The 110483-nt window shown below is 65.0% G+C and carries 110 protein-coding genes and 1 riboswitch (2 of these 111 cut by a window edge); of the genes, 53 read left to right on the top strand and 57 right to left on the bottom strand.

The genetic code is table 11. The features are described from left to right. Positions 1 to 106 carry the 3' portion of a ribonuclease J gene (locus tag BMI86_RS01885; protein ID WP_078540404.1) on the top strand. Its footprint begins 1517 nt before the window's first position, so 106 of the gene's 1623 nt are visible here — the last part of the coding sequence; its start codon lies beyond the left edge, outside the window; its stop codon occupies positions 104 to 106. A gap of 135 nt (positions 107 to 241) precedes the next feature. Here BMI86_RS01885 and BMI86_RS01880 read toward each other — a convergent pair whose 3' ends face one another. Further along, positions 242 to 1822: a DEAD/DEAH box helicase gene (locus BMI86_RS01880; RefSeq protein WP_078539516.1), complete on the bottom strand. Its 1581-nt coding sequence runs from the start codon at positions 1820 to 1822 to the stop codon at positions 242 to 244. A gap of 284 nt (positions 1823 to 2106) precedes the next feature. Between BMI86_RS01880 and BMI86_RS01875 the strand changes: the two genes are divergently transcribed. Then, positions 2107 to 3987 (top strand): sodium:proton antiporter, encoded by a 1881-nt coding sequence (locus tag BMI86_RS01875; RefSeq protein ID WP_078539515.1) that lies wholly within the window; start codon positions 2107 to 2109, stop codon positions 3985 to 3987. A gap of 3 nt (positions 3988 to 3990) precedes the next feature. Here the strand turns inward: BMI86_RS01875 and BMI86_RS01870 are convergent, their stop codons facing one another. The 3 genes from BMI86_RS01870 to BMI86_RS01860 all read right to left on the bottom strand — a co-directional run bounded on the left by BMI86_RS01870 (position 3991) and on the right by BMI86_RS01860 (position 8933). Further along, positions 3991 to 4875, bottom strand: a complete 885-nt coding sequence (locus BMI86_RS01870) for a M23 family metallopeptidase (RefSeq protein ID WP_168173767.1) — start codon at positions 4873 to 4875, stop codon at positions 3991 to 3993. 95 nt (positions 4876 to 4970) lie between these two features. Beyond that, entirely contained in the window at positions 4971 to 7289 is a 2319-nt protein-coding gene (clpA, locus tag BMI86_RS01865) for an ATP-dependent Clp protease ATP-binding subunit ClpA (protein WP_078519409.1), read from the bottom strand. A gap of 261 nt (positions 7290 to 7550) precedes the next feature. Then, positions 7551 to 8933: an HPP family protein gene (locus BMI86_RS01860; RefSeq protein WP_168173766.1), complete on the bottom strand. Its 1383-nt coding sequence runs from the start codon at positions 8931 to 8933 to the stop codon at positions 7551 to 7553. A 207-nt stretch (positions 8934 to 9140) separates the two neighbouring features. On the opposite strand from BMI86_RS01860, the gene BMI86_RS01855 reads away from it, so the two are divergent. The 3 genes from BMI86_RS01855 to BMI86_RS01845 all read left to right on the top strand — a co-directional run bounded on the left by BMI86_RS01855 (position 9141) and on the right by BMI86_RS01845 (position 13564). Continuing rightward, on the top strand, positions 9141 to 10937 hold the full coding sequence (locus BMI86_RS01855) for a tetratricopeptide repeat-containing sulfotransferase family protein (RefSeq protein WP_168173765.1): 1797 nt from the start codon (positions 9141 to 9143) through the stop codon (positions 10935 to 10937). A 132-nt stretch (positions 10938 to 11069) separates the two neighbouring features. Continuing rightward, positions 11070 to 12869 carry a sulfotransferase gene (locus tag BMI86_RS01850; RefSeq protein ID WP_078539511.1) on the top strand — a complete coding sequence of 600 codons (1800 nt, stop codon included), beginning with the start codon at positions 11070 to 11072 and terminating at the stop codon, positions 12867 to 12869. Positions 12870 to 12931: 62 nt separating this feature from the next. Then, positions 12932 to 13564 (top strand): LysE family translocator, encoded by a 633-nt coding sequence (locus tag BMI86_RS01845; RefSeq protein ID WP_078539510.1) that lies wholly within the window; start codon positions 12932 to 12934, stop codon positions 13562 to 13564. Positions 13565 to 13567: 3 nt separating this feature from the next. Here BMI86_RS01845 and gloB read toward each other — a convergent pair whose 3' ends face one another. Beyond that, on the bottom strand, positions 13568 to 14338 hold the full coding sequence (gloB, locus tag BMI86_RS01840) for a hydroxyacylglutathione hydrolase (protein WP_078539509.1): 771 nt from the start codon (positions 14336 to 14338) through the stop codon (positions 13568 to 13570). Between the two features lie 62 nt (positions 14339 to 14400). Here gloB and BMI86_RS01835 point away from each other — a divergent pair, with 62 nt between their 5' ends. The 7 genes from BMI86_RS01835 to BMI86_RS01805 all read left to right on the top strand — a co-directional run bounded on the left by BMI86_RS01835 (position 14401) and on the right by BMI86_RS01805 (position 20859). Beyond that, a complete protein-coding gene (locus BMI86_RS01835) occupies positions 14401 to 15159 on the top strand; it encodes a methyltransferase domain-containing protein (protein ID WP_078539508.1) in 759 nt (252 codons plus the stop codon). 401 nt (positions 15160 to 15560) lie between these two features. After that, positions 15561 to 16121, top strand: a complete 561-nt coding sequence (locus tag BMI86_RS01830) for a F0F1 ATP synthase subunit delta (RefSeq protein ID WP_078539507.1) — start codon at positions 15561 to 15563, stop codon at positions 16119 to 16121. Continuing rightward, positions 16122 to 17651 (top strand): F0F1 ATP synthase subunit alpha, encoded by a 1530-nt coding sequence (gene atpA / locus BMI86_RS01825; protein WP_078539506.1) that lies wholly within the window; start codon positions 16122 to 16124, stop codon positions 17649 to 17651. Between the two features lie 21 nt (positions 17652 to 17672). Beyond that, positions 17673 to 18551, top strand: a complete 879-nt coding sequence (locus tag BMI86_RS01820; protein ID WP_078539505.1) for a F0F1 ATP synthase subunit gamma — start codon at positions 17673 to 17675, stop codon at positions 18549 to 18551. A 21-nt stretch (positions 18552 to 18572) separates the two neighbouring features. Then, positions 18573 to 19991: a F0F1 ATP synthase subunit beta gene (gene atpD, locus BMI86_RS01815; protein WP_078519401.1), complete on the top strand. Its 1419-nt coding sequence runs from the start codon at positions 18573 to 18575 to the stop codon at positions 19989 to 19991. Positions 19992 to 20000: 9 nt separating this feature from the next. Beyond that, on the top strand, positions 20001 to 20402 hold the full coding sequence (locus BMI86_RS01810; protein ID WP_078519400.1) for a F0F1 ATP synthase subunit epsilon: 402 nt from the start codon (positions 20001 to 20003) through the stop codon (positions 20400 to 20402). 106 nt (positions 20403 to 20508) lie between these two features. Then, positions 20509 to 20859, top strand: coding sequence for an H-type lectin domain-containing protein (locus BMI86_RS01805; protein WP_078539504.1), 351 nt, complete (start codon positions 20509 to 20511; stop codon positions 20857 to 20859). A 97-nt stretch (positions 20860 to 20956) separates the two neighbouring features. Here BMI86_RS01805 and BMI86_RS01800 read toward each other — a convergent pair whose 3' ends face one another. Continuing rightward, positions 20957 to 22459 (bottom strand): CoA-acylating methylmalonate-semialdehyde dehydrogenase, encoded by a 1503-nt coding sequence (locus BMI86_RS01800; protein ID WP_078519398.1) that lies wholly within the window; start codon positions 22457 to 22459, stop codon positions 20957 to 20959. A 115-nt stretch (positions 22460 to 22574) separates the two neighbouring features. Here BMI86_RS01800 and BMI86_RS01795 point away from each other — a divergent pair, with 115 nt between their 5' ends. The 3 genes from BMI86_RS01795 to coaD all read left to right on the top strand — a co-directional run bounded on the left by BMI86_RS01795 (position 22575) and on the right by coaD (position 24587). Continuing rightward, a complete protein-coding gene (locus tag BMI86_RS01795; RefSeq protein ID WP_078539503.1) occupies positions 22575 to 23474 on the top strand; it encodes a LysR family transcriptional regulator in 900 nt (299 codons plus the stop codon). A gap of 90 nt (positions 23475 to 23564) precedes the next feature. After that, the gene (locus BMI86_RS01790) at positions 23565 to 23999 is read left to right on the top strand and encodes a CBS domain-containing protein (RefSeq protein ID WP_078539502.1); all 435 of its coding nucleotides are present in this window, start codon (positions 23565 to 23567) and stop codon (positions 23997 to 23999) included. A gap of 90 nt (positions 24000 to 24089) precedes the next feature. Continuing rightward, complete coding sequence (gene coaD, locus BMI86_RS01785) at positions 24090 to 24587, top strand: pantetheine-phosphate adenylyltransferase (protein WP_078519395.1); 498 nt, start codon at positions 24090 to 24092, stop codon at positions 24585 to 24587. On the opposite strand, the gene BMI86_RS01780 is transcribed toward coaD, so the two are convergent. From BMI86_RS01780 to purB, 7 genes are all read right to left on the bottom strand, one after another. Further along, positions 24588 to 25388 (bottom strand): YfdX family protein, encoded by an 801-nt coding sequence (locus tag BMI86_RS01780; protein WP_168173764.1) that lies wholly within the window; start codon positions 25386 to 25388, stop codon positions 24588 to 24590. A gap of 242 nt (positions 25389 to 25630) precedes the next feature. Next, positions 25631 to 26632 (bottom strand): type I glyceraldehyde-3-phosphate dehydrogenase, encoded by a 1002-nt coding sequence (gene gap, locus BMI86_RS01775; RefSeq protein ID WP_078519393.1) that lies wholly within the window; start codon positions 26630 to 26632, stop codon positions 25631 to 25633. A gap of 107 nt (positions 26633 to 26739) precedes the next feature. Next, positions 26740 to 26883 carry a glyceraldehyde-3-phosphate dehydrogenase gene (locus BMI86_RS01770; protein WP_078539500.1) on the bottom strand — a complete coding sequence of 48 codons (144 nt, stop codon included), beginning with the start codon at positions 26881 to 26883 and terminating at the stop codon, positions 26740 to 26742. Positions 26884 to 26914: 31 nt separating this feature from the next. Then, positions 26915 to 27916, bottom strand: coding sequence for a type I glyceraldehyde-3-phosphate dehydrogenase (gene gap / locus BMI86_RS01765; RefSeq protein WP_078519392.1), 1002 nt, complete (start codon positions 27914 to 27916; stop codon positions 26915 to 26917). A 178-nt stretch (positions 27917 to 28094) separates the two neighbouring features. Beyond that, entirely contained in the window at positions 28095 to 29132 is a 1038-nt protein-coding gene (locus BMI86_RS01760) for a FliG C-terminal domain-containing protein (RefSeq protein WP_078540403.1), read from the bottom strand. A gap of 135 nt (positions 29133 to 29267) precedes the next feature. Further along, entirely contained in the window at positions 29268 to 29420 is a 153-nt protein-coding gene (locus BMI86_RS20830) for a chitin-binding domain-containing protein (RefSeq protein WP_098410593.1), read from the bottom strand. A gap of 100 nt (positions 29421 to 29520) precedes the next feature. After that, positions 29521 to 30825 carry an adenylosuccinate lyase gene (gene purB / locus BMI86_RS01755; protein ID WP_078539499.1) on the bottom strand — a complete coding sequence of 435 codons (1305 nt, stop codon included), beginning with the start codon at positions 30823 to 30825 and terminating at the stop codon, positions 29521 to 29523. 71 nt (positions 30826 to 30896) lie between these two features. Between purB and BMI86_RS01750 the strand changes: the two genes are divergently transcribed. After that, entirely contained in the window at positions 30897 to 31313 is a 417-nt protein-coding gene (locus BMI86_RS01750) for a DUF6314 family protein (protein ID WP_078539498.1), read from the top strand. A 46-nt stretch (positions 31314 to 31359) separates the two neighbouring features. Continuing rightward, on the top strand, positions 31360 to 32175 hold the full coding sequence (locus BMI86_RS01745; RefSeq protein WP_078540402.1) for a DUF3445 domain-containing protein: 816 nt from the start codon (positions 31360 to 31362) through the stop codon (positions 32173 to 32175). Here the strand turns inward: BMI86_RS01745 and BMI86_RS01740 are convergent. Continuing rightward, positions 32172 to 32486: a TM2 domain-containing protein gene (locus BMI86_RS01740; protein WP_078540401.1), complete on the bottom strand. Its 315-nt coding sequence runs from the start codon at positions 32484 to 32486 to the stop codon at positions 32172 to 32174. The two genes, BMI86_RS01745 and BMI86_RS01740, sit on opposite strands and share 4 nt — an antisense overlap. A 398-nt stretch (positions 32487 to 32884) precedes the next feature. On the opposite strand from BMI86_RS01740, the gene BMI86_RS01735 reads away from it, so the two are divergent. Continuing rightward, a complete protein-coding gene (locus tag BMI86_RS01735) occupies positions 32885 to 33568 on the top strand; it encodes a sugar transferase (protein ID WP_246831608.1) in 684 nt (227 codons plus the stop codon). A gap of 77 nt (positions 33569 to 33645) precedes the next feature. Here the strand turns inward: BMI86_RS01735 and BMI86_RS01730 are convergent, their stop codons facing one another. Then, on the bottom strand, positions 33646 to 34335 hold the full coding sequence (locus BMI86_RS01730) for a metallophosphoesterase (protein ID WP_232621733.1): 690 nt from the start codon (positions 34333 to 34335) through the stop codon (positions 33646 to 33648). 226 nt (positions 34336 to 34561) lie between these two features. On the opposite strand from BMI86_RS01730, the gene BMI86_RS01725 reads away from it, so the two are divergent. Then, a complete protein-coding gene (locus tag BMI86_RS01725; protein WP_078539496.1) occupies positions 34562 to 35758 on the top strand; it encodes a glycosyltransferase family 4 protein in 1197 nt (398 codons plus the stop codon). 183 nt (positions 35759 to 35941) lie between these two features. Continuing rightward, entirely contained in the window at positions 35942 to 36211 is a 270-nt protein-coding gene (locus tag BMI86_RS01720; RefSeq protein ID WP_078539495.1) for a hypothetical protein, read from the top strand. A gap of 6 nt (positions 36212 to 36217) precedes the next feature. On the opposite strand, the gene xrtD is transcribed toward BMI86_RS01720, so the two are convergent. Together xrtD and BMI86_RS01710 are read right to left on the bottom strand one after the other, a co-directional pair. Then, the gene (gene xrtD, locus BMI86_RS01715) at positions 36218 to 37798 is read right to left on the bottom strand and encodes a VPLPA-CTERM-specific exosortase XrtD (RefSeq protein WP_078539494.1); all 1581 of its coding nucleotides are present in this window, start codon (positions 37796 to 37798) and stop codon (positions 36218 to 36220) included. Between the two features lie 80 nt (positions 37799 to 37878). Next, positions 37879 to 40395: a tetratricopeptide repeat protein gene (locus BMI86_RS01710; RefSeq protein ID WP_168173763.1), complete on the bottom strand. Its 2517-nt coding sequence runs from the start codon at positions 40393 to 40395 to the stop codon at positions 37879 to 37881. A 249-nt stretch (positions 40396 to 40644) separates the two neighbouring features. On the opposite strand from BMI86_RS01710, the gene BMI86_RS01705 reads away from it, so the two are divergent. The 8 genes from BMI86_RS01705 to BMI86_RS01670 all read left to right on the top strand — a co-directional run bounded on the left by BMI86_RS01705 (position 40645) and on the right by BMI86_RS01670 (position 48242). Then, entirely contained in the window at positions 40645 to 41565 is a 921-nt protein-coding gene (locus BMI86_RS01705; RefSeq protein WP_078539492.1) for an AAA family ATPase, read from the top strand. Continuing rightward, entirely contained in the window at positions 41565 to 43073 is a 1509-nt protein-coding gene (locus BMI86_RS01700; RefSeq protein ID WP_078539491.1) for a hypothetical protein, read from the top strand. The genes BMI86_RS01705 and BMI86_RS01700 overlap by 1 nt, the downstream gene beginning before the upstream one ends. Positions 43074 to 43089: 16 nt before the next feature. Further along, positions 43090 to 43941 (top strand): CpsD/CapB family tyrosine-protein kinase, encoded by an 852-nt coding sequence (locus BMI86_RS01695; RefSeq protein WP_078539490.1) that lies wholly within the window; start codon positions 43090 to 43092, stop codon positions 43939 to 43941. A gap of 113 nt (positions 43942 to 44054) precedes the next feature. Continuing rightward, a complete protein-coding gene (locus tag BMI86_RS01690) occupies positions 44055 to 44933 on the top strand; it encodes a TIGR01459 family HAD-type hydrolase (RefSeq protein WP_078539489.1) in 879 nt (292 codons plus the stop codon). 141 nt (positions 44934 to 45074) lie between these two features. Next, positions 45075 to 45518: a MaoC family dehydratase gene (locus BMI86_RS01685; protein ID WP_075774735.1), complete on the top strand. Its 444-nt coding sequence runs from the start codon at positions 45075 to 45077 to the stop codon at positions 45516 to 45518. A gap of 29 nt (positions 45519 to 45547) precedes the next feature. After that, entirely contained in the window at positions 45548 to 46486 is a 939-nt protein-coding gene (locus tag BMI86_RS01680) for a bifunctional riboflavin kinase/FAD synthetase (protein ID WP_078539488.1), read from the top strand. Between the two features lie 260 nt (positions 46487 to 46746). Beyond that, entirely contained in the window at positions 46747 to 47196 is a 450-nt protein-coding gene (locus BMI86_RS01675; protein ID WP_078540399.1) for a YcgN family cysteine cluster protein, read from the top strand. Further along, positions 47193 to 48242, top strand: coding sequence for a low specificity L-threonine aldolase (locus BMI86_RS01670; protein ID WP_078539487.1), 1050 nt, complete (start codon positions 47193 to 47195; stop codon positions 48240 to 48242). Before BMI86_RS01675 ends, BMI86_RS01670 begins: the two co-directional genes overlap by 4 nt. 13 nt (positions 48243 to 48255) lie before the next feature. On the opposite strand, the gene BMI86_RS01665 is transcribed toward BMI86_RS01670, so the two are convergent. From BMI86_RS01665 to trxB, 3 genes are read right to left on the bottom strand one after another with little or no spacing between them, the layout of a single operon-like run. Further along, positions 48256 to 48801 carry a VOC family protein gene (locus BMI86_RS01665; RefSeq protein WP_078539486.1) on the bottom strand — a complete coding sequence of 182 codons (546 nt, stop codon included), beginning with the start codon at positions 48799 to 48801 and terminating at the stop codon, positions 48256 to 48258. A gap of 60 nt (positions 48802 to 48861) precedes the next feature. Next, positions 48862 to 49341, bottom strand: a complete 480-nt coding sequence (locus BMI86_RS01660) for an RES family NAD+ phosphorylase (RefSeq protein WP_078539485.1) — start codon at positions 49339 to 49341, stop codon at positions 48862 to 48864. Then, entirely contained in the window at positions 49338 to 50288 is a 951-nt protein-coding gene (gene trxB, locus BMI86_RS01655; protein WP_078519375.1) for a thioredoxin-disulfide reductase, read from the bottom strand. The genes BMI86_RS01660 and trxB overlap by 4 nt, the downstream gene beginning before the upstream one ends. Positions 50289 to 50456: 168 nt before the next feature. On the opposite strand from trxB, the gene BMI86_RS01650 reads away from it, so the two are divergent. Further along, positions 50457 to 50957, top strand: a complete 501-nt coding sequence (locus BMI86_RS01650; protein ID WP_078519374.1) for an Lrp/AsnC family transcriptional regulator — start codon at positions 50457 to 50459, stop codon at positions 50955 to 50957. A gap of 109 nt (positions 50958 to 51066) precedes the next feature. Here the strand turns inward: BMI86_RS01650 and BMI86_RS01645 are convergent, their stop codons facing one another. Further along, a complete protein-coding gene (locus BMI86_RS01645) occupies positions 51067 to 52290 on the bottom strand; it encodes an MFS transporter (RefSeq protein WP_246831607.1) in 1224 nt (407 codons plus the stop codon). Positions 52291 to 52355: 65 nt separating this feature from the next. Between BMI86_RS01645 and BMI86_RS01640 the strand changes: the two genes are divergently transcribed. From BMI86_RS01640 to BMI86_RS01630, 3 genes are all read left to right on the top strand, one after another. Then, positions 52356 to 52988 carry a DNA-3-methyladenine glycosylase gene (locus BMI86_RS01640; RefSeq protein WP_078539483.1) on the top strand — a complete coding sequence of 211 codons (633 nt, stop codon included), beginning with the start codon at positions 52356 to 52358 and terminating at the stop codon, positions 52986 to 52988. After that, positions 52985 to 53647 (top strand): alpha/beta fold hydrolase, encoded by a 663-nt coding sequence (locus BMI86_RS01635; protein WP_078539482.1) that lies wholly within the window; start codon positions 52985 to 52987, stop codon positions 53645 to 53647. The genes BMI86_RS01640 and BMI86_RS01635 overlap by 4 nt, the downstream gene beginning before the upstream one ends. 226 nt (positions 53648 to 53873) lie before the next feature. Beyond that, entirely contained in the window at positions 53874 to 54473 is a 600-nt protein-coding gene (locus BMI86_RS01630; protein WP_078539481.1) for an HNH endonuclease, read from the top strand. 100 nt (positions 54474 to 54573) lie between these two features. On the opposite strand, the gene BMI86_RS01625 is transcribed toward BMI86_RS01630, so the two are convergent. From BMI86_RS01625 to BMI86_RS01615, 4 genes are all read right to left on the bottom strand, one after another. Then, complete coding sequence (locus tag BMI86_RS01625) at positions 54574 to 56052, bottom strand: SulP family inorganic anion transporter (RefSeq protein ID WP_078539480.1); 1479 nt, start codon at positions 56050 to 56052, stop codon at positions 54574 to 54576. 139 nt (positions 56053 to 56191) lie between these two features. Beyond that, positions 56192 to 56833 carry a DUF1638 domain-containing protein gene (locus tag BMI86_RS01620; protein WP_246831606.1) on the bottom strand — a complete coding sequence of 214 codons (642 nt, stop codon included), beginning with the start codon at positions 56831 to 56833 and terminating at the stop codon, positions 56192 to 56194. A gap of 32 nt (positions 56834 to 56865) precedes the next feature. After that, positions 56866 to 57024 (bottom strand): hypothetical protein, encoded by a 159-nt coding sequence (locus BMI86_RS21155; RefSeq protein WP_165756922.1) that lies wholly within the window; start codon positions 57022 to 57024, stop codon positions 56866 to 56868. A gap of 117 nt (positions 57025 to 57141) precedes the next feature. Continuing rightward, positions 57142 to 57849, bottom strand: coding sequence for a B12-binding domain-containing protein (locus BMI86_RS01615; RefSeq protein WP_078539478.1), 708 nt, complete (start codon positions 57847 to 57849; stop codon positions 57142 to 57144). Between the two features lie 169 nt (positions 57850 to 58018). Here BMI86_RS01615 and BMI86_RS01610 point away from each other — a divergent pair, with 169 nt between their 5' ends. Beyond that, complete coding sequence (locus BMI86_RS01610) at positions 58019 to 59113, top strand: PA0069 family radical SAM protein (protein WP_078539477.1); 1095 nt, start codon at positions 58019 to 58021, stop codon at positions 59111 to 59113. Positions 59114 to 59233: 120 nt separating this feature from the next. Here the strand turns inward: BMI86_RS01610 and bmt are convergent, their stop codons facing one another. Both bmt and BMI86_RS01600 read right to left on the bottom strand, forming a co-directional pair. Continuing rightward, entirely contained in the window at positions 59234 to 60256 is a 1023-nt protein-coding gene (gene bmt, locus BMI86_RS01605; protein WP_078539476.1) for a betaine--homocysteine S-methyltransferase, read from the bottom strand. Positions 60257 to 60443: 187 nt separating this feature from the next. Beyond that, positions 60444 to 60761 (bottom strand): DUF1476 domain-containing protein, encoded by a 318-nt coding sequence (locus BMI86_RS01600; protein WP_078539475.1) that lies wholly within the window; start codon positions 60759 to 60761, stop codon positions 60444 to 60446. Positions 60762 to 61031: 270 nt separating this feature from the next. Between BMI86_RS01600 and purC the strand changes: the two genes are divergently transcribed. From purC to BMI86_RS01570, 7 genes are all read left to right on the top strand, one after another. Continuing rightward, positions 61032 to 61793, top strand: coding sequence for a phosphoribosylaminoimidazolesuccinocarboxamide synthase (purC, locus tag BMI86_RS01595; protein WP_078539474.1), 762 nt, complete (start codon positions 61032 to 61034; stop codon positions 61791 to 61793). Positions 61794 to 61807: 14 nt separating this feature from the next. Continuing rightward, positions 61808 to 62047, top strand: a complete 240-nt coding sequence (gene purS, locus BMI86_RS01590; RefSeq protein WP_078539473.1) for a phosphoribosylformylglycinamidine synthase subunit PurS — start codon at positions 61808 to 61810, stop codon at positions 62045 to 62047. A gap of 130 nt (positions 62048 to 62177) precedes the next feature. Then, positions 62178 to 62846, top strand: a complete 669-nt coding sequence (gene purQ, locus BMI86_RS01585) for a phosphoribosylformylglycinamidine synthase subunit PurQ (protein ID WP_078539472.1) — start codon at positions 62178 to 62180, stop codon at positions 62844 to 62846. A 117-nt stretch (positions 62847 to 62963) separates the two neighbouring features. After that, the gene (locus BMI86_RS01580) at positions 62964 to 64706 is read left to right on the top strand and encodes an ATP-binding protein (RefSeq protein ID WP_078539471.1); all 1743 of its coding nucleotides are present in this window, start codon (positions 62964 to 62966) and stop codon (positions 64704 to 64706) included. Positions 64707 to 64709: 3 nt separating this feature from the next. Further along, on the top strand, positions 64710 to 66041 hold the full coding sequence (locus tag BMI86_RS01575; protein WP_078539470.1) for a sigma-54 dependent transcriptional regulator: 1332 nt from the start codon (positions 64710 to 64712) through the stop codon (positions 66039 to 66041). Between the two features lie 39 nt (positions 66042 to 66080). Beyond that, positions 66081 to 66224, top strand: coding sequence for a hypothetical protein (locus tag BMI86_RS21150; protein ID WP_168173762.1), 144 nt, complete (start codon positions 66081 to 66083; stop codon positions 66222 to 66224). 416 nt (positions 66225 to 66640) lie between these two features. Then, positions 66641 to 69613: an Rne/Rng family ribonuclease gene (locus BMI86_RS01570; RefSeq protein ID WP_078539469.1), complete on the top strand. Its 2973-nt coding sequence runs from the start codon at positions 66641 to 66643 to the stop codon at positions 69611 to 69613. Positions 69614 to 69685: 72 nt separating this feature from the next. On the opposite strand, the gene BMI86_RS01565 is transcribed toward BMI86_RS01570, so the two are convergent. Further along, positions 69686 to 70120 carry a 6,7-dimethyl-8-ribityllumazine synthase gene (locus BMI86_RS01565; protein ID WP_078539468.1) on the bottom strand — a complete coding sequence of 145 codons (435 nt, stop codon included), beginning with the start codon at positions 70118 to 70120 and terminating at the stop codon, positions 69686 to 69688. A gap of 81 nt (positions 70121 to 70201) precedes the next feature. After that, positions 70202 to 70348: riboswitch (FMN riboswitch) on the bottom strand. Positions 70349 to 70413: 65 nt separating this feature from the next. Next, on the bottom strand, positions 70414 to 70641 hold the full coding sequence (locus tag BMI86_RS01560) for a sulfurtransferase TusA family protein (RefSeq protein WP_078519357.1): 228 nt from the start codon (positions 70639 to 70641) through the stop codon (positions 70414 to 70416). A 94-nt stretch (positions 70642 to 70735) separates the two neighbouring features. On the opposite strand from BMI86_RS01560, the gene BMI86_RS01555 reads away from it, so the two are divergent. Next, the gene (locus BMI86_RS01555) at positions 70736 to 71479 is read left to right on the top strand and encodes a cytochrome c biogenesis protein CcdA (RefSeq protein ID WP_078539467.1); all 744 of its coding nucleotides are present in this window, start codon (positions 70736 to 70738) and stop codon (positions 71477 to 71479) included. Positions 71480 to 71483: 4 nt separating this feature from the next. Here BMI86_RS01555 and BMI86_RS01550 read toward each other — a convergent pair whose 3' ends face one another. The 12 genes from BMI86_RS01550 to BMI86_RS01495 all read right to left on the bottom strand — a co-directional run bounded on the left by BMI86_RS01550 (position 71484) and on the right by BMI86_RS01495 (position 82030). Further along, on the bottom strand, positions 71484 to 72908 hold the full coding sequence (locus tag BMI86_RS01550; protein WP_078539466.1) for a UdgX family uracil-DNA binding protein: 1425 nt from the start codon (positions 72906 to 72908) through the stop codon (positions 71484 to 71486). After that, positions 72908 to 74143, bottom strand: a complete 1236-nt coding sequence (locus BMI86_RS01545) for a putative DNA modification/repair radical SAM protein (protein ID WP_078539465.1) — start codon at positions 74141 to 74143, stop codon at positions 72908 to 72910. Before BMI86_RS01545 ends, BMI86_RS01550 begins: the two co-directional genes overlap by 1 nt. A 93-nt stretch (positions 74144 to 74236) precedes the next feature. Continuing rightward, positions 74237 to 75010, bottom strand: a complete 774-nt coding sequence (locus BMI86_RS01540; RefSeq protein ID WP_143594659.1) for a DUF2189 domain-containing protein — start codon at positions 75008 to 75010, stop codon at positions 74237 to 74239. Positions 75011 to 75116: 106 nt separating this feature from the next. Continuing rightward, positions 75117 to 75863 carry an SDR family NAD(P)-dependent oxidoreductase gene (locus tag BMI86_RS01535; protein WP_078539464.1) on the bottom strand — a complete coding sequence of 249 codons (747 nt, stop codon included), beginning with the start codon at positions 75861 to 75863 and terminating at the stop codon, positions 75117 to 75119. Between the two features lie 36 nt (positions 75864 to 75899). Then, a complete protein-coding gene (locus BMI86_RS01530) occupies positions 75900 to 76445 on the bottom strand; it encodes an AAA family ATPase (protein WP_078539463.1) in 546 nt (181 codons plus the stop codon). 6 nt (positions 76446 to 76451) lie between these two features. Continuing rightward, positions 76452 to 77576, bottom strand: a complete 1125-nt coding sequence (gene prfB / locus BMI86_RS01525; protein WP_078539462.1) for a peptide chain release factor 2 — start codon at positions 77574 to 77576, stop codon at positions 76452 to 76454. 150 nt (positions 77577 to 77726) lie between these two features. Next, a complete protein-coding gene (tpiA, locus tag BMI86_RS01520; RefSeq protein WP_078539461.1) occupies positions 77727 to 78470 on the bottom strand; it encodes a triose-phosphate isomerase in 744 nt (247 codons plus the stop codon). 89 nt (positions 78471 to 78559) lie between these two features. Then, the gene (locus BMI86_RS01515) at positions 78560 to 78931 is read right to left on the bottom strand and encodes an iron-sulfur cluster assembly accessory protein (RefSeq protein ID WP_078539460.1); all 372 of its coding nucleotides are present in this window, start codon (positions 78929 to 78931) and stop codon (positions 78560 to 78562) included. 24 nt (positions 78932 to 78955) lie between these two features. Beyond that, the gene (locus BMI86_RS01510) at positions 78956 to 79699 is read right to left on the bottom strand and encodes a DUF3307 domain-containing protein (protein WP_143594658.1); all 744 of its coding nucleotides are present in this window, start codon (positions 79697 to 79699) and stop codon (positions 78956 to 78958) included. Continuing rightward, complete coding sequence (locus tag BMI86_RS20825) at positions 79696 to 80301, bottom strand: MarR family transcriptional regulator (RefSeq protein WP_143594657.1); 606 nt, start codon at positions 80299 to 80301, stop codon at positions 79696 to 79698. Before BMI86_RS20825 ends, BMI86_RS01510 begins: the two co-directional genes overlap by 4 nt. Positions 80302 to 80382: 81 nt before the next feature. Next, positions 80383 to 81456 carry an alkene reductase gene (locus tag BMI86_RS01500; protein WP_078540397.1) on the bottom strand — a complete coding sequence of 358 codons (1074 nt, stop codon included), beginning with the start codon at positions 81454 to 81456 and terminating at the stop codon, positions 80383 to 80385. A 208-nt stretch (positions 81457 to 81664) separates the two neighbouring features. Next, positions 81665 to 82030 (bottom strand): DUF59 domain-containing protein, encoded by a 366-nt coding sequence (locus BMI86_RS01495; RefSeq protein ID WP_093476840.1) that lies wholly within the window; start codon positions 82028 to 82030, stop codon positions 81665 to 81667. A gap of 392 nt (positions 82031 to 82422) precedes the next feature. Here BMI86_RS01495 and prfA point away from each other — a divergent pair, with 392 nt between their 5' ends. The 3 genes from prfA to BMI86_RS01480 all read left to right on the top strand — a co-directional run bounded on the left by prfA (position 82423) and on the right by BMI86_RS01480 (position 85367). Next, entirely contained in the window at positions 82423 to 83478 is a 1056-nt protein-coding gene (prfA, locus tag BMI86_RS01490) for a peptide chain release factor 1 (RefSeq protein ID WP_078539456.1), read from the top strand. After that, positions 83475 to 84332 carry a peptide chain release factor N(5)-glutamine methyltransferase gene (gene prmC / locus BMI86_RS01485; protein ID WP_078539455.1) on the top strand — a complete coding sequence of 286 codons (858 nt, stop codon included), beginning with the start codon at positions 83475 to 83477 and terminating at the stop codon, positions 84330 to 84332. Before prfA ends, prmC begins: the two co-directional genes overlap by 4 nt. A gap of 270 nt (positions 84333 to 84602) precedes the next feature. After that, positions 84603 to 85367, top strand: a complete 765-nt coding sequence (locus BMI86_RS01480) for a DUF4167 domain-containing protein (RefSeq protein WP_078539454.1) — start codon at positions 84603 to 84605, stop codon at positions 85365 to 85367. Positions 85368 to 85440: 73 nt separating this feature from the next. On the opposite strand, the gene BMI86_RS01475 is transcribed toward BMI86_RS01480, so the two are convergent. The 7 genes from BMI86_RS01475 to lptF all read right to left on the bottom strand — a co-directional run bounded on the left by BMI86_RS01475 (position 85441) and on the right by lptF (position 93571). Continuing rightward, positions 85441 to 85890, bottom strand: a complete 450-nt coding sequence (locus BMI86_RS01475; RefSeq protein ID WP_078539453.1) for a GNAT family N-acetyltransferase — start codon at positions 85888 to 85890, stop codon at positions 85441 to 85443. Further along, positions 85887 to 86732, bottom strand: coding sequence for a 16S rRNA (adenine(1518)-N(6)/adenine(1519)-N(6))-dimethyltransferase RsmA (rsmA, locus tag BMI86_RS01470; RefSeq protein ID WP_078539452.1), 846 nt, complete (start codon positions 86730 to 86732; stop codon positions 85887 to 85889). The genes BMI86_RS01475 and rsmA overlap by 4 nt, the downstream gene beginning before the upstream one ends. A 9-nt stretch (positions 86733 to 86741) precedes the next feature. After that, a complete protein-coding gene (gene pdxA, locus BMI86_RS01465; protein WP_078539451.1) occupies positions 86742 to 87764 on the bottom strand; it encodes a 4-hydroxythreonine-4-phosphate dehydrogenase PdxA in 1023 nt (340 codons plus the stop codon). Further along, positions 87761 to 88990 carry a peptidylprolyl isomerase gene (locus tag BMI86_RS01460; RefSeq protein WP_078539450.1) on the bottom strand — a complete coding sequence of 410 codons (1230 nt, stop codon included), beginning with the start codon at positions 88988 to 88990 and terminating at the stop codon, positions 87761 to 87763. The genes pdxA and BMI86_RS01460 overlap by 4 nt, the downstream gene beginning before the upstream one ends. A gap of 92 nt (positions 88991 to 89082) precedes the next feature. After that, positions 89083 to 91311, bottom strand: coding sequence for an LPS assembly protein LptD (lptD, locus tag BMI86_RS01455; RefSeq protein ID WP_078539449.1), 2229 nt, complete (start codon positions 91309 to 91311; stop codon positions 89083 to 89085). Then, positions 91311 to 92429 carry an LPS export ABC transporter permease LptG gene (gene lptG, locus BMI86_RS01450; protein ID WP_078539448.1) on the bottom strand — a complete coding sequence of 373 codons (1119 nt, stop codon included), beginning with the start codon at positions 92427 to 92429 and terminating at the stop codon, positions 91311 to 91313. The genes lptD and lptG overlap by 1 nt, the downstream gene beginning before the upstream one ends. Next, positions 92426 to 93571 carry an LPS export ABC transporter permease LptF gene (lptF, locus tag BMI86_RS01445; protein ID WP_078539447.1) on the bottom strand — a complete coding sequence of 382 codons (1146 nt, stop codon included), beginning with the start codon at positions 93569 to 93571 and terminating at the stop codon, positions 92426 to 92428. The genes lptG and lptF overlap by 4 nt, the downstream gene beginning before the upstream one ends. 180 nt (positions 93572 to 93751) lie before the next feature. On the opposite strand from lptF, the gene BMI86_RS01440 reads away from it, so the two are divergent. Together BMI86_RS01440 and BMI86_RS01435 are read left to right on the top strand one after the other, a co-directional pair. After that, positions 93752 to 95221 (top strand): leucyl aminopeptidase, encoded by a 1470-nt coding sequence (locus BMI86_RS01440; protein ID WP_078539446.1) that lies wholly within the window; start codon positions 93752 to 93754, stop codon positions 95219 to 95221. A gap of 1 nt (position 95222) precedes the next feature. Beyond that, a complete protein-coding gene (locus BMI86_RS01435) occupies positions 95223 to 95681 on the top strand; it encodes a DNA polymerase III subunit chi (protein ID WP_078539445.1) in 459 nt (152 codons plus the stop codon). A gap of 7 nt (positions 95682 to 95688) precedes the next feature. On the opposite strand, the gene BMI86_RS01430 is transcribed toward BMI86_RS01435, so the two are convergent. Further along, a complete protein-coding gene (locus tag BMI86_RS01430; RefSeq protein ID WP_078539444.1) occupies positions 95689 to 96504 on the bottom strand; it encodes an MBL fold metallo-hydrolase in 816 nt (271 codons plus the stop codon). 124 nt (positions 96505 to 96628) lie between these two features. Between BMI86_RS01430 and tgt the strand changes: the two genes are divergently transcribed. Then, positions 96629 to 97756: a tRNA guanosine(34) transglycosylase Tgt gene (tgt, locus tag BMI86_RS01425; RefSeq protein ID WP_078539443.1), complete on the top strand. Its 1128-nt coding sequence runs from the start codon at positions 96629 to 96631 to the stop codon at positions 97754 to 97756. A gap of 7 nt (positions 97757 to 97763) precedes the next feature. Here tgt and BMI86_RS01420 read toward each other — a convergent pair whose 3' ends face one another. From BMI86_RS01420 to cobA, 7 genes are all read right to left on the bottom strand, one after another. Continuing rightward, complete coding sequence (locus BMI86_RS01420; protein ID WP_341853187.1) at positions 97764 to 98426, bottom strand: hemolysin III family protein; 663 nt, start codon at positions 98424 to 98426, stop codon at positions 97764 to 97766. A gap of 207 nt (positions 98427 to 98633) precedes the next feature. Next, positions 98634 to 99452 carry a ferredoxin--NADP reductase gene (locus BMI86_RS01415; RefSeq protein ID WP_078539442.1) on the bottom strand — a complete coding sequence of 273 codons (819 nt, stop codon included), beginning with the start codon at positions 99450 to 99452 and terminating at the stop codon, positions 98634 to 98636. Positions 99453 to 99596: 144 nt separating this feature from the next. After that, positions 99597 to 99968 (bottom strand): DUF934 domain-containing protein, encoded by a 372-nt coding sequence (locus BMI86_RS01410; protein WP_078519329.1) that lies wholly within the window; start codon positions 99966 to 99968, stop codon positions 99597 to 99599. Then, positions 99965 to 100735 (bottom strand): phosphoadenylyl-sulfate reductase, encoded by a 771-nt coding sequence (locus BMI86_RS01405; protein WP_078539441.1) that lies wholly within the window; start codon positions 100733 to 100735, stop codon positions 99965 to 99967. The genes BMI86_RS01410 and BMI86_RS01405 overlap by 4 nt, the downstream gene beginning before the upstream one ends. After that, positions 100722 to 102389, bottom strand: a complete 1668-nt coding sequence (locus BMI86_RS01400; protein ID WP_078539440.1) for a nitrite/sulfite reductase — start codon at positions 102387 to 102389, stop codon at positions 100722 to 100724. Before BMI86_RS01400 ends, BMI86_RS01405 begins: the two co-directional genes overlap by 14 nt. A 3-nt stretch (positions 102390 to 102392) precedes the next feature. Continuing rightward, positions 102393 to 102680: a DUF2849 domain-containing protein gene (locus BMI86_RS01395; protein ID WP_078519327.1), complete on the bottom strand. Its 288-nt coding sequence runs from the start codon at positions 102678 to 102680 to the stop codon at positions 102393 to 102395. Further along, the gene (gene cobA, locus BMI86_RS01390; RefSeq protein WP_078539439.1) at positions 102677 to 103429 is read right to left on the bottom strand and encodes a uroporphyrinogen-III C-methyltransferase; all 753 of its coding nucleotides are present in this window, start codon (positions 103427 to 103429) and stop codon (positions 102677 to 102679) included. The genes BMI86_RS01395 and cobA overlap by 4 nt, the downstream gene beginning before the upstream one ends. A 141-nt stretch (positions 103430 to 103570) precedes the next feature. On the opposite strand from cobA, the gene BMI86_RS01385 reads away from it, so the two are divergent. Continuing rightward, complete coding sequence (locus tag BMI86_RS01385) at positions 103571 to 104032, top strand: Lrp/AsnC family transcriptional regulator (protein WP_078519325.1); 462 nt, start codon at positions 103571 to 103573, stop codon at positions 104030 to 104032. Between the two features lie 3 nt (positions 104033 to 104035). Here the strand turns inward: BMI86_RS01385 and BMI86_RS01380 are convergent, their stop codons facing one another. Beyond that, positions 104036 to 105226, bottom strand: coding sequence for a cytochrome P450 (locus tag BMI86_RS01380; protein WP_078539438.1), 1191 nt, complete (start codon positions 105224 to 105226; stop codon positions 104036 to 104038). Between the two features lie 120 nt (positions 105227 to 105346). Between BMI86_RS01380 and BMI86_RS01375 the strand changes: the two genes are divergently transcribed. The 5 genes from BMI86_RS01375 to BMI86_RS01355 form a co-directional block, all read left to right on the top strand. Next, entirely contained in the window at positions 105347 to 107095 is a 1749-nt protein-coding gene (locus BMI86_RS01375) for an ATP-binding protein (protein ID WP_078539437.1), read from the top strand. Beyond that, positions 107092 to 108318 (top strand): sigma-54 dependent transcriptional regulator, encoded by a 1227-nt coding sequence (locus tag BMI86_RS01370; RefSeq protein WP_078539436.1) that lies wholly within the window; start codon positions 107092 to 107094, stop codon positions 108316 to 108318. The genes BMI86_RS01375 and BMI86_RS01370 overlap by 4 nt, the downstream gene beginning before the upstream one ends. Before the next feature lie 219 nt (positions 108319 to 108537). Beyond that, positions 108538 to 109548 carry a TRAP transporter substrate-binding protein gene (locus tag BMI86_RS01365; protein WP_078539435.1) on the top strand — a complete coding sequence of 337 codons (1011 nt, stop codon included), beginning with the start codon at positions 108538 to 108540 and terminating at the stop codon, positions 109546 to 109548. 113 nt (positions 109549 to 109661) lie between these two features. Continuing rightward, positions 109662 to 110345: a TRAP transporter small permease gene (locus BMI86_RS01360; RefSeq protein WP_078539434.1), complete on the top strand. Its 684-nt coding sequence runs from the start codon at positions 109662 to 109664 to the stop codon at positions 110343 to 110345. A gap of 3 nt (positions 110346 to 110348) precedes the next feature. Further along, on the top strand, positions 110349 to 110483 hold the start of the coding sequence (locus BMI86_RS01355; RefSeq protein ID WP_078539433.1) for a TRAP transporter large permease subunit. It continues 1254 nt past the right edge of the window; 135 of the gene's 1389 nt are visible here — the first part of the coding sequence; the start codon lies at positions 110349 to 110351; its stop codon lies off the right edge, out of view.

Genomic DNA, 110483 nt, shown 5'->3' with positions numbered 1-110483 from the left:
CGACAAGATCGACGAGGGCCTGCGTCGCATCGCGCGTCAGGTCTCGATGGAAGAGATCGGCAAGAAGCCCGAAGTGATCGTCGTCACCAGCCGCCTGACCGAGTGAGCGCGGCTCCGCGCCCCTGAAGGGCGCGGATCGCCCTAGGCGCAGGCGGGCAGGGGCGCGCGCCATCCCTAAAGACAAAGAAAAACCCCGCCGGAGGAAGCCTCCGGCGGGGATATTTTTACCAATACGAAAGCCTCAGCTGTCCGCTTTGTCCTCGGCGGTCTCCTCGACCGCGCCGGGGCGGAAGGAGACGGTGAGGAAGTCCGGAACGTGATCGCCCATGCCCACGACTTCGTTGTCGCGCTCGCGGCGGTTGCGGCCACCGCGCGACCGGCGGGCATTGCCGCCCTCGTCGGAAGACTGGCTGCGCGATTGCGGCTTCGGAGCGCTCGCGGCCTCGGGGGCCTCGCTGCGGGCCTCTTCGGGCTGAGCCTCGGCCTTCTTGGGGGCCTGCTCCTCCTGCTGCTCCTGCGGCGCGGCGCTTTGCGGCTGCTGCGTCTCTTCGCTGCGCTGGTCGCGTTTCGACCCACGCCCGCCACGATCCCGGCTGCGCCCGCCGCGCGAACGACCGCCCTTGGCGTCTTCGCGCTTGCGCGCCGGTTGCTTCGCGCCTTCGGACAGCTCGAAATCTTCCGGCGGCTCGGCGCGCGGGATTTCCTGCTCGACGAGGCTCTCGATCTGGCCGAGGAACTTCTCGTCCGACGGCACCGCGATCGAGATCGCCGTGCCCTTGCGGCCCGCGCGACCGGTGCGGCCGATCCGGTGGACGTAATCCTCGGCATGCATCGGCAGGTCGTAGTTGAAGACGTGGCTCACCGACGGCACGTCGAGACCGCGCGCGGCCACGTCGGAGGCGATCAGCAGCTTGAGCTTGCCATCGCGGAAATTCTCGAGCGTGCGCGTGCGCTGGCTCTGGTCGAGATCGCCATGGATCGGCGCGGCGTCGAAGCCGTATTTCTGCAGGCTCTTGGCGACGATATCGACATCGACCTTGCGGTTACAGAAGACGATCGCGTTGGTGCAGGCCTCGCCCTCGGCCGAGATCACCGCGCGCAGCAATTCGCGCTTGGCCTTGGCCGTCTGGTCGCGGCGCGCCGGTTCGATCTGGATCAGCTTCTGGGTGATGTTCGCACCCGTGGTCGCCTGACGCGCAACTTCGACCCGCGTCGGCGCATGCAGGAAGGTGTTGGTGATCCGCTCGATCTCCGAGGCCATCGTGGCCGAGAAGAACAGCGTCTGGCGCGTGAACGGCGTCAGCTGAAAGATGCGCTCGATATCCGGGATGAAGCCCATGTCGAGCATCCGGTCGGCCTCGTCGACGACCATGACCTTCACGTCGGTCAGGATCAGCTTGCCACGCTCGAAATGGTCGAGCAGGCGGCCCGGCGTCGCGATCAGCACGTCGACGCCCTTGTCGATCAGCTTGTCCTGCTCGCCGAACGACACGCCGCCGATCAGCAGCGCGCGGGTCAGCTTGGTGTTCTTGGCGTAGAGGTCGAAGTTCTCGGCGACCTGGGCTGCCAGTTCGCGCGTCGGGCAGAGCACGAGCGAGCGCGGCATCCGGGCGCGGGCGCGGCCCCGACGCAGCAGCGTCAGCATCGGCAGGGTGAAGCTGGCGGTCTTGCCGGTCCCGGTCTGCGCGATGCCGAGCACGTCCTTGCCTTCGAGCGCGGGCGGAATGGCGCCAGCCTGAATGGGCGTGGGCTCTTCGTAGCCAGCATCGACAACGGCGGAAAGGACTTTCGGGTCCAGCTTCAGATCGGTGAATTTAGTCATGGGTTTCCTTGGTTTACCTTTGATCGCGTCCTGTCGCGACCCGCATCGGGCGGGGCCGCTGTCGGGCGCTTTAGGAACCGGGCGCCCAGGAGAAGCTCCGTCGGATTACGGAGCTTGACTGCGCCCTACCGGATTGCGACGCAAAGGTCAATCTTTTCAGGGGGTGACCCGGGGCTGCGTGCGGAACATAGCGCGGTCCTGCGCGATATTCGGCCTCTTGCAAAAGGGCACGGAACCTGACCTCCTGAGCGGGGTTTGATCCCGAAGCGTGACGAGGGACAGGTATGGCAGTTGCGGAATCGGCGGGTCTCGGCCCGGTATTGGCCTTTGCGCTGGTGGGTGTGTGCGGTGTCGGGGCGCAATGGCTGGCCTGGCGCCTGCGCCTGCCCGCCATCGTGATCATGCTGGTCGCAGGGCTCATCGCTGGGCCCGCGACGGGCCTTTTGAACCCGAGCCGGGATTTTGGCGACCTGCTGAGCCCTCTGATCGCGCTCGCGGTGGCGGTGATCCTGTTCGAGGGGGGATTCTCGCTCGATTTCCACCGCTTGGGCGACGCAAAAACCGGCGTACGGCGACTGGTCTTCATCGGCGCACCTCTGGGCTGGTTCCTCTCGGTGCTCGCGCTCGTTTGGGGCGCAGGGCTCAGCTGGGAAAGCGCGGCTGTCTTCGGCGGCATCATGGTCGTCACCGGCCCCACGGTGATCGCGCCGCTTCTGCGTACGGCGAAACTTGCCCGCCGCCCCGCGCGTCTGCTGCAATGGGAAGCCATCGTGAACGATCCGATCGGCGCGCTGGCGGCGGTTCTGGCCTTCGAAGTGGTGTTCACGCTGCGCTCCAACCTGCCGATGGGCGAGGCGGTCGGGCATCTCGCGCTCGGTATCGGGTTTGCGGCCGCGATCGGCGGTGCGATCGGCTGGGGTATCGCGCGCAGCTTCTCGCGCGGGTGGGTGCCGGAATTCATGAAGGTGCCGGTGCTCTTCGCGACGCTTCTGGGCACCTTCGCGGTGACGGACCATGTGCTGCATGAAAGCGGGCTGCTGGCGGTCACCGTGATGGGGCTGGTGATCGGCAATGCCGACCTTCCGTCCTACGAGGAACTGCGCCGCTTCAAAGAACATGCGACGGTCTTGCTGGTCTCGGGCGTGTTCATCCTGCTCGCCGCGAATATCGAGATCGACCAGCTTGCCGCGCTCGACTGGCACGCGCTCCTCTTCGTTATTCTCGTGGTGCTGGTGGCGCGGCCGCTGACGGTGCTGATCTCGCTGATCGGGACGGCACTGCCGCGCAACGAGCGGTTGCTGATCGCCTTCACGGGCCCGCGCGGGGTGGTGCTGGTCGCGGTGGCGGGCCTCTTCGGCCAGCGTCTCGCCGAGATCGGCGTCGCGGACGGGTTGCGGATCGGGCCGCTGGCCTTCGTTCTGGTGCTGGTCACGGTGATCGTGCACGGCTTCACGCTGGCGCCGCTGGCGCGGAAGCTGGGGCTGGCCAATGCCGACAAGCCGGGGCTGCTGATCGTGGGCGGCTCGCGCTTCACCACGGCGCTGGCCGAGACGCTCAACAAGGCCGAGGTGCCGGTGCTGATCACCGACCCGAACCACGCCCATTTGATCCGCCCGCGCGCCAATGGGCTCAAGACCTTCTACGGCGACATTCTGGGCGAGGCGGCGGAGGACAAGGTCGAGCTGATGGCCTATTCGACCCTGCTCGCCGCCACAGATAACGACGCCTACAACACGCTCGTCGCGACCGATCTCGCGCCCGAGCTGGGCCGCGACAAGGTCTGGCAGGTGCCGCGCCAGAAGGACGACCGCGAGCGCCACGCGCTGCCGACGCAGCTCGGTGGGCGCCGCTTTGGCGAGGGGCGGACGCTGGAGAATTGGGAGAAACTGCTGTCGGAGGGCTGGCGGTTCCGGGTCACCCGGATCACCGAGGAATACAGACTGGCCGATTGGCGCAAGAAACGACCCAAGGCGAAGCCCGTGATGGTCGTGGCGAAAAGCGGCGATCTGCGCTTCGTGATCGATCCGGCCGAGATGAAGGTGGAGCCGGGCGGCCGGTTGATCTCGCTCCTGCCGCCCGAGGCCTTCGAGGAAGAGACCACGCAGAAGGCCAAGGCCGGGGAGAAGCCCTCGGGTCAGCCGGGGCCTGCCGCGCGGATCCCGTGAGGGCTAGTCGATCCGGTCGGTGAGGGTGCGCCGGGCGATCACCGCGCCATCGCGGCTGAGCGTGATCTGTCCTGCGTAGGTGCCTTTGGGCCAACCGCCGGGCGGGACCTTCTTGCCGGCATAGCGGAAGAACCGGGTCTTGGACGCGTCGACCTCGCTGGTCGTGCTGATGCTGATCCCGTCCGGGCCGGTGATCTCGAACCCGATCGTGTCTCCCGCACGCAGGCCGAAACCGTAGCCCCACAAGACAAGCGCGGGGCCGGTTTCGCGGGGCGGGGGCAGGGGAGCGCCGGTCAAGACTGTCTCGAAGCGTGGCACGGTGGCGGTGAGCCCGGCCTCGAGCCATCCGCTCGGCCGATAGGTGATCGGGGCGGACCAGAGCGTTTGCGTCGCATTGGTGGCGCAGGCGTCCTGCATGTCTGGGTCGAACGGGTCAACTACGGTGACGTCGTGGCGCAGCGAAAGATGCAGATGCGGGAATTCCGCTTGGCCCGATTGTCCGACGAGGCCGAGCGGTTCGCCGGCTTTTACCCGGTCGCCCCGGTTCACGGAAATGGAGCCTTCGCGCAGATGGCAATACTGGGTCTGCCAGCCATTGCCGAGATCGATGACGATCCCGTTTCCGCATTCTTTGTCCGCGACCGTTTCGCCGCCGACATAAGCCCCGTCGGGCTCTCCGTCTCGGGTGGCGATCACCCGGCCCGGGGCGGCGGCGATCACCTGCACGCCCGCCTTCATCTGCGCTCCCGTCAGCAGTGCGAAATCGGTGCCCTTGTGCCCGTCATAGGTCAGCCCACCGCAGCCCGCATCGCGCGCGCCGGGGCCGGGGTCGCGGTCGACGTAGTTCTGGATGTAGCAGTCTTGGCCAAGCGTGCACTCGACCGGCATCTGCAGCTTTGGCGCGTCGGATAGAAAAGTCCCGGCCATGCAGGGCACGGCTGGGACGAGTAGGCTTATCAATACCGCGCGGAGCACGGTCTAGATCATTCGGCGGTCAGCAGGCGCGGCTTGGAGCCGGAGATCCGCTTCTTGCCCGGTTCCTCGACCTTGATGACGATCTTGTCGTCCTTGATCGAGACCTTGGCGACGCCGCCCTTGGTGAGCTTCCCGAAGAGCAGCTCTTCGGCGAGCGGCTTCTTGATATGCTCCTGAATGACCCGGCCCAGCGGACGCGCGCCCATCTTGTCGTCGTAGCCCTTCTCGGCGAGCCAGTTCGCGGCGGCCGGGGTGAGCTCGATATGGACGTTGCGGTCGATCAGCTGCGCTTCGAGTTGCAGCACGAACTTGTCGACCACCTGCAAGATCACCTCGCGCGGCAGCGGCGCGAAGCTGACCACCGCGTCCAGACGGTTGCGGAACTCGGGCGTGAAGGTCCGCTCGATCGCGGCCGTATCCTCGCCCTCGCGCCGATCGCGCCCGAAGCCGATTGCGGTCTTCGCCTGTTCGGCGGCGCCCGCGTTCGAGGTCATGATCAAGATCACATTGCGGAAGTCGACGGTCCGGCCGTTATGGTCGGTGAGCTTCCCGTGATCCATCACCTGCAGCAGGATGTTGTAGACATCCGGGTGGGCCTTTTCGATCTCGTCGAGCAGCAGCACGCAATGCGGGTGCTGGTCGACGCTGTCGGTCAGCATGCCGCCCTGATCGAAGCCGACATAGCCCGGAGGCGCACCGATCAGACGCGAGACCGCGTGCTTCTCCATGTATTCCGACATGTCGAAGCGCATCAGTTCCACGCCGAGCGTATCGGCGAGCTGCTTGGCGACCTCGGTCTTGCCGACGCCGGTCGGACCCGCGAAGAGGTAGTTGCCGATCGGCTTCTCCGGCTCGCGCAGACCCGCACGGGCCAGCTTGATCGCGGAGGACAGCGTCTCGATCGCCTTGTCCTGGCCGAACACGACGCGCTTGAGGGACTTCTCGAGATCCTTGAGCACCTCGGCATCGTCCTTCGAGACCGATTTCGGCGGGATCCGCGCGATCTTGGCGACGACTGCCTCGATCTCTTTCGGGCCGATGGTCTTGCGCCGCTTGCTTTCGGCCACGAGATGCTGGGCCGCGCCCGCCTCGTCGATCACGTCGATCGCCTTGTCGGGCAGCTTGCGGTCATGGACATAGCGCGCCGACAGTTCCACCGCCGTCTTGATGGCGTCGTTGGTGTAGCGGATGTCGTGGTGCTTCTCGAAATAGGGTTTCAGACCCATCAGGATCTTGATGGAATCCGGCACCGACGGCTCGTTCACGTCGATCTTCTGGAACCGGCGGCTCAGCGCGCGGTCCTTCTCGAAATGCTGGCGGAACTCCTTGTAGGTGGTGGAGCCCATGGTGCGCAGCTTGCCGCCCTGAAGCGCGGGCTTCAGGAGGTTGGACGCATCCATCGCGCCACCCGAAGTCGCGCCAGCCCCGATCACGGTGTGGATCTCGTCGATGAAGAGGATCGCGTCGGGATGCTCTTCAAGCTCCTTCACGACAGCCTTCAGGCGCTCCTCGAAGTCGCCGCGATAGCGGGTGCCCGCGAGCAGCGCGCCCATATCGAGCGAGTAGATCGTCGAATTGGCGAGGATCTCCGGGGTTTCGCCGCGCGTGATCTTGAGCGCGAGACCTTCCGCGATTGCGGTCTTGCCCACGCCGGGATCGCCCACCAGAAGCGGGTTGTTCTTGCGGCGGCGGCACAGCACCTGAATGCAGCGCTCCACCTCGTGCTCACGCCCGATCAGCGGGTCGACATCGCCCTTCTCGGATTTCGCGTTGAGGTTCACGCAGTATTTCTCGAGCGCGGAATCCTTGGCTTCGGCTTGGGTCGCCCCTTCCGCCTTGGCCTCTTCCTCGGCCCCCGACACCGGGCGCGTCTCGCCGAACTCGGGGTCCTTCGCCACGCCATGCGCGATGAAATTCACCGCGTCGTAGCGGGTCATGTCCTGCTCTTGCAGGAAGTAGGCGGCGTTGCTTTCGCGTTCCGCGAAGATCGCGACGAGCACATTGGCCCCGGTCACTTCCGAGCGGCCCGAGCTTTGGACATGGATGGCCGCGCGCTGGATCACGCGCTGGAAGGCTGCGGTCGGCACGGCTTCCGAGCCTTCGATTTCGGTCACGAGGGTGGACAGCTCATCGTCGATGAACTCCACCAAGGTCTGGCGCAATTCGTCGGTGTCGACGGCGCAGGCCTTCATCACCCGCGCGGCGTCCGGCTCGTCGATCAAGGCGAGGAGCAGGTGTTCTAGCGTCGCGAGTTCATGCTTTCGGGCATTGGCGAGCGCCAGCGCCCCGTGGATTGCCTGTTCGAGCGTATTGGAAAACGACGGCATTATCTGCTCCTTTCCTCGGAGGGCGGCGCGGGAGGATACCCAGCCTAGTGTTGCCCTATAAGATTAAAGTTCGGTGGAAATCGCCGCGCTTCAAGTCTTTTCATGCCCAAAATCCGACCGGACTCCGATTCGTGCGGAAAAAACGGTCATTTAACGGGCGCGACGGTGCAGGGATACCGATGAGGCGCGCAATATCTTGGGGGGTTGCGTGTGACCTCTCCCATATGGGGAGGGTTTTCGCGCGTTCAAGCGTATTGCCGGTTACTTGGGCGACTCGCCGCGGCTTTCAGCGGTGTCGTATTGCGTGTCCTCATAGACCGGCGGACGGCGCGCGGTGCTTTGGTGCAATTCCGCCGCCAGTTCGGCCTCTTCGGGGTCGGTGTTGCCCCCGCACTCAGGCGTGTCTTCGGCGCGCGCCGCGGACTTCGTCTTGGGCGAGGGCTCCTCAGCGGAGGCATCATCATCCTCGTCCTCGACTTCCTCGTCGAGCTCCGCCTCGGTATGGGCTGCAGGCGAATGTTCCAGCAGCAGCGCCATGATGTCGGTCCGGGTCAGGATCCCCACAAGTCGCCCGCTTTCGGTCACCGGCACGACGCGCGCCTCGCGCCGGGCCAGCCGTTCGAGCAATTCGCCCACCGGCGTGTCGCCCTCGACCGTCTCGATATCGGTATGGAAGATCGCGCGGACCTCGGCCTCAGGAGGCGCCGCGCGAAAGCGCAAGGGGCGGCGCAGGATGTCGAATTCCTTGAACAGTTCCTCCAGCGCGTCGTGCTGATCGACCACGCCGAGGTAATAGCCGGAATTGTCGACCACCGGCAGCGTGTGCACGTTGAGCGCGGTCATCTTGCGCACGATCTCGGACAGCGGCGCTTCAGGGCTGACGGTGACGGGGTTCTGCGTCATCAGATCGCGGACATGGGTATCGGCGAGAAGGGACTCGGCGGCGCGGTGTTCGGCCACCGCCATCAGCCGCGCCAGATCGGCGGGGTCCATATTGGCCGACTGGTTGAATTCGACCAACAGGTTCGACAGGTCGCGCTGGCTCAGCGAGCGGGCCGGGCCGCGGGCGCGTCCGACATGGGCCGGGTGATAGGCGAGCGGGCGCGTCGGGTAGGAAATGCCGAACAGCCGGTTCCAGAGCATCGCGAACCCGATCATCAGCACGGTCATCACCGCGATCGGGAAAATTGCGAAATCGAAGCCGAGCCGTCTTCCCGCCTCGTGTTCCAGCACCACCAGCAGCGCGATCCCGGCTGCGGGCGGATGCAGCGCGCGCGCCGCCATCATCGCCGCGATCGACCCGCCGACCGCCAGCCCGTCTGCATAGGGCGGCGGGGTGACCATCAGCACCGCGACCGGCACCACGGCGGAGATCATCATCCCCATCATCGCGGACCACGGCTGCGCCAGAGGCGAATTCGGCAAAACGAACAACAGCACCGCCATCGAGGCGAAGCTGGAGACGAGGTAAATCCCCGCCTGACGCGAATGGGGCAGGGTGGCCACGATGAAGGTCACGACGAGGATCGCCACCCCCGCACCAACCGCGCCGCGCAGAATGTCGACCGCGGGCCTGCGCCCCATGGAGGGGCCGAAGCGGCGCAACTGGCGGCGGACATTCTTGGGCAGGTGTGAGATCGGCATCGGTTCGCTAGGGTCGGAAAAGGTGAAACAGGTATCGCGCCTGCCACGCGCGGATGCAAGCGCGGGGCGGCGAGGGCGCAGTGGCGCGGCGTCGCCGGTTCGAGGCTGGGTGACGACTGCAAGGGCGTCTGACATCTTGCCATCATGCGCGGCGCCTCTATGGTGCGGCGCGACTTTACAGGCGGGACAGAAGACGGAGACAGCGCGATGGCCGGACCGATAGACAAGACGCTGCGCACGGCGAAGACCCATGCGAAAAGCGGAGCCTTTGCCGAGGCCGAGGCGCTCTATCGCGAGGTGCTGGCGCGGTTTCCCGGCAACAAGCGCGCGCAGGCCGGGCTGGCCGAGATCGCGCAGACCCGCGCCTCCACCCGTCCGATGAACCCGCCGCGCCCGGTGATCGACCAGCTTTTCGGCCTGAAGAAGTCGGGCCGTGACCGCGAAGCGGCCGAGGCCGCCGCCCGTGTCCTCAAGCAATTCCCGCGTGCGCCGGCTGCGATGGAAGTCCGTGCAGCGGCGCTCTCGGCGCTGGACGATCACGAGGGCGCGGCGGCGCTTTATCGCGAGCTGGTGGGCATGTTCCCCGACGCGCCCGACGCGCATGGCAGCTACGGCAACGAACTGATGGCGCTGAACCGCGATGACGAGGCCGTGGCCGAATTTGAGCGCGTGTTGGAATTACGACCCGGCGATCCGGTTTCGCTCAACAACATCGGCAATGCGAAACGCCGGGCGGGCGACGACAAGACCGCGCGCAAACTCTATCACGCCGCCCATGAGGCTGCGCCCGATTTCGCCGAAGCACAGCTGAATCTGGGGAATATGCTGGCGAAAGATGGAGAGCTGGAGGAGGCGGAATTCCACCTCAAGGCCTTCTTGCACAAAGTGCCCGATCACTATCTGACCCTGTCGTCGCTGGGCGATCTCTATCTCGCAAAAGGCGACAAGCAATCGGCGCGCGAGAGCTACGAGCGCGCTTTGCACTATCGGCCCGGCTTCCCGGATGCACTCGCCGGGCTCGCCCATATCCAGCGCGCCACGGCGGACGATCCGCTTTTCGATGCGCTCACGGCTTCGCTCGCGCAGCCGGGCCACAGCGCGAAGCAACGCGCGGGGCTCGAATTCGCACTTGGCAAGCTGCGCGAGGAGTCGGGCGAGACCGAGGCTGCTTTCGATCATTACACGCGCGGCAATGCGCTGCGCAAAGAGGCTCAGGGCTACACCATTGCGCGCGACGTGGAGCGTTTCGCTCAGATCAAACAGGCGTTTCCCGCTCCGCCCGCCGAATTCGCCGAAGCCGCGCCTGACGGTCCCGAGCCGATCTTCATCGTCGGCCTGCCGCGCTCGGGCACGACCCTGACCGAGCAGATCATCTCGGCGCACCCGCAGGTCGCACCGGGCGGAGAGCTGACCGAGCTGAGCCAACAGTTCAACGAGTTCGACTGGACCGCCCCCGGTCTGCTGGCGCAGAAAGCACCCGAGATCCGCGCCGAGTATCGCGAGAAACTGCGTAAGCTCGGGCAGGGCGCGCCCTTCGTGACCGACAAGATGCCGCTCAATTTCCGCTGGCTGGGCGCGATCCGGGCGCTTTTCCCGCAGGCGAAGATCGTCCACACCAACCGCGACCCGCGTGCGGTGATCTGGTCGATCTTCCGGCTCAATTTCAGCTCCGACGGCAATGATTACGCCTATGATCTGGACGATCTCGTTGCCTATCATGGCCTCTATCGCGACCTGATGGCGCATTGGCGCACGCTGTTCGGCGCGACGCTTTACGATCTCGATTACGAACAGCTGACCGCGACGCCGGAGCCGGTGATCCGCGACATGCTGGCCTATCTCGAACTGCCTTTCGACGAGGCGTGTCTGCGCCCGCAGGACAATACGCGCATCGCGCGCACCGCGTCGCGCGATCAGGTGATGAGACCGATCTACAAGGGCAGTTCGCAGGCGTGGGAGAAATTCGCGCCCCATCTGGAGGCAGCTTTCGCGAAGCTCGATTAAGGCTGGGCTTGTCCTCTGAAGGCCCCGCCGAGTCAGGCGGCCTTGAGCCATGTCGCTGCGATCGGCCCTTGGCCGTGCTTGTCATCGTGAGGGTGCTCGCTATGGTCGGTACGATTTTGCGAAGGAGAGCCAATGGCCGGGTCCGTTGACAAGATTCTGCTTGCCGCACGCGGTCACGCGAAGCGCGGGGAGATCGCGCAGGCCGAGGCGCTTTACCGCGAAGTGCTCGGGCGGTTTCCCGGCAACAAGCGTGCGAAGGCGGGTCTTGAGGCACTGGGGCAGGCCAGCAAGGCGAAACCCGCCGCGGGGCCGCCGCGCGCGCTGGTTCAGCAGTTGATGGGACTGATGCAGACGGGGCGCAATCGCGAGCTGATCGACCAGGCGAACCGCGCGCTGCGGATCCATCCTGGCACCATACTGTTGCTCGAATTCCGCGCGGCGGGGCAGGGGGCGCTGGGCGATCATGCCGGGGCGGCCGAGACCTATCGCCGCCTGATCGCCTTGCGCCCGGATCATGCCGATACGCACGGCAATCTGGGCAATGAGCTGATGGAGCTGGGCCAGCACGAAGACGCGATCGCTCAGTTCGAGCGCGTGTTGGCGCTGCGCCCACGCGATCCGGTCGCGCTCAACAATCAGGGCAATGCGCTGCTCGCGCTCGGGCGCGAAGCCGAGGCGCGCACACGGTTCGAGGCCGCGCTCGAGGTCGCGCCGAACGATGTGCATATGCTCAATAATCTGGGCAATCTGCTGCTGAACGAGGGGGATTTCGCTGCGGCGCGACTCCGGTTGGAAAAGGGGCTGTCGCTCGATCCGCGCCACGTGTTGCTGTTGAACAATCTTGGGATCGTACTTCTCGCACAGGGCGACTTCGCGGGGGCGCAGGCACGGTTCGAGGCGGCGCTGGCCGCTGACCCGAGTTATGCCGAGGCCTGGTGGAACCTCTCGCCCCTGCATCGCTTCGTGCCCGATGACCCGCTGCTTTCGCAACTCGAGACACAGGTCGCGGCGGAAGGGCATTCGGAGCATGATCGGATGCTGCTCGAATTTGCGCTGGCCAAGGCGCAGCATGATGTCGGCGGAACCGAGCGGGCCTTCGCGCTCTGGCACTCGGCCAATGCCCGGCGCAAGGCCGAGCTGGGCTATGACATCGCGCAGGATCGCACGCTGTTTGCGCAGCTGCGCGAACGGTTCGCCGAGCCTCATCCGTCGATCCCCGAGACCGAGGCCGACCGGGCTGCTCCGGTGCCGATCTTCCTGCTGGGCCTGCCGCGTTCGGGCACGACGCTGGTCGAGCAGATCGTCACCCAGCACAGTCAGGTCGCGCCCGGCGACGAGATCGCCACGCTCGATCGCGAGATGAGCGCGCTCGACTGGAGCGACCCGGAGGCCCTGACCCGGGAGGCGGGGCGCATCCGAGCCGCCTATTTCGAGACGCTTGCCGGGCTGGCCGATGGCAAGCCCTTCGTGACCGACAAGATGCCGCTCAATTTCCGCTGGATCGGCGCGATCCGGGCGCTGTTTCCGCGCGCGCTCATCGTGCATGTCCATCGTGATCCGCGCGCGACGCTCTGGTCGATCTATCGCAACTTCTTTTCCAGCGCGGGGAATGGCTACGCGCATGATCTGGACGATCTCGTGGCCTATCACGGGCTTTACCGCGATCTGATGGCGCATTGGGCGACGCAGCCCGGCACGATTGTCGATTGTGACTACGAGGCGCTGACCGAAGACCCCGAGGCGCGCAGCCGCATGTTGATCGAGGCCCTCGGGCTACCTTGGGAGGATGCCTGCCTGCGCCCTCAGGACAATGCCCGCACGGTCGCGACCACGTCGAACACGCAGGTGCGCAAGCCGATCTACAAGGGCAGTTCGCAGGCATGGGAGAAATACGCGCCCCATCTCGAGGCGGCTTTCGCGAAGCTCGCCTGAGCGCTGGCTTGCGGCGCGCGGTGGGCGCGCTAATCTGCCCGGACCTCTAGGAAAGCCCTTCGATGCCCGACCTGTCCCATATCCTCGCCTTCGGTGCCGTGGCGCTGGCCATGGTGCTGAGCCCCGGTCCCAACATGATCTATCTGGTCTCGCGCACGATCTGTCAGGGGCGCGGCGCGGGACTGGTCTCACTGGGTGGGGTGGCGCTGGGTTTCGTCTTCTACATGCTTTGTGCGGCCTTCGGGATTACTGCGATCGTGCTCGCCGTCCCGTATGCCTACGACGCGCTGCGGATTGCCGGGGCGCTCTATCTGCTCTGGCTGGCATGGCAGGCGGTGCGACCGGGCGGGCGCTCGTCCTTCGTGATGCGCGAGTTGCCGGTCGACGGGCCGCGCAAACTGTTCGTGATGGGCTTCGTCACCAACCTCCTCAATCCGAAGATCGCGGTGATGTATCTGTCGCTGCTGCCGCAATTCATCGACCCTGCGGCGGGATCGGTGCTGGCGCAGTCACTGGCGCTGGGCGCGGTGCAAATCGTTATCTCGGTGGGCGTGAATGCTGCAATCGTGCTGGGCGCAGGCGCAATGGCCCGGTTCCTCGCAGCGCGTCCGCTCTGGATGCGGGTGCAGCGCTGGGCGATGGGGACGGTGCTCGCCGCGCTGGCGCTAAGCGTATTGCGCGATGCGCGGCGGTGAGGCTTAGAACCGGTCCTTGCGGGCGCGCGCTTCGGTGAAGACCTCGACCGGCGTCGCGCTTCCGGGCAGGCCGAGCGCGTCGCGCAGCTTCGGATCGTCGCCGCGCAGGAACGGGTTGGTCGCTTTCTCCAGACCCAGTTCGACAGGAACGGTGGGGCGGGCCTGAGCGCGAATGGCGCGGACATTCTCCATCCGGGCCAGGAGGTCCGGGTTCTCCGGTTCGATCGAGAGCGCGAAGCGACCATTTGCCTCAGTATATTCATGCCCCGAACAGACCAACGTCTCGTCGGGCAACTCGCTGAACCGCGTCAGCGTATCGTACATCTGCTGCGCCGAGCCCTCGAAGAGACGTCCGCAGCCCCAGCTCATCAGGCTGTCGCCGGAAAACAGCAGACCGCCCTCGGGGAAGTAATAGGCGATATGGCCGACCGTATGCCCATCGGCGGGCAGAACCTCGACATGCTCCATCCCGATCGCGAGCTTTTCGCCGGGGCTGACCTCCTGATCGAGCTTGGGCAGACGATGCGCATCCGCCTTGGCCCCCACGATTTTCGCCCCCGTTGCCGCTGACAATGCCTGAACGCCATCGATGTGATCGGCATGGTGATGCGTCAACAGAATCAGGTTTGCTTTCCAGCCCCGTTCGTTCAACGCCTTCAGAACGGGCGGCGCTTCGGGAACGTCGATCACGGTGGTTGTGTCCGTCGCCGCCTCGTGCACGACATAGGCATAATTGTCGGCGAGACAGGGAATGATGAGAAGCTCAACGGCCATGGTGTTTTCTACCGCTTTGATTATCTTGGCACATAGCTAAGCCGAAGGAAGCGAAAGGCGCAATGCATCTCGACGTACTCGACCTGCGGAATTTCTACTACCGAACGCAGCTAGGCCGTGCGGCGCAGCGGGCAATCCGGGATCGGGTTGTTTCCATGTGGCCTGCGACGGGGCCGAAGATGGCGGGGCAGACGGTGGCGGGCTACGGCTTCGCGGTGCCGCTGCTGCGCCCCTATCTGGAGCCTGCGCGCCGGGTGATCGGGTTGATGCCGGCCGAGCAGGGCGTGATGCCGTGGCCTGCGGGGATGCCCAATGTCTCGGTCCTGTGCGACGAGGCGCGCTGGCCTCTGGAGACGGGCCGGGTGGATCGGTTGATCGTGATGCACGGGCTCGAGACCTCCGACAATTCCGAGGCCCTGATGCAGGAATGCTGGCGGGTGCTGGGGCCGGGGGGCAGGGCGCTGTTCATCGTGCCGAACCGAGCCGGGCTATGGGCGCCGCGGGAAACCACACCCTTCGGGTTCGGCAAGCCCTACACGCTGGGGCAGCTCGATCAGCTCGCACGCCGGTCCGGCTTCGTGCCCGAGCGCCATACCGGTGCGCTCTATATCCCGCCGAGCCATCGCCGCTTCTGGTTGCGCTCGGCCGCGATGTGGGAACGGCTGGGCACCAAGGCGGCGGGCGTTCTGGCGGCGGGCGTCGTGATGCTCGAAGTCTCCAAGCAGGTCCATGCGCGCCATGATTCCGGCCTCGGCGCGCGGGTCCGCAAACCGCTGTCGATTCTCGAAGGGGCGGTGAAACCGGCGACGGACCCGGCCTGACACGGAGTTAATGCCTCCCGCGGGAAAAACAGTCGAGACGCAACAATCACGTTCGCGTACCGCCCGTCGCGCAACTCTCATGTGTTCCGTCGCGGGAGGCGGATAATTATCGAACTGCCAACGCGTATTGAGGTGAATCACCCCCGCGCGGCGTTCCGTGACCAACCGGTCCAAATTCCTGTTAGCGCCCACAAAATCCTCCCCTCCCTGTCACCTTCCCGCGACGAAGGGCAGATTGGAGGCCTTCTGCTCACATTCTCGTGCTCAAGATGGTTGCGAGGGGGGGATTGCTCTGCTAGTGACCTCCCCGATAAGCGGCGCGGAGGGCATGTCTCAAGCGCGCCGGGGGAGCGCCCCATGGCCTGTTCCGGGTCGGGGCAAAACGCATCGGAAGGGTGGACGTGTCCGAACCAGCTTCGATTTCCGCAAGCATCGCCGGCCGCTATGCGCTGGCCATTTTTGAACTCTCGCGCGAAGCAAATGCCCTCGCCGCGCTCGAAGCCGATGTCTCCGCGCTCTCGGAGGCGCTGGCTGGCTCTGACGAGCTGCGTGAGGTGATTGCATCGCCGGTCTACACGCGCGACCAGCAGGCAGCTGCAATCGGCGCTCTGGCAGGCAAGATGGGCCTGTCGGACCCGATGAAGAACGGTCTGCAACTGATGGGCGCCAAGCGTCGTCTCTTCGTGCTGCCGCAGCTGCTCAAGGCGCTGTCGGATCTGATCGCGGACGAGAAGGGCGAAGTGACCGCAGATGTCACCTCGGCCAGCAAGCTCAGCTCCGCACAGGCCAAGAAGCTCGCCGAAGTGCTGAAAAACCAGACGGGCAAGACCGTCAAACTGAACACCGCCGTCGATGAAAGCCTCATCGGTGGCATGATCGTAAAGCTGGGCTCGCGCATGGTCGACACGTCGATCCGTTCGAAGCTCGCTTCTCTCAAGAACGCCATGAAAGAGGTCGGATAAATGGGCATCCAAGCAGCTGAGATTTCTGCGATCCTCAAGGAGCAGATCAAGAATTTCGGGCAGGACGCCCAAGTGGCCGAAGTCGGTCGCGTGCTGTCGGTTGGCGACGGTATCGCGCGCGTCTACGGGCTCGACAACGTCCAGGCCGGTGAGATGGTTGAATTCCCCGGTGGTATCCGCGGGATGGCACTGAACCTCGAAACCGACAACGTCGGTGTCGTGATCTTCGGTTCGGACCAAGACATTAAAGAAGGCGACACCGTCAAGCGCACGAACTCCATCGTGGACGTGCCGGTCGGTGAAGCGCTGCTCGGCCGCGTGGTCGACGGTCTCGGCAACGCACTCGACGGCAAAGGCGCCATCGAAGCGAAAGAGCGTCGCGTCGCCGACGTGAAAGCTCCGGGCATCATCCCGCGTAAATCGGTTCACGAGCCGATGGCGACGGGCCTCAAGTCGGTTGACGCTATGATTCCGATCGGCCGTGGCCAGCGCGAGCTGATCATTGGCGACCGTCAGACCGGTAAGACCGCAATCGCGCTCGACACCATTCTGAACCAGAAGTCGTATAACGACGCTGATCCGTCCAACAAGCTGCACTGCTTCTACGTCGCGATCGGCCAGAAGCGCTCGACCGTGGCGCAGCTGGTGAAGAAGCTCGAAGAGACCGGTGCGATCGAATACACCACCGTGATCGCCGCGACCGCTTCGGACCCCGCGCCGATGCAGTACCTCGCGCCCTACACCGCGACCGCGATGGCGGAATACTTCCGCGACAACGGCATGCACGCGCTGATCATCTATGATGACCTCTCGAAGCAGGCTGTCGCCTATCGTCAGATGTCGCTGCTGCTGCGTCGCCCGCCGGGCCGCGAAGCTTACCCGGGCGACGTGTTCTACCTGCACTCCCGCCTGCTGGAGCGTTCGGCGAAGCTGAACGAAGACTTCGGCGCCGGTTCGCTGACCGCTCTGCCGGTCATCGAAACCCAGGGCGGCGACGTGTCGGCCTTCATCCCGACCAACGTGATCTCGATCACCGACGGTCAGATCTTCCTCGAGACGGAACTGTTCTACCAAGGTATCCGTCCCGCCGTGAACACCGGTCTGTCGGTGTCGCGCGTTGGCTCGTCGGCTCAGACGAACTCGATGAAGACCGTGGCAGGCCCGGTTAAGCTGGAACTGGCACAGTATCGCGAAATGGCGGCCTTCGCTCAGTTCGGCTCGGATCTCGACGCCGCAACCCAGAAGCTGCTGAACCGCGGTGCGCGCCTGACCGAGCTGATGAAGCAGCCGCAGTATTCGCCGCTCACCAACGCGGAAATCGTGGCCGTCATCTTCGCCGGCACCAACGGCTTCCTCGATAGCATCCCGGTTTCCGAGGTCGGCAAGTTCGAACAGGGTCTGCTGGATTACCTGCGCAACTCGCGCAAGGACATCCTAGACTGGCTCACGAACGAGGATCCGAAGATCAAGGGTGACGCGGCCGACAAGCTGAAAGCCGCTATCGACGAATTCGCCAAGACCTACGCGTGATTGGCCTGAAAGGACAGGGACATGCCCAGCCTTAAGGACCTTAAAAACCGGATCGGAAGCGTCAAGAACACGCGGAAGATCACCAAGGCGATGCAAATGGTCGCCGCCGCAAAGTTGCGCCGCGCTCAAGAAGCGGCCGAAGCTGCGCGCCCCTATGCCGAGCGGATGCACTCCGTGATGGCGGGGCTCGCAAGTTCGGTCCAGGGCCGGGACAACGCGCCGCGCCTGCTCTCGGGCACCGGTTCGGACAAGGTGCAGCTTTTGGTGGTCATGACCGCCGAACGCGGCCTGTGCGGTGGCTTCAACGCCAATATTGCGAAGCTCGCGCGCCAGACGGCTGACAAGCTGCTGGCCGAGGGCAAAGAGGTGAAGATCCTCACCGTCGGCAAGAAAGGCCGCGATGCGCTGCGCCGTGAATACGGTCAGTACTTCATCGGCCACGTCGATCTGAGCGACGTCAAGCGCCTGAGCTATGACGACGCGCAGAAGATCGCCCGCGACCTGATCGGTCGCTTCGACAAGGGTGAATTCGACGTCGCGACGATCTTCTTCTCGATCTTCGAGAGCGTGATCGCGCAGCGCCCGACCGCGAAGCAGATCATCCCCGCTTCCTATGAACCGGAAGAGGGCGAAGAAACGCCGAGCGTGAACTACGACTACGAACCCAGCGAGACGCAAATCCTCGAGGATCTGCTGCCGCGTGGGGTCGCGACGCAGATCTTCACGGCTCTGCTGGAAAACGGTGCCTCGGAACAAGGTGCGCGGATGTCTGCGATGGACTCTGCGACGCGCAATGCGGGCGATATGATCGACAAGCTGACGATCGAATACAACCGCACGCGCCAGGCCGCGATCACCAAGGAACTCATCGAAATCATTTCGGGCGCCGAGGCGCTCTGACGGAACCGGAGAAAGACAGACATGGCAAGCAATGGTAAAGTGACCCAGGTCATCGGCGCCGTCGTCGACGTGCAGTTCGACGGCGAGCTGCCTGCGATCCTCAACGCGCTGGAAACCGAGAACAACGGCAAGCGCCTCGTTCTCGAAGTGGCTCAGCACCTCGGCGAAAACTCGGTGCGCACCATCGCAATGGACGCGACCGAAGGTCTCGTGCGCGGCGCCGGCGTGAAAGACACCGGCAAGCCGATCTCGGTGCCGGTCGGCAACGCCACCCTTGGCCGCATCCTGAACGTTATCGGCGAGCCCGTGGACGAGAAGGGCCCCGTGGAAGCGGACGAAACCCGCGCCATCCACCAGCCCGCGCCGAACTTCGAGAGCCAGGCGACCGCCTCGGAAATCCTCGTGACCGGCATCAAGGTCATCGACCTGCTCGCACCCTACTCCAAGGGTGGTAAGATCGGCCTGTTCGGCGGCGCTGGCGTCGGCAAGACCGTTCTGATCATGGAGCTGATCAACAACATCGCGAAGGTGCACTCGGGTTACTCCGTGTTCGCCGGTGTGGGCGAGCGGACCCGTGAAGGGAACGACCTCTACCACGAGATGATCGAATCCAACGTCATCAAGCCCGACGATCTGTCGAGCTCGCAGGTGGCTCTGGTCTACGGCCAGATGAACGAGCCTCCGGGTGCGCGTGCGCGTGTCGCTCTGACCGGTCTGACGCTGGCCGAGCAGTTCCGTGACCAGTCGGGCACCGACGTTCTGTTCTTCGTGGACAACATCTTCCGCTTCACGCAGGCGGGTTCCGAGGTGTCCGCACTTCTGGGCCGTATCCCCTCGGCAGTGGGCTACCAGCCGACGCTGGCCACCGACATGGGCGCGATGCAGGAACGCATCACCTCGACGAAAGCTGGCTCGATCACCTCGATCCAGGCCGTCTACGTGCCCGCGGATGACCTTACCGACCCGGCTCCGGCCACCACCTTCGCCCACCTTGACGCCACGACCGTTCTGTCGCGTGCGATCTCGGAACTCGGCATCTACCCGGCTGTGGACCCGCTGGACTCGTCCTCGCGTATCCTCGACCCGGGCATCGTCGGCGAAGAGCACTACAAGGTCGCCCGTCAGGTGCAGGAGATCCTCCAGCGCTACAAGGCTCTGCAGGACATCATCGCCATCCTCGGCATGGACGAACTGTCCGAAGAGGATAAGCTGACCGTGGCACGTGCCCGTAAGATCCAGCGTTTCCTCTCACAGCCCTTCGACGTTGCGAAAGTGTTCACCGGTTCGGACGGCGTTCAGGTTCCGCTCGAAGACACCATCGAGTCGTTCAAGGCGGTTGTTGCAGGCGAATACGATCACCTGCCCGAAGCAGCCTTCTACATGGTTGGCGGCATCGAGGACGTGAAAGCGAAAGCCGAGAAACTCGCCGCTGCGGCGTAAGGAGGCATTATGGCCGACACGATGCAATTCGATCTCGTTGCGCCCGAGCGCAAGCTGGCCTCGGAAGAGGCGGCGGTCGAGGTCATGGTGCCTGGTGCGGATGGTGACCTCACGGTCATGCCCGGCCACGCGCCGATGCTGACCACGCTGCGTCCCGGCAAGCTGACGATGGTGACGCGGTCGGAAACCCAGAGCTACGCGGTGACGGGTGGCTTCGCCGAGATCACCCCCGAGGGGATCACGGTTCTGGCCGAGCGTTCGCTGCCCGCGGAAGAGTTCACCAAGGAAGTCCACGATCGCCTGATCGAGGAAGCCCGCCGCGTCCATGACGAGGCGCATCCTTCGGTGGCCGACATGACCGCGAAGCTGCTGGCTGACATGGAGGCCCTCGGCTCGCATATGCTGAGCTGAGACGCTTCGACAAAAGATTTAGGAAGCCCCGGATTTTCCGGGGCTTTTTATTGTCTGCAGTTGGGGTAAGCTCTGCCTCAGGTTGAAAGAAAGAGGCCCTGTCTCGATGATCACGATCGAAAGCCACCGTCTGGGGATGCAACGCGGCTCGCTCGTGCTGTTCTCCGACTATCAGGATGGCGGCGCCATGTGGACGGGCGAGGGCCCGCGCGAGCTGCGCAAAAAGGTTGCCTTCCCGGAAGCTTTCCGCGCGACGCCGATGGTCCAGGTCTCGTTGTCGATGTGGGACGTGGACAGTAAGCACAATTCGCGGATGGACATCTCCAGCGACGGCGTCACGCCCGAGGGCTTCGTGATCGTCTTCCGTACCTGGGGCGACAGCCGTGTGGCGCGGGTGCGCGCGGATTGGCTGGCTTTGGGCGGCGTCTCGCATGAAGATGACTGGGACATCGACTGATCCGCACGGTCTCATCCAATGAAAAACGCCCCGTCCATCGGCGGGGCGTTTTCCTATCTGTGGGGGAGGGCGGTTCGCGAACCGCCCCGCCGAAAGATCAGTCGAGCGCCTTGAAGTTCAGCGCCGCGCCTTCGTCCTTGATGCCCGAGAACCAGCGCGCCGTAACGGTCTTGGTCTTGGTGTAGAAGCGGAAGGCGTCGGGACCGTACTGGTTAAGGTCGCCGAAGGCCGACTTCTTCCAGCCGCCGAAGGTGTAGTAGCTCAGCGGAACCGGGATCGGGAAGTTGATGCCGACCATGCCGACATTGACGTTCGCCGCGAAGTCGCGTGCCACATCGCCATCGGCGGTGTAGATCGCGGTGCCGTTGCCGTAGGGGCTGTCGATGACCAGATCGAGCGCCTCGTCATAGGACTTCGTGCGCACCATCGACAGGACCGGGCCAAAGATTTCCTCTTTGTAGATGTCCATGTCGGGGGTGACGTTGTCGAAGAGCGACGGGCCGACGAAGAAGCCGTCCTCATAGCCCTGCAGCGAGAAGTCGCGGCCGTCGACGACAAGGTTCGCGCCCTGATCGACACCCGAATTGATGAGCGACTTGATCCGCTCCTGCGCCTGCTTGGTGATGACGGGACCGTAATCCACGTCGTCGCCGCCGGTATAGGGGCCGACTTTCAGCTTCTCGATCTTCGGAACGAGACGCTCAACGAGTGCATCCGCCGTGCCGTCGCCCACCGGAACCGCGACCGAGATCGCCATGCAGCGCTCGCCAGCGGCGCCGTAGCCCGCGCCGATCAGCGCGTCGGCGGCCTTGTCCATGTCCGCGTCGGGCATGATGATCATGTGGTTCTTCGCACCACCGAAGCACTGCGCGCGCTTGCCGTTGGTGGCCGCACGACCGTAGATGTATTGCGCGATCGGGGTCGAACCCACGAAGCCCACGCCCTGGATCGTCTCGTGGTCGAGGATCGTGTCCACGGCTTCCTTGTCGCCGTTGACGACCTGCAGCACGCCGTCGGGAAGACCGGCTTCCTGCGCCAGTTCAGCAAGCATGATCGCGGTGGTCGGCACGCGCTCGGACGGCTTGAGGATCATCGCGTTACCGGCCGAAAGCGCCGGGCCCATTTTCCACAGCGGGATCATGGCGGGGAAGTTGAACGGCGTGATGCCAGCCACGACGCCCAGCGGCTGGCGCATCGAGTAGAGGTCGATACCGGGGCCAGCGTCGCCCGTGTACTCGCCCTTGAGCATCGCCGGCGCGCCCATGCAGACCTCGATCACTTCGAGGCCACGCTGCACGTCGCCCTTCGCGTCCGGGATGGTCTTGCCGTGCTCTTTCGACAGAGCCTCGGCGAGCTTGTCCATGTCGCGCTCGATCAGCTGACCGAATTTCATCATCACGCGGGCGCGGCGCTGCGGGTTGACCTTCTGCCATTCCAGCTGCGCTTTCGCGGCGTCCGCGATTGCCGCATCCAGCTCGGCCGGGGTGGCCAGCGCAACCTTGGCGATCTGCTCGCCGGTGGCGGGGTTGAAGACTTCGCCGAAGCGGCCGGACGTGCCCGCAACGCGCTTGCCGTTGATCCAGTGACCGATTTCTTCCATGAGACGCTCCTCCTACAGATAATCTTGGCTTGGGCGCACTCTAGCCTTGCGAAATTGAGCATAAAAGAGGAAGTAGCTCAAAAGCGTTTTGCATTTTTGCAAAGAGGAGTGCGATATGGACTGGGACGACCTGCGGATTTTCCTTGCCGTCGCACGGGCCGAGAGCCTGTCGGGCGCAGGACGGCGGTTGAAGCTGGACGCGGCCACCGTGGGGCGGCGCATCGCGCGGCTCGAAGAGGGGGTGGGCGCGAAACTCTTCGTGAAATCGCCACAGGGCTATGCGCTCTCCGAGTCGGGCGACCGTCTCCTTCCCCATGCCGAGGCGGCGGAGCAGGTCTTCGCGGGCGCCGATGAGGAACTCTCCGGCATCGCGGGCCAGTTGACGGGGCAATTGCGGATTGGTGCGCCCGATGGCTGCGCGAATTACCTTCTACCGCAGGTCTGCGCGAAGATCGCCGAAGACAATCCCGGGCTGGAGATCCAGGTCGTCGCCCTGCCGCGCGTTTTCAACCTCTCGAAACGCGAGGCGGATATGGCGATCGCGGTCTCGCGCCCGACGGCAGGCCGCCTGACCGTGCAGAAGCTGAGCGATTACCACCTCAGCCTCGCCGCCCATCGAGACTATCTCGCGAAGGCGCCGCCGATTACCTGCAAGGAGGATCTGCGTCATCACCGGATGATCGGCTACATCCCCGACATGATCTTCGACAAGGAGCTGGATTACTTCGCCGAGACCGAGGCCGAGGTGATGGGGCTCGCGTCGAATTCAGCGGCCGTGCAGACCCGGATGATCGAGGCGGGCGCGGGCGTTGGCATCGTCCATGACTTTGCGATCCCCTTCGCCCCCGGCGTGCAGCGTGTGCTGGGCGACGAGATCCGGCTCAACCGCGCCTTCTGGTTGATCCGCCATGCCGATGACCGGCGATCCGAGCGCCTGACGCGCTTCGCCGAAGCACTGGGGCAGGGGCTTCGCGACGAGGTTGCGCGGCTCGAACACGCTGCGGTTGAAATGTAACTGGCGGTCCCGTGAACCGCAAAGCCGTTGACAAATCTATGAAAGCAGTGGGACGCTTGGGTTTAGACGACGTTTTTCAGGGAGACGCCGATGCAGGTTATGCAGATTCTCAAGAACAAGGGCGAGATGGAAGTTTTCACCGTCGCCCCCGACATGAAGCTGAGCGAGGTGATTGCCACGCTTTCTTCGAAACGCATCGGTGCGGTGATCGTCTCGCAGGACGGGGAAACCGTCGACGGGATCGTCTCGGAACGCGACGTCGTGCGTGAAATCGCGCGGCGCGGTGCGGATTGTCTGGTGATGACCGCCAGTGATGTCATGACCCGTGACGTCAAGCATTGTGCCCCGATGGACAGCACCGAAGAGGTGATGAGCCTGATGACCGAGGGCCGCTTCCGCCACATGCCCGTGCGTGAGAACGGCAAGATGGTCGGCGTGATCTCGATCGGGGACGTGGTCAAGGCGCGTCTGAACGAGCTCCATATGGAGAAAGAGTCGCTTCAGGGCATGATCATGGGCAACTGATGCCGCAATGCGGCATCTTCCCGCTTGCAATTAGCCACGCAATATAGTTGCGTGCGCTGAGCTTTTTGGCGGGCGACGAGGGAGGATGCCATGCGGATCGGTCTTTACCCCGGAACTTTCGATCCGGTCACGCTGGGCCACCTCGATATTATCGAGCGCGCGATGGCTCTGGTGGACCGGCTCGTGATCGGGGTCGCGATCAACCGTGACAAGGGGCCGCTTTTCTCGCTCGAGGAACGCGTCGCCATGCTTCAGGACGAATGCGCGAAGATCACCGACCGCCGCGGCGGAGAGATCGTCGTCCATCCCTTCGAAAACCTGCTGATCGACTGCGCCAAGGATGTCGGCGCAAGCGTGATCGTGCGCGGCCTGCGCGCGGTGGCCGATTTCGAATATGAATTCCAGATGGTCGGGATGAACCGCGCGCTCGACGCCTCGGTCGAGACGGTGTTCCTGATGGCCGATGCACGGCGGCAGGCGATCGCCTCGAAGCTGGTGAAGGAAATCGCCCGGCTCGACGGGGATGTCTCGAAATTCGTCACCCCCGCCGTGCGCGATGCCTTGGTCAAGGCTTACGCAAACCGCTGATCAGCCGTTCGAGGCGGCGTTGCCTGACGTGCCGCTCTGCTGCGATTTCTGCTTCATCTGAGTGCTGCCGCTCGCATTTGCCGAGGATTTCGTGGCGTTCCCCGCCTGCTGCGGCAGGTTATCGAGACCCCATTGGTCGATCACGACGGAATCCTCGACGCCTTTCAGCGCAAGGTTCGCCTCGTAGTAATTGCCCGATTTGATGAGCTTGGAGGCGTCCTGCAGATGGGCGAGCGACGCTTTCGCGGGCACCATCGCCGCCGAAATCGACACGTCGATATCGTTGTCCTTCAGCGTTTTGGCCGCGGCTTTCGCGTTGCCCTGCGCCATCTGCTGATTGGCCTTGCCGACCGCTTTCTGGTTATCCGGCGTGACCGTGAAGCTTTCGCCAAGCGCGATGGAGCTGTCGAAGGGCAGGTAGGTCACGCCTTTCTTGCCCGCTTTCGAGGGCACGCCCCATTTGCTCTCGGCCTTCTCGGCGGACTGCATTTTCGCGGTGGCGTCCTTGGTCATCTTGGTCGCCATGTCGGTATTGCCATCGAAGATCGCCAGACGCGCCGCGCGCACTTCGCGCATCGCCGTGTAGGCGTCATTGACCGTGGTCAGCAAGTCCTTGTCGGTCGAGCTTGCCGTGGTCTGCGAGACAGCGTCATTACCTTGGCTCTGCGCGCTCTGCATCGCGGTGCCGCTCGAATTGCTGCTGGCGTTGGTCGTGGCGGCATTGGCCATCTCAAAGCTCGCGGGGCCCGCGATCAGCGCGGAGGAGAGGGCGAGGGCGAGGAATTTCTTGCTGCGTTCCATGGGATATTCCCTTTCGTGACGGGGTTCAGCTAAGGCGGAGGCGCCGGGCGGCGCGCTCCATGACCCAGAAACGTCCCGGATTTCAAAGGGTTCTATCACCATGCATCAAGGCTCGCGGCGCGGGTGAGAGGGCGCGTGCATGCTCTGCGAGCCGTGTGTGAGGGGTGAACGAAAAAGGGCGGCCCAAGATGGTCCGCCCCTTCGTCATGTTCGCAATGTCCGGGGCTGCGCCCCGATCACGCTCAGATCAGCTTGCCCATCGCGACGGCGGTGTCCGCCATGCGGTTCGAGAAGCCCCATTCGTTGTCGTACCAGCTCAGGATACGGACCATGCGGCCTTCCATGACCTTGGTCTGGTCCATGTGGAAGATCGACGAATGCGGGTCGTGGTTGAAGTCGCTCGAGACGTTGGGCTTGTCGGTATAGCCGAGGATGCCTTTCATTGGGCCGTCAGCGGCCGCCTTGATCGCGGCATTGATCTCTTCGACGCTGGTGTCCTTGCCGGCCTCGAAGACCAGATCGACGACCGAGACGTTCGGCGTCGGCACGCGGATCGCGACACCGTCCAGCTTGCCGTTGAGTTCCGGCAGCACCAGACCCACGGCTTTGGCAGCGCCGGTCGAGGTCGGGATCATCGACAGCGCGGCGGCGCGGGCGCGATAGAGATCCTTGTGCATCGTGTCCAGCGTCGGCTGATCGCCGGTATAGCTGTGGATCGTGGTCATGAAGCCCTTCTCGATCCCGATCGCGTCGTTCAGCGCCTTGGCGACGGGCGAGAGGCAGTTCGTGGTGCAGGACGCGTTCGAGACGACGAGGTCGTCCGCAGTCAGCGCACCGTCGTTCACACCGAAGACGATGGTCTTGTCAGCACCGCTGGCAGGGGCCGAGACCAGAACGCGCTTCGAGCCGTTCTCGAGGTGGAAGGCCGCCTTGTCGCGCGCGGTGAAGATGCCGGTGCATTCCAGCGCGACATCGACATCGCCCCAGGGCAGTTCTTTCGGGTCACGGATTGCGGTGACCTTGATCTTGCCGCGGCCGGCATCGATCCAGTCTTCGCCGGTCGTGACCTCATGGGGGAATTTGCCGTGTACGGAGTCGAATTGCAGCAGATGCGCGTTCGTCTCGACCGGGCCGAGATCGTTGATGGCGATCACTTCGATGTCGGTGCGCCCCGACTCGATGATCCCGCGCAGCACGTTGCGGCCGATGCGACCGAACCCGTTGATGGCAACTTTAACCGTCATATCCGTCTCCTCTGGCTGGCTGCCCGGCAGGGAGTTGCACGGGCAGGTCTTCCGTTAACGCTAACAAGCGCGTTCAGCGCCAAAGGTCAACGGGGTGCAGCCCGATGCTAGCGCCAGAAAGCGACATATTGAACGAGATCGGCAGTTTTTTTCGCCAGAAACAGCAGGATGAGGCCGTCATCGGCAAACACATCCGCCAAAATGAGCAAAATGAGGAGGGCCCCAAGCCAGAGCGCGATCCGATTGGTCATCTATCCCCTTCGCGCGCCCTTGTTTGGCGCGTCAGTGCACGAGTCGCCCCATCGCCCCGGCCACATCGGCCATGCGGCAGGAGAACCCCCATTCGTTATCGTACCAGGCGAGGACGCGGACAAGCTTGCCCACGACCTTGGTCTGGTCCGGCGCGAAGATAGAGGATTGCTGCGTGTGGTTGAAGTCGATCGAGACCTTCGGTTCGGGGTCGTAGCCCAGCACCATGCCCATGTAGCCGGCGGCGGCCTCGCGGACGATCTCGTTCACCTCGTCGCGGGTGACGGTCTTGCGCGCCTCGAAGGTCAGATCGACCGCGGAAACATTGGGGGTCGGGACGCGCAGCGCGGTGCCGTCGAGGCGGCCTTGCAGTTCGGGCAGCACCTCGCCGAGGGCTTTCGCGGCGCCCGTGGAGGTCGGGATCATCGCCATCGCCGCGGCGCGGGCGCGGTAGAGATCCTTGTGGCGACGGTCGAGCGTGGGCTGATCGCCGGTATAGGAATGGATCGTCGTCATCACGCCCGATTCGATGCCGATCGTGTCATTGAGCACCTTGGCGAGCGGCGCGAGGCAGTTCGTGGTGCACGACCCGTTCGAGACGACGTGATGCGCGGGCGTCAGCTCGCGATGGTTCACGCCGTAAACCACGGTTTTGTCGGCATCGGTCGCAGGCGCGGAGACCAGAACCCGCTTCGCGCCGCGGCCCAGATGGACGGCGGCCTTGTCGCGGGCGTTGAACTTGCCGGTGCATTCAAGGACGACATCGACACCGTCCCAGTCGAGTTCTTCCGGGTCATAGGTCGACATCACGTCGATCGGGCCGCGCCCGAGGTCGAGCGTGTTGCCCGCCACTTTCACCTGCCCGCCGAACCGGCCGTGGACGGAGTCGTATTTCAGGAGATGCGCGTTGGTCTCGATCGGGCCGGTGGCGTTGATCTTGACGACCTGCACGTCATTGCGCGCGGCTTCCGCGATATGCGCGAGCGTGCAGCGCCCGATGCGGCCGAAGCCGTTGATCCCGATGGTGACGGTCATGATGATCTCTCCGAAGCGCGTGATTTCGGCGCTGGATACCATTGCATGCAATTCGGGAAAAGGTTTTGAAACAGTATGTTAGCGTAAACACGCGGTGTTTGCGATAACATTGCGGGGCAGGGCCCTGCTTTGGCGGGAAGAGCGGCGCCGAACGGGGCGCGGCGACAGAATCTTTCGCTCAATCGTCGTCCTCCGCGACGAGGAAGATCTCTCCCGCGGCTTCCATCTCCCGGATCGCGGCGACGACCGCGCTCATCGCCTCTTCGGCGTCTTTCTCCTTCACCTTGCCCAGATTCGCCATCTCGTCTCGCAAGCTTTGCGCCATGCGCTGGGACATGTTGGCGAGAATGAACTCCGCTGCGGGCTGCAACGGGCCGGTGGCCCCGGCAAGGGCGACGGTCAGCTGCGTCTGATCGACCACGCGCAGCACTTTCGGGATATCGCGTGTATCGATGCGGGCGGGGATATTGGCGAAGGTGAAGATCGCCTTCTTCACCTCGTCGGCGAAGGTCTTGTCCTCTTCCTCCAGCCCCTTGAGCACCGCGTCGCGGGTGGCCGAGGCGGAGTAGTTCAGGATCGCGCCCACCCGTTCCACCGGCCCGGAGTCGAAGGCTTTGGGCGGGGTGGCATCCAGCTGCGCCGCAAGCGCCTGCCCGATCCGCAGCACGGTTTCGGGCGCGACATTGCCGGTCAGCGAGACCGCATAGGCAATCCGCCGCGCTTTCTCTCCGGGCAGCAGCCCGAGCAATTCGGCAGATTTCGCGACCGACAGCTTCGACAGCATTACCGCGCCCACTTCGACGCTTTCGCCTTCGAGCACGGGCAGAAGCACCTCTGCGGTGAGGCCCGCGATCCGCTGCCACGGGTCGGCGCGCGAGGAGCTGGAGGCCAGCCTGCGCAACCGGTTCGAGGCCGAAGGCGAGAGCTGCCCGTCGAGCAGCGACAGCGCGCCTTCCAGACCGCCGGGGAAAGCGATGCCGACAGCTTCCAATTCTTCGCAGAACTCTTCCACCACGCTCGCTATGGTGGCGCGGTCGACCAGACGCAGCTGTGCCACAGCCTCGGTCAGTTCGGTCTGATGATCGTCGCTCAGCTCCGTCAGCGGCAGTTTCAGCCCTTCGGAGGCGAGCAGCCGCACGATGATCGCAGCTTTCTGGCACCGCGTAAGCGGTGCCGGCCGGGCGGATTTGTCGCCAGCCGAGTCGGACCCGGCCATATGACCGAGCGCCATGGGCGCGATCGCATTCACCGCGAGAACCTCCGTGCTGGGCATCGGCCGCGCGGGCGGCCAATGCGGTTTCGCGGTCAGCTTTGCACGGAGGCCGTTAAGACGGGATTACCGTCTCAGCGGTTAGCTGGACTGCAGGACGCAGGCACTCGCGTCCTTGTCCCAGACCTGGCCCTGCGGGCAGGACATGGAAGCTTGGTGGCCGCTAAAGCACTCGGCCGACGCGGCCAGAGGAGCGAGGATCAACACGGCGGCTGCAAGGATGGTTCGGGTCATCTGCAATCTCCCTTTGCTAGATGCCCTAGGGTAAGCCCGAATCGCACGCGCCGCCTATAGTCGGCTGACATAGGCGGCGCGGAACGGGCTTGTTTCTCGATTATTCGCCGAAAACGCGGGCGAAAATCGTGTCGACATGCTTGGTATGGTAGCCCATGTCGAACTTTTCGTTGATGCCGTCGACGCCGAGAGCGGCCACGACATCCTTATCGGCGAGCAGCTGTTCGCGGAAATCGACGCGGTCTTCCCACACCTTCAGCGCGTTGCGCTGCACCATCGCATAGGCGTCTTCGCGCGACACGCCAGCCTGCGTCAGCGCCAGCAGAACGCGCTGGCTCATCACCAGACCGGGGAACTTGTTCATGTTCGCGAGCATGTTCTCGGGGTAGATGATCATCTTGTCGACGACGCCTGCCAGACGGTTCAGCGCGAAATCGAGCGTCACGGTCGCGTCGGGGCCGATGCCACGCTCGACCGAGCTGTGCGAGATGTCACGCTCGTGCCAGAGCGCCACGTTCTCCATCGCCGGGATCACGGTCATCCGCACGAGGCGCGCAAGCCCGGTGAGGTTCTCGGTCAGGACGGGGTTCTTCTTGTGCGGCATCGCCGACGAGCCTTTCTGGCCCATCGAGAAGAATTCGGCACCTTCGAGCACTTCGGTGCGCTGCATGTGGCGGATTTCGATCGCGACGTTTTCGATCGAAGACGCGATCACGCCCAGCGTGGCGAAGAACATCGCATGGCGGTCGCGCGGGATCACCTGCGTCGAGATCGGCTCCGGCTTGAGGCCGAGCATCTTGCAGACATGCTCTTCCACGCGCGGGTCGATATTGGCGAAGGTGCCGACAGCGCCCGAGATCGCGCCGGTCGCGACTTCTTCCTTGGCGGCCTGAAGGCGCGCCTTGTTGCGGTCCATCTCGGCGTAGAAGCGCGCGAAGGTCAGGCCCATCGTGGTCGGCTCGGCATGGATGCCGTGCGAGCGGCCCACGCGAACCGTGTCCTTATGCTCGTAGGCGCGCTTCTTCAGCGCCGCCAGAACCTTATCGAGATCGGTCAGCAGGATGTCGGCCGCGCGCACAAGCTGCACGTTGAGGCAAGTGTCGAGCACGTCCGAAGAGGTCATGCCTTGATGGACGAAACGGGCCTCTTCCGAGCCCACATGTTCGGCCAGATGGGTCAGGAAGGCGATCACGTCATGCTTGGTGACGGCTTCGATCTCGTCGATGCGGTCGACGTCGAACTCGACATCCTTGGCCTTCCAGACGGCCTCGGCATTCTCTTTCGGGATCACGCCCAGCTCGGCCTGAGCGTCGCAGGCATGCGCCTCGATCTCGTACCAGATTTTGAACTTGGTGGCGGGTTCCCAGATGTCGACCATCTCTTTGCGGGCATAACGCGGGATCATCGGCGGCCTCTTGATTGCGTGTGGTTGCGCGCTTGTTAGACTGCACCTGCCTTTGGGGCAAGGGAGAGCCAATGCCGCAGCTGTCGGATTTCGAGGGGAACTGGGTGCTGACGCGCCAAATCCTGCATAGCGACGGCAATAAGGCCCGTTTTGACGGTCACGCCTGTTTCGCGCCCGAAGGGGTCGGGCTGCATTATCGCGAGACCGGCGAGCTGGTGATGCCGGGCGGTCAGAGCTTTCATGCCGAGCGCAGCTATTTCTGGCGAGCCGAGGGCGGGCAGATCGCCGTGGCCTTCGAGGATGGGCGCCCCTTTCACAGTTTCGATCCGCTGAGCCCGGCCGCGAGCCATTGGTGCGACCCCGACGATTACCGCGTGAGCTATGACTTCGACGCGTGGCCGAAGTGGCGGGCGATCTGGCGGGTGCAGGGACCGCGCAAGGATTACGAGATGATCTCGGACTATGTGCGAAGCGCGGGGCAGCCCTGACGCGGACGCTCTTGTCGCGGGCGGGGACGCGCGGCAATCTGCGAGGATGAAAGACCTTGTCGCCACACCGATCCTGCAAAACCGCCTGAGCTTCGCGCCCTGGGCCGATCCGCGCACGCGGCGGCTGCCGGGGGTGATCCCGGTGACATATGAGGATTGGCTCGAGGTCGATGATGCCTATGCCGCGCAGATGGGCCTGCGCGACCGGCTGATCGGGGAGGCGCGCGATCTGGTGCTGGGCCTGTCGGAGCACGGGCGGCCTGCGGCGGAAGAGCTCTACGATCTGGTGCTGCCGATGCTTCCGGCGCTGGGATTTGCCGGCAGTGCGGAGACGGTCACGCGGCCCGATGGGGCGGTGGTCGCGCTGGATCGTGCGGACCCGCTCGCCACGCTTGGACGGCTCTTGCAATGCGATCTGTGCCTGATGGAAGCCGATGAGGCCGCGTTCGGCCATGCCGAGCATGTGCTGACTGGCGGTGCGCTGTGTTTCCCTTCGGGCTGGACGCTGCGCGAGAAGTTCATGCGCCCGATGATGCGCATTCACGAGCCGATCGAGATCTACACCGACGATCTCGGCAAACGGGTGCAGCGCTTGCTCGATGGCGTGCGTGAGGGCAGGGGACTGATGCGCGGGACCGCCTCGCGCTCGGCCGCGCATCTGCACGATCCGCGCTCTGAATACGAATTCGCCCACGCGCCCGCCGACGCTCCTTATATACGGGTGGAGCGGCAATGCCTGTTCCGTCTGCCGCGTACGAATGCGGTGATCTTCTCGATCCACACGCAGGTGGTGCGGCCCGAAAGCCTGAGCCCGGATCAGGCACAGGCCCTGGCCGAGCACCCGATCCGGCAGGCGGATTAAGCTTCCTGCATCAGCCGCCAGCGCGTCTCGGCCATATCCTGCGAGACCATGCCGGGCATCAGAAGCGCGTCGATCAGCCACCACAGGCCTGCGAGGCCGAGCGGGATGAAGCCGATCAGGATGGGCGACAGGAGCGTGCCGATCCCGGTCAGCGCCAGCATCACCACGCCGGAGAAGACGCGCCCCATATACATCCGGTGCACGCCAAGCATCGGCAGCATGAACCACAGCACATAGCCCAGAAGGGCGGACTTCTTCTCATTCGCGACGCGCTGCTCGATATAGAGGGCGCGGGCATCGTCTCGGGTCATGTTAATCTCCATAACATCTTCCCAGCCGATATGGGCAGTTGCGCCGCGCGATCAAGAGGGGTCGGTAAATCCACCCTGTCGGCGGGTCTGCGCGGGCGTCCGGTTTCATAACCTTTTAACCGAAGGTGACCTTAGGGAAGTTTTGGCGCTAATCGCCTTATGCGCGAGTGCCGCGAGGCTGCGGATTTCCGCAGTTCAGAAAAAATGTGACATAAAAAACAACAAGATAAATAACAGTGATCAACGACTTGTGATTTTTTGCCGTGATCTCTTTATAGCCCCGAGCCGCAACAATTGTCGGCTTTCGTCACAATTATGGACGAATCAAAGATGAAAACCGGGTTAAAGAAAAGCGGGCTCGAAGGTTCGCACTCTGAGGTAGGGTAATAGGGGCGAAAATGTCGGATCTCTCGACCAATTTCGAGCTTGCAAGTGTAACGGATGCCACCCAGGCGCGGTCGCGTATTCTGCGCTACGAGGGCATGGGCAAGCGTCTGTTCGACATTCTCGCCGTGCTCGCGATCCTTCCGGTTCTGCTGCCGCTGATCGCGTTTCTGGCGCTGGCGGTGCGCGCCGATGGCGGTCCCGCCTTCTATTCGCAGATCCGCGTCGGGCAGGGCGGCAAGCGCTTCCGTTGCTACAAGCTGCGCACCATGCATGTCGATGCCGAGGCGCAGCTCGTGCGTATGTGCAACGAGAACCCCGCGCTCGCGCTGGAATGGTCGGTGAACCAGAAGCTCGACGACGATCCACGCATCACCCGCATCGGTCGCTTCCTGCGCCGCACCAGCCTCGACGAGCTGCCGCAGTTCTTCAACGTGCTGTTCGGGACGATGAGCCTCGTGGGGCCGCGCCCCTTCATGCTCGATCAGGAGGCCAGCTACAAAGGCGCGATGGGCCTGGCTTATTACAAGATGCGCCCCGGCATCACCGGGCTGTGGCAGGTCGCCGGGCGTTCGACCACCGCCTTCGTGGACCGAGTGCGCTTCGACGAACGCTATTACGCGCGGCTGTCGCTGCTGAACGATCTGTGGCTCTGCGTGATGACCGTCGCCGTGGTGCTGCGCCAGACGGGCAAGTAATTCCAACACCGGTTGCGAGAGAGAGACGGCTTGTAACCTGCCAACGGGCGCTCCCTTCGGGGGGCGCCCATCGTCTTTCAGCCTTCGACTTGCAGGAAGCGCAGTCCGCCCTTGTCGAGCCAGGCAGCACTCAGGAGCCCGGTCTCATAGGCGCCGGTATCGACCGCGATGCGGCCCTGATCGGCGACAGGTTGCTCCACGACCCAATGGCCGAAAGCGATCCAGACCCCATCGCGCCGGGTCATCTGCCCGAACCGGGGATGACCCCAGAGCAGCGCATCGCGGCTCTGGCGTTCCATCGGGTGATAGGGGTCGGCCCCCGCATGGGTCGCGGCGAAGCGACCCTCGCGCCACATCGCGGGGCGCGCATCGAGCCATGCCAGCAGGTCCGGCCCAAGCGCGCGAGCGAGATCCATGCGCAGCGCGTCCAGCACCTCCGGATCCGTCTCGCGCGGATCGGGCGGCGCGATGCCGTAGCTCTGCAACGTCTGCAATCCGCCCACGCGCAGCCAGCCGGCGGTGCGCGCATCGGGCGACAGCAGGAAATCGAGCATCATCCGCTCGTGATTGCCCATCAGGCAGATCATCCGCGAGGGATTGGCAAGCTGCGCGGCATGAAGCGTCGCCAGCACCCGCGCCGAATTCGGGCCGCGGTCGATCATGTCGCCCAGCGTGATGATACGGGCCTTTGCGCCTTGCGGTTCCTGCCCGATCCGCTCGAACATCTTGCCCAAGAGATCGGCGCGGCCGTGAAGGTCCCCGATCACGCAGATCGGCGCCTCCGGACGGGGCAGACCGTTGGGTGCCGAGGAGGGAGCGGTCTCTGGTTTGAGACGGGAGAGTAGAGAGCGCAACATATGGGGAAATCCGGAGTTATGCGGGGTGGAAACCAACGCGTGGCTGCGACATAACCGTCGTAAGACGTGAGCGAAAGGGGCTCACATAAAAATGGGCGGCAAACCGCCCCCGTGGCAAGGGCGGGTCGTAAGGGGCATGGCGAGACGCATTCTGATCGTGGTGGAGAACCTGCCGGTGCCGCTGGATCGCAGGGTCTGGCTAGAGGCCACGACATTGCGCGGGGCGGGCTACGAGGTCTCGGTGATCTGTCCGATGGGGCGCGGCTGGGACGCGGCTTACGAGGAAATCGAGGGCATCCATATCTACCGCCACCCCGCACCGCCCGAAGCCCATTCCGGCGCGGTCGCCTATGCGCGTGAATATTGGCACGCGATCAAGGCGTGGTTCCGGTTGGCGAAACAGGTGAGGCGCGAGCGCGGCTTCGACGTGATCCAGGGCTGCAACCCGCCCGATCTGATCTGGCTTCTGGCCTGGCGCTATCGCCTCTCGGGCGTGCACTACATGTTCGACCATCACGACGTCTGCCCGGAGCTGTTCGAAGCCAAGTTCGGCAAGAAGGGGCTCCTCTGGGCCGTGATGCGCATCTGGGAGCGGATCACCTTCGCCAGCGCCTCGGTGTCGATGGCCACCAATGAGAGCTTCCGCAAGATCGCGATCACCCGCGGCGGCATGGCCCCCGAGGACGTCTTCGTGGTCCGCTCCGCCCCGCGCGTCGAGACCTTCCTGCCCGGACCCGGCGATCCCGCCTATCGCAAGGGCGCGAAGACCGTGCTCGGCTATATCGGCGTGATTGGGCAGCAGGAGGGGATGGACCTTCTGGTGCAGGCGGTCGAGCATCTGGTGCGCAAGCTCGGCTACAGCGATCTGCATGTGGTGATCGTGGGCTTCGGGCCCCAGTTGCCTACCGTGGAGGCCGACGTCGCGGCGCGCGGCCTGAGCGATTATTTCACCTTCACCGGCCCGCTCTACGGCGAGGATATGCTGGCGGCGATGAATGCGATCGATATCGGCGTCGCGCCCGATCCGAAAAACGCGATGAACGACATCTCCACGATGAACAAGGTCATGGAATACATGACGCTCGAGAAGCCCTTGGTGCAGTTCGAACTGACCGAAGGGCGGGCCTCTGCGGGGGAGGCCGCGCTCTATGCCCGTGCTAATGATCCGAAGGACTTCGCCGCCCGGATCGCGGCCCTGATCGAGGCGCCCGAACGCGCGCGTTCGATGGGGCGGCTGGGCCGGGCGCGGGTGCTCGATGCGCTGTCCTGGGATTTCTCGGCCCGACAGCTCCTTGCGGCCTATGATCGGATATTCTCCAAGCTGGGGAAATAAAGCCTGCAGATCGAGCGGGATTGTTTCTTATAAATAGTTCTTTTCGCTCAATTTTCGCCAAGATTCCAGTTGCGCACCGCCCCATTTGCGCCACAAACTCAAGGGGCGGACAGCGAGACGGTTCGCCCTATATCGTTAAGCATTCGGCTTGGAACTTGTATGGCGCATTGGAGGACATCGGCGGTGGCGTTTACCGCACTGGTTGTGACCGGTGTCGCCAGCTCTGCTCTCGCGGGTGATCTGCGCGAAGCCACGCCTCACGCGACCGCTGATCTGACGGGCCGCGCGCTCTACGATCCGGTGGCCCATGCGCTCGCGAGCGGACTGACGCCAGCGATGGCCGATGCGCGCGTGGATCGTGCGATCAAAGCCGTGGAAACCTGCCCGCTTGTCTTCGACACGCGCAACCCGATCCCGGGCTGCTGGAGCGGGACCGTCGCGCTGGGCTCGTAAGCCCGCTCAATCCGGAATCGAAGCGCTCAGCCGGGGCAGGGATTGCCCGATGAAGCGCGTCAGCCGCCGGTCGGCTGCGCGGATATCCTCGTCGCGGCGGATCGGCGTGACATAGCGCACCAGCGCGCCATCGGTCCGTCCGCGCGTGATGCCATCGACGATCACCGACAGCTTCGCGCGCCAGTCGCTCGTCATCGCGCGGCCGCGTCCGTCGAACCAGTAATAGACGAGTTGCCGGTTGAGCCCCTTGGTGATGATCGCGCGGTTGACCTCGAAGGGGGCGCGGTGGGGCAGGGCGATGCGATGCGGGCGGAAGGCGCTGACCTCCCAGCCGCCGACCGGCAGGCACACCTCGGGGGAATGGATGCCGTCGCCTTGGCTTTGATCGGCATACCACGCGACGAACAGGTTCACCGGCGCGTCCTGAGCGGGATCGGTATAAACCGCGTTGAGATAATCGCTCGCTGCTAGGACTTGCTCGGTCGCAGGCTCCAGCGTGCGGCGCGTGCCCTGCCAGCCATCGATCCGCGTCGGGAAGGACGACAGGGGCGCGCGCTCGGGCGGGAGCGTCGTCATCTGCGGCAAGCCCGACCAGAGCGCCAGCGCGACCCCCGTCAGGATGACCGCCAGCCCCAGAGCGCGCGACGGCGCGAGGTTGCGCAAGCGGCGCGCTTCCGGCGCGAAACGGCGATAGTCCAGATCGAGCGCCTCCGAGAGCGGTTTCGGTTCCGCCACCAGCCGCTGCAGCCCGATTGCGGTGAGGCTGAGGATGGCAATCGCCGCGCCGAAGATCACCCAGCCCTCGAAGACATGCAGGAAGCCCTCGGCCTGCTCGATGCCGTAAGCATCGACGAGGATCGCGACCATACCGATGCGCAGCGAATTCAGAAGCACCGTCAGCGGCGCGGCCATCGCGAAGAGCACGGCCTTATGCCAGAACGGACCGCGATACAGGATGCCGAACAGGTATGAAAAGCTAAGGATCGGGAAGAGATAACGCAGCCCCGAACAGGCATCGGCCACCTGCAGCTTGTAGACGCCCAGATCGATCACATTGCCGCTCAGATGCACTGGGATGTCGGCGGCGCGCACCAGTATCACGCCCAGCTCCGACGAGACGAGCTGCAGGGCGATGGTGAGTTTCCAGTAGAGGATCTGCGGCAGCGGCAGCATGAAGATCAGGTGCAGCACTGGCTTCCAATGGCGTTTGCCCGCCTGCCAACCCATGCTCAATAGTACCGCGCCCATTATCCAGATAATCAGTGCATAGGTCACGAGATCGGCGATTTGCGCGCGGGTGCCGAAAACGGCGAGGGCGAGCGCCACTGCGATCACCGTGACGCCTTGCCAGCGCTGCGGGCGGGCCTCCAGCGTGAGCGGTGCGTGATGCAATTCGCGCGCGAAAAGATAGAGCGAAATCAGCGGGATCAACGGCCCGTGGCTGTATTCCGGCGTGGACCATGCGGCCCCGAGGCTCGCGAGCCCCAATGCGAAGAACGGATAGGAGAGGACGGCCAGCGTCAGCAGGCCGAGCGTCCCCCATGGCAGGGCACGCACCTCGCGCAGAGGGGGGCTCGTGGTGATCATCTCGACTGCTCGCTCACAGGCCGTCTGACGCGGCGCTTAACATGAGCTTACCCTGCGAGAGCTTTGATCCAAAGACAAAATCAGCGCTGGGCCGGGGCCGGGCGCGGGGTGTTGCCCGACGAGCCCTCTCCGGTCAGGGCGGCGAGCTGCGCCTTCGCGCCCTGCATTGCGGGCGGGAGCGGCTCACCGGCCAGACGCAGCGCATCGCGCAGGGCGGCTTCGGCCAGATCGCTTTCTTCCAGCGCGATCAGCACGGCGGCGTAGTGATATTGCGCGAGCGCGTTCTCCGGCAATCCGGCGGCGGCAGCGGCGAGAAGGGGGCGCGCGGCCCCGTAATTGCCCAGCCGGTATTCCGCCCAGCCATAGGTGTCCTTGAAGGCGGGTTCGGGCCGCTCGCGGAAGCGTTTCGCGATCTGCGCCGCACGCTCGAGGCTGGGGCGATCGTCGCGATGGGTGCTTAGTAGGCTTGCGAGATTATTGGCGACGATCAGATCGCCACTGTCGCGCGTGTAGAGATCGTCATAGGTCGCGATCGCCGCATCGAACCGGCCCGATTTCTCCTCCGAGCGTGCCCGGTAGAGCAGCAGCAGCGGATCGGCCTGCGGGGCCTTTTCGAGCGCGGTTTCGATCACCGCAAGCGCGTCGCCTTCGCGCCCTTGGGCCGCAAGCAGGCGATAGAGCTGGCGGGCCGGGCGCGGATCGGCCGGGGCTTCATACATCAGCGTGCGCAGCCCGGTTTCGGCCCGGTCGGTGTCGCCCTGAATTGCACAGAGGTTGGCCTCCAGCAGCCGCAGGCCGCGATTGCCGGGTTGCTCGTCCAGTTGCGCCTCAAGATAGGCGCGCGCCTCGCCGCCCCGCCCGGAGGCCAGTTGCGCCTGCACCACCGCCGAGACCGCCGCCGCCGAGACCGCAGGGGCCGTGGTGACGCCGTCTTCGCCGGTCGCGGGCATCTGCACCAAGGTCTTCAGGGTCTCGATCGCGCTCTCGCTGCGGCCGCGCCCCATCAGGATCGCGGCGCGGATCGACTGCGCCAGCGCCTCCGTGCCCGGGGCCGACGATGCGGCAAGCCGGTCCGCGATGCGATGGGCAAGCATCCAGTCGCGATCGGCCAGCGCCAGATCGGCCTGCCGCTTGAGCAGCCCGGGGCTGTTGGGGGTAACCGCCACGGCCTCGGCCAGAACCGTCCGCGCGGCGCTGGCGCGGTCATGCGCGAAGAGGAAATCGACATAGCGGATCGCCTCGGGCGCGGTGCGCCCCGCCGCATCATAGGCCTGGCTGAAGCGGCCCATCGCTAGATCGGGCGCGCCCTCGCGCAGATCGGCCTCGCCCAGCAGGGTCAGGGTCTGCGGATTGTCGGGGGCCTGCTGCAGCGCGCTGCGCAGATCCGTGATCGCCAGATCGAGGCGATCCTCCTCGATCCGCCACGCCGCGCGCTGCTGCAGGGCAGGGACGTTGGTCGGATCGGTCTTCAGGATGGCCGCGATCTCGGTTTTCGCCTTATCGCGCTGCCCGTCATGGTCGAGCATCCGGGCGTAAGCAGAGCGCAGCTGCCGCATCTCCTCGCTGTCGGGATGGCTTTCGATCAGCGCCTGCATCCGCGCTAAAGCCGCCACCCGGTCTCCGGCCTGAAAATCCAGATCGGCGCGCATCGCGGTGAAGATCGCCTCATTCGCCGCGCCCTTCGATTGCGCGATCAGCGAGTCGAGTTCCGCCCGCGCGGCCTCGGCGCCTTTCGCGCGGGCCAGAAAGCGCACGAGTTCCAGATAGCCGCCCGTCTGCTGGTCTCGATCTGTCGCGAGCTTGCGCAGGAAACGCGCCGCCCCCGCCGGATCATCGCGCAGCACATACCATGCGATGAGGGCCGTGCGGGTTTTCGGGTCTTCCGGGAATAGCCCCTGCATCACTTCGAGCTGCGCGCCGATCTCCGCGTTCGCGCCGCGCTTCGAGATCAGTTCCAGCTTGAGAACCTGCAGTCGGTATTGCGCCGGATCGCGGGCCAGCGCCGCATCGAGCGCGGCCAGCGTCGCGGCGTCGTCGCCTTGGGCGTTGCGCGCGTCGATCAGCACATGCCAGCCGGTCAGGACCTCGGGATGTGCCACGGTCAGAGCCTTGGCCTGCGCCGCGATTTCGGACTGGCGGCCCGTGTCGCGCGACAGGCTGGCCTCTCGCAGGTCGAGCGCAAGCTGCACCGCCTGCGCGCCGGGATCGTCGGGCGCGAGTTCCTGCACCGCGTCGACCTGCTTTTGCGCGCGCGGCAGGTTGCCCGTACGCAGCGACAGCTCCGCAAGGATGCGATGCACCTCGACCGTCTCGGGATATTGTTCGAGCAGGCGCAGATATTGGCTGAAAGCTTCCTGCAGGCGTCCCTGCGCCAGCAGCAGATCGGCATAGGCGCGCCGCGCGGCCTTATGGGTGCCGTCATATTCGAAGACGTTGCGCAGCTCGACCATCGCGCGGACGGGATCGCCCTCGGCCAGAAGGGTCTCGGCCGATTGGTAATGGGCTTCGGCCTTGTCTGCGTCACTCTTGCAGCCGCTCAATGCGAGCGCCGCGCAAAGCGCGAAAAAGCTCGCGCGCGCATACTGGTATCGGGGCATCTGTCTTGCCTGCTCTGCTACTGCGCTCTGACTGGCGCTTGGCAGAAAGGCTAGCTGCTCCGACGTCATCTATAAAGAGATTTGAACAGCGCCCCCCTGTCTAAATAGCCAGTTTTCCTAGGAATAGACGCGTTTTTGCGACAGTTTCGCCTCAGCCGCTCGCGAATTGCTCACGAATTCTTGCGTAAGGTGGGGAGATGCAGCTTACTGGCGCAAACAAATCCCAGAGGCCAAAGGCCCGGTACAGGCATGAACGAAATCTACACCGAATTCTTCGGGTTGGCAGAGCGTCCTTTTTCGTTGCTGCCCGATCCCGATTTCCTGTTCTGGTCTCCAGAGCACAAGCACGCGGCGACTATGCTCGAATATGGGCTGTTCTCACGCGCACCGATCACGCTGATCACTGGCGAGGTCGGGGCGGGCAAGACAACGCTGCTGCGTCACCTGATGGCGACGATTTCCGAGGATGTGACAATCGCGCTCGTGTCGAACGCGCGGGGTTCGCGCGATGACGTGATCCGCTGGATCATGCTGTCGCTCGGCCAGCGGGTGGAGGCGGGCGAGGATTACGTCCTGATCTACGACCGGTTCCAGCAGCTTCTGATCCAGGAATATGCCGCCGGGCGACGCGTGGTGGTGGTGATCGACGAGGCGCAGAACCTCGATGCGGGCGTGCTCGAAGAGCTGCGCATGATCACCAATATCAACGCCGACAAGGACGAGCTGGTGCAGCTGATCCTGATGGGGCAGCCGGAACTGCGCGACCTGATCGCACGGCCCGAGTTGCGCCAGTTCGCGCAGCGTGTGTCTTCCGGCTTCCATCTCGGGCCGATGCCCGCCGATTGCGCGCAGGCCTATATCGCCCATCGCCTGCAGGTCGCGGGGGCGACGCGCGAGATCTTCACCCCCGAAGCCGCGCAGAAACTGCACGCCCATTGCGGTGGCCTTCCGCGGCTGATGAACCAGCTGGCCGATCTGGGTATGGTCTATGCCTATTCGGCGCGTTCGGAGATCGTCACCGGCGAGATCATCGACAGGGTGATCGAGGACAACGTCTTCTATCTGCCGGTCGAGACCCAGCGCGCCAAGCCGCGCGTGATCGCCCCCGCGCCAACCGCTGCAGCATCCGCTGAGGCCGCGCCCGCCTTCCTCCACAGGGGAGGGCGCTGATGCGGGAGCTCCGCTTCTACGCAGCCTTGTTCGCCCGGCGGATCCACTGGCTTTTGCTGGCGGTGTTGCTGGGCGCGCTTGTCGGTCTGGCGGCGGGGCGGATGATCACGCCGATCTACGAGGCCAAGGCGCTTCTCGTCGTCGAAGGGGACCGCATCCCGGACGGCCTGGCGGCCTCGACCGTGCGCACCGACACCAATGCCAAGCTGCAGGTGATCCGCAAGCGGGTGCTCTCGCGCGAAAGCCTGCTCGACATGGCGCGGCGGATGGCACTGTTCCCCGATCTGCGCACCGAGTCCGGCGCGCGCAATGCCGATGCGGTCTTCGAGGCGCTTCAGAACTCGGTCGAAATCGAGATCTCCGAGCAGAGCAAGTCGCGCTCCGCCCCGAAAGACGCGACCTTCATGACGGTGTCCTTCCGCGCTGGCGCCCCCGCTCGCGCCGCGCGGGTCGCGAACGAACTGGTGACGCGCATCCTCAAGGAAGACAGCGACATCCGCACCAAGGCCGCGCGCGACACGCTCGATTTCTTCTCGCGCGAGGTGGATCGGCTGGAAGGCGAACTGGCGAAATCCTCCAGCGCGATGTTGCAGTTCAAGCAGGAGAACGGCGACGCGCTGCCCGAAGAACTTCCGCTGCTGCGCGACCGTCTCGCCGCTGTCCAGGCGGGTGCGGAGAGCCGGCTCGTGCATGTGAACGAGACCGAGACGGAGATCGACCGGCTGGTGCGGCTGCGCGAAGCGGCGGGGCGTGTGGTGGACCGCGACGCGATCTATCCGCCCTCCGCGCGCGAACTGTCCCGGCTCGAGGCGCAGCGAGACGCGCTCAAACCGCTGCTGCCCGCCGATGACGCACGCCTCGCGGCGCTGGGCGCGCAGATTCAGGAATTGTCGCAGCAGGTGGAACTGCCGCTGCCGAAAGCCAACTCCGCCTTCGAGAGCCGTCTGCGCGAATTGATCGATACGCTTTTCGTGGCGCAAGCCGCCGGGGATGCCGCCGATCTGAAAATCGCGCAACTCCGCGAGGCGATTGCGAAAGTGCCCGCCAACGCATCGGCGCTCGAGGCGCTGCGCCGCGATCACGACAATCTCGCCGATCAATACGACAGCGCCGTGAAAGCGCGCGCCGTGGCCGAGACGGGCGATACGATCGAGTCGCTGGCCAAGGGCGAGAAGCTGACCGTGATCGATCAGGCGGTCGCGCCGGGAGAGCCGGTAAAGCCCAATCGCAAGACGCTCGCGCTGGCAGGCGTCGGGGTGGGGCTGTTGCTTGGTCTCGTGGCGATTGCGCTGCGCGAATTGCTCAGCACCGGCATCCGTCGCCCCGAGGACCTGCAGCGCCATCTGGGGATCTCGGCCTTCGCGACGCTGCCCTATCTGAGCACGCCCGAAGACGCGCGCCGCCGTCGCCGTAAGGTGCTGGTCTCCGGCTCCATGGTCGGCGCCGCTTTCGTTGCGGTCGTGGTGCTGTTCGGTGCGTTCTACATGCCGCTCGACCGGCTGTTCTGAGGCAAGGAGGCGAGAGATGGCGGAAAGATTGCGAGACGCGATTGCCAAAGCCCGCGCCGCCCGCTCGGGCCGCGCGGCCTCCGAGCCTTCGGTCCGGGCGCAGGTCTCTCCCGGCATCGATGGCATCGCGGCGGGCGCGTGGCAGGCGCTGACGCCGATCGCCCCGAATTTGGGGCGGCTGCGCGGCAAGCGCATCGTCAGCCCCGATAGCAGCGCCGAGAGCGCCCCGATCGACCTGATGCGCACCAAGATCGTGCAGCAGATGCGGGCCAATGGCTGGCGGCGGCTGGCGATCACCTCGCCCTCGGCGGGCTGCGGGAAATCGACCGTCGCGCTCAATCTCGCGCTGAGCCTCGCACGGCAGGAAGAGCGGCACACGCTGCTCATCGAGGCCGATTTCCGCAAGCCCTCGCTGTTGAAGCTGCTCGACGCGCCGCGCGGGCCGCAGATCTCGGAGGTACTGGGCGGGACGGCCGAGTTTGCCGATCACGCGTTGCGGCTGGGCGGCAACCTCGCGATTGGGGCGAATAGCAAGCCGGTGGAGACCCCGGCCGAACTGATCCAGTCGCGCCGCGCCGCTGAGGCGCTGGAACGGATCGAGACGATCTACGCCCCCGACCTGATGATCTTCGACACCGCGCCGGTGCTGGTCAGCGACGATACGCTCTCGCTCGCCGCCCATGTCGATTGCGTGCTGATCATCGCCGCGACCGAAGAGACCACGATTCAGGAAATCGATATCTGCGAGCGCGAGCTGGCCGAGCGCACCAATGTGATGGGCGTCGTGGTCAACAAATTCCGCTTCGCTGCCCCCGAATACGGCTACGCCTATGGCTACGGTTACGGGGCTGCGACGGAGGAGGACTGAGCGGCCAGCCGCTTTGCCTTCGGTCACGCCCGTGCCATATAGCTTCGGTAAGCGCGCGGCCCCCGCCCGAGGGGGGCTCTGACCGCGCCAAACCCTGCTGACGAAAGGCCGCCATGACCCGCATCATCTCTTCGCTGTCCGAGATTTCCGCCCCCTATGACGCGCTGTTCTGCGACCTCTGGGGCTGCCTTCATAACGGGGTTAAGGCGTTTCCCGCGGCAGTCGAGGCGCTGCAGGCCTATCGTGCGAAGGGCGGCAAGGTCGCGCTTCTGACCAATGCTCCGCGGCCCGCGAAATTCGTGATGGAATCGCTCGATAAGCTGGGCTGTCCGCGCGACGCCTATGACCTCGTCGTCTCCTCCGGCGATGCCGCGCAGGATGCGATGTTCGCGGGCGCGGTGGGCAAAAAGGTCTGGCATCTGGGCCCGTCCAAGGATGACGGGTTCTTCACCGAGGTGCCCGAGGAATGGCAGGGGCAGGCCGAGATCACCCGTGTCGATTTCGACGAGGCCGAGGGCATCGTCTGCACCGGTCCCTTCGACGAGGTGAACGAAGTCCCCGAGGATTACCGCCCGAAGTTCCTGCTCGCGAAGATGCGCGAGCTGCCGATGCTCTGCGCGAACCCCGATATCGTCGTCGATCTGGGCGACAAGCGCATCTACTGCGCTGGCGCGCTGGCTGCGCTCTACGAGGAAATGGGCGGCGAGGCGATGTATTTCGGCAAGCCCCATCCGCCGATCTACGATCTCGCGCGGCGCAAGCTGAGCCGTCTGGGCGGCGCGGAGGATGCACGCATCCTCGCCATCGGCGACGGGATCAATACCGATGTGGCCGGTGCTGCGGGGGAGGGGATCGACTGCCTCTTCATCTCCAGCGGTCTGGCGCATGACCAGTTCGGCAGCGATCCGCAGAACCCCGATCCCGAATTGCTGCGCACCTGGCTGGAGGCGCGTCAGCGCGACCCACTCTACACGATGGGTCATCTGACCTGAGTGGAGCGCAAAATTCAGACGGTAACTTTGTTGCGCCTTTTGTCGCGGTAGGGTAAAAAAGTTGCGCGGACGTCTTGCCTGTGCTCTGCCGCATGTGCTATGCCGCAGTGCAACATAAACTTCCGGCTGGGACCTATGGATATGCTCGACAACCTGCCCCGTGGCACGATCTGCATCGAAGATCTGGAAATCGGCATGGTGCGCTACCTCCGCAAGGAGGTCACCGACCGCGACATCGAGATGTTCGCGGAGGTCTCCACCGACCATAACCCGGTCCATCTGGACGACGCCTATGCGCAAGACACCATTTTCGAGGGTCGAATCGCGCATGGCATGCTGACTGCCGGCCTGATCTCGGCAGTCATTGGCGAGCAGCTTCCCGGTCATGGCACCGTCTATCTGGGCCAGTCGCTCAAATTCATGGCCCCCGTGCGCCCCGGCGATGTGGTCTATGCCGAGGTGAAGGTGACGGCGATCGACCATTCGCGTCGCCGTGTCACGCTTGAAACCCACTGCGCGGTGGGCGATACGGTGGTCGTGAAAGGCGAGGCGCTGGTTCTGGCGCCCTCGCGCAAGTTCGACTGACCCGGCGACCTCGCCGGAGGGCGGGGTGGATGAAACGCTTGACGACTTGGAAATCGCTGGAGAAATCCGCGCGCGGGGCCTCCGTCGCGATGGGCAATTTCGACGGCATCCATCTCGGCCATCAATCGGTGATCGATCAGGCGCGCGGGAAAGATGCGCCGCTGGGCGTCATCACCTTCGAGCCGCATCCCCGCGAATTCTTCGCAGCGCGGGCAGGCAAAACCCTGCCGCCGTTCCGGCTGATGAACCCCGAGGCGCGCGCCAACCGGCTCGCCAAGCTTGGGGTCGAGCGGCTCTATGAACTGCCCTTCAACGAAGAGCTGGCCGATATGAGCGCCGACGCTTTCGCCCGCGAAGTGCTGGCTGAGGGTCTGGGCGTGACCCATGTCGCCGTGGGCGGCGATTTCCGCTTCGGCAAGGGGCGCGAGGGCGACACGGCCATGCTGACGGAGCTGGGCGCGAAATACGGCTTCGAGGTCACCGTCGCGCCGCTTCTGCATGTCGAAGGCGTCGAGGCGTCCTCGACCGCGATCCGCACTGCGCTGGCCGAAGGCCGCCCCGAGGATGCCGCCGCGATGCTGGGCCACCTGCACCGGATCGAGGGCGCGGTGCTGCATGGCGACAAGCGCGGCCGCGATCTGGGCTATCCGACTGCGAATATGTCGATGGCCGGGCTGCATCTGCCCAAGCTGGGCGTCTATGCGGTGAAGTTCGATGTGCTGACCGGGCCGCATAAGGGCAGCTATACCGGGGCGGCGAGCCTCGGCGTGCGCCCGATGTTCGGCGAGAATACTCCGAATCTCGAAACCTTCGTCTTCGATTTCAAAGGCGATCTCTACGACGAGCATGTCTCGGTCGCGCTGGTCGAATTCCTGCGCCCCGAGATGAAGTTCGACGGCGTCGAGGCGCTGGTCGCGCAGATGGATGCCGATTGCGCCCGCGCGCGGGAGATACTGGCCGAGCGCTGAGGGCCGAACGCCGAATTCAGCTCCCGCCCGGGCGACCAGCCCGGGCAGCGCCCGACCTCCCCCCGGGAGGGCGCTTTTGTGCCCGCCACGCGCGCATCGAGGTCGCTCGGCAACGAGACCATAAACCGCAGACCACCGAACGCGCGAACGCCCACCCGAGGTCGGGCGCAGCCCGTCCCGCCATGTCCAAATCGCAGTTCCGCTCACGATCCGCCGATCTGCCCTTTCCATTTCCCCGCCGCTGCCCCATTTTCCGCGCCATGACCAAACTGCGCCCCGAGTTCTGGAAACTGCCGCTCAAGTCGCTCACCGCCCCCGAATGGGAGGCGCTGTGCGATGGCTGCGGCAAATGCTGCCTGAACAAGCTCGAATACGAGGATACGGGCGAGGTCGTCTTCACCCGCGTCGCCTGCAGGCTTCTCGATGGCGAGAGCTGCAGCTGCACGCAATATGACATTCGCCACCAGTTCGTCCCAGAATGCGTCACGCTCAGCCCCAAGACGATCCACAAGATCGCCTATTGGATGCCTGCGACCTGCGCCTATCGGCTGCGCTTCGAAGACAAGCCGCTGCATGACTGGCACTACCTGATCTCGGGCTCGCGCGAGACGGTCCACGAGGCCGGGGAAAGCGTGCGCGGCTGGAACGTGCCCGAATTCGAAGTGCCCGAAGAAGAATGGGACGAATACACGATCGAGGATCTCTCATGAATTTTGCCTCCGACAACACGTCCGGTGCCCATCCCGCCATTCTCGAGGGCCTGATGGCCGCGAATGAGGGGCATGTGCATTCCTATGGCGACGACCCGATCACCGAAGGCGTGCAGGCGAAGATCCGCGAGATTTTCGAGGCGCCCGAGGCGCGCGTCTATCTGGTTGCGACCGGGACGGCGGCCAATGCGCTCTCCTGCGCAGTGCTGACCCAGCCCTGGGGCGCTATCTTCTGCCATCGCAACGCCCATATCGAGGAAGACGAATGCGGCGCGCCCGAATTCTACACCGGCGGCTCGAAGCTGGTTTTGGTCGACGGGCCGGATGCCAAGATGGACCCCGACGCGCTCGCGCGCACCATCGCCCATACCGGGCGCGGCGGCATCCATAACGTGCAGCGCGGCATGGTTTCGATCACCAACTCGACCGAGGCCGGGGCGGTCTATTCGCCCGAGGACGTGAAAGCCCTGACCGATGTCGCCCGCCGCTTCCATCTGCCCGTGCATATGGACGGCGCACGCTTCGCCAATGCGCTTGTGTCCGCGGGCTGCACCCCCGCGGAGATGACGTGGAAGGCGGGCGTCGACGTGCTCAGCTTCGGCGGCACGAAGAATGGCTGCATGGGTGTCGAGGCGGTGGTGATTTTTGACCCCAAACGCGCCTGGGAATTCGAGCTGCGCCGCAAGCGTGGCGGCCACCTCTTCTCGAAGCACCGCTTCCTCGCAGCCCAGATGCAGGCCTATCTGGCCGATGATCTGTGGTTGAAGACCGCCCGGCACGCCAATGAAATGGCACGCAAACTCTCGGAAGGCATCGGCCAGATCGAGGGCGCGAAGCTGATCCACCCGACGCAGGCCAACGCGGTCTTCGCCGCCCTGCCGCGCGGGGCGCATAAGCGCGCGAATGCGGCGGGGGCCTATTACTACCTCTGGCCGTTCGATCAGTCGCTCGAAGGCCCCGAGGACGAGCTTCTGGCCGCGCGTCTGGTCTGCTCCTGGGCCACGACGCCCGAGGAAATCGACGCCTTCCTCGGCCATCTGGCGTAATCAGCGCCGAGGATCAGCGCCGTCCGGGCAGGTCGCGGAATGCGATCTTCTCGGGTGGGCCGTCCCATTCCGGATGCTCCGCCTGCGCGGCTCTCAAGGCCGCGCGGAACCTAGCGATCGCCCCAAGGCCCGGAATGCGCGGGATATGCGCCAGTTCCCAGTGAATGCCGTTGATCGGATCGTCGAAGAACACCGCGTAATAGCCCGGGGCATAGACGGGATATTCCTGCGGCGCTTCCGTCACCGACAGCCCGCGCGGGATCAGGAAGTCGCGGTGAAACGCATCCACCTCGGCCCGCGATTTCGCCCAGAGCGCGATGTGATGGATGCCCACCGCGCGCGCGGCGTGGTCCAGCTTCTCGCCCGAGCGCGCAGGCTGGATGCCGATATAGGAATGCGGCATCGGGAAGCGCGCCATGTAATAGGTCGAGCGATAGCCGATATCGAGCGTCCAGAAGCTCTTATATCCAAGCCATCCGAACATCGCATCGTAGAAGGCGATCGACTTGTCATAGTCGAGCACCGAAAATTCGACGTGATTGACCCCGCGCCAGCGCATGAGCGGCCTCCTTTCGGTTGCCTCCACACTAGAGGGGGCGCGCGACGGTGCAATGACGTCTCACGCAGACGGGATCGGGTAGGGCGGGTGCCACGGTTGCGCTGGCCCGGCCTGCCGCACTGTTGCCGGCGAGACCTCGAAGAGCACCAGATGGCTCAGATCGGGCCGTGAGCGCGAGGTGTAGAGCAGCCCCTGTGTGCCACCTTCGCGTGCCCGATCCGAGAAGCGCCAAGTGGGCGAGGGCGCGCCGCTCGCTCTCCCATCTTGCCAGACCACGGACGCCGCCGCCTGATCGGGCGTGCCGCGCAGGTCGTCCATCGCCTCTGTCATGATCTCCAGCGGCACGATCACCCGCGGCGGGTCAGCGGCCCGCACATAGCGCCGGAGCGCGACGGCAGCCCCCTCGGCACTCAGCGAGGCATAGAGCGCCACCTGTCCGGAATAATGAAACCGGCCCTCCGGATGGCGGGCCGGTTTGCAAGCATCATCAGCACGGTCGGCGGAGAGGATCCGCCAGACCGTGCCGTGGAAAGGGATCACTCGGCTTCGCCCTGCTCGGCGAGGAATTTCTCGGCGTCGAGCGCGGCCATGCAGCCCATCCCCGCCGAGGTGACGGCCTGACGATAGGTGTGATCGGTCAGGTCGCCCGCCGCGAAGATGCCGGGCTGCGAGGTGCGGGTCGAGCCCGGCTCCACCCAGACATAGCCGCCCGATTGCATCTTCAGGCTGTCCTTTACCAGCTCGGACGACGGCGCGTGCCCGATCGCCACGAAGAACCCGTCGCAGGGGATGACTTTCTCGGACCCGTCGGCGGTGGATTTCACCCGCACACCGGTCACGCCGAGCGGATTTTCGTCGCCGAGGATTTCCTCGACCGTGTGATTCCACTCCACTTCGATCTTGGGGTTCTTGAACAGGCGATCCTGCAGGATCTTCTCCGAGCGCAGTGTGTCGCGGCGGTGGATCAGCGTCACCTTGGAGGCGAAGTTGGTCAGGAACAGCGCCTCTTCCACGGCGGTGTTGCCGCCGCCGATCACCACGACTTCCTTGCCGCGATAGAAGAACCCGTCGCATGTCGCGCAGGCCGAGACGCCGAAGCCCTTGAACTTCTCTTCCGAGGGAAGCCCCAGCCATTTCGCCTGCGCCCCAGTGGCAAGGATCACTGCTGCTGCCTCGTAGGTCGTGCCCGAATCGCCTTTCGCGACGAAGGGGCGCTTCGAGGTGTCGAGCTCGGTGATCATGTCCATGATGATCTCGGTGCCCATCGCGCGCGCATGCTCTTCCATCTTCACCATCAGGTCGGGGCCCTGAATCTCGCTCTCGCCGGGCCAGTTCTCGACCTCGGTGGTGATGGTCAGCTGGCCGCCCGGCTGCATGCCTTGCACCAGAACCGGCTCGAGCATCGCACGCGACGCGTAGACCGCCGCCGTGTAGCCCGCGGGGCCGGAGCCGATGATCAGAACCTTGGTTTTCTTCGTCTCGGACATGCCTGCCTCCTTGGAATTCTGCCCGACGGATATAGTCGGAGCGAGGCGCGCCGAAAAGCCCCTGCTTGCCGCGACAAATAGCACTTGCGGAGCAGTCCGCGAAATATTATTGCGCATCCTCTCTTCCAGCGGTAAGTTCTGCCGCAACGCACGAAGGATTGTTTCAACATGCCCACCTCCCGGCTCGACGACATCGACCGCAAAATCCTCGCTGAACTGCAGGCGGACGGGCGGATGACGAATGTCGAACTGGCCAAGCGTGTGGGCATTTCGGCCCCGCCCTGCCTGCGCCGCGTGCGCACGCTCGAAGAGGCGGGCTACATCCGTGGCTACCATGCGGACGTGAACCCGCGCGAGCTGGGATTCGAAGTGCAGGTCTTCGCGATGGTGCGCCTGCACAGCCAGGCCGAAGCGGATCTGTCGAACTTCGAGTCGCGCTGTCGCGAATGGCCGCTCGTGCGCGAGTGCCACATGCTCAATGGCGAGATCGATTTCGTGCTGAAATGCGTGGCGCCGGACCTCTCGAGCTTCCAGAGCTTCCTGACCGGCCAACTGACCGCCGCCGAGAACGTGGCTAGCGTGAAGACCTCGCTGGTGATCCGCTGTGCCAAGGACGAGCCGGGCGTGCCCTTCGACGTGCTCGAAGAGCGCATCGCCAAGCTGGCCTGAGCCTTACCCTGAATTGAGACGTTGTCGGAGGGGCGCTGCCCCTCCCTTCGCCGTCGCGAATTCCCACCCCGGGATATTTTCGCCAAGCCGAAGGGGCGGCGGCGCCCCCTCAGCGCGTCTCTTTCGGGCGCAGCACCAGCCAGATCAGCGCCGCCCCGGCGAGCGTCAGGAAGGGGATCATCGCAAGATTGACCGCCTGCCAGCCCGCTTGGGCATTACCGCTCTGGGTGCAGTTCATCAGCCCGCCCGAGGCGAGCGAGGCGAGGAAGACGCCACCGAAGACGACGAAATCGTTCATCCCCTGCACATGGCCGCGCTCTTCAGGGCTATGGGCCGAGGCGAGCATCGCCGTCGCGCCGATGAAGCCGAAGTTCCAACCAAGCCCCAGCAGCATCAGGGCGATGTAGAACTGGTCCAGATCGACCCCGGTCAGCGCCACCGCGCCGGAGGCCGCGAGAATCACGAGGCCGGTGCCCACGATCACCTCTTTGCCGAAGCGCGCGATCAGGTGGCCGGTGAAGAAGCTCGGCAGATACATCGCCAGCACGTGGGCCGAGACGATATTGGCCGCGTCGCCTTGCTCGAACCCGCAGCCGACCACGGCCAGCGGTGTCGAAGTCATCACGAGGTTCATCAGCGCATAAGAGACCATGGCGCAGATCATCGCGACGAGGATCACCGGGTCTTTCAGCAGCTCGCGCCGGGTGCGGCCCTCGTGATGTTCGTGCTTCTTGCGCCGCCCCGGAGCCGGGATGTCGAGGAAGGAGAACAGGATCGGCCCGAGCGCATTGATCCCGATGATCGCGAGGTACGTCGCCATGAAGGGCACGACCATCGCCTCGCTCGTGACCTTCACGAGTTGCGGGCCGATGATCGCGGCCACAAGCCCGCCGGCCATCACATATGAGATCGCCTTGGGCTGGAACTCCGCGCTGGCGGTATCGGTCGCCGCGAACCGGTAGAACCCCTGCGCGGACATATAGGTGCCGGTGAAGAACGACCCCAGCATGAACAGCGCAAACGACCCGTGATAGAGCGCATAGGCCGCGGTCGCCGCCCCCAGCGCGCCCATCGCATTGGCGAGGATGAAGCCCGCGCGGCGGCCTTTCGCGGCCATGAATTCCGACATCGGCTGCGCCGAGAGGACCGAGCCCAGAATGATCAGCGACAAGGGCAGGGTCGCGAGGCAGGGATTGGGCGAGAGCATCTGGCCCGCAAGACCGCCCACCGTGAAGATCATCGGCATCTGCGCGCCCAGAAGCGCCTGGGCCAGAACCAGCACGATCGTATTGCGCTTTTCGCGAGAGGCGGGAGGGGCGGTCATGTCACTCATGACAGCTTGCTAGCGTGGCGATTGGGGGCTGGCAAGCGGGCGCGGCATGAGGCAGGGTGTCGCGCATGGTTGGACGTATCATTACCTGCGAAGACGATATTGCCGAAGGCACCGAATTTCTCTGCCGCACAGAGCCGCGTTTTGCCGAGGTTTGCGCGCTGACGGGGCCGTGGCCTCTGCGCCGCCGCGAGGACGGGTTCGAGGCGCTGCGCGACGCGATCATCGGCCAGCAGGTCTCCGTCGCCGCCGCCAACTCGATCCGCAACAAGGTGATCGGCGCGGGCTATGGCGATCCGGTCTCCATCGCGGGCGCCTCGGAAGAGGATCTGCGCGCCTGTGGCCTCTCGCGCCAGAAGGTGCGCTATCTGCAGGCGCTCTCCAATTCCGGCGTCGATTTCGAGGGGCTGCGCGCGATGCCCGACGAAGAGGTGGTCGCGCAGCTTCTGCCGATCCCCGGCATCGGGCGCTGGACGGTGGAGATGTATCTCATCTTCGCTCTGGGCCGCGCCGATGTCTTCGCGGTGGACGATCTCGCGCTGGCCGAGGGGGCGCGGCTGCTGTTCGATTTGCCCGAACGTCCCAAGCGCAAACAATTCAATGAGCTATCGGCAGCCTGGTCGCCGTGGCGCGCGGTTGCGGCGCGCGGCCTCTGGGCCTATTACGCGGCCTGTAAAGATCGTGAAGGAGTTGCCCCATGACCCGCAAGCTGGAAGCCGGACGCAAAGAGCCGCAATCGGGGGTGGTGAAATCCGCCGTGGTGTTTCTACATGGCTACGGCGCGGATGGGGCGGACCTGCTGGGCCTCGCCGATCCGCTGGGCCAGCACATGCCCGACACGCTATTCCTCGCGCCCGACGCGCCCGAACCCTGCCGCGCGGCGCCATACGGGCGGCAATGGTTCCCGATCCCCTGGATCGACAATTCCAGCGAAGCGGAATCCGCCCAAGGTCTGAAGGACGCGGCAGCCGACGTGGATGCTTTCCTCGATTCCGTGCTGCAAGAGCAGGGGCTGACGCCCGCGCAGCTCGCCGTGATCGGCTTCTCGCAAGGCACGATGACCGCGCTCGAAGTGCTGCCGCGCCGGGCCGAGCCTGTCGCGGGGCTGGTGGCTTTCTCGGGCCGTCTTCTGCGCCCGGAAGCCCTGGGCAACGAGGCGATCTCGAAGCCGCCGGTTCTCCTGATCCATGGCGATCAGGATCCGGTCGTGCCCTTCGCCGATATGGGCAAGGCGGGCGATGCGCTGGTCTCGGCGGGGTTCGATACCTATGCCCATGTGATGAAGGGCACTGGCCACGGGATCGCGCCCGACGGGCTGTCGGTGGCGCTGTCCTTCCTGCAAGACAAACTGCCGGGCTGATCGGCTCCGCGCGGCAGTCATGCCGCACTGCCGCGCCGCTTCGCTCCAGTCTCCGTCCCAAGCCGTCATTTCTCTGTCATGGCGGTTTGCTAGCTATGCCGCATGGCAGCAATCGCGACATCAAGAGGCTTGCCAGATTGTGAACGCCATATATAGTCATGGATAAGGCAGGGGCGGACCCCGCCCCTGAGCCGAGGCAGGCGACAGGGCGAGGACGGAGTCACCCATGCTGGACGAGTGCGACAGGACCGATTTTAGAACGCAATTCACCCGCGAACCGGCGGCGCTGAGACAGCACCCGGCACTGGTGCTCAACGCCGATTTTCGGCCGCTCTCCTATTACCCGCTGTCGCTATGGCCTTGGCAGGAGGCGATAAAGGCGGTCTTCCTCGACAGGGTGACGATCCTCGCCGAATACGAAGAGGTGGTGCGCAGCCAGAGGCAGGCCTTCAAAATCCCCTCCGTCGTCGTCCTCAAAGAATATGTCCGACCCCAGAAGCGCGTGGCTTTCACGCGCTTCAATCTTTTTCTGAGGGACGAATTCAAGTGCCAGTATTGCGGCAAGCGGGGCGATCTGACCTTCGACCATGTGATCCCGCGCTCGCGCGGTGGAATCACCAGCTGGGAGAATGTCGTGGCCGCCTGCGCGCCGTGCAATCTGCGCAAGGCCAACAAGCCGCTGGAGCGCTCCGGGATGCATCTTCTCAAGCCCGCGCGCCAGCCTCAGCCCGAGGATATGCTGCGCATCGGGCGTCGCTTCCCGCCGGGCTATCTGCACGAAAGCTGGATGGACTTCCTCTACTGGGACACCGAGCTGGAAGCCTGAGGAAGCTTAAAGAAAAGGGCGCGCCGTCTCCGGCTCGCCCTTTTTCGTATTGGTGAAAATATCCCGGGGGGCTTGCGCAGCAAGCGGGGGCAGAGCCCCCTCAGTGCCCCGCCGCGACCTGACCGCCATTCGACAGCTTGTCGATGATCGTCTCGGTCGCGTGGTTCATGCCCACGACCTTCACATCCGTGCCGGACATCCGGAACTTGCCCACCGCCCGGTCGAGCGCCGAGACCGAGGAGATGTCCCAGATATGGGCGTGGGTCAGGTCGATCACCACGCGGTCGAGCTTCTCCTGGAAGTCGAAGGCGCGGTTGAACTCTTCCACGGTCGCGAAGAAGATCTGGCCCTTGATGTAATAGGTCCGCAGGTGATGCGCCTCGTTGTAGCGCGAGGAGATCTCGGTCATCCGCGCGATCTTGCCCGCGAAGAAGATACCCGACAGCAGCACGCCCACCAGCACCCCGATGGCGAGGTTATGGGTGGCGACGACGAAGGCGACGGTGGCCAGCATCACCACGTTGGACGACATCGGCATCGTGCGCAGCTGACCCAGCGAGGCCCAGCTGAACGTGCCGATCGACACCATGATCATGATCGCCACCAGCGCGGGCATCGGAATGCGGCCCACCCATTCGCCCAGCACCACGCAGAAGATCAGGAGCGCGATCCCCGCGGTCAGGGTCGACAGGCGCGTGCGCCCGCCCGAGGTGACGTTGATCACCGACTGGCCGATCATCGCGCAGCCCGCCATGCCGCCGATGAAGCCGGTGCAGAAGTTGGCGATGCCCTGACCGAAGCATTCCTGACGACGATCCGAACGCGTGTCAGTCATCTCGTCGACGATGTTCTGCGTCATCAGGCTCTCCAGCAGGCCGACGACCGCCACGCCCACCGAATAGGGCAGGATGATCTGCAGCGTCTCGAAGGTGAACGGCACGTTCGGGATCAGGAGCGAGGGCAGCTGATCGGGCAGGGCGCCCATGTCGGACACCGTGTGCACGTCGTTGAGCCCCAGCCCCATCGAGACCGCGCTGAGAACGAGGATCGCGATCAGCGGCGAGGGGATGGCGCGGAAGAAGCGCGGCAGCAGGTAGATGATCGCAAGGCCAAGTGCCACCAGCGCATAGGTCGCCACCACCGGCACGTTGGCCGGGTTCAGCTCGGGCCATTGCGCCATGAAGATCAGGATGGCGAGCGCGTTCACGAAGCCCGTCATCACCGATTTCGACACGAAGCGCATCACGGTCCCGAGGTTCAGCGCCCCGGCAATCACCTGCAGCACGCCCGCCAGCACCGTCGCGGCCAGCAGGTAGTCGAGCCCGTAGCTGCGCACCAAGGTGCCCATCAGCACCGCGGTTGCGGCGGTCGCGGCCGAGATCATACCCGGGCGGCCACCGAAGAAAGCTGTGATCGTGGCGATCATGAAGGAGGCGTAGAGGCCCACTTTCGGGTCCACGCCTGCGATGATGGAGAAAGCGATGGCCTCGGGGATCAGCGCGAGCGCCACCACGAGACCGGAAAGAATGTCAGCGCGGTAGTTGCCAGTCCACTGGCTGCGCCATTGCGACAAGGTCATACGGTTGTCCTGCAATTAGAAAGGCCCGCGACCGGGGAGGGGCGGGCCGGAGGGGTGTGAGATTTGGCGAAGCCAATACCCGGGTGACGTAGCGATGCCAAGCCCCGCGGGTCGGGTTTTAAGAAAAATTCAAAGAGGATTAAGCCGGATTGCCCGATTTCGTGGCAAATTTGGCGAGACTGGTGGCCAGATCGCCATAGCCCGTAAAACGCCGCTCATAGCGCAGGCCGAGCCGCTCCGCGGCCTCACGCGCCTTCGCGTCGAGCGCGGGATCGTCGGTCTGGGCCTGATATATCAGCCGGTCGTAATTGCCGAACATCATCGGGATCAGTTCCGGGTGGCGGTCGAAGCCCATCGGCTTCCAGACGAAAGCATCGAACTGACGGGTCAGGAAATCGGTGAGATAGAAGGCCGTGATTTCGTCCTCGGCGGTTTCGGCAAAGGCCTCGTTGCCTTCAAAAAACGAATAACAATGGGGGCCTTCGACCATCTCGACCCCAAGGGATTTGCACTTTTCCAACAATTGCCCGCCCGTACCGCAATCGGCATAGACCACGAAGATATCGTCATATTGGTCGCGATAGCGCAGCACCGCCTCTTCGACGGCGGCGGTGATCTTCTCGGGGTATAGGTGCAGATTGGCGGGCAGGCAGGTCAGATCGATATGATCCCAGCCATTGATCCGTTTTAGCGCGAGAATCTCCCGCGCGAGCGCCCCGCAGGCGATCAGCAGAAGACGCCCCGAGCCCTCGGGAGCTAAGCCATTTTCGGATAAGGTCATGTCGCCGGGAAGCGAGGCAGCCTTCTGGGCAGTCATTCCACCCGTGCCATCATCCGGGCAACGCCTGCTGCGACGAGAACCATCAGCCCGAGCATCGCCATCGGCACGCCCGATGCGGCAAAGGCCCAGATCGTCAAGCCCGCCAGAACGATCACAAACAGGATCAGCAGCAGAAAATGTGGCAGCGGCATTTCTCGTTTCCCCCTTCTCTTCAAGTATGGGGCGGGGAAGCGCACATGAAAAGGCCCCGATGAAAAAATCGGGGCCTTCTCCATGCATATCAGCCTAGATGCGCGCGCGATCGGCGATCAGGCGCTCATCTGGTTGTGCTTGCGGGCGATGAAATCCTTCGCCGTTTCCACCGCCACGGCGGCATCGCGGCAATAGGCATCGGCGCCGATCGCCTTGCCAAATTCCTCGTTCAAGGGCGCACCGCCCACCAGAACGATGTAGTCGTCGCGGATGCCCTGTTCCTTCATCGTGTCGATCACGACCTTCATGTAGGGCATCGTGGTGGTCAGCAGCGCGGACATGCCGAGGATGTCGGCCTCTTCGCGCGCGATCGCTTCGAGGTAGTTCTCGACCGGGTTGTTGATTCCCAGATCGACGATCTCGAAACCTGCGCCTTCCATCATCATCGCAACGAGGTTCTTGCCGATATCGTGGATATCGCCCTTCACCGTCCCGATGACCATCTTGCCCATGCGCGGGGCGCCGGTCTCGACCAGCAGCGGCTTGAGGATGGCCATGCCGCCCTTCATCGCATTCGCCGCCAGCAGCACTTCCGGCACGAACAGGATACCGTCGCGGAAGTCGTTGCCCACGATGGTCATGCCCGCGACGAGGGCCTTGGTCAGAATGTCATACGGCGTCCAGCCGCGATCGAGCAGGATCCGGGTGGCCTCTTCGATCTCTTCCTTGAGACCGTCATAGAGGTCATCCATCATCTGCGCGGTGAGCTCGTCGTCGTCGAGTTCCGAGAGGATGATATCGTCTTCGTCTTCGTCTTCGGCCATGTCCAATAGTCTCCTGCTAGCCGGTGTTACCCTGTGGTGAGGCCGTGGCCCCGTCAAGTCTTGGCGATTTGCGACATGCGCGGTGTTTTGTCCGACCTCGCATGATGTTGGTAGGTCCGCATTCGGACTCTACTTGGCAAATGTTCTCATTTCGTTCTAAATTCCGGGCATGAGTCTGCCATTCGATCTTCCCCCCGCGAACCCGTCCGAGCGTCTGCGCGCGCGCGGTGCCGCGGCGCGCCCCGTGGGCCGGTTCGAGCCCTTCGCCCGTGCGCCCGAGCATGACGGCTGGGACATCCCCGAAGAGGAGCGACTGACCCGCACCGAGGTCTCGGTGGAGCGTCCGCGCTCCGTCATCACCCGCAACCAGTCGCCCGATGTGCCCTTCGAGCGCTCGCTCAACCCCTATCGTGGCTGCGAGCATGGCTGCATCTACTGCTTCGCGCGCCCGAGCCACGGCTATCTCGGCCTCTCGGCGGGCTTGGATTTCGAGACCCGCCTGATCGCACGCCCCGAGGCGCCGCAGGTGCTCGAAGACGAGCTGCGCAAGAAAAGCTACCGCCCGAACGTGCTCGCCATCGGCACGAATACCGATCCCTACCAGCCGCTCGAGCGCAAGATGGAGATTATGCGCGCCGTGCTGGAAGTGCTGCAGGCCTATCGTCACCCAGTCTCGATCGTCACGCGCGGCTCGACCATTCTGCGCGATCTCGACATCCTCGCGCCGATGGCCGAGGCCGGATTGGCGCATGTCGGTGTGTCGGTCACGACGCTCGACGCCAAACTCGCCCGCGATCTGGAGCCGCGCGCCCCCAGCCCGCCGACGCGTATCCGCATGATCCGCGAATTGTCGCGTGCCGGTATCCCGGTGCGCGTCATGGCCGCGCCGATGATCCCGGGGCTCACCGATCACGAGCTGGAAGCGATCCTTACCGAGGCGCGCAGGGCAGGGGCGAAGGCCGCCTCGATGATGCCGGTGCGGCTGCCGCATGAGGTGGCGCCGCTTTTCGCCGACTGGATGGAGCGGCATCACCCCGGCAAGGTCGAGAAGGTGCTGGGCCGGATCCGCGACATGCGCGGCGGCAAGCTCAACGATCCGCGCTTCGGCGAGCGGATGAAGGGCGAGGGCGAGATGGCGGAACTGTTGCAGCAGCGGTTCAAGCTGAGCTGCAAGCGGCTGGGCTTCTCGCGTCATCTGCCCGATCTCGACGTGACGCAGTTCCGCGTGCCGCCCCGGCCGGGCGATCAGCTCGAACTGTTCTGATCTCGTCTGAGACGCGCGCATGGTCCAACCGCCGGGAAAAACCCGGCCCTTCCTTCGTTTTGGTTCAAATATCCCGGGGTGAGGCCGCAAGGCCGAGGGGCAGAGCCCCTCGAACCGCGCTTAGCTGCGGCGACGGCCCCGGCGTTCGCGCTTGGGCGCATCCCCGCTCAGCCCGTCATCCTCCGAGGAGAACCCGCCCAGAACCGAGGAAATCTGATCGAGCGTCGGGCGCTCGCCGCGCGGACGCGTCTCCAGCGCCTCGCGCATCGCTACGAGATGCTCGGGCATCGTGCCGCAGCAGCCGCCGATGATCGTCGCGCCGCAATCGCGCGCCATCACCGCATATTCCGCCATCAGCTCGGGCGTGCCGTCGTAATGGATATGCCCGTCGACATATTTCGGGATGCCCGCATTGCCCTTGGCGATGATCGGGCGCTCGGTGCCGGTCGCGGCAAAGCCCAGAACGGTGCGCAGGAGGTCGGACGCGCCGACGCCGCAATTCGCGCCGAAAGCGAGCGGCGGGTGAGGCAGTTTGTCGACCATCGAGACCATCGCCTGCGAGGTCAGGCCCATCATCGTGCGCCCTGCCGTGTCGAAGCTCATCGTGCCGCACCAGGGCATCCCCGCCAGATGGCAGGCTTCTGCGGCGGCCTTGTATTCTTCCTGCGCCGAGATCGTCTCGACCCAGAGAATATCCGCGCCGCCCTCTTTCAGACCCTCGGCCTGTTCGTGGAACATCTCGACCGCGAGTTCGTGGGTCAGCGTGCCCATCGGCGCGAAAATCTCGCCGGTGGGGCCCATCGAGCCCGCAACGATCACGGGGCGCGACTGCTTGTCGGCGACGTCACGGCCGATCTCGGCAGCGAGACGGTTGAGCTCGCGCACGCGGTTCTGCGCGTTGTGCAGTTTCAGCCGCGAGGCATTGCCGCCGAAGCTGTTGGTCAGGAACAGGTCCGAGCCCGCATCAACGGCCAGCGAATAGAGCTTCGCGATCTTCGCAGGCTCGTCGGCATTCCACAGTTCCGGCGCATCGCCCGAGGCCAGCCCCATGTTGAACAGGTTGGTGCCGGTCGCGCCATCGGTCATCAGCCAATCGCGGGTTTCCAGAAGGCGGCTCAGCGCGTCGGTTTTCGGGGCGGTCATAAGGGCCTCGTCAAATGCAAAGGGCCGCGTCGGGCGCGGCGGTTGGGTTTGTCCTGCCATGACAGGCGGGAATTGGCAAATTCGTTTCCTTCATGTTCTTGATGAAGGCGCTGCAATCTCGGACTGAAATGCAAAAGGCCGGACGCGCTTGGCGTCCGGCCTTTCAATCTGCGTCATCGGCGAGGGCTCACTCGGCCTCGTCGACCACCTGACGGCGCGCCTCGGCCATGCATTCGGCCATCTTCGCGCGGATCGTTTGTTCATCGGCCTTGTCGCCAAGATCGCCCGAGAGCTTGCGGAACACGTCTTCGTGGCCCGCTTCCTCGAAATCGGAGGTCACGACCTCGCGGACATAGGCGTCGGCCTCGGGGCCGGTTTTGCCCAGAAGCTCTGCGGCCCATTGGCCCAGCATCTTGTTGCAGCGGGCATCGGCCTTGAACTGCAACTCGGCATCATGCGCGAACTTGTTCTCATAGGCGTTTTCGCGATCGTCGAAGGTGGTCATGGCCCACGTCCCTCCCGGTAAAGTCTCCGTTACCTCCGATATGCACATGCACGGCGTGCGCCGCAAGAGGAAAGGGCCGCGATTTGGCGGGTTTGACGGGGCTGTGCATCTGCGTGAAGTGGCGTGCGCTTTACCTTGCGAGACTCGCGGGCTTGTCCTATAGGGCGGGCAACACCCTTTCGCGGACGGCGCGCAGGGGCGGGCGCGGCATTCCCGACGGCATGCGGCGCAGGCCCTGGCACCGCCGCGCCAAGTGAGAACGGAGACGCGATGGCACCCCGGCGCAAGAAGATCTACGAAGGCAAGGCGAAGGTTCTGTATGAAGGCCCCGAGCCCGGAACGCTGGTCCAGTATTTCAAGGACGACGCGACCGCCTTCAACGCGCAGAAGAAGGACGTGATCGAGGGCAAGGGCGTGCTCAACAACCGCCTGTCCGAGTATTTCATGACCGGCCTGACCAATATCGGCGTGCCGAACCACTTCATCAAACGGCTCAACATGCGCGAGCAGTTGATCCGTCAGGTGGAGATCGTGCCGCTCGAAGTGATCGTGCGCAATTTCGCCGCCGGTTCGATCGCGAAGCGTCTGGGCATGGAAGAGGGCACGCCGCTGCCGCGTCCGATCGTCGAATACAGCTACAAGAACGACGAGTTGGGCGATCCGCTCGTGCCCGAGGAATATATCATCGCTTTCGGTTGGGCGAGCCAGCAGGACCTCGATGACATCGTGGCGCTGGCGCTGCGCGTGAACGACTTCCTGACCGGCGTGTTCTACGGCGTCGGCATCAAGCTGGTCGATTTCAAGATCGAGATCGGTCGCGTCTGGGATGGCGATTTCATGCGCCTGATCGTGGCTGACGAGATCAGCCCCGACAGCTGCCGCCTGTGGGACGTCAAGACGGGCCAGAAGCTCGACAAGGACGTGTTCCGCCGCGATCTGGGCAGCCTGACCGATGCCTATACCGAAGTCGCCAAGCGCCTTGGCGTGCTGCCGACCAATACCCAGCCGATCAAACCGACGCTGATCAACTGAAAGGACCGCTCGTGATGAAAGCCCGCGTTCATGTCATGCTGAAGGATGGGGTGCTCGACCCGCAGGGCGAGGCCGTCCGTCACGCATTGGGCCATATGGGGTTCGGCGGCGTCGAAGGCGTGCGTCAGGGCAAGGTGATCGAACTGGACCTGAGCGCCACCGATGCAGCCTCCGCCGAGGCCGAGGTGAAAGAGATGTGCGAGAAGCTCCTCGCCAATACCGTGATCGAGAAATACACCATCGAGATCGCCTGATCCGGGCAGGGCAGGGGGCGCTGCCCCCCTTGGCCTGCCGGCCAATTCCCCCCGGGATATTTGTACCAAGCCGAAGGCCATACAGGCCTTACCCGACAGGTTCGACCCTCAAGGCCAGGAGTTTGCACCCATGAAAGCCGCCGTCATCACCTTCCCCGGATCGAATTGCGACCGCGACCTGAGCATGGCCTTCGCGGCAGCCGGGGCGGATGTCGTCAAGGTCTGGCACAAGGAAACCGCATTGCCCGAAGGCATCGATATCATCGGTGTGCCGGGCGGGTTCTCCTATGGCGATTATCTGCGCTGCGGCGCGATCGCCTCGCGCTCGCCCATCGGGCAGGCGGTGGCCGATTTCGCAGGCAAGGGCGGCTATGTCATCGGCATCTGCAATGGTTTTCAGGTGCTGACCGAGATGCGGCTGCTGCCGGGCGCGCTGATGCGTAACGCAGGGCTGAAATTCGTCTCGAAACCGCTGGCTCTGCGCGTCGCGACGACTGACAGCGCTTATACCTCGGGCTATGAGGCGGGGCAGGAGATCGTGATCCCGGTCGCCCACCATGACGGCAATTACCAGATCGATCCCGAAGGCCTTGCCCGCATCGAGGGCGACGATCGCGTAGCGTTCCGCTATGTCGAGAACCCCAACGGGTCCGTCGACGATATCGCGGGCGTGCTGAGCGAGAACCGCCGGGTGCTGGGCATGATGCCTCACCCCGAGCGCGCCATCGAACCTGCGCAGGGCGGCGCCGATGGGGCGGCGCTTTTCCGCGCGTTGAGCGGGATGCTGGCAACCGCCTGATCTCGCGCGCTTGTTGCGCTCTGGGCCTTGGCTTAGACTTCGCGCATGACGCACGTGCAGACACGTTCGACGATTTTACCTGACGAGCCGCCCGAGAGTGAGGGCGGGCTCGGCGTGATGGCGCGCTCGCCACGCGCCCGTTGGCTGCTGCGTGTCGCCGTGGTGCTGATCCTCGCGCTGGCGGGGGCGGTGATGTGGATCACCAACCAATGGCTGACCCAGCGTTTCACAGAGACGACGCGCGTGCGCACCGAGCTGCGGCTTGCGCTTTACACCGGCAACATCATGTCGGAACTGCAGCGGACATCCGTTGTGCCGCTGTTGCTTGCGCGCGATCCGGAGCTGACGCAAGCTCTTGATACCACGGATTATTCCACCGCCTCGGCGCAGCTGATCACGGCCAAGAAAGAGGTTGCCGTGGCCTCGATCCGGCTGTTGGACATGCAGGGCCGGGTGGTGGCGTCGACCAATCGCACGCAGATCGGCACGCCCTTCCCGAACGCGCCCTTCTTCGTCGATGCGACCCGCTCGCGCGGGACGATCTTCTCGCTCAACGAGCCCGAGGCGGGCGGCACCGAATTCGATTATTCGCGCGCCGTCATCCAGAACAACAAGCCCGTCGGCGTGATCGTGGTCGAGGCGGATCTGTCGAAATTCGAACGCGCCTGGGCCGGGATTTCCGATGCGCTTGCCGTGGTCGACAGCGAGGGCAAAATCATCCTGACGACCGAGCCGCGCTGGCGCGGGGTGACGATGTCAGAGGCGCTGGCCGCGCGGTCTGCCCCTTCCGCGATCGAGCGCGCGCTGCAGGCGACTGCGGACTGGGCCAATGACGCGCCCGACGCCTATCTCAAGGGCCGCGCGGTGATGCGCACCGAGGCGCGCATTCCCTTCCGTGGCTGGAAGATGATCGCCTTTACCAGCTACGATTCCGTGCGCGAGCGGGTGAATGCGGTGCTCGCGCTCGAGATCATGGGCTTTGCGATCCTGCTGGCGCTGGTCTTCTACGCGCTCTCGCGGCGCGCACGGCGGCAAAGTCAGGAATTACGCGCGGAATCGGCGGAGCTGCGCCAGCTCAACACCCGGCTGAGCCGCGAGATCGCCGAGCGCGAGAAGGCGCAGCAGGATCTGGCCGTGGCCGAGCAGACCATCGCGCAAAGCTCGAAACTCGCGGCTCTGGGCGAGATGTCGGCGGCGGTGAGCCACGAATTGAACCAGCCCCTGGCCGCGATGAAGACCTATCTGGCCGGCGCGAAACTGCTGTTGCAGCGCGCTCGGGTCGAGGAGGCGCTGTCGTCCTTCCAGCGCATCGACGACCTGATTGGTCGCATGGGCGCGATCACGCGGCAGCTGAAATCCTATGCCCGCAAGGGTGGTGAGGCCTTCGAGCCGGTGGACCTGCGGGTGGCGCTGTCGGAAGCGCTCTCGATGATGGAGCCGCAGCTGAAAATTCGCAAATTGCACATTTCGCGCACCATGCCGCGCAGTCCTGTTATGGTCATGGCGGACCGCATCCGGCTGGAGCAGGTGATCATCAACCTGTTGCGAAACGCACTCGACGCCACCAAGTCGGTTGAGGAACCGCAAGTGGAGTTGTTGCTTACCTCGGGTGAGACGGCCGTGCTGAGCGTGCGTGATAACGGTCCCGGTATTTCGGATCTCGACAAGCTGTTCGAGCCGTTCTGGACCACGAAGAAGCCGGGGGAAGGGACGGGGCTGGGCCTCGCGATCTCGTCCTCCATCATCAGTGATTTCGGGGGTCGTCTGACCGCCCATAATTCCGAAAGCGGGGGTGCAGTGTTCGAAGTGCAGCTGCCCCTCCTGGCGGACAAGAACAGGGCCATAAAGGCCGCGGAGTAAGACATGGCAAGATTAATGAAGGTAGCGATCGTCGATGACGAGGAAGATATGCGGCAGTCCGTCAGCCAATGGCTGGCGCTGTCGGGCTTCGACGCCGAGACCTATGCCAGCGCCGAAGACGCGCTGAAAGTGATCGGCCCCGATTGGCCGGGCGTGGTGATCACCGACATCCGGATGCCCGGCATGGACGGGATGGCCTTTCTCAAGCGGCTGATGGGCATCGATAGCGGTCTGCCGGTCATCATGATCACCGGCCACGGCGATGTGCCGATGGCGGTCGAGGCGATGCGCCTTGGCGCGATGGACTTCATGGAAAAGCCGTTCTCGCCGGATCGGATGACCGAGCTGGCCAAGCGCGCCACGCAGGCGCGGCGCACGACGCTGGACAACCGCGCGCTGCGCCGCGATCTGGCCGAGGGCGAGAAGGTGATGGGCAAGCTGATCGGCACCTCCGAGCCGATGGAGCGTCTGCGCGAGGATATTCTCGATCTGTCTCAAGCGGATGGCCACGTTCTGATCGACGGCGAAACCGGCACCGGCAAGACGCTGGTGGCCCATGCGCTGCACGCGACGGGCCCGCGCGCGGGCAAGAAATTCGTCGTGGTCAGCTGCGCCGCGCTGACCGAAGAGGCGCTCTCGGCCAAGCTGTTCGGCCCGGTCGAAGAGGGCGGTCTGCCGCTGATGGAAGAAGCGCGCGGCGGCACGCTCTGCCTCGAGGATGTCGAGGCGCTGAGCCAGTCGCTTCAGGCGCGGCTTCTGCAGTTCATCAACGATCAGGGCGCACCGGCGGAGACGCGGATCGTTGCGATTTGCAATACCCATGGCGAGGGCAAGACGGTCGAGGATGCGCTGCGCCCCGATCTCTACTATCGCCTCGCCGCGCTGAAGATCACCCTGCCGCCGTTGCGGGCGCGCGGCGAAGATATCCTGACGCTGTTCAACCGCATGTCCGAGCAATTCGCCGACGAATATGGCTGCGACGTGCCGGAAGTCACCGCGCAGGAAGCAGCCCAACTGCTGCAGGCTCCGTGGCCGGGCAATGTGCGCCAGCTGATCAACGTGGCCGAACGCGCGGTGCTGCAATCGCGCCGTGGCTCTGGCTCGATCGCGTCGCTTCTGATGACCGACGACGAAGAGACGGGGCCGGCGGCGATCACCACCGAGGGCAAGCCGCTCAAGGAATATGTCGAGAGCTTCGAGAAGATGCTGATCGACAATACGATGCGGCGCCACAAGGGCTCGATCTCGGCGGTGATGGAAGAGCTGTGCCTGCCGCGCCGGACGCTGAATGAGAAGATGGCCAAATACGGTCTCGCCCGCGCGGATTATCTGTGAGGGCACGCGCGCTCGCATCTTCGCCTCTAGGTGGGGGGCATGCGGGTGGCCTTCAAACAAGACGACGTGAGCGGCGCGGGCCTGAATGGCACCGCGCCGCAGCATTTTCCGGCCTGCGGCGGAAAATCCGAGGAACGGGCCTGCCTAATCGCTGAACATCGCGAGAATCCGGGGTGCGATTAACCCTTCCCTTACGAAAATTCGATTGTGTTCCCGTAGGCTGTGCCGCTATGGTCGGAACCAGTCGGTTTCACGCCATAAGTGTGGACCCACCGAAATTCGCTGATGCCTTGGCCGATCCGGCGCAGATGATGCGCAAGGGGCCCCGGCTCAACCGATTGGCCGAAAGGCCGCAAGTTTGTCTCCCTCTTCCGCATTTGCCGGGACGGAGGCCGTTAATTGGGCGCCAAGCGGCTAAGCCGACCGCGCCTTGGAAAGAACCGCGATGATGCGTGACGGGATATCGCAGATGAGGACGGGCAGGCTCGACGCCACCGCCGTCTGCACGCATGTCCGCAACCTCGCCTCAAGGACAGTTTCAGCCCAAGACAGCGCCGCGCCCCCGGGCCGGTCGCAAAGGGCTGACCTATTGGATTTACATGGCAAAGAAGATGCTTATCGATGCCACCCACGCGGAAGAGACACGCGTCGTGGTGGTGGACGGCAACAAGGTTGAAGAATTCGACTTTGAGACCATCAACAAACGGCAGCTCGCCGGAAATATCTATCTCGCGAAAGTAACGCGCGTCGAACCGTCGCTGCAGGCGGCCTTCGTCGACTACGGCGGAAACCGGCACGGCTTCCTCGCCTTCGCGGAAATCCACCCCGATTACTACCAGATCCCGGTCGCCGACCGCGAAGCGCTGCTGGAAGAAGAACGCCAGCTCGCCGAAGCTGCGGCTGCGGAAGAGGAAAAGCCGAAATCCTCGCGCCGCCGCCGCTCGCGCCGGTCTTCGAACAAGGCCGAGAAGGCCAAACAGGACGAGGCGGTCGTCAGCTCGGACGAGATCCCGGGCATGGGCGTTGTCGATCCCGAGGCGGAAGGCGAGAGCGCCGACGCCTCCAGCGACGAGACCAAAGCCGAAGCGCAGACGGACACCTCCGAGGCCCCGGCCGAGGAAGCGCCCGCTCAGGAGGCTGATGAAAAGCCCGCCGCTGCGGCCGAGACCGCGTCCGACGAGGATGACAGCGACGACTCCGACGACGATGACGACGACTCGGGCGATGACGCTGCCGAGGCCGATAGCGGCATCGAATCCGTCGCCGACGAGGATGTCGAAGAAGAAATCCGTCCGGCCCGCAAGCCGCGTCCGCGCCGCTACAAGATCCAGGAAGTGATCAAGGTGCGCCAGATCATGCTGGTGCAGGTCGTCAAGGAAGAGCGCGGCAACAAAGGCGCGGCGCTGACCACCTACCTCTCGCTGGCAGGCCGCTACTGCGTGCTCATGCCCAACACCGCGCGCGGTGGTGGCATCAGCCGCAAGATCACCAACGCCGCCGACCGCAAGAAGCTCAAGGAAATCGCAGGCGAGCTGGACGTGCCGAAAGGCGCGGGCCTGATCGTGCGCACGGCGGGCGCGCAGCGCACCAAGACCGAGATCAAGCGCGACTACGAATACCTGATGCGCCTGTGGGAGCAGATCCGCGACCTGACGATGAAATCCGTCGCGCCAGCGCCGATCTACGAGGAAGGCGATCTGATCAAGCGGTCGATCCGCGACCTCTACAACAAGGATATCGACGAGGTTCTCGTCGAGGGCGAGCGCGGCTACCGCGCGGCCAAGGCGTTCATGAAAATGATCATGCCGAGCCACGCCAAGAACGTGAAGCACTACGCCGAGTCGCTGCCGCTCTTCGCGCGCCATCAGGTGGAGAGCTACCTCGCATCGATGTTCAACCCGACCGTGCAGCTCAAGTCCGGCGGTTACATCGTGATCGGCGTTACTGAGGCGCTCGTCGCCATCGACGTGAACTCCGGCCGGGCGACCAAGGAAGGCTCGATCGAGGAAACCGCGCTCAAGACCAACCTGGAGGCCGCCGACGAAGTGGCCCGCCAGCTGCGCCTGCGCGACCTCGCCGGTCTGATCGTGATCGACTTCATCGACATGGACGAGCGTAAGAACAACAACGCCGTCGAGAAGCGCATGAAGGAACGTCTCAAGACCGACCGCGCGCGCATCCAGGTCGGCCGCATCTCTGGTTTCGGCCTGCTCGAGATGAGCCGCCAACGCCTGCGTCCGGGCATGATCGAATCCACGACGCAGCCCTGCGCCCATTGCCACGGCACCGGCCTGATCCGCTCCGATGACAGCCTCGCGCTGAGCGTCCTGCGCGCGATCGAGGAAGAGGGCACCCGCAAGCGGACCCGCGAGGTTCTGGTGCGTGCGCCCGTCGCGGTGGCCAACTACCTGATGAACGCCAAGCGCGAGCATGTCGCGGTGATCGAGGCGCGTTACGGCATGTCCGTGCGTATCGAAGCCGCGCCGGAACTCGTCTCGCCCGATTTCACCATCGAGAAGTTCAAGACCGCGACGCGCAATGTCGCGGAAGTGGACAGCCCCGTCGTGTCTGCTTCGGCCAGCCTGATGGCCGAGATCGACGACGCCGAGGACGAGGCGGAGATCGAAGTTGAAGCCGAGGCCGAGGCCGAGGAGCAGACCCAGAAGGCCGAGACCGAAGCCGAGGAGCAGCCGAAGAAGAAGCGTCGTCGCCGTCGTCGTCGCCGGAAGTCGAATGGCGAAAACGGGGAGAATAACGACTCCGCAGAGAACGGCGATCAGTCGTCGGATGACCAGTCCGCTAAGGACCAGTCCACGGGCGATCAGTCCTCGGACGTGACCGAAGGCCAGGAGACGCCCGCCAAGGCCGAACCCGCGCAGGCGGCAGAAGCTCCGGCGGACGAGGCTAAAACCGAGGCGCAAACCGACGCGAAGACTGAGGCTCAGCCCGAGGAAGAAGCGCCGAAGCCGAAGCGTCGCTCGCGCGCCCGCAAGAAGGTGGAAGAGCCGAAAGCCGAAGCCGAGACCGCGGAGGCCCCCGTTGAGGGCACCGAGGCCAAAGCCGAGGAAGAAGCGCCCAAGCCGAAGCGTCGCACGCGGTCGCGCAAGAAGGTGGACCCGGAGGCCGATGCGCAAGCCGCCGTCGAAGGTAGCGCCGCAGAGGTCAAGGCCGACGCGGCTGAGGCCGAAGCAAGCGAGGAGGCGCCCAAGCCCAAGCGTCGCTCCCGTGCGCGCAAGAAGGTCGAGGAACCCGTCGCAGAGACGCCGGACACGCCCGAGCCGCCGGAAACCCCGCAGCCTGACGCGCCCACTGAGCCGCAGGAGACGCCGCAGCCCGACGCACCGGTCGAGACGCCCGAGCCCACGCCGCAGGAAACCCCTGTCGACGTGCCGCCGGAAGCGCCGCCCGCGCCCGAACCGGAAACTCCGTTCGAGCAGCCGCCGGAAACGCCGCAGCCCGATGCGCCGGTCGAACTGCCCGGTGGTCCGGCCTTCGCCGAGACCGAGACGGAGGGCGAGACGATGACCGAGGAGGCACCCAAGCCCAAGAAACGGGGCTGGTGGAGCCGCTGAGGCACCCTCAGATTTGAGAAAGGCCGGGCAGAGCGCCCGGCCTTTTTCGTTTTCCTCTTTGGTTTTCCGCGCTCAGGCGGCCAGTTCCTGTGCATGGCGGGTCAGTTGCAGAGCCGCCCGCGCCGCCTCGCGGCCCTTCTCGACGAAATGGCTGCCAAAGATCGCCCTGTGGTGATCGGTCTCCTGGAACTGATGCGGGGTCAGCGAGACCGACAGCACGGGCACGCCCGTCTCCAGCCCCACCTGCATCAGGCCATTCACCACGGCCTGCGCCACGAAATCATGCCGGTAAATTCCGCCATCGACGACCAGCGCCGCCGCTGCAATGGCGCCGTAGCGGCCCGTGCGAGCCAGTTGCTGCGCCTTCATCGGCAACTCGAACGCGCCGGGCACGTCGAAGACATCGACCTGCGCCTCCGGGATCTCTTCGAGAAACCCCTCGAGCGCACGGTCGACGATATCGGCGTGCCAATTGGCCTTGATAAAAGCGTAACGGGTGTGTGTCATCGTAATCTCCTTGCATAGCGACACGTCACCCAAGGCGATCACATGCAGTCCGCGCCCACGCGCCAAGGCACGGGGTCGGCTGCATATTCTCTTCCATCCGGACTGTAACCGTCGGCTCAGGCCTCGCACCTGATCTGCTGACCCTCGCAAGACGGCGAGGCGCTCGCGGGCTCGCGGATTTCGCCGCATACCGCCGGTGGGGAATTTCGCCCCGCCCTGAGAATGGCTGGAGATTGGCACGCGCTTTTGCGCTCGGCAAGGGGCTTAGTTGCTCGGTCAGGATGCGAGGGCCATCACCCCTTGCGCACCAGATAAACCTTCACGCCTTCCCAATCCTCTGCCTCGACCAGTTCATGTCCGGTTTGGGCGCAGAAATGCGGCACGTCGATCCAGCTCGCCCCATCTGTCGCGACCAGCTGGACCAGCGCGCCGGGCGCGGCCGACTCGAGCGCTTTGCGCAGGCGCAGAACGGGCAGGGGGCAGAGCAACCCCTTCGCATCGATTTCGATATCGGGCGTCATGGCGGAGGTTCTCGCGCGCCCGCGCTGATTTGTCCACGCTGTTGTTATCTCACGACCCGGTGACCGCGCGCGAGGAATGGGGTAGAGGAGGATCATGTTTGGAATCGATCTCGTCTCCGCTGCGTTCCTGCCCGCCGCCTTCGTGGCGCTCTTTGCGGGTCTGTTGTCATTCCTGAGCCCCTGCGTGCTGCCGATCGTGCCGCCCTATCTCGCCTATATGGGCGGGGTGAGCATGGGCGATCTGCGCGAGGGCAAACGCTCGGCCGTTGTGCCGGCGCTGTTCTTCGTGCTGGGCCTGTCGACGGTGTTCCTGTTCATGGGGTTTGCCGCCTCGACCTTCGGGCGGTTCTTCCTGACCAATCAGGTGCTGTTCGGACGGATCGCGGGCGGGGTGATCGTGATCCTCGGCCTGCATTTCCTCGGGGTTTTCCGTATCCCGATCCTTGATCGCGAGGCGCGGCTGGATGCGGGCGACCGGGGCGGCTCCTCGCTTGGCGCCTATGCTCTGGGCCTCGCTTTCGCCTTCGGCTGGACGCCCTGCATCGGCCCGCAGCTGGGCGCGATCCTGTCGCTGGCCGCTCAAGGCGGCGATCAGGCACGCGGGACGGCGCTGCTGGCGGTCTATGCGCTGGGTCTGGGCATCCCGTTCCTGCTGGCCGCACTGTTCATCCAGCGCGCGATCGGCGTGATGAACCGGCTCAAGGCCTATATGGGCATCATCGAGAAAACGATGGGCGCGCTGCTGGTCGTCGTCGGGATCTTGCTGCTGACGAATGCGTTCTCGGCGATCAGCTTCTGGCTGCTGGAGACCTTCCCGAGCCTTGCCGTGCTGGGCTGAGCCCTCAGGCCACCATCTGCGCCGCGCGGACCAGATCCGTCTCGAAAGCCCGCAGCATCGCGGGCTTTTCGATGTCCGGCAGGCGCAGCAGGTAGGACGGATGCACGGTGATAAGCATCGGCGTGCCGTCGTCGAGCATCTCCACCGTGCCGCGCCGTTTGAGAAGGTCCCGCCGATCCCCGGTAAGGCTCTCCAATGCCGTCGCCCCCATCGCGAGGATCAGTTTTGGCTTCACCAGCGTACGTTCCTGATCGAGCCACCAGCGGCAGTGGTGGATTTCCTGCCGGTCCGGCGACTGGTGGATGCGCCGCTTGCCGCGCGGGGTGAATTTGAAATGCTTCACCGCGTTGGTGAGGAAGACGCGTTCACGCGACAGACCCGCTCGCGCCGCCACCTCGTCGAAAAGCTGCCCCGCGGGGCCGACGAAGGGGCGGCCCTCCAGATCCTCGAAATCGCCCGGCTGCTCGCCCACGATCATCAGCGGCGCATCCAGCGGCCCTTCGCCCGGCACGGCCTGCGTGGCGTTCTCCCAAAGCGGACAGCGGCGGCAGCTGTTCAGCCCGGCCAGCAATTCCGCGCGGTCGCCCACGGGCGGCGGGGTGGCGCGGTCGCTTGCCAGCCGCTCGGTGATCTTGCCCGCGCGGGCCGGGGCGAGTGTGGGTGCGTTGGCCGCCATCTCTTCGGCGCGCGCCTGCGCGGTCGCGATCATCTTGGAGATAAGCCCGGCCTCGGGGAGATTGTGCCAGTATTTACGCGGCATCTCGGATTGCATCGCGCCGATTTTGAGCCGCGCCGGGTTGAAGATGTTGCGGAAATAGGTGCGCCAGAGGTCTTCGGTGGCGTCGTCCGGCAGATCGGGACACGGCTGGCCCTCGCTGAAGCGCAGCTTGCCCGCTTCGAAATGCGCGGTCAGATCGGGGGTGAAGATCGACCAGTCCATATCGCCGAAGCGTTTGACGAAGAAAGGTGCGGTGAGTTCGCAGATGTAATGCGTGGGCTCGAACCACGCGGCGAAGCGGCGGCGGGATGCGCCCGGGTCGCCGATCTCGCGGAAGCGCACGAAGGCGGTCATCTTGTGGAGGTCGCGCGAGACTTCCTTGGCCATGCGGTTGAGCCGGTCGATGCGCGGATCGGCACGGTCTTCCAGCAGGCGCTTGTCGCGGCGCAGTGCCCAGAGCACGGCGTAAGCCCGTGCGAAGCGCTCGGGGTCGCGATGGCAGATCACGAGCCGGGCGAGGTCGACAAAGCCCTTCGGCACGCTCACAGCGCCGCCCGTGGGGGTAGGGGCGTCCTGGGCGAAGAGATCGGCCTCACCCGCCCCGCGATGCCACAGAAGCGCCTCGGGCGGGATGCCCGCGCCCAAGGCCGCGCGGGCCTCATCTCGCCACGCCTCGAATGTGCCGATCTCGGGCAGGGTGATCGTCCGCATCACAACAGCTGCAACTGCTGCGGCGGCGGGGCGAAACGGGCGCGCAGGTCTGCCGCATCGGTCAGCGCACGCGGGTGCCAGTCCAGCAGCGTGATGAAGGGTTTCGCCTGTTTCAGGTTCGCCCCCATCCGCCGCAGATCCTCGTAGCGCAGTGTCCGGTGGCGGCGCGTCGCCAGCACCCGACCCACCGTCTTTACCCCCAGTCCCGGCACGCGCAGCAGCATCTCGCGCTCGGCTCGGTTCACGTCGAGCGGAAACAGATGCCGGTTCACCAGCGCCCATGCGAGCTTGGGATCGACCGTCAGATCGAGATTGCCGTCGGTCGTGCCTTGCGAAATCTCGTCCACGTCGAAGCCGTAAAAGCGCAGCAACCAATCTGCCTGATAGAGCCGATGCTCGCGCATCAAGGGCGGCTTGATCAGGGGCAGGGCGGCGGAACTGTCCGGGATCGGCGAGAAGGCGGAGTAATAGACGCGCTTGAGCGCATAGCTCGAATAGAGCCAGGTCGAGGTCTTCAGGATCGTCGTGTCATTCGCCCCGTCCGCGCCGACGATCATCTGCGTCGATTGCCCGGCGGGCGCGAATTTCGGGGGGCGCTTGCCGGTGAAGCTGCGCTCCTTGCGAGCCTCGCGCAGCACCCGCACATCGCCCATCGCGCGCCGGATCTGGGCGGGGTCCTTCTCGGGGGCGTAGTCCTGCACCGCGCGGTCGGTCGGCAGCTCGACATTGATCGAGAGGCGGTCGGCGTAAAGCCCGGCCTCCTCGATCAGCTCTGGGGCGGCGTCGGGGATGGTCTTCAGGTGGATGTATCCGCGGAAATTATGCTCCACCCGCAGGAGCTTCGCGATCCGCACCATGTCGGTCATCGTGTCATCGGGCGAGCGGATGATGCCGGAGGATAGGAACAGCCCCTCGATATAGTTGCGGCGGTAGAATTCCAGCGTGAGGGTCACGACCTCCTCGGGCGAGAACCGCGCACGGGGGGTGTTCGAACTGACCCGGTTCACGCAATAGGCGCAATCGTAGATGCAGAAATTCGTCATCAGGATTTTCAGCAGGCTGATGCAGCGCCCGTCCGGCGTATAGGCGTGGCAGATGCCGGAGCCTGTGACCGAGCCGATCCCTTTGCCATCCTTGGAGTCGCGCCGCTGCCCCCCGCTCGACGCGCAGGAGGCATCGTATTTCGCCGCATCCGAGAGGATCGCCAGTTTCTGATCGAGGGTCATTCTTGCCATGTGTTCACTATATGTTCACATATGCCGCCTTGCAATAAATCCATGACAAAGGGGCGCGAAAATCGCGCCCCTTTCTAAAACTTCGCTTCGGTTTCAGGCCGTCAGGCGGCGATACATGTGCCAGCTGGCATGGCCCAGAACCGGCAACACGATGAACAGGCCAAGGAAGACCGGCAACATCCCGATGAACAGGCTTGCCGCGATCACCATGCCCCAGATCGCCATCGAGACCGGGTTGGCGGCGACTGCCCGCATCGAGGTGAGGATGGCTGTGATGATATCGATCTCGCGATCCATGATCAGCGGCAGGCCGACCACGGTGAAGGAAAACAGGATCGCCGCGAAGGCCGCCCCGATCGCGGAGCCGATCGCCAGCATCGTCAGCCCGTTGCCGGTGAACAGGATCTCGGGCGAGCTGGAGACATTGGTGAAGGCCGACAGCCCCATGAACAGCGCGAAGGTCGTGTGGGCGACGAAGACCCAGAACATGAACATCATCAGGATCAGCATCGCCATCGAGGGCGTCTGGCGGTCCTTCTCGGAGACGCAGCAGGCGATTACCTCACGCCAGGCCAGTGGCTCTTGAGCTTCCAGCCTGCGACTGACGGTGTAGAGGCCCATCGCGGCAAAGGGCGCGAGCAGCGGAAAGCCGAGCGCGAAGGGGATCAGCCACCATTCCTCGCCCTGGGCTGCGAATACGGTCCAGAGCACGATGCCACCGAGCACATAGAAGCCCGAAAACATCAGCCCGAAGGCCGGGGCGCGTTTGAAATCGTTCCATCCTGCTCTCAGGATGTCTGGTATTTCCGAGACCTGAAGGTCGCGGATATGCGGCACCTCGGAGGGCGGCGACGCGATCATTTGCATGTGTATTCTCCCTGACTGAGGGCCCTCTCCCCAAGGCCCGCAACTTCACGTTGCGTCACGCGGGCGTGATCTGTCCAGAGAATTGCGCGCTGGGTCGCCGCGAGGCTCAGCCGCCCATCCGTTTCGTCAGCCGCAGCGACAGCGCATAAGGCAGACGTTTCAATAGCTTGAGCTGCCATGTCAAGCGGCGGGGGAAGTGGGTCTCGAAACGGTCCTTGGCCAGCCCGTCGGCAATGCGGCGGGCGGCCTCGTCGGCTTCGATCACGAAGGGCATGGCGAAATCGTTCTTCTCGGTCAGGCGAGTCTTCACGAAGCCGGGAGAAATCAGCCGCACGTCGATCGCGGGCGCGTATTCCACGCGCAGGCTCTCGACGAGGTTGATGACGGCGGCTTTCGAGGCGGAATAGAGCTGCCCCTTCGGCAGCCCGAAGATCCCCGCGACCGAGCCGAAGATCACCAGTTGCCCGCCCTCGCGCAGCAGCCCCGGCGCGGCCTGCGCGAACCACAGCGTGCCGAGCAGGTTCACCTCCACCAGCTTGCGCGCCGCGTCGCGCTCGATTTCATCGACGCGGCCGGGATCGTAAAGTGCTGCGGTGATGATCATCGCGTCCAACGGCCCGTGGCTCAGGATCTCGCCGCGCGCATCGTCGAGGCTTTCGGGGTCGGAGACGTCGCAGGGGACGACCTCGCCCTGACCCAGTTCCGCCTTCAACGCGTCCAGCGGCTCGACCGAACGGGCCGACAGCACCAGCCGCGCCCCGCGCGTAGCCAGTTCGCGCGCCAGCGCTTGCCCGATGCCCGAGCTCGCGCCCATGATCCAGATGCGTTTGTCCTTGAAGTCCACGGTGCTCATCCTCTCGCTACTGGAGAGGATACGCGCCAAAACCGCTCAGGGTTTCATTCCAAGCGCGGTAAGGCACTCGGCCATCAGCTCGTCGAGCGGGCGCGTGCCCGACAGTTCCAGCACCGGCTCGGACCGGCCTGCCAGCCATTCGTGATGGCGGCTCAGCGAGCGCCCAGAGAAATAGGGATCGTCATAGCCCGCAGCCCAGGTCAGGAAAGAGCCGTGATTGGCCTCCATATCGCCGCCCTTGCGGATACGGGTTCCGAAGCGCGCCGCCTCGCGCTTGCGCAGGCGCGCAAGGCGGATCGGTGTGGGAGCGGTGAGGAAGACGATCAGGTCGGCGCCTGCGATTGCGGGCTCCCCCCAGCCGTCGAGCGAGCCGGAAATCACCCAGCCCTCGGGCTCTTTCGCCGCCTCCATCAGCGCCAGCCGCTCAGCGGGGCGGCGTTTGACGGTGTAGGGCGGGTCGCTCTCGGCCCAATAGAACTGATCGGTGTCGAGATGGACGACGCCCAGCCGGTCGGCCAGACGTTCGCCCAAAGAAGATGTGCCCGAACCCGCGGCGCCGGTGATATGAACCCGCGCCGCCATTCGCGATCAGCTCTCCGCTTGCGCGTCGGCGCGGGATTTGCCTTCGAGGCCAAGCGCCAGCGTCGCCGCCATGAACCCGTCGAGATCGCCGTCGAGCACGCCCTGCGTGTCCGAGGTCTCGTGTTGCGTGCGCAGGTCCTTCACCATCTGGTAGGGCTGCAGCACGTAAGAGCGGATCTGGTTGCCCCAGCCGGCCGAGCCCTTGTTCTCGTGGGCCTCGTTGATCGCCGCGGTGCGCTTTTCCAGCTCCATCTGATAGAGGCGCGATTTCAGCGCCTTCATCGCGATATCGCGGTTCTGGTGCTGCGACTTCTCGGAACTGGTGACCACGATCCCGGTCGGGTGGTGGGTGATCCGCACCGCCGAGTCGGTCGTGTTGACGTGCTGACCGCCCGCGCCCGAGGAGCGGAACGTGTCGATGCGGATATCGGCGGGGTTCACCTCGATCTCGATATTGTCGTCGACCACCGGATAGACCCAGACCGACGCAAACGAGGTTTCGCGCGTGCCCTTGCCGAAGGGCGATATCCGCACGAGGCGATGCACGCCCGATTCCGATTTCAGCCAGCCATAAGCGTTGGGGCCGGAAATCTTGTAGGCGCAGGATTTGATCCCGGCCTCTGCACCCGGTTCTTCGGATTGCAACTCGACCTCGTAGCCGCGTTTCTCGGCCCAGCGGACATACATCCGCTGCAGCATCGAGGCCCAGTCGCACGCCTCCGTGCCACCCGCGCCCGCGTTGATCTCGAGGAACGTGTCATTCGCATCCGCCTCACCGTCGAGCAGCGCTTCGAGCTCTTTCGACGCGGCGGTTTCTTTCAGCGCGGCCAGCGAGGCCTCGGCCTCGGAGACGACTTCCTCGTCGTCTTCCATCTCGCCCATCTCGATCAGTTCGACATTGTCCTCCAGATCCTGCTTGATCCGGTTATAGGTTTCGAACTTGTCCATCAGTTGCTGCCGGTCGCGCATCAGTTTCTGCGCGCGCGCCTGATCGTCCCACAGGGTGGGGTCTTCGATCATCGCGTTGAATTCCTCGATCCGGTGCGGCGCGGTCTCGAGGTCCATCCGCTGGCCCAGCAAGGTCAGGGACTTGCGGATCTGTTCGACGGTGTTCTGCGTCTCGGCGCGCATCTGTCATCCTCTTGAAAGCTTGGCCCGCGTGATACGAGATCGGGGCGGCGCCCGCAAGGCGGCGCGGGGGAAATTGCGTGGGCCGCGCGGCGTTGAAAAGCGGCGCGGCCCTTGTGTCTGTGGCCTCCGTGGTACGGAGCGGGACTTGGCTCAGCTTGCGTCCAGTGCGGCGATGATCGCGCCGAAATCGCTGGCCTTGAGCGAGGCCCCGCCCACCAGCGCGCCATCGACGTTGGAAGTCGCGAAAATCTCTTCCGCGTTGGAGGGTTTGACCGAGCCGCCATAGAGCAGGCGCATCCCTTTGCCCTCGTCGGCGAAGCGCGCGACCAGCGTGTTGCGCATGAAGTCATGCACCTCGGCGATCTGCTCCAGCGTCGGCGTGCGGCCCGTGCCGATCGCCCAGACGGGCTCATAGGCGATCACGCAATTGGCTGCGGTCGCACCATCGGGGACGGAGCCCGCAAGCTGTTCGCCGATCACGTCGAGCGTCTGTTCGCCGTCGCGCTGCGCCTCTGTCTCGCCCACGCAGATCACCGCGATCAGACCTGCACCAATCGCGGCCTCGGCCTTGGCGCGCACGATCAGGTCGCTTTCATGGTGGTCAGCGCGACGCTCCGAATGGCCGACGATGACGTAAGAGCCACCCGCATCCGCAATCATCTGCGCCGAGATGTCGCCGGTATGCGCGCCGCTCTCGTTCATGTGGCAATCCTGCCCGCCGACCGCGAGCTTGCCGCCAGCGGCCTCGGCCATCGCGCCGATCAGCGTCGCGGGCGGGCACAGGAGTACGTCACAGGCGGGGGACGGGTGCGCTTCGGTCAGCGCCGTGACCTCGCCCAGATTGCTCTTGAGCCCGTTCATCTTCCAATTGCCGGCGGCCAGTTTCTTGCGCATGTGCGATTATTCTCCCTGATGTCGTTGCGGCCGACATTAGGGCAGGGGGCGCAGGCTCGCAAAGGGCAAATTGGCGCGGGGGGCGAGACTTAGCCGTTGGTCTGGGGGGCTTCCATATCGGCGAACTTGATCGACTCGCCGCAGCCGCATTCATCGACCACGTTCGGATTGCGGAACTTGAAGCCCGATTCCAGAAGGCCGGTCTCGTAGTCGATCTCGGTGCCCAGCATGAACATCTGCGCCATCGGCGCGATCAGCACACGGGCGGGGCCCTTCTCGACGACGATATCCATCGGCCCGGCCTCGGCCGCGACCTCCATCGTGTATTCCATGCCCGCGCAGCCCCCTTTCTTCACGCCGATGCGGAAGCCGGCCGCATCCTCGCGCGACATCAGCTTGGCAATCTGCACGACGGCGGCGTCGGTCAGGGTGACGGGATCTTGTCCGGGGACGTTGAACATGGGGGCTCTCCTTCACCGATTAATTTAGTCGGGGACGGGCAGGATTCCAAGGGGCGGAAGCTGTCCCAAAAGCGCGAGCGTGGCGTAAGAGGCGGCGAGCGCCCAGCCGAAAGAGGCCAGCGTGCCGATGATCACATATTCGGATTTCGGATTCGCCCCGTCCTTGGAGACCGCCTCGAAGCGCAGGATCGACTTCGCCGCGATCAGAAAGCCGATGCCGGAGGGCTGACCGGCGAGTACCAGCAGAAAGATCAGCCCGCGCTCGAGCAGCCCGATCATCCGCCCGCCTTGGGGCAGGCCCGGAGGCGGGGCGTCGTTTTCGTATTGCGCCATCAGCATCCCCACCGCGAAGCCGCCCGCGCGGGTGGTGATCAATAACCCGGTGGCGAGCGTCAGGGCGCCGGGGAGCCAAGTGAGGTTCACCCAGAGCGAGTTGGCCCAGAACGTCGGGAAGGCGATGGCGATCAGCGCAGTCGCGGCGATATGGGCCGTCTGATCGCCAAGGAAGGCGGCGAGGGCCTGTTCGCGCGGCGCGAAGCTTTTGACGATGTCGATCACCAGATGGCTGAGCGCGACCAGCGCCAGCACCCCGATCAGCGCCCAGCTCAGCTGCAGCCCCACCAGCAGCGTCAACCCCGCAAGGATCGCGATATGCGTGGCCAGCGCAACCCAGTCCCGCCCGGCCTTTTTTGCGGCCATGTCGCTGCTTTGAAACGCGAAATCGGTGAAGGAATGGGCGAAGAGAAGCACCGCGAAAGTCTCGATCATGGGGTCTCCTCGATCATCGCTAGGGCCTCCACGATGGCCGGGTACGCCGCGCTTGCCAAGGCCTGTGCCAGCGATTGCCGGGTGATGCCGATCTCGGAGGCTGCGGCGGTCTGGGTCGGAGGTTTGATGCGCAGCATCGGCGCGATCGCGCGCGCCTGCGCTGGAGTCCATTCCTCCGAGAGATGATCGAACAGCCGCAGCGCCGCGCCAAGTGCCCCGCCCGCAGCATGGGCGATGCGCGGGCCCTCGAGGCTATCCAGCAGCTGCCCAGAGGCAGTGAAGACAGGCCCCGACGCCCCGTTCAGGTCGCCATCCGCAGGCAGCGTGCCATCCCCCTCCGCAATCGCGATCCGGGTCGAGTACTCCTCGCCCAAGGTCCGCAACTCGGCCCGGATCAGCACGGCCAGCCGGGCCTGAAGACGCGGCTCGGTGATCGCGATCTGCCAGCCATCGCCCCGATTTCGGGCAAAGCTCACAGTGCCGAGGGAAGGCCGCAGCACTGCCGCCGCGCCCTCGATCGCATCGAGCGCCGCGCTCAGCTCGGAGGCCGAGAGCCGGGTCGAGGCGACGATATCGCCGGTGAGGACGCAAAAATAAGCCATGCGCAGGTTATAAGGCCTGCGCATGGACGTGTGCAAGTAAAAATGCCTGCATTAACTATTTAGCAGGCGAAATGGCCTGCGTCATTCATCGAGGAACGGATAATCCGTATAGCCCTCAGCACCGCCACCGTAGAACGTGTCCGGGTTCGGCTCGTTGAGCGGCGCGTCCTTCTCGAAGCGCGTCGGCAGGTCCGGGTTCGCGATGAACAGTTTGCCGAAGGCCACCGCCGCCGCGCCCTCTTTCAGCGCGGCCTCGGCCATCCCCTTGTCGTAGCCGTTATTGGCGATATAGGGCGCCTTCGACTTCGCGCGCAGCGTTTCGATTCCGTCCGCGGGCCACTCGCGCGGACCGCCGGTCTGGCCTTCCACGAAGTGGACATAGGCCATCGGCTTGGTATTGAGGAACTCGACCACCGCGCCGAACAACTCCGCCGTGTTGCTGTCGATGCCGACGTTATTCGCGTTCGACCAAGGCGAAAGGCGGATACCCACGCGCTCGGCGCCGAGGATTTCGGCCACCGCGTCCACCACTTCGCGCAGGAAGCGGGTGCGGTTCTCGATCGAACCGCCATAGGAGTCCTCGCGCTTGTTCGAAGTGTCGCGCAGGAACTGGTCGATCAGGTAGCCGTTCGCGGCGTGAATCTCGACGCCATCGAAGCCCGCCGCTTTCGCGTTGCGCGCCGCGTTGCGGTAATCCTCGACCGTGGCGGCAATCTCTTCGACCGTCAGCGCATGGGGCGTGGTGGTCGCGACGAAACCTTCACCGTCGAAGGTTTTCGCCTCCGCCGAGATCGCCGAGGGACCAACCGGATCGCGCCCATCCAGAAGCTGCGGCACCGAGATCCGGCCGACATGCCAGATCTGCGCGACGATCTTGCCGCCAGCGCCATGCACGGCCTCGGTGACTTTCTTCCAGCCCGCGACCTGCGCGTCGTTATAGATACCGGGCGTCCAAGCATAACCCTGACCCATCGGCGAGATCTGCGTGCCTTCGGTGATAATCAGGCCTGCGCCTGCGCGCTGGCGGTAATATTCCACCGTCATGTCGGTCGGATGCAGATCGGGCGCGCGGTTGCGGGTCAGCGGGGCCATCACGAAACGGTTGGCGATCTCGATCGCGCCGAGTTTCGTGGGGGAGAAAAGCGTATCAGCCATGTCGGTCATCTAGTCGGGCCTCTCATCGGGTTTGACGTTCGGCAGCACGAGATGGGTCTTGCAGCGCGATGGGCAAGGTGAGCTACGCGCAACGCCCCTGTGCGCAAATGCGAGGAAGCAAAAAGGGAGCCGCGTGGCTCCCTTCCTCTTGGTCCGAAATATCCCGGGGGGCACCCGCAGGGTGCGGGGGCAGAGCCCCCTCCGGACCTCACATGAAGCCCAGTTCCAGCCGTGCCTCGTCCGACATCATGTCCATGCCCCATTGCGGATCGAAGGTCATCTCGACATCGACATCGCGCAGACCGCCGACGCAGGCCACGGCATCGTGAACCCAGCCCGGCATCTCGCCCGCGACGGGGCAGCCCGGCGCGGTGAGCGTCATGATCACCTTCGCGTCATTCTCGGGGCTGATCTCGATCGTGTAGACGAGGCCGAGATCATAGATGTTCACCGGAATTTCCGGGTCATAGACGGTGCGGCACGCTTCCACGACACTTTCGTAGAGCGGGTGATCGGTCGTCGAGGGCTTGATCAGCGGCGTGCCTTCAAGCGGCTCTTCGGGCGTGGCGGTCATGGAAGCCTCTTTCATCGGCGGGGGCGCGCGCGGGCGCCTATCGAATTACTCGACTGTTTATCTAGGTGATAGGACCCGAGCCGTAAAGGGAGGCGTGGTCTGTCTGCTGATATGTGCTGGCGAAGGGCGGCCCTTCGATGTGGTGCGCCGAGATGTAAGATGCCGCGCGGGGCGACCAGCCCCGGGCCGCGCCCGACCCTCCCCCCGGGAGGGCGCATTGGCGACGTCATCGCGGGTACGCCTGAGTTACGGGCTTTCGCGATAAAGGGCCCAGCCATCGAGGATGCAAAGCGCCCACCCAAGGGTCGGGCGCGACCCTCCGCCTCATGAACACACTCTAACTCCAACGCTCCTGCCTTGACGCCCCGCACGCTTCGCGCCAAACCGATCCCATGTTGCCCGAAGAGAAACTCGACCAGATCCTCGCGCGCTTCGAGTACCTCGAGGCGCTGCTCAATGCTGGTGCAGAGCCCGCCAAGATCGCCGAGATCAGCCGCGAATATTCCGAATTGAAGCCGGTCGTGACCCAGATCGAGGCTTGGCGTCAGGCGCGCGCCGATCTGGAAGAGGCAGAGGGGTGGATGGCCGATCCGGAAATGCGCGATCTGGCCGAGGAGGAATTGCCGCGCCTCAAAGACCGCATTCCCGAGATGGAGCAGGCTTTGCGTGTGGCGCTTTTGCCCAAGGACGCCGCCGACGCGCGCCCCGCGATCTTGGAGATCCGCCCCGGTACGGGGGGCGAGGAAGCGGCGCTTTTCGCAGGCAACCTGCTGCGGATGTATCAGAAATACGCCGAGAAACACGGCTGGCGGTTCGAGATGATGGAGTTGACCGAGACCGAGCTGGGCGGCGTCAAGGAAGCTGTGGCCCGGATCGAGGGCGAGGGCGTCTTCGCGCGGCTGAAATACGAGTCCGGCGTCCACCGCGTGCAGCGCGTGCCCGAAACCGAGGCCGGGGGGCGCATCCACACTTCCGCCGCGACCGTGGCCGTTCTGCCCGAGGTCGAGGCGGTCGATATCGACATTCCCGCCAATGACATCCGGATCGACACGATGCGGGCCTCCGGGGCGGGCGGCCAGCACGTCAACACCACGGACTCGGCGGTGCGCATCACCCATATCCCGACCGGGATCGTCGTCACCTCGTCGGAGAAATCCCAGCACCAGAACCGCGCCAATGCGATGGCGGTGCTGCGCGCGCGGCTCTTCGAGGCCGAACGCGACCGCGCGGCTTCCGAGCGTGCCGAGACGCGGAAGTCTCAGGTGGGCTCCGGCGACCGTTCGGAACGCATCCGGACCTATAATTTCCCGCAAGGGCGGCTGACCGATCACCGGATCAATCTTACGCTCTATTCCCTTGATAAGGTTATGGAAGGCGAGATCGACGAGGTGGTCGACGCGCTGATCGCCGACGATCAGGCGGCGAAGCTCGCGGAGATGGAGGCGTGAGGGCGCAGGACGCGCTGGTCGCAGCCACCCGGAGATTACGCGAGGCCGGGATCGAGGGCGCGCAGACCGACGCCCGCAGGCTGCTGGCCCATGCGTTGCAGGTGGCGCCCGATCGGCTGACGCTCGCGCTGCAAGACCCGCTGCCCGAAAACGCAGCCGCCCGGTTCGAGACGGCGCTGACTGCTCGCGAGGCGCATCAGCCCGTCGCCCAGATCACCGGCAAGCGCCTGTTCTGGGGGCATGAATTCCGCGTCACCCGCGACACGCTCGACCCGCGCCCGGAGACGGAACTGCTGGTCGAGGTGGCGCTGGAGCGGCCCTTCGTCCACGCGCTCGACCTTGGCACGGGCACCGGTTGCATCCTGATCTCGCTGCTGAAATCCATGCCCTTCGCGGCGGGGACGGGGACCGATCTGTGGGACGCCGCGCTGGAGGTCGCGAAATCCAATGCCGAGGCGCTCGGTGTCGCCACGCGCGCCAAGTTTCTGATTTCAGACTGGTTTGCCAATGTGCCGGGGCGCTACGATCTCATCGTCTCGAACCCGCCCTATATCGCTCAAGCCGAGATGGCGGGGCTCTCGCAGGATGTGCGCGACTGGGAGCCGCTCTCGGCGCTGACCCCCGGCGGCGACGGGCTCGACGCCTATCGCGCGATTGCGCTCGGGGCGGGGGCGCGGTTGCTGGCGGGCGGTCGTCTCGCGGTGGAGATCGGCCCGACACAGGCGCAGGCGGTCAGTGACCTCTTCGCCGCACAAGGTTTCGAGCGGATCGAGACCCGCCAGGATCTCGATGGGCGCGACCGCGTCGTTTTGGCGCATAAATCCGGGGATACGGCGGATTGCGGCGCTTCCTGAGCGCGAAATCGCGCAAAAACTTGGGGAAAACCCCGCGAATCGGCGGAAATCGCGGATTTGACCGATTTTCTGACTTGAAAGGTGGCCCCCCGCATGTTTAGTCAAGCCTGTGCAGGGCGGATATTGATCCACCGCACGGCTCAGCTTCACAGCGCGGGTGTTAGGAACGAAACCGGGCAAGTATGCCCAGCGTGACAGTTCAGCCCGCAGGCCACGCATTAGCGGCCATTTCCGAAAAGCCCGTGACAACGGGCCAAGAAAACGAAAGCCATGAGATCTTCGAAATCCCGTTCGCGCAATAAGTCGAACCGTCAACGGTCGATGGGCAATATCGTTAACCGCGTCTTCGACAGCTCCGGCCCCGAAGGCAAGGTGCGCGGTACGCCGCAGCAGATCATCGACAAATATCTTCAGCTTGCGCGCGATGCGCAGCTCGGCAACGATCGCGTGGCCGAACAGAACTTCCTGCAGCACGCAGAGCATTACACGCGAATGCTGGGCGAGGCGCAGAAAGAACAGGCTCGCGAGCAAGAGGCCCGCAACCAGCAGCGCCAGCAAAACAACCAGAACAATGGCAACCAGAACAATGGCGGCCAGAATAACGGTGGTCAGAACCAAGGCGGTAACGGTCAGCAGGGCGGTCAAAACAGCGGCCAGAACCACGCTCAGCAGGACGACGGCCAGAACGAGGCCCAGTCGAAGGGTGAAGCTCAGGACAACAATACGTCCGAGCGTCGCGAAGAGCGCAGCGAGGCGAAGTCCTCCGGTCGCAACAAGCGCGCCGAGAGCCCCGAGATGATGCCGCCGATGCCGCAGCTGGAGCTCGAAGAGGATTCCACCCTCGTCGAGACGCCCGAAAGCCGCAGCAGCGAAGAGGCACCGAAACCCGCGGAACAGTCTGAGAAGGCTGAGAAAGCGGAAAAGGCCGAAAAGCCCAAGCGTCCGCGCGCCCCGCGCAAGCCCCGTGCCCCGAAAGCCGACAAGGCTGAAAAGGCAGAGGCGAGCGCCGAGCTGCCCAAAGCGTCTGGCGAGTAAAGCCTCGGACAAGAGATAGCAAAAGGCCCGCCGGATCGGCGGGCCTTTTTGCATGATGGGGCAGGGGCGGCGCTCAGGCGGTCAGGTCTTTGTCCAGAAACACCCGGTCATAGCCGCCATCCATCCGGCGGTCGCGCTCGATAAAACCGAGCCGCGCATAGACCGCGCGGCTCTCCTCCATCGCGGCATTGGCGTAAAGCCACAGCTTTGTCGCGCCGATCTCGCGGGCGCGCGCCTCGGCGAACGCCATCAACTGCCGCCCGATCCCCTGGCCCTGAGCGGCCGGGTCGACGGCGACGGGCTCGATCTGCAACCGGGGCGGTGGGCCGTCATCCGCAAAGAGCCCGATATAGCCCGCGACCCCGCTCGTTCCCTCGCAGACCCAGAGATGCGGCAGCTCGGCGGCATGATCGGCGAGCATCGGTGCGGGTGGGCGGCCGATCCGGGGAATGTATCGGGAGAAGGCGGCCTCGGCGATCTCCGCAATGCGCGGCAGGTCGTCCTCGCGCGCCGGGCGGATCATTCCTGACCCGCGACGATGCGCGCAAGCCGGCAGAACTGCTCCAGTGTTACCCGTTCGGCGCGCTCGGTGGGCGCGATCCCGGCCTGCTCCAGCTTCGCCTCGATATCGGGGGCCACGCCTTTCAATGAGGCGCGCAGCATCTTGCGGCGCTGGTTGAAGCCCGCAGCTACGACCCGGCTGAGCGTCGCCGCATCGGCCGGATAGCGCGGCTCGGGCAGGGCGCGCAGATGCACCACCGCGGAATGAACCTTTGGCGCGGGCGTGAAGGCTTCGGGCGGCAGGCTCATCACGATTTTCGCCTCGGCACGCCACTGCGCGAGGATCGCGAGCCGCCCGTAATGCTTGCTGCCCGGCTTCGCCACGATCCGCTCGGCCACCTCGCGCTGGAACATCAGCGTCAGGCTTTCCCAGAAGGGCGGCCACTCTTTCGGCGTCAGCCAACGCACCAGCAACTCGGTGCCCACGTTATAGGGCAGGTTCGCAGCGATCTTGATCGGCGGCGTCAGATGCGCGAGCGGATCGATCTGCAGCGCATCGCCATTGATCACTTCGAGCCGCCCCGGATAGGCCTCGGCGATCTCGGCCAGAGCGGGCAGGCAGCGCATGTCTTTCTCGATCGCGAGGACCTTGCGCGCGCCTTCGGCCAGAAGCCCGCGCGTCAGGCCGCCGGGGCCGGGGCCGACCTCCAGCACGTCCGAGCCCGTCAGATCGCCCGCAGAGCGTGCGATCTTCGCGGTCAGGTTCAGATCTAGCAGGAAGTTCTGCCCAAGGCTCTTCTTTGCCACCAGATCATGCGTCTGCAGAACCTCGCGCAGCGGCGGTAGCCCGTCGATCGTCGCCATCACGCAGCCTCAGTCATGACGCGCGGCCCCCATCCGGGCCGCCATCTCCAGCGCCGCGATCAGCGAGGCGGGGTTGGCGCGGCCCTGGCCCGCGATGTCATAGGCGGTGCCGTGATCCGGCGAGGTCCGCACGAAGGGCAGGCCGAGCGTGATGTTCACCCCGCCGTCGAAATCGAGCGTCTTGATCGGGATCAGCGCCTGATCGTGATAGGCGCAGATCGCCGCGTCGTAGGTCTGACGGGCGCGGGCGTGGAACATCGTATCGGCGGGCATCGGGCCCGCTACCGCGTAGCCCTCCTCGCGCAGACCGTCGAGCGTGTCGGCGATCCAGTCGCCTTCCTCGGAGCCCATCGCACCGCCTTCGCCTGCATGGGGGTTCAGCCCCGCTACCGCGATCCGCGGGGCGGAGAAGCCGAAATCGCGCCGCAGCCCTTCATAGGTGATCCGCACCGTCTCGCGCAGAAGCTGCGGGGTCAGGAGTTTCGGCACCTCGGAGAGCGCGACGTGGATCGTGGCGGGCACCACGCGCAGCGGCGGGTCGACCCGCGACGAGGCCAGCATCATCACCACCCGCTCGACGCCCGCGAGATGGGCCAGATATTCGGTATGGCCGGGGAAGGTGAACTTAGCCCCGTCCTTTAGCGCCTTCTTGTTGATCGGCGCGGTGGTCAGCCCGGTGCCTTCGCCGCGCATCACCAGATCGACGCCGCGCGCGATCACGTCGATGACGGCTTTCGCATTGGCGGGGTCGGGCTCGCCCGGCAGGGCGGCGGCGGGGAATTGATGCGGCAGCACCGGCAGTCCGGCGCTGGCATGGCGCAGCGCATCGGAGGGACGGTCGATCTCGCGGATCTTGGTGCCGCGCGGCAGATGCGCGGGATCGCCGATCCAGACGAAGGGCAGCTTCGCGCCGCAATGCTCCCAGGCGCGGGCGGCGATCTCGGGGCCAACCCCCGAGGGATCTCCGCAGCTGAGGATCACGGGGCGGTCGGGCGCACGGGCCGCGGTGCGATCGGTCGGCTGGGCGCTCATTTGCGCACGATCACCGCGTCGGCTTCCAGATCGGCCATGTAGCCGTTGGCATAGGCTTCGAGCGCCTTGCTCTCCAGTGCCGCGCGGACCTGATCGCGGTCGGGGGCCGACTGGTCGCCCTCGGGGGCCACCTTGCGATCGCAGAGCATCACCAGAAGATCGTTCGCGCCCTGCGGGATCACTTCGCTCTCGCCCACGTCGAGATGCGACAGCGCGAGACCGACATTGGTCGGAACCTGCGCCTGCGCCACATCCTCATGCATGGTGAGCGCGCTCGGCGGGAAGCCCTTGCCGATCGTGTAGAGCTGGTTGCATTGGCGCGCCGCGGCCACCTGGCTCTGGATCTTGGCCGATTGCTGCGAGCCGGTCTGGCCGATGGCGAAAGTCATGTAGCTCAGCGTCTGCGGACCCGACGGCGCATCGCCGTCACCGATCGCACGCAGCATGAAAACCGCGACCGCGCCCTTGAGCTCGATCGGCTGGGTCGCCGTGCCGGGCTTGAGCTTGAGCACCACGCCGCGCAGTTGCGGCGGCAGCTTGTCGATCGGCATCCAGTCCAGACGCCCGCCGCGATCCCGCGAGGGAGCGGCCGAATATTGACGGGCGAGCGCTGCGAAGGCGCCTTCGCCCTGGGCGGCCGACAGTTGCCGCGCCTGACCCATCGCCGCGCGCTCGCGGCCCGGCGGGGCGGGCACGATCGCCTCGGAGATCAGCACTTTCACGCCCTTGCCGGTCTGGCTTTCGGGCTTCATCGCGCGGTCGATGTCCGCTTTCGTGATGTTCACCTGCGGCCCGAAGCGCGCCCGGACCACCTGACGCCAGACGAGACCGGCCTCGGTGAAGTTGCGGAAGGTGTTCGGATCAACGCCTTCCTTCTGCAGCGCCTGCACGAATTGCTCGCCGGTCATGTTCGCGCGGCCCGCGAATTCGTCCATGCCCTGCTGGATCGCGGCTTCGTCGAGCTTGATGCCGATGCGATTGCCGGCCCAGACGCGCAGGCGATCTTCGATCAGTGCCTTTTCGGCATCCTCACGGGAATTCGAACCGGCATTGAGCAGCTGCATGAAGCGCTGGCGCTGGCTGATCTCGTAATCGGTCACGCCCATCCCGTTGACGGTAACGACGGGCGCGAAGCTGCCGCCCGATTGCGCCTGCGCCGTCCCTGCGGCGAAAGGCAGGGCGAGCATCAGCGCCAGAAGGGTGAGCAGTCGGGTCATCATCGTCATGAGCGTGCCTGTCCGTTTCGTCTCGTTCAGTCTTGGCCCTTTGGGCCTCGTTGATCCTCTGGGCCCGCTGGGCCGCTTTGCGATCCTCAGCCTCACCCTCCGCAGGTTCGCCGCGCGGGCGCACCGCCACTCGCGCCGAAGCCGACGAGTTGGACGGAAAGGCCGAAATCGGTCTCCGGGGCTACACTAGTGGATGACGTGAAGCGGCGCGAGAGGGAAAGATCAACCGCGATGCATTCGGTCTGGTAGCGCAGGCCGAGCTTGGCGCGCGCGGCGCGCTCGGCGGTGAAGTCGTAGCGTGTGCTCAGCGTTCCCGACCAGCCGTCGCCCCAGCGCCATCCCGTGTCGAGCATCAGTTCCGACATGTTGTCGTCGCGCCCTTCGGCGGGGTTTTTCTCGAGCCAGAGATATCCTGCCGAGACGTTGAAGTCGTCGCCGGCCCGCGACAGCCGCAACTCGTCGCGCGACACGGAGAAGTTATCGTCGAACAGCGCGCGGTTCGACAGCGTCAGCCCGTTCGCGGTGGCCAGATGGGTTGCGAGGAGCCAGTCGGATTTCGTCCCCGACAGCCCCGTGCCCTGCGAGAACTGGCTCAGATCGCGCTGGCGGAAGACGCGGCCCGCCGCGACGCCCAGCGACCAGCCGGAGCTGTCATAGCGCGTCCAGCCGAGCCCGACATTGGCGCGCAGCCCCGTCTCGCGCGCATCCTCGCCCGGATAGCGGGTCAGCGAGAACAGGTTGCCGCCGTCGAATTCGGGCAGCTGGCTGTCCTCGTTGGGGGCGTCCGCCAGATGATCGGGCGCCCAGACGATCTGCGCCACTGGCTCGATCACATAGGCGGCGCGGCCGCTCGTCTTCACCCAGGGCCAGCGGATTTCTGCGGCGACGGTGGGTTGGCCGCGCAGGATCGTGTCGCTGAAGGCGGGATCCTGGTTGGTCTCGATGATGTCGCCCGCGAATTGCGCCTCGAGCGAGCCCAGCATACCCGGCCCGAACAGCCAGTTGCGCCGCCAGTCGGCGGTGAGCGAGCCACGCACCATGTCGCGCCCGTCGGGGCGTCCGTCGCCATTGAGATCGAGCGTCGAATTCGAGGCGCGCCGCGTTGCCAAGGTGGAAAACCGCAGGCTGCCCTGTCCGCCGATCACGGCGGGGCGGAAGGTGCGGATCCATTCGCCGGTGCCGCTCAGCATCGGTTCGGTGGAGTTGTTCTCATCCGCGCGCAGGGAGTGAATATTGCCGACGCGGGTCCAGATCATCTCGTCGCGGCGCACCCGTTCGAGCTCGACACCCGACCAAAGCCGGTCGTCGTCGCCGAGCCCGTAATTGAGCAGGTAGCTGTCGTCGCTGACCAGCCGAAGCTGCGCGGTCAGGCGGAATTCGCGGGGCAGCTGCGCCTCGAGATCGCCGAAGAGATAGCCACGCGTGCCGCTGCGAATGTCGTCATTGCTCAGCGCGCCCGACCATTCCATCTTGCCCCAGTTGAAGGCCTGCCGGTAGCGCAGGTTCAGCGTCTCGGTGCGCGAGGTCGCGACATAGGGCGTCACCGTCAGGTCGCGGCTGGGCCCGAGCGCGATGAAATAGGGCACCAGAAGCCCCGGTCCGAGACCGCTCGTGGTGCGGAATTGCGGGGCGAGGAAGCCCGTCATCCGTCGCACGCCCGGCGCAGGCAGGCGCAGCCGCGGCAGATAGGCGATCGGCACGCCCGCCGCGCGGAACTGGGCATCCTCGAAGACGATCTGCCGCGTGGTCGCGTTATGCACGACGCGGCTCGCGCGGATTTCCCAAAGCGGCGTCGGATTGGTCCGGCAGACCTCGCAGGACGAGGCCACGACCTTGTTCATGATCGTGATCGCGCCGTCGCGCCGCTCGATCCGGGCGGCGGCGAGCTGCAATTCGCGCGCCATCACCATCCGGGCGCTGAGCAGGATGCCGTTTTGCAGATCCGAGGACAGCTCCGCCTGCGAGGCGAGGATCACCGCCTGCGACTGGCCGGGCTGCACCAGCCGGATCGGACCTTCGAGGTAGAGCTTGTCTTCCTTCTGGTCATAGACCACGCGCTTGGCCGAAAGCCGGTTCGACTTGTAGAAGACCTCGACATTGCCCTCTGCGACCAGCTCGTTCTGATTGCGGATCGAGACCCGGTCGGCCAGCAGCGTTGCCAGTTCGTCCGAAGAGGGGATCGCCGCGCCTTGCGTCGTTGTCGCGGCATCGGTCGCGGTGTTGTCTTGTGCGCGCACCGTCTGCGGAGCCGCCACGCCAAGCGCGACGATCAGCGCCAAGGCGCTCGCCCGTCCTGCCAAGGCGCCGATTTGCCGCCGCATCACCCATCCTCCCGGTGCAGTAGCCGCGCCAGCGGCAGCATCAACCCGATCACCGGCGGCGCCCAGGCCGCGAGCAGAACGGGAATCTGTCCGTTATCGCCCAGAACTTGCGCGATATTGCGCAGGAAGAACAAGCCCAGACCGGCGGCCAGCGCCAAAAGAACCTTCGCGCCGATGCCCCCAAAGCGCACATGATCCATCGTGAAGCTCGCCGCGATCAGCACCATCGCCGCCAGCAGCACCGGCAGCGCCAGCTCCATCTGGAACCACACGATATGGCGGCGCGCCGAGAAGCCCGCATCTTCCAGTGAGGCGATGAAGCCCGGCAGTTGCCAGATCGGCACCGCGGAGGGCTTGCCGAAACTGTCGCGGATGCTGGCGACCGTCAGGTCCGAGGGCAGCGAGAGGCTGTCTTGGGTCGTGGCGTCGCGCTCGGGATTGGTGGATTCGCCCAGCGGCCAGTCCTTCACGTCCTGCAACTGCCATGCGCCCGGCACCAGCGTCGCGGTCTTCGCGTCGATCCGGCGCACCGGGCCGCGATTAGGGTCGAAGATCAAGAAGGTCACGCCATGCAGGGTCGTGGCATCGCCATTGGCGCGCTCGGCATGGATCACCGCCTGCGCCAGCGACTTGCCGTCCGAGGCAAGGCCCGCGCTTTGCCGCATCCACACGCCTTCACGCCCGATCGAGACGGTCGAGCCACCATCGGACGTGTAGTGATCGACGAGCGTCTCGTAGCGTTTCGAAGTGGCCGAGACGAGCGGGTTGCCCACCAGAAGCGCCAGTAGACCAATCACCAGCGCCGCCGCGATCGGGGCTGCCAGCATCCGCAGCGCGGACCGGCCCGCCGCCCGGATAACCACCAGTTCCGAACTGCGCGCCAGTGCGACGAACAGCGCCACCGCCGACAGCATCACGATCAGCGGCAGGATGGTGTAAATCGTCTCGGGGATGTTGAGCGCAGAGAGCACCGAGAGCTGCAGCAGGCTCAGCCCCTGATCGGAGAAGCGGCGGATTTCCTCGACCACGTCGATCAGGAACAGGATGCCCCAGAAGCTCGCCGCGACGATCAGGAAGCTGCGGAGGAACCGTTTCGCAAGATAGAGGGCAAGCGTCACGCGGCAGCCTCCCGTTTGGGCCGGATACGGCGCGGACGCCCCGACCACCACAGCATGAACAGCACCATCACGATCCCGCCCAGCGTCGGCGCGATCAGGCTCGGCCAGAGCGAGGGGTCGCGCCCGGAACTCGTCTCGGCGGCGTTTTGCAGCACCTGCACCACGATCAGCCCGCCAATGGCGAGCGACATCTGCCGCCACATGCCGAAGCGCGAAAACGTGCCCATCATCAGCGCCGAGAAGCCGATCAGCGCCGCGATCGGCGCCAGCAGGGGCTGGGTGATCCGCCGGGCAAGCTCCAGCCGCAGCGCGTCGCGGGCGGCCTTGGCGCTATTCGCGCCCGGTGTCGCGTCCAGACCGGCCCCGGCCATCATCGCGGCGAGGCGCGGCGTCGTCATCTCGTCGATCTTCGGTGCCCGCGCTTTCCCGGCCTTCAGGAAAGAGCCGATATCATAGGTGAAATTGCTGAACCGCGTGACCGACAGGCGGTCCGAGGGTTTGCGCAGCGTCTGGGCCATGCCCGAGAACATGATCAGTTTCGGCCCCGTCTCGGTCTTCACGATCACGCCCTTGTCGGCGGTATAGACCGTGCTCGTCTGCGCCGAGCGGCTGTCGGAGACGAAGATATCCTGCAACTCCCCCAGATCGGAAATGCGCCGGATATAGATCGAGATGCCCGGCGCGGGATGCTGGAACGTGCCTTCGGTGAGGAATTTCGCGGTCAGGTTCTGCGCGACCTCCTGCTGACGCTCGGCGAGCCGGGCTTTCGCGGCGGGGACGAGGAAATTCACCAGAAGCGCCATCATCACCGAGGCGATCAGCCCGAAGACCAGCACCGGACGCGCCAGCCGCCAGTTCGAGGTGCCGGTGGCACGCATCACCACCAATTCGCTGTCCTGATCGAGCCGGTTGAACGCGTAGATCGTGGCGGCGAAGGCGGCGACCGGCAGCACGATGCGGATGACGTAAGGCAAGGTCAACGCGGTGAATTCCAGCACCACCGTTGCGGTCTGACCATCCGAAATCAGGCTGTCGAACATGATCACAGCCCGGTTGACCCAATAGACGGAGACCAGCACGAGCGCGAAAAACCCGAACAGCGCCATCAATTTGGACAAAACATATCTGTCCAGTTGCGTCACGACCCTCTCAATACCCCCGAATATTTCCCTTTCTCTAGCCTGTCGGGCGAAGTGAGGGAAGGGCACAGCGGGGGTGCTTTTCATTTTCCGGAGGCAGGGCTAGGCTCGCGCGCAATTTGATGCCAATCGCGACCGAGCGCCGCCGACGCGCGCGCCGGTCCCATCTGCGGAGAGCCCCATATGACCCAACCTGTTGCTATCGCCTTCAAGGAAACCGATCCGGAGGTCTTCGCCACCCAAAGCGGGCGGATCGCGCTGGTCGTGGGCGGTGACGGCAAGCTGGGTCAGGCCGGGCGCAAGCTGGACCGGGCGATGAAGGGCGCGATCAAGCGCGCGGTGGACTCGGAAGCCTTCGCGGGCTTGGGTGCGGGCGAGGCAATGGAGCTGAGCTGGCCCGCCGCGATCGCCGCCGAAGCGGTGCAGCTGGTGCGGCTCGACCGCAAGGCCAGCGCCGACGAGGCCCGCAAGGCAGGGGCTGCGATCGGGGCCAAACTGGGCGAGGCGGGCGCGCTCGTGGTGGCGCAGAACCATCCGCGCGCCGCCGATCTGTCGCTGGGCCTCGCGCTGCGCGCCTATCGCTTCGACTATCACACCGGCGAGGACAAGAAGGCCTATGGCCCGGTGACGATCATGGTCGACAAGCCCGAAGAGGTCGCCGCTGCCGCTGCCCCGCATGCCGCACTGGCCGAGGGCGTGTTCTTCACCCGCGATCTCGTCAACGAGCCCGCCAATATCCTCACCACCGACGATTTTGCAGCCCGCCTCGCCGCGATGCAGGAGCTGGGCCTCGATGTCGAAATCCTCGAAGAGGAGGACATGAAGAAGCTCGGCATGGGCGCGCTTCTGGGCGTCGGCATGGGCTCGGAGATGCCCTCCAAGCTGGTCGTGATGCAGTGGAAGGGCGGCGAGGAGGGCGAAGCACCCTTCGCGCTCGTCGGCAAGGGCGTCGTATTCGACGCGGGCGGCATCTCGCTCAAGCCCGGCGCGGGCATGGAAGAGATGACGATGGATATGGGCGGCGCAGGCGTCGTCTCGGGCGTGATGCGCACGCTGGCGCTGCGCAAGGCGAAGGCGAATGTCGTGGGCCTCGTCGGTCTGGTCGAGAACATGCCCGACGGGCGCGCGCAACGCCCCGGCGATATCGTGACCTCGATGAAGGGCGACACGATCGAAGTCATCAACACCGATGCGGAGGGCCGCCTCGTTCTGGCCGATGTGCTCTGGTATGCGCAGGACCGGTTCCAGCCCAAGGCGATGGTCAATCTCGCCACGCTGACCGGGGCCGTGATCGTTGCGCTCGGCCACGAGAATGCGGGTCTTTTCGCCAATGACGACAAGTTCGTAGCCGACATTCTTAAAGCGGCGAAGACCGAGGGCGAGGGCGCGTGGCACATGCCGCTGCAGCCCGCCTATGACAAGGCGCTGAAATCGCGGCTGGCCGATATGCGCAATGTCGGCAACCGCTGGGGCGGCGCGATCACCGCGGCTGCCTTCCTGAAGCGCTTCGTCAAGGACGAGGTGCCGTGGTGCCATATCGACATCGCGGGCGTCGCGCTGCCGCCGAACGAGACCACGCTGGCCCCGAAAGGCCCGACCGGCTGGGGCGTGCGCATGCTCGACCGTCTGATCCGCGACAAGTTCGAAGGCTGAGATGGGTCAGGTCAATTTCTACCATCTGACCCGCTCCAGCCTCGAGGAGGTGGTGCTGAACCTCGCCTCCCGGGCGGTGGAGCAGGGTTGGAAGGTGGAATTGCGCGGGACCGATTCCGCGCGGCTAGACTGGCTCGACCAGAGGCTCTGGCTGATGGGAAACGAGGCGAGCTTCCTGCCGCACGGGGTCGCAGGCGGGCCGCATGATGCGCTGCAGCCGATCCTGCTGGGCACCGCGCCCGCAGGCGACGGGCGCGAGGCGATGATGGCCGTGGACGGCGCCGAGGTCGCAGCGGAGGAGACCGACGCCCATAAACGCGTGTGGATCCTCTTCGACGGCAACGACCCGCAGGCGGTACAGCACGCCCGCGGGCAGTGGAAGACCCTGACCGGCGCGGGCGCGAAAGCGATCTACTGGTCGGAAGAGGGCGGCCGCTGGGAGAAGAAGGCGGAGAGTTGAGGGGAGCTTATTGCAGTCGCTCTGGCTCCAGCACCATCACGGTCGGTTCGCGCGGCAGGGTCCTGAGCGAAACGATCACCTCGCTCACGCCGGGTCGCTCCACCGCGAAGACGCCTTCCATCCCGTCGAGAAAGCTCTGCAGCGTCGGTTCGCCGAACCAATGGACCGGGATCACGATGCGCGAGCGCAGCCGGTTCAGGATGCGGATCATCGTCGGCTGATCGACCGTCATCGAGCCATCCACCGCCGCCATCACCACATCGAGCCGCCCCAGCGCCGCATATTGCGCGGGATCGGGCTCGTGGTGCAGATGCCCCAGATGGCCGATGCAGAGCCCCGCCACCTCGAAGACGAAGATCGAGTTGCCGTTCTCCTCGACTCCGCCAAAGCTGCGGATCGCGGTGGGCACATTGCGGATCAGCATCTCGCCGAGGTCCAGGTGGTGCTCTGCCGCGATGCCGAACTGATCTGACCAGCCTTTCAGGGCCACCGTGCCTTCGGGGATCATATCGGTCATGTGGCTAGAATGGGCGTGGTTCATCGTGACGTAATCGGGCGCAAACCGCGCCCCGCCGGTCCAGCCGTTGAAATCGGTCACGACTGACAGCCCGCCCTCGGTCTGCAACAGAACCATCGAATGGTCGATGTAATGCAACCGCACCGATTGCTCCGGCACCGGATCGGACCAGCTGGCCTTGTGCAGATACTCGATCCCCGGCGCGGCATCGGCGATCGCGATGCAATGGCTGATGCGCTGGTTTTGCGCAGCCGCGGCGAACGGCGCGAGCGTGGCGCAGAGGGTTAGAAGGATGGAACGAAACATGGCGAGCCTCCTTTTGCCCTAGCGTAAGGCCAAAATGCGATTCCGGTCCATGCCCTTGCGCCCCACGCGGCCTTCCCTTCGCGCCGCTTTGGGTCTATCAGCCGGGGCCGAAGGAGAGCCCCAGATGACCAAGTTCAGCTTCACCCTCAAGGCCACCGATGGCGCCGCGCGCACCGGGACGATCTCGACGCCCCGCGGCGAAATCCGCACGCCGGCCTTCATGCCCGTGGGCACCGCCGCGACCGTGAAGGCGATGATGCCCGAAAGCGTCGCCGCGACCGGCGCGGATATTCTGCTGGGCAATACTTACCACCTGATGCTGCGCCCCGGTGCGGAGCGGGTCGCGCGTCTGGGCGGGCTCCACAAATTCATGAACTGGGACAAGCCGATCCTGACCGACTCGGGCGGGTTTCAGGTGATGAGCCTCGCGTCTCTGCGCAAGCTGACCGAGGAAGGCGTGACCTTTGCCTCCCATGTCGATGGCTCGAAACATGTTCTTTCGCCCGAACGCTCGATGGAGATCCAGAAGCTGCTGGGCTCGGATATCGTGATGTGCTTCGACGAATGCCCGGCGCTGCCCGCGACCGAGGAAGAAGTGGCGAAGTCGATGCGCCTCTCGATGCGGTGGGCGCAGCGCTCCCGCGACGCCTTCGGCGACCGTCCCGGCCATGCGCTGTTCGGCATCCAGCAGGGCGGCGTGACGCGTGAGCTTCGCGAGGAAAGTGCCGAGAAACTCAAGGAAATCGGCTTCGAGGGCTATGCGGTCGGCGGCCTCGCCGTGGGCGAGGGGCAAGAGGCGATGTTCGGCGTGCTCGACTATGCGACGGGCATGCTGCCCGAAGACAAACCGCGCTACCTGATGGGCGTCGGCAAGCCCGACGATATCGTGGGCGCGGTCGAGCGCGGCATCGACATGATGGATTGCGTGCTGCCGTCGCGCTCGGGGCGCACGGGTCAAGCCTGGACCCGCCGCGGTCAGGTGAACATCAAGAACGCCCGCCACGCCGACGATCCGCGCCCCTTGGACGAGGCCTGCACCTGCCCGGCCTGCCAAAACTACTCGCGCGCCTATCTGCACCACGTCTTCCGCTCCGGCGAGATGATCTCGGGGATGCTGCTGACCTGGCACAACCTGCATTACTATCAGGAACTGATGGCAGGCCTGCGCGCGGCGATCGACGAGGGCGCGCTGGCGCGCTTCGTCTCGGAGTTCCACGAGACCCGCGCCATGGGCGATGTCGAGCCGCTCTGACGCCCGCTCAGTGCGAGATCACGATCACCGCGGCGTAATGCGTCGCGGCCGCGGCCAGCACATGGCCGTGCCAGATCGCGCGCGAGAAGGGAATGCGCTCGGTCTGGTAGAAGATCACGCCGACCGTATAGGTCAGCCCGCCCACGACCAGCAGGATCAGCGCGGGCAGGGGGAGGGCCACGATCAACGGCCACATCGCGATCATCCCGAGCCAGCCCATCGCCAGATAGAGCCAGAACCCCGTGCGCTCCGAGCGGTGGAAGAAGCCGAGCTTCATCACGATGCCGAAGGTCGCGAGCGCCCAGACCGTCGCGGTCAGCGCCCAGCCGGCGACGCCGCCGAGGCCGATCAGCGCCATCGGCGTGTAAGTGCCTGCAATTAGAAGATAAATCGCCGCGTGATCAAAACGCCGCAGCACCGCGCGCGTCGGTGCATGCAGGGTGAGGTTATAGGCGGCCGAGAGCGAGAAAGAGGCGATCAGCCCCACCGAATAGACCGCGAGCGGCCAAACCCGCCCGGCCGGTGCGGCTAGCGATGCCCAGACGATCAGTGCGCTGACGCCTGCCACGGCGAAAACGACGCCCAGCACGTGGACGACGCCATCGGCGACATGTTCGCGAAAGCTATGGCTCAATTGGTGGCGCGTCATCGTGGTGATCCCCTCAGTCATGCCTTTAAGATAGCAACGATGAGGCGATCTCCCAAGTCGCGGCGGAAAAAACGCTGGGTCACAAGGAGGCTCTGCCCCCGCGCGCTGCCGCGCCCCCCCCGGGATATTTGAAAAGAGCGAAAACAGGACAGACGCCCATCTTCGCTCTTGAGAAATATCCCGGGGGTGAGGGCGAAGCCCGAGGGGGCAGAGCCCCCTTGGCCCAGATCAGATACCGTCGCCGACGAAGGCTTTCTCGACCACATATTCGCGCGGCTCGGAATTCGCACCTTCGCGCAGCCCGAACCCTTCGAGCACCGCCATCACGTCCTTGTTGAAGGCGAGCGAGCCGCAGACCATCGCGCGGTCGGTCTCGGGGTTCATCGGCTCGAGGCCGAGATCCTTGAACACCTTGCCGTTCTCGAGATTGTCGGTGATCCGCCCCATGTGATGGAATTCCTCACGGGTCGTGGTCGGGTAGTATTTCAGCTTGCCGTCGACCATCTCGCCAATCAGCGGATCGTTGATCAGGTTCTCGACCAGCTGGCGGCCATATTCCAGTTCCTCGACCGTGCGGCAGGTATGCATCATGATGACCTCGTCGAACTTGTCGTAGGTCTCGGGGTCGCGCATCAGCGAGGCGAACGGCGCGATGCCGGTGCCGGTGGCGAGGAACCACACCCGCTTGCCGGGCAGCAGCGCGTCATGGACCAGCGTGCCCACGGGCTTCGGGCGCAAGATGATCTGGTCGCCCACATTGATATGCTGCAGCTTCGAGGTCAGCGGGCCGTCGGGCACCTTGATCGAGTAGAATTCCAGCTCCTCGTCCCAGTTGGGCGAGGCGATGGAATAGGCGCGCAGCAGCGGTTTGCCATTGTCGCCCATCAGCCCGATCATCACGAACTCGCCCGAGCGAAAACGCAGGGATTGCGGGCGGCTCACGCGGAAGGAAAACAGCCGGTCCGTCCAATGGGTCACTTCGGTCACGGTCTGCGCGTCGGGCAGGGTCTTCACCTTGGGGATCTCGGTCACGGCGCTCTCGTTCATTGTCACATCTCTCTCGGGCCGGGGCAGGCGCCTCGGTCTGGCAAATATACAGATCGGATACAGCTTGCGTCAGCGCTGGCCCTTGATCTGGCTCAATTGCCGGTTTCGTTATGGTCTATCGGATATCGCGGACGGGTGAAAGCCTCAGCCGGCCAGTCGCGCACGGTAGTCATGCGCGGCCCAATCGGCGCGGAACAGCCATTGCGCCTGCGGCTGGCGCTCGGCCAGTTCCGGCGGAATCTCGACCTCGTCGAAGCCCACGCGCCGCGCCATCGCATATTGATCCGCGATCAGCGGGCCCGCCGCGCGCAGCCGACCCGTGAAGCCGAGCGCACGGATGCGGCGCGCCAGCGAGAAGCCGCGCCCGTCCGAGAAAGTCGGGAACAGGACGCGGATCATCTCCGCGCCTTCGATCAGCGCAGGCAGGTAGCCCGCATCGGTCTCCGGCGCGATATCGAGGCTCGCCCCGGTGAAGTCGTCATTGTGGAAGCCGTCGTCGCGAACGATCACGCTCATGCCACATTCTCCTTGTTCTCAATCACTTGGCCTTCACTGTTCACACGGACGGCCTTGCCGCCGATGAAGTGGATGCCGCATTCGGTCTTGGCAGCGCCGCGCCAGCGGCCTGCGCGTTCGTCTTCGCCCGGTTTGACGGGCGAGGTGCAGGGCGCGCAGCCGATCGAGGGATAGCCTTGCGCCACGAGCGGGTGGCGCGGCAGGCGGTTCTCGACCATGTAATCCTGCACATCCTGCTTGTCCCAATGGGCGAGCGGGTTGATCTTCATTCGGCTGTCGGTCTCGATCTCGAAGAAATCGAGCGCCGCGCGCTGGCCGCCCTGAAAGCGTTTGCGCCCGGTGATCCACGCGTCATAGCCCGACAGCGCATTTTCCAGCGGCACCGTCTTGCGCAGGGTGCAGCAGGCATCGGTGCTGTACTGGTGCAACGTGCCGTCCGGGTCGTCGCGGGCAATCGCGGCCTCATCGGCCTGGATCACCTGCACATTGGTCAGGCCCAGCTTGGCCGCGACGTCGCGCTGATAGGCAAGCGTCTCGGGAAACAGCATCTGCGTGTCGATGAACAGCACCGGCGTGCCGGGCGCGATCACCGAAACCATATGCAGCAACACCACCGATTCCGCCCCGAAGGACGAAACGAGCGCGACATTGCCCACGTCGGGGTCCCGCAACGCCCGCTCCATCACCGCGGTTGCGGCGTGGTGACGGTAGCGTTCGTTCAGCCCGGCGACGCGGGGGGCGATATCCGTTCCATCACTGAGCGGCATGGCGTTGGGCCTCTGCATAGAGCGCTTCCTTGAACGGGGCCGGGCCGAGGCGGCGCAGCGCGTCGAGGAAGCTCTCGGTGGCGCTTTCACGCACCTCGAGATAGGCGCGCAGCAGACGCTCCAGGGCGGGAATCACCTCGGTATAGGCGAAGCCGGGGCCAGCACGTTCCCCAAGCGCCATCGTCTCGGTCGCGTCGCCGCCAAGCGTGATCTGGTAGTTCTCCACGCCCGCACGGTCGAGACCGAGAATGCCGATATGGCCCAGATGGTGGTGGCCGCAGGCATTGATGCAGCCCGAGATCTTGATCTTGAGCGCACCGATCTCCTGCTCCAGTCCGAGATCGCGGAAATGGGTCGAAATCTGCTGCGCCAGCGGGATCGAGCGGGCCGTGGCCAGCGCGCAGTAATCCATGCCGGGGCAGGCGATGATATCCGAAGTCAGACCGATATTCGCCGTGGCGAGGCCGCCCTTGCGCAGAGCCTCGAACAGCGCGGGCAGATCGGCCTTCGCGATATGCGGCAGGATCACGTTCTGCTCGTGGCTGATGCGCAACTCCGACTGACCGTAGCGCTCGGCAAGGTCTGCGAGCAGGCGCATCTGGTCGGACGTGGCATCGCCCGGAGGCGCGCCGTGATCCTTCAGACTGACCGTGACGACCCCGTAGTCGGGGTTGTGATGGGGCGAGACCGAGCGCGCGGCCCAGTCGCGCAGAAGCGCGTCGACATTGAGCGCGGTCTCGAAGCTCTCGCTCTCCCGGGCGGGCAGCGCGGGCGGGGCGAATTGTGCCTTGAGATCGGCGAGGATCGCTTGGTCCGCGCCCTTGAACGCCGCGCGCCGGGCCGGGAATTCAGCCTCGACCATCTCGGAAAACGTATCGATTCCAAGTTCGTGTACGGTGATCTTGATGCGCGCCTTGTACTTGTTGTCGCGCCGTCCCGCGAGGTTCCATGCGGCGACGATCGATTCCAGATAGGGCAGCAGATCGACCGCGGGCAGGAAGCTGCGGATTTCCTTCCCGATCATCGGGGTGCGGCCGAGACCGCCGCCGACGAAGACCTGGAACCCGATCTCGCCGTCGCGCTCGACCAGCTGCAGACCCACGTCATGGGCGCGGATCGCAGCCCGGTCGGCCTCGGCGCCATTGATCGCGATCTTGAACTTGCGCGGCAGGAACTGGAATTCCGGATGGTCGGTGGACCATTGACGGATCAGTTCCGCATAGGGGCGCGGATCGGCGATCTCATCGGCGGCGGCACCTGCGAAGGCATCCGTCGTCGTGTTGCGGATCGCGTTGCCCGAGGTCTGGATCGCGTGCATGCCCACATCGGCGAGCGCGTCAATCATATCCGGCACATCGATCAGCTTCGGCCAGTTGAACTGGATGTTCTGGCGCGTCGTGAAATGCCCGTAGCCGCGATCCCAGGCATCTGCGATCTTGGCGAGCTGGCGCATCTGCCGGGCTTCGATCGTGCCATAGGGGATCGCCACGCGCAGCATATACGCGTGCAGCTGCAGATAGAGCCCGTTCATCAGGCGCAGCGGCTTGAACTCGTCCTCGGTCAAGCTGCCGTCGAGGCGGCGCGCGACCTGATGGCGAAACTGCTCGGCGCGCGCGCGGACGGCGGCGCGGTCGAAATCGCTGGGTTGGAACATGGATCAGCTCCCGGGTAGCTCGATGGAGGGGCCGGAGGCGCGGAAGGCCTCACGGAAATGCGCGGGCTCGGGACCGTTCGGACCGAGCGTGGCAGGCGCGAGATAGGCGCCGACGACTTTCTCGGGCTGGGCATTGGCCAGATCGAGCCACATGTCCGCGATCACCGGATCGTCGAGGAAGGCTGCATCCTTGAGGCGCAGCACCCATTGGCCCGCGTCGTTCATGTAAACGACATGGCCTTCGCGCAGGTCATTGGCGCTGATCACGCCGGGGATGAATTTCTTGCTCATAGCACGGCCTCCTTGAGGGCGGTGCGGGCGTCGCGCGGGGCGAGCCCGAGAAGGATCACGGCGGGGCCTTTGGCCTCGGCGGTCACGGTGGGCAGGGTGGCGAGCGTCGCGGGGCGGATCACCTGATCGGCGCGCGAGGCGTTCTCGACCACACAGGCAGGGGTCGCGGGGGAGGCGCCATGCATCATCAGGCGTCCCTGCACGTAGCGCGCCGCACGCTTGCCCATATAGATCGCGGCGACAGCGCCGGGGCGGGCCAGCGCGGCCCAATCCTGTTCGGCCAGCCCGTCGGCGTCATGACCGGTGAGCAGGCGCAGCTCGCGATTGCGGCCACGTTCGGTTAGGCTCTGGCCGAGCGAGGCAGCGGCAGCGGAAGCCGCGGTGATGCCCGGCAGTACGCGATAGGCGATCCCGGCCGCGTCGAGCGCGTCCAGTTCTTCGCCCAGCCGACCGAACACGCCCGGATCGCCCGATTTCAGGCGCAGTACCCGCTGGCCTTCCTGCGCGAGGCGGACGATCAGGGACGAGATGTCGCTTTGCTTCATCGAGGGGCCGAAGCCGGTCTTGCCGGTCTCGATCAGCTGCGCCTGCGGACCCGCGAGCGCGAGCACCTCAGCGCTCACCAGCGTGTCGTGCAGGATCACGTCGGCGCACATCATCTCGCGCAGCACCGCCACGGTCAGCAGGTCCGGATCGCCCGGACCTGCGCCAGCAAGGGTCACCTGGGTCTGAGTTTCGAGAGTTTCCATGTCACGCTCCTCGTCTGCGTCTTGAGCGTGAATATAGGAAATTATTCCAGTTTTTGACCATATCCCCTTGCCAATAAGGACATTCGTTCCTTATGGATTTGGGGGGAGTGACAATCTCCTAACAAGCGGAGGGAAATCGGAATGGCGGTGCAGATCGACGAGCTGGATCGGAAAATCCTCGCGGAGCTTCAGGACGATGCGAGCCAGTCGCTCGACGAAATCGCGCGGAAAACAGGGTCTTCCAAGACCCCGGTGTGGAACCGGATTCGCAAATTGCGTGCGGCGGGGGTGATCGGGAAGCAGACCGCGATCCTCGATCCCGAGGCGCTTGGCTTCGATGCCTGCTTCTTCGTTCTGATCCGCACCTCCGAGCATGAGGCCGAGTGGCAAGACAAGTTCCTCGCCACCCTTCGCGCGCGCCCCGAAGTGATGGAGGCACACCGTCTGGCGGGAGATATCGACTACATCCTGAAAGTGCGGGTCGAGAATGCGCGCGCCTATGACCGCTTCTATCAGGCGCTGATCTCGGAAGTGAAAATCCACAACGTGACCGCACTTCTCTCGATGGAGGAGCTGAAATCCACCACCGCGCTGCCGTTGTGAGGCTTAGCGCTTGGTATAGGTGACCTGCAGCTTCTCCAGCCCGTGGAAGTGATAGAGATCCGCGTAATAGGGGCGGCGCGGCAGATCGAGCCCCTGTAGCCGCTCCATCAGCATCGGCAGGGCGAGTTTCAGCTCCAGACGCGCCAGCGGCGCGCCGATGCAGAAATGCGCCCCCGCGCCGAAGCCGAAATTGGTGCGCACGGGGCGCGACGGGTCGAAGACGCTCGCATCGTCCCAGGCCGACGGGTCGTGGTTTGCACCGGCGAGCAACAGCCCGATCCGCTCGCCCTTGCGCAGCACCTGTCCCTGAAACTCCATGTCCTCATAGAGCCAGCGCGTGAACAGATGCAGCGGCGGATCGAAGCGCAGCAGCTCCTCGATGGTGCCGTCGATCCGCGCGGGCTCCAGCCAATGGGGGGCGACGCTCTGCTCGATCAGCGTCTTTACGCTGTTGCCGATCTGATGGACGGTCGCCTCGTGCCCCGCATTCAACAGCAAGATCACGGTCGAGATCAGCTCGTCGCGGGTCAGATGGGTGCCTTCCTCCTCAACCGCGATCAGCTCCGAGATCAGATCTTCCCCGGGCGCTTTGCGGCGGGTCTCGATCAGATCGCCCAGATAGGCCGCGAAGTCCGCCGAAGCGCGCGCGGCGTCTTCCTCGAGGCTGATATCGCGGCGCGCCTGATACATCTGCACCATCGCATTCGACCACGCCAAGAGCTTGTCCGCGTCGCTTTCGGGCACGCCCAGAAGCCGTGCGATCACGATCACGGGCAGGGGTTTGGCGAAATGTTCCAGCAGGTCGCAGCCGTCCTCGGGCAGATCGTCGATCAGCCGGTGGCAGAGCGCGGCGATCTCGTCTTGCATCCCTGCGATCCGGCGCGGGGTGAAGGCCTTCGTCACCAGCTTGCGCAGCCGGGTATGCGTCGGGGCTTCCAGTTCCAGCATCGAATGACGCTCGATGGCGTAGAAGGGTTCGAGGTGCTTGGGGATGTCCACCGCCTGCTCGGGCGGGGCCTCGCGTCCCAGCCGCCGGTCGCGCAGCGCCATGCCGACAATCGCGGCCCGCGCGGTGACGCGAAACCCGTATTCGGGCCATTGCACCAACGGCCCGCCTTGTCGCACCCGGTCGTAGAACGGGTAGGGGTTCTGGACGAATTCTGGATCGAGCGGGGATTGGGAAAGGGTCTGCATCGGCGCTCCGGTTACTCGGGGCCAGATTGGGCAGAAGGCGCCGCCCGATGCAAGGCCAAGGTGACGCGCTGCCTTGCATTGCCGCGCAGTAGGCGCAAGGAAAGGGGGAGGAGAGTGCTGATGCTGGGCCGTGTCGCCATATTGCTGATCTGGATCGCGCTGACGCTCGCCGCCTCTATCGGGGTGTGGCGGGTCTCGGCGCGCGAGGGTCTGGCGCGGATCGAAGCGCAGGGGCAATCCGATCTGCGGCTGGCCTCGGATCGTCTGGTGGCAGCACTTTTGCAGTTTCGCGAGGTGGCGGTACTGGCCGCCGATCATCCCGACGTGGTGGCGCTGGCGGCGCGTTTCGCCGAAGGGGGCAAGGCGGTCGGCACATGGCGCGATGCGGCGGTGAGCCTGACGCTTCAGCGCCTCGCCGACCATGCGGGCGCGCGCGACATCTGGCTGATCGCGCCGGGGGGCACGGTGCTCGCAGGTCCGGCGGATAGCCCCGACCGGGTCACGATGAACCGGGCGCTGGCGCGGGCGGCGCAAGGCGCGACCGGGTCGGAGCATTTCGTGGACCCCGATACCGGCGATCGGCTGTTCGTCTTCGCGGCCCCGGTCTTCGCCTCGGGCGGAAGTGTCGCGGGGATCGTTCTGCTGCGGCTGAATGCCGAGGATGTCGAGGCCGAGGGGCGCGGCAACCCGGTGCCGGTCTGGTTCACCGATGAAAGCGGCGTGAGTTTCCTGACCAACCGCACCGATCTGGTGCTGCTGTCCGAGCCCGGCGCAAAGCCCGATCCCGCGACCTATCCGGCGGGGTCGCTCGCCGGGGTGTTGCACCTGCGCGAACGCAACCTTGCGGGTCATCGCCTGGTGTCGGGAGATGGCTCGCTTTCCGGTCCCGCACTGGACGTCTCGCGCGCCTTGCCGGTGATCGAGATGGAGGGGCATGCCCTCGCAGCCGCCGATCCGGTGCTGCGCGCGGCGCGGCTCGCTGCCCTTTCGACCGCGGCCGGGTTCCTCGCCGTAGGGGCGGTGATGTTCGCCCTGTGGGAGCGCAGGCAGGCCCTCTCCGAGGCCAATGCCGCGCTCGAAGTCCGCGTCGCCGAACGCACGGCGGAGCTGTCGACCGCGAACGAGGAGCTGCGCCGCACGCAGGCCGAACTCGTGCAGGCGGGCAAGCTCTCGGCGTTGGGGCAAATGTCGGCGGGGATCAGTCACGAGTTGAACCAGCCGCTGATGGCGATCTCGTCTTATGCCGAGAATGCCGAATTGCTGCTCGATCGCGGTCGGACCGAGGAGGCGGGCGAGACGCTGGGCAAGATTGGCGCGATGGCGCATCGCATGGCGCGCATCATCCGCAACCTCCGGGCATTCGCACGACAGGAAAGCGAACCCGCGACCCGCGTCGGGCTGGCTGCGGTGGTGGAGAGCGCGCTGGAGATGCTCGACGAGCGACTGCGGCGCGCGGGCGTCACCGTGGACTGGCAGCGCCCCGACTTTCCCGCCATCGTGATGGGCGGCGAGGTGCGGCTGAGTCAGGTCGTCATCAACCTGATCTCGAATGCGATCGAGGCGATGGAGGGGCAGCCCGAGCGCCGCCTGACGATCCGCATGGCGCGCGCGGACGGGGTGATCCGCCTCAGCCTGCGCGACACCGGGCCGGGTATCGCCGATCCGGACCGCATCTTCGATCCGTTCTACTCGACCAAGGAGGCGGGATCGGCGGAGGGGCTTGGCCTCGGCCTCTCGATCTCTTACGGGCTGGTGCAAGGGTTCGGCGGCACCCTGCGGGGCGAGAATGTGCCCGGCGGCGGCGCGCGTTTCACCATCGAGCTGCGCGAGGCCACGCCCCAACCAAAACCGATCGAGGTGGAGACATGATGCGCCGGGTTCTCTTTGTCGATGACGACCGCGCGGTGCGCGAGGCGCTGGGGCAGACGCTGGAACTGGCGGGGCTGAAGCCGACGCTCGCGGGCAGCTATATCGAGGCGAAGGACCATATCTCGACTGAGTTCGAAGGGGTCGTGGTCACCGATATCCGCATGCCGGGCAAGGACGGGTTCGCGCTGCTGGACCTCGTGCAGAAGGCCGATGCGGAGCTGCCGGTTGTGCTGCTGACCGGGGAGGCGGATGTCCCGATGGCGGTGCGTGCGATGGCGGCCGGTGCTTTCGATTTTCTCGAAAAGCCCTGCACGGGGAAAGACTTGCTGGCCGTTGTTGAGAAGGCGCTGGAGAACCGTGCGCGGGTGATGGAGGCGCGCTTCTCGCGGGCTGCGGGCAAGCGCGGCGATGCGGCGGCGCGGATATTGGTCGGTAGCTCTCCGGTGGCGGAGGGCTTGCGCGAAGCCGCCCGTCGCGCCGCGCGCTCGGGCGCCGAGGTGTTGATCACCGGCGCGCCGGGGGCGGGCAATTCCAAGCTGGCCGAGGTGATCCACCTGCTGTCCACCAATGCGCGGCGGCCCTTCGTGAAGCTCGCCGCGGCGGGCCTCGACGTAGCGGCGTTGGAGGCGGGCTTCGCACAGGCCGAGGGCGGGACGCTTTATCTTGATGAGGTGGCCGATCTGCCGCGCCCCGCACAGTTCGCGCTGATCGAGCTTTTGGAAACCCGGCCCGCTACGCGCCTGATCGCAGGCACCTATCGCGATCTGCCGGGCGAGGCGCGGGCCGGGCGCTTCCACCCCGATCTCTACTGGCGGCTGGAGGCGTTGAAAGTGCGTATCCCCTCGCTGTCCGAGCGCCCCGAGGATATTCCCGCGCTGTTTCGCCATTACGTCGCCACCGCCTGCGAACAGGCCAATCTGCGCGCCCCCGAAATCCCGCCCGAGATGACCGCGCAGTTGATGGCGCGCGACTGGCCGGGCAATGCCCGCGCGCTGATGTCCGAGGCGATGCGCTTCGCGATGGGGCTTGAGGCGGGCGAGCCGCCGGAGGAGCTTGGTCTGTCCGAGCGCATGGCGGCGGTCGAGAAGTCGCTGCTGGCCGAGGCGCTGACCCGCGCGGGCGGCAATGCGACCGAGGCGGCGGCGGCGCTGAAACTGCCGCGCAAGACCTTCTACGACAAGCTCGCGCGCCACGGGCTTCGGCCCGAGGAGTATCGGGACTAGCGGCGGGCGAGGATTCGCACTGATCCGGTTCGATCTGTGCGGGATTTCGCACACGCCTCCGCGCGTCATAATGAAGGTTTCATCGTAAGATGCTTATTTTGCTCATATAATCCCTTCGTCACAAGAGTTTCACGAAACAGTTGATCGGATCTCTCGGCGGCTTTCTGCTGGCCCCAATGCCGGGGAGGACCGGCGTGACATGAATTCCGGGAGGACATTATGAATAAATTTACCGCCGCCGTTTCGGCGCTCGCTCTCATGGCTTCGGCCTCGGTCGCAATGGCCGATCCGACGGGCTGCGACGAAGGCGAGATGGTCATCAAGTTCAGCCACGTCACCAACGCCGACAAGCATCCGAAAGGGATCGCGGCTGCGCTGTTCGCCAAGCGCGTGAACGAAGAGATGGACGGCAAGGCCTGCGTCGAGGTCTACCCGAACTCCACCCTCTACAACGATGACCAGGTGCTGGAAGCGATGCTGCAGGGCGATGTGCAGATGGCCGCGCCCTCGCTGTCGAAATTCGAGACCTTCACCAAGAAATACCGCATCTTCGATCTGCCCTTCATGTTCAAGAACATGGAAGCCGTGGACGAATTCCAGAACTCCGACATCGGTCAGAAGATGAAAGAGGCGATGGTGCGTCGCGGTCTGCTGGGCCTCGATTTCTGGCATAACGGCCTCAAGCAGTTCTCGGCCAACAAGCCGCTGCTGGTGCCGGGCGATGCAAAGGGTCTGAAGTTCCGCGTGCAGCCCTCCGACGTGCTCATCGCGCAGATGGAAGCGCTTGGCGCCTCGCCGCAGCCGATGGCCTTCTCGGAAGTCTACGGCGCGCTGCAGACCGGCGTCGTCGACGGGCAGGAAAACACCTGGTCGAACATCTACGGCCAGAAGTTCTACGAAGTGCAGGACGGCATCACCGAGACCAACCACGGCCTGCTCGACTATATGGTCGTGACCTCGGTCGATTGGTGGGACAGCCTCGACCCGGCGATGCGCGACCAGATCAAGTCGATCCTCGACGAGGTCACCCAAGAGCGTAACTCCGCAGTGAACCAGGTGAACGAAGAGAACCGTCAGGCGATCCTCGACGCCGGTGCCACGATCCGCGAACTGACGCCCGAGCAGCGCCAGCAATGGGTCGATGCGATGAAGCCGGTCTGGGACCAGTTCAAGGATGACGTCGGTCAGGAAAACATCGACGCAGCGCAGGCGATCAACGCCAAGCACTGATCCGAACGGACGGGCGTCAGCCCCCACCTGTCGCCCGATCTCACGGCGCGCGCGGCCCCCCCACATACCCGCGCGCGCCACTTTCACCTCTCGATCTCAGACCGGAGTGAGCCATGAGCCAGCGCTATGAGCCGCGCAACGGGGTTTCGCGGGCGATCCATCATCTGGAGGAGACGCTGATCGCGTTGATCCTCGGCACGATGACCGTGATCACCTTCGTCAATGTCGTGCTGCGCTACGTCTTCAACTCCTCGCTGATCTGGGGGCTGGAGACGACGCTGATCCTGTTTGCCTGGCTGGTGCTGCTGGGCATGAGCTACGCGGTGAAAGTGACCGCTCACCTGGGCGTCGATGCGATCATCAACATGCTGCGCCCCGGCCCGCGCAAGGTCATGAGCCTCGTCGCCGCCGGCCTTTGCATCCTCTACGCGGTGCTGCTGCTGAAAGGCGCATGGGATTACTGGGCCCCCTTCGCGGGCTTCGATCAGACCTCGGGCCGCTGGTTCCCGACGGGCTTTCAGGACACCCGCGACCGCGCCTTCTACGAGACCGATCAGGTGCCGATCGCGCATTGGCTCGCCGTCTGGCTGGGGGATCGGTTCAACATGGGCGAGGCCTATGACAAGCTGCCGCGCTTCATCCCTTACCTGATCCTGCCGATCGGCGTGACGCTTCTGCTGATCCGCTTCGTGCAGGCGGCAATCGGGGTCGCCGTGGGCAAGCGGTCGGCGCTGATCGTGAGCCACGAAGCCGAAGACCAAGTGGCCGACGTGGCCCATATCAACAAGGGTGACTGAGGCATGGATATCCTGTTCCTTTTCGTGATGGTGATCGGCTTCATGCTGATCGGCGTGCCGATCGCGGTCTCTCTGGGTCTCGCGTCGACGCTGTTCCTGCTGATCTTCTCGGACGCCTCGCTCGCCTCCATCGCCCAG

Origin of the sequence: Thioclava sp. DLFJ5-1, assembly GCF_002020115.1 — a bacterium.
Lineage (GTDB): Bacteria > Pseudomonadota > Alphaproteobacteria > Rhodobacterales > Rhodobacteraceae > Thioclava > Thioclava sediminum.
Note: the sequence above shows the minus strand (reverse complement) of the source record. Positions and strands in the feature narration are given on the sequence as shown.

What these genes read in the sequence shown, in the direction of transcription:
- BMI86_RS01880 (WP_078539516.1), bottom strand. Translation starts at nt 1,822, where the DNA reads ATGACTAAATTCACCGATCTGAAGCTGGACCCGAAAGTCCTTTCCGCC.
- BMI86_RS01875 (WP_078539515.1), top strand. Translation starts at nt 2,107, where the DNA reads ATGGCAGTTGCGGAATCGGCGGGTCTCGGCCCGGTATTGGCCTTTGCG.
- BMI86_RS01870 (WP_168173767.1), bottom strand. Translation starts at nt 4,875, where the DNA reads ATGCCGGTCGAGTGCACGCTTGGCCAAGACTGCTACATCCAGAACTAC.
- clpA (WP_078519409.1), bottom strand. Translation starts at nt 7,289, where the DNA reads ATGCCGTCGTTTTCCAATACGCTCGAACAGGCAATCCACGGGGCGCTG.
- BMI86_RS01860 (WP_168173766.1), bottom strand. Translation starts at nt 8,933, where the DNA reads ATGCCGATCTCACACCTGCCCAAGAATGTCCGCCGCCAGTTGCGCCGC.
- BMI86_RS01855 (WP_168173765.1), top strand. Translation starts at nt 9,141, where the DNA reads ATGGCCGGACCGATAGACAAGACGCTGCGCACGGCGAAGACCCATGCG.
- BMI86_RS01850 (WP_078539511.1), top strand. Translation starts at nt 11,070, where the DNA reads ATGGCCGGGTCCGTTGACAAGATTCTGCTTGCCGCACGCGGTCACGCG.
- BMI86_RS01845 (WP_078539510.1), top strand. Translation starts at nt 12,932, where the DNA reads ATGCCCGACCTGTCCCATATCCTCGCCTTCGGTGCCGTGGCGCTGGCC.
- gloB (WP_078539509.1), bottom strand. Translation starts at nt 14,338, where the DNA reads ATGGCCGTTGAGCTTCTCATCATTCCCTGTCTCGCCGACAATTATGCC.
- BMI86_RS01835 (WP_078539508.1), top strand. Translation starts at nt 14,401, where the DNA reads ATGCATCTCGACGTACTCGACCTGCGGAATTTCTACTACCGAACGCAG.
- atpA (WP_078539506.1), top strand. Translation starts at nt 16,122, where the DNA reads ATGGGCATCCAAGCAGCTGAGATTTCTGCGATCCTCAAGGAGCAGATC.
- BMI86_RS01820 (WP_078539505.1), top strand. Translation starts at nt 17,673, where the DNA reads ATGCCCAGCCTTAAGGACCTTAAAAACCGGATCGGAAGCGTCAAGAAC.
- atpD (WP_078519401.1), top strand. Translation starts at nt 18,573, where the DNA reads ATGGCAAGCAATGGTAAAGTGACCCAGGTCATCGGCGCCGTCGTCGAC.
- BMI86_RS01810 (WP_078519400.1), top strand. Translation starts at nt 20,001, where the DNA reads ATGGCCGACACGATGCAATTCGATCTCGTTGCGCCCGAGCGCAAGCTG.
- BMI86_RS01805 (WP_078539504.1), top strand. Translation starts at nt 20,509, where the DNA reads ATGATCACGATCGAAAGCCACCGTCTGGGGATGCAACGCGGCTCGCTC.
- BMI86_RS01800 (WP_078519398.1), bottom strand. Translation starts at nt 22,459, where the DNA reads ATGGAAGAAATCGGTCACTGGATCAACGGCAAGCGCGTTGCGGGCACG.
- BMI86_RS01795 (WP_078539503.1), top strand. Translation starts at nt 22,575, where the DNA reads ATGGACTGGGACGACCTGCGGATTTTCCTTGCCGTCGCACGGGCCGAG.
- BMI86_RS01790 (WP_078539502.1), top strand. Translation starts at nt 23,565, where the DNA reads ATGCAGGTTATGCAGATTCTCAAGAACAAGGGCGAGATGGAAGTTTTC.
- coaD (WP_078519395.1), top strand. Translation starts at nt 24,090, where the DNA reads ATGCGGATCGGTCTTTACCCCGGAACTTTCGATCCGGTCACGCTGGGC.
- BMI86_RS01780 (WP_168173764.1), bottom strand. Translation starts at nt 25,388, where the DNA reads ATGGAACGCAGCAAGAAATTCCTCGCCCTCGCCCTCTCCTCCGCGCTG.
- gap (WP_078519393.1), bottom strand. Translation starts at nt 26,632, where the DNA reads ATGACGGTTAAAGTTGCCATCAACGGGTTCGGTCGCATCGGCCGCAAC.
- BMI86_RS01770 (WP_078539500.1), bottom strand. Translation starts at nt 26,883, where the DNA reads ATGACCAATCGGATCGCGCTCTGGCTTGGGGCCCTCCTCATTTTGCTC.
- gap (WP_078519392.1), bottom strand. Translation starts at nt 27,916, where the DNA reads ATGACCGTCACCATCGGGATCAACGGCTTCGGCCGCATCGGGCGCTGC.
- BMI86_RS01760 (WP_078540403.1), bottom strand. Translation starts at nt 29,132, where the DNA reads ATGGCCGGGTCCGACTCGGCTGGCGACAAATCCGCCCGGCCGGCACCG.
- BMI86_RS20830 (WP_098410593.1), bottom strand. Translation starts at nt 29,420, where the DNA reads ATGACCCGAACCATCCTTGCAGCCGCCGTGTTGATCCTCGCTCCTCTG.
- purB (WP_078539499.1), bottom strand. Translation starts at nt 30,825, where the DNA reads ATGATCCCGCGTTATGCCCGCAAAGAGATGGTCGACATCTGGGAACCC.
- BMI86_RS01750 (WP_078539498.1), top strand. Translation starts at nt 30,897, where the DNA reads ATGCCGCAGCTGTCGGATTTCGAGGGGAACTGGGTGCTGACGCGCCAA.
- BMI86_RS01745 (WP_078540402.1), top strand. Translation starts at nt 31,360, where the DNA reads ATGAAAGACCTTGTCGCCACACCGATCCTGCAAAACCGCCTGAGCTTC.
- BMI86_RS01740 (WP_078540401.1), bottom strand. Translation starts at nt 32,486, where the DNA reads ATGACCCGAGACGATGCCCGCGCCCTCTATATCGAGCAGCGCGTCGCG.
- BMI86_RS01735 (WP_246831608.1), top strand. Translation starts at nt 32,885, where the DNA reads ATGTCGGATCTCTCGACCAATTTCGAGCTTGCAAGTGTAACGGATGCC.
- BMI86_RS01725 (WP_078539496.1), top strand. Translation starts at nt 34,562, where the DNA reads ATGGCGAGACGCATTCTGATCGTGGTGGAGAACCTGCCGGTGCCGCTG.
- xrtD (WP_078539494.1), bottom strand. Translation starts at nt 37,798, where the DNA reads ATGATCACCACGAGCCCCCCTCTGCGCGAGGTGCGTGCCCTGCCATGG.
- BMI86_RS01710 (WP_168173763.1), bottom strand. Translation starts at nt 40,395, where the DNA reads ATGCCCCGATACCAGTATGCGCGCGCGAGCTTTTTCGCGCTTTGCGCG.
- BMI86_RS01705 (WP_078539492.1), top strand. Translation starts at nt 40,645, where the DNA reads ATGAACGAAATCTACACCGAATTCTTCGGGTTGGCAGAGCGTCCTTTT.
- BMI86_RS01700 (WP_078539491.1), top strand. Translation starts at nt 41,565, where the DNA reads ATGCGGGAGCTCCGCTTCTACGCAGCCTTGTTCGCCCGGCGGATCCAC.
- BMI86_RS01695 (WP_078539490.1), top strand. Translation starts at nt 43,090, where the DNA reads ATGGCGGAAAGATTGCGAGACGCGATTGCCAAAGCCCGCGCCGCCCGC.
- BMI86_RS01690 (WP_078539489.1), top strand. Translation starts at nt 44,055, where the DNA reads ATGACCCGCATCATCTCTTCGCTGTCCGAGATTTCCGCCCCCTATGAC.
- BMI86_RS01685 (WP_075774735.1), top strand. Translation starts at nt 45,075, where the DNA reads ATGCTCGACAACCTGCCCCGTGGCACGATCTGCATCGAAGATCTGGAA.
- BMI86_RS01680 (WP_078539488.1), top strand. Translation starts at nt 45,548, where the DNA reads ATGAAACGCTTGACGACTTGGAAATCGCTGGAGAAATCCGCGCGCGGG.
- BMI86_RS01675 (WP_078540399.1), top strand. Translation starts at nt 46,747, where the DNA reads ATGACCAAACTGCGCCCCGAGTTCTGGAAACTGCCGCTCAAGTCGCTC.
- BMI86_RS01670 (WP_078539487.1), top strand. Translation starts at nt 47,193, where the DNA reads ATGAATTTTGCCTCCGACAACACGTCCGGTGCCCATCCCGCCATTCTC.
- BMI86_RS01665 (WP_078539486.1), bottom strand. Translation starts at nt 48,801, where the DNA reads ATGCGCTGGCGCGGGGTCAATCACGTCGAATTTTCGGTGCTCGACTAT.
- trxB (WP_078519375.1), bottom strand. Translation starts at nt 50,288, where the DNA reads ATGTCCGAGACGAAGAAAACCAAGGTTCTGATCATCGGCTCCGGCCCC.
- BMI86_RS01650 (WP_078519374.1), top strand. Translation starts at nt 50,457, where the DNA reads ATGCCCACCTCCCGGCTCGACGACATCGACCGCAAAATCCTCGCTGAA.
- BMI86_RS01645 (WP_246831607.1), bottom strand. Translation starts at nt 52,290, where the DNA reads ATGAGTGACATGACCGCCCCTCCCGCCTCTCGCGAAAAGCGCAATACG.
- BMI86_RS01640 (WP_078539483.1), top strand. Translation starts at nt 52,356, where the DNA reads ATGGTTGGACGTATCATTACCTGCGAAGACGATATTGCCGAAGGCACC.
- BMI86_RS01635 (WP_078539482.1), top strand. Translation starts at nt 52,985, where the DNA reads ATGACCCGCAAGCTGGAAGCCGGACGCAAAGAGCCGCAATCGGGGGTG.
- BMI86_RS01630 (WP_078539481.1), top strand. Translation starts at nt 53,874, where the DNA reads ATGCTGGACGAGTGCGACAGGACCGATTTTAGAACGCAATTCACCCGC.
- BMI86_RS01625 (WP_078539480.1), bottom strand. Translation starts at nt 56,052, where the DNA reads ATGACCTTGTCGCAATGGCGCAGCCAGTGGACTGGCAACTACCGCGCT.
- BMI86_RS01620 (WP_246831606.1), bottom strand. Translation starts at nt 56,833, where the DNA reads ATGACCTTATCCGAAAATGGCTTAGCTCCCGAGGGCTCGGGGCGTCTT.
- BMI86_RS21155 (WP_165756922.1), bottom strand. Translation starts at nt 57,024, where the DNA reads ATGCCGCTGCCACATTTTCTGCTGCTGATCCTGTTTGTGATCGTTCTG.
- BMI86_RS01615 (WP_078539478.1), bottom strand. Translation starts at nt 57,849, where the DNA reads ATGGCCGAAGACGAAGACGAAGACGATATCATCCTCTCGGAACTCGAC.
- BMI86_RS01610 (WP_078539477.1), top strand. Translation starts at nt 58,019, where the DNA reads ATGAGTCTGCCATTCGATCTTCCCCCCGCGAACCCGTCCGAGCGTCTG.
- bmt (WP_078539476.1), bottom strand. Translation starts at nt 60,256, where the DNA reads ATGACCGCCCCGAAAACCGACGCGCTGAGCCGCCTTCTGGAAACCCGC.
- BMI86_RS01600 (WP_078539475.1), bottom strand. Translation starts at nt 60,761, where the DNA reads ATGACCACCTTCGACGATCGCGAAAACGCCTATGAGAACAAGTTCGCG.
- purC (WP_078539474.1), top strand. Translation starts at nt 61,032, where the DNA reads ATGGCACCCCGGCGCAAGAAGATCTACGAAGGCAAGGCGAAGGTTCTG.
- purS (WP_078539473.1), top strand. Translation starts at nt 61,808, where the DNA reads ATGAAAGCCCGCGTTCATGTCATGCTGAAGGATGGGGTGCTCGACCCG.
- purQ (WP_078539472.1), top strand. Translation starts at nt 62,178, where the DNA reads ATGAAAGCCGCCGTCATCACCTTCCCCGGATCGAATTGCGACCGCGAC.
- BMI86_RS01580 (WP_078539471.1), top strand. Translation starts at nt 62,964, where the DNA reads ATGGCGCGCTCGCCACGCGCCCGTTGGCTGCTGCGTGTCGCCGTGGTG.
- BMI86_RS01575 (WP_078539470.1), top strand. Translation starts at nt 64,710, where the DNA reads ATGGCAAGATTAATGAAGGTAGCGATCGTCGATGACGAGGAAGATATG.
- BMI86_RS21150 (WP_168173762.1), top strand. Translation starts at nt 66,081, where the DNA reads ATGCGGGTGGCCTTCAAACAAGACGACGTGAGCGGCGCGGGCCTGAAT.
- BMI86_RS01570 (WP_078539469.1), top strand. Translation starts at nt 66,641, where the DNA reads ATGGCAAAGAAGATGCTTATCGATGCCACCCACGCGGAAGAGACACGC.
- BMI86_RS01565 (WP_078539468.1), bottom strand. Translation starts at nt 70,120, where the DNA reads ATGACACACACCCGTTACGCTTTTATCAAGGCCAATTGGCACGCCGAT.
- BMI86_RS01560 (WP_078519357.1), bottom strand. Translation starts at nt 70,641, where the DNA reads ATGACGCCCGATATCGAAATCGATGCGAAGGGGTTGCTCTGCCCCCTG.
- BMI86_RS01555 (WP_078539467.1), top strand. Translation starts at nt 70,736, where the DNA reads ATGTTTGGAATCGATCTCGTCTCCGCTGCGTTCCTGCCCGCCGCCTTC.
- BMI86_RS01550 (WP_078539466.1), bottom strand. Translation starts at nt 72,908, where the DNA reads ATGCGGACGATCACCCTGCCCGAGATCGGCACATTCGAGGCGTGGCGA.
- BMI86_RS01545 (WP_078539465.1), bottom strand. Translation starts at nt 74,143, where the DNA reads ATGGCAAGAATGACCCTCGATCAGAAACTGGCGATCCTCTCGGATGCG.
- BMI86_RS01540 (WP_143594659.1), bottom strand. Translation starts at nt 75,010, where the DNA reads ATGCAAATGATCGCGTCGCCGCCCTCCGAGGTGCCGCATATCCGCGAC.
- BMI86_RS01535 (WP_078539464.1), bottom strand. Translation starts at nt 75,863, where the DNA reads ATGAGCACCGTGGACTTCAAGGACAAACGCATCTGGATCATGGGCGCG.
- BMI86_RS01530 (WP_078539463.1), bottom strand. Translation starts at nt 76,445, where the DNA reads ATGGCGGCGCGGGTTCATATCACCGGCGCCGCGGGTTCGGGCACATCT.
- prfB (WP_078539462.1), bottom strand. Translation starts at nt 77,576, where the DNA reads ATGCGCGCCGAGACGCAGAACACCGTCGAACAGATCCGCAAGTCCCTG.
- tpiA (WP_078539461.1), bottom strand. Translation starts at nt 78,470, where the DNA reads ATGCGCAAGAAACTGGCCGCCGGCAATTGGAAGATGAACGGGCTCAAG.
- BMI86_RS01515 (WP_078539460.1), bottom strand. Translation starts at nt 78,931, where the DNA reads ATGTTCAACGTCCCCGGACAAGATCCCGTCACCCTGACCGACGCCGCC.
- BMI86_RS01510 (WP_143594658.1), bottom strand. Translation starts at nt 79,699, where the DNA reads ATGATCGAGACTTTCGCGGTGCTTCTCTTCGCCCATTCCTTCACCGAT.
- BMI86_RS20825 (WP_143594657.1), bottom strand. Translation starts at nt 80,301, where the DNA reads ATGGCTTATTTTTGCGTCCTCACCGGCGATATCGTCGCCTCGACCCGG.
- BMI86_RS01500 (WP_078540397.1), bottom strand. Translation starts at nt 81,456, where the DNA reads ATGGCTGATACGCTTTTCTCCCCCACGAAACTCGGCGCGATCGAGATC.
- BMI86_RS01495 (WP_093476840.1), bottom strand. Translation starts at nt 82,030, where the DNA reads ATGACCGCCACGCCCGAAGAGCCGCTTGAAGGCACGCCGCTGATCAAG.
- prfA (WP_078539456.1), top strand. Translation starts at nt 82,423, where the DNA reads ATGTTGCCCGAAGAGAAACTCGACCAGATCCTCGCGCGCTTCGAGTAC.
- BMI86_RS01480 (WP_078539454.1), top strand. Translation starts at nt 84,603, where the DNA reads ATGAGATCTTCGAAATCCCGTTCGCGCAATAAGTCGAACCGTCAACGG.
- BMI86_RS01475 (WP_078539453.1), bottom strand. Translation starts at nt 85,890, where the DNA reads ATGATCCGCCCGGCGCGCGAGGACGACCTGCCGCGCATTGCGGAGATC.
- rsmA (WP_078539452.1), bottom strand. Translation starts at nt 86,732, where the DNA reads ATGGCGACGATCGACGGGCTACCGCCGCTGCGCGAGGTTCTGCAGACG.
- pdxA (WP_078539451.1), bottom strand. Translation starts at nt 87,764, where the DNA reads ATGAGCGCCCAGCCGACCGATCGCACCGCGGCCCGTGCGCCCGACCGC.
- BMI86_RS01460 (WP_078539450.1), bottom strand. Translation starts at nt 88,990, where the DNA reads ATGACGATGATGACCCGACTGCTCACCCTTCTGGCGCTGATGCTCGCC.
- lptD (WP_078539449.1), bottom strand. Translation starts at nt 91,311, where the DNA reads ATGCGGCGGCAAATCGGCGCCTTGGCAGGACGGGCGAGCGCCTTGGCG.
- BMI86_RS01440 (WP_078539446.1), top strand. Translation starts at nt 93,752, where the DNA reads ATGACCCAACCTGTTGCTATCGCCTTCAAGGAAACCGATCCGGAGGTC.
- BMI86_RS01435 (WP_078539445.1), top strand. Translation starts at nt 95,223, where the DNA reads ATGGGTCAGGTCAATTTCTACCATCTGACCCGCTCCAGCCTCGAGGAG.
- BMI86_RS01430 (WP_078539444.1), bottom strand. Translation starts at nt 96,504, where the DNA reads ATGTTTCGTTCCATCCTTCTAACCCTCTGCGCCACGCTCGCGCCGTTC.
- tgt (WP_078539443.1), top strand. Translation starts at nt 96,629, where the DNA reads ATGACCAAGTTCAGCTTCACCCTCAAGGCCACCGATGGCGCCGCGCGC.
- BMI86_RS01420 (WP_341853187.1), bottom strand. Translation starts at nt 98,426, where the DNA reads ATGACTGAGGGGATCACCACGATGACGCGCCACCAATTGAGCCATAGC.
- BMI86_RS01415 (WP_078539442.1), bottom strand. Translation starts at nt 99,452, where the DNA reads ATGAACGAGAGCGCCGTGACCGAGATCCCCAAGGTGAAGACCCTGCCC.
- BMI86_RS01410 (WP_078519329.1), bottom strand. Translation starts at nt 99,968, where the DNA reads ATGAGCGTGATCGTTCGCGACGACGGCTTCCACAATGACGACTTCACC.
- BMI86_RS01405 (WP_078539441.1), bottom strand. Translation starts at nt 100,735, where the DNA reads ATGCCGCTCAGTGATGGAACGGATATCGCCCCCCGCGTCGCCGGGCTG.
- BMI86_RS01400 (WP_078539440.1), bottom strand. Translation starts at nt 102,389, where the DNA reads ATGTTCCAACCCAGCGATTTCGACCGCGCCGCCGTCCGCGCGCGCGCC.
- BMI86_RS01395 (WP_078519327.1), bottom strand. Translation starts at nt 102,680, where the DNA reads ATGAGCAAGAAATTCATCCCCGGCGTGATCAGCGCCAATGACCTGCGC.
- cobA (WP_078539439.1), bottom strand. Translation starts at nt 103,429, where the DNA reads ATGGAAACTCTCGAAACTCAGACCCAGGTGACCCTTGCTGGCGCAGGT.
- BMI86_RS01385 (WP_078519325.1), top strand. Translation starts at nt 103,571, where the DNA reads ATGGCGGTGCAGATCGACGAGCTGGATCGGAAAATCCTCGCGGAGCTT.
- BMI86_RS01380 (WP_078539438.1), bottom strand. Translation starts at nt 105,226, where the DNA reads ATGCAGACCCTTTCCCAATCCCCGCTCGATCCAGAATTCGTCCAGAAC.
- BMI86_RS01375 (WP_078539437.1), top strand. Translation starts at nt 105,347, where the DNA reads ATGCTGGGCCGTGTCGCCATATTGCTGATCTGGATCGCGCTGACGCTC.
- BMI86_RS01370 (WP_078539436.1), top strand. Translation starts at nt 107,092, where the DNA reads ATGATGCGCCGGGTTCTCTTTGTCGATGACGACCGCGCGGTGCGCGAG.
- BMI86_RS01365 (WP_078539435.1), top strand. Translation starts at nt 108,538, where the DNA reads ATGAATAAATTTACCGCCGCCGTTTCGGCGCTCGCTCTCATGGCTTCG.
- BMI86_RS01360 (WP_078539434.1), top strand. Translation starts at nt 109,662, where the DNA reads ATGAGCCAGCGCTATGAGCCGCGCAACGGGGTTTCGCGGGCGATCCAT.